The organism is Mycolicibacterium arcueilense (assembly GCF_058536225.1).
Genome location: NZ_JBZTYL010000002.1, coordinates 1 through 115,343, shown reverse-complemented (window position 1 = coordinate 115,343; position 115,343 = coordinate 1). Strand labels below are relative to the sequence as shown.

Genomic DNA, 115,343 nt, shown 5'->3' with positions numbered 1-115,343 from the left:
GTCGCCCGTCAAAGACGGCGTCATCGATTTCGATGCCCTGCCGAGCATCGACGCCGTCGAACGGTCCACCGACCAGCGGCGCGCGCCCCGCTTCGACGGGGATGTCAGCGAACTGCCCGACCGCGCCTGTTGGGCGCTTCAGCACCTGCTCTCGCGCCGTTACGTCAGCAAGGACAACCACTCGGAGCTGTGGGCGTGGGTGACCCGGTACCGTGCCGAACTCACCGTGCGACTGTCGGAACTCGATATGCGGCTGTGTATCTCGGACGATCACGACATCGCCTACGTCGAGCAGGCCGACTACGAATCGCAGTGGCGGCGCCGGCTGCTGCGCCGCGAGACCCTCAACACCTATGATTCGATCCTGGCCCTGCACCTGGCCAAGCTCATGCGCGCGGCGGCCCGCGACGAGAACGTACTGATCAGCCGCGACGAGATCCACGAACTGTTCGCCGGGGTGAACAACGACACCGACCGCGACACCGCCTCGTTCGACAAGCGGATCGACAACGCGATCGAGCGGCTCACCGACATCGAGATGCTCGTGCGCAACCGGGAGGACGAGGACAGTTTCACCATCAGCCCGGTCGTCAACGCCATCATGACGGCCTCGATGATCACCGAGTTGCAGCAGCAGTTCGAGCAGCTCAAGCGGGCCGCGAACGGCACCGTCGATGATTCCGGCGACACAGACGTATCCGAACGGCTCGAAGACGAAGTGGACGCCCATGGCTGACCCGACCAACCAGTTCTCCCTGTCGCGCCTGCAGGTCATCAACTGGGGCGTGTTCGACGGGTATCACTCGATCCCGTTCAGCCGACACGGCACCCTGATCACCGGATCCTCGGGCAGCGGTAAATCCTCACTGCTGGATGCGATTTCGCTGGCCTTCCTGCCGTCGCACCGCCGCAACTTCAACGCCTCCGGCGACACCACCGCCGCGGGTTCGGGCACCGGCAAGCGCACGGTCGACAAGTACGTCCGCGGCGCGTGGGGAGAGCGGCGCGAAGGCACCAGCCGACAGATCATGTACCTACGCGGGACGGGGCCGGCCTGGTCCGCGGTCGCGGTCACCTACAGCGACCGCACCGGGCGTTCGGTCACCGGGTTGGTCCTTAAATGGCTGGCCGCCGAGAAGACCTCGGATCCGGGCAGCCGCTACTACCTGATCGACGCCGACCGCGACATCTTCGGCCTGTGCAACCGCTGGGCGTCCAACGGCTATGACGCCGCGGTGTTTCGGGACGACGGCTGGACCGGTGGCCGCAGCGAGAGTCAGTACCTGGCGCAGTTGTACTCCAGTATCGGTATCCGGGCCTCCGAAGCGGCTCAACAGCTTCTGGGTAAGGCCAAATCGCTGAAAAGCGTTGGTGGCCTTGAACAGTTCGTCCGCGAGTTCATGCTCGACGAGCCGGCCAGTCTCAGTGGTGTGGAGGAGGCGCTCGAGCAGATCAACCCGCTGGTCGAGGCCCGTGGTCTGCTCGACGTGGCGCGGCGAAAGCGCAACACGCTCGGCAACATCGCTGCGGTACAAGCGCGTTATGCCGAGGAGGCCGCCAAGTTCGGGGTGATCGACACCGTCGACAACGCCATGATCCGCGATTACGTAGACCATGTGCGGCTGGCCCAGGCCGGCCCGGAGATCGCCAACCTCGACGATCAGATCACCCAGCTCGGCGCCCAGCGCGACGAGTTCGGTACCCAGCAGCGTCAGCTCAAGAACGAGCACAACTCGCTGATGGCCCAGATCAACACCGTCACTGTGGATCTGGTGCCGCTGCAGCAGCGCCTGACCGAGGCCGAGCGGGTCAGCGAGGAGGTGTCGCGCCGGCGCAGCGGCTACGAGGACAAGGTCACCGCACTGGGGTTGACCCCGCCGGACAACGGCGAGGAATTCTGGTCGCTGCGTGAGACTTTGATGGAGGAAGCCGACCGGCTGCATCGCGAGCTGTTCACCGGCAATCAGCCCTATGTCGAGGCTTCGGCGAAGGAAGTCCGGGCTCGTGAGGCACGCGAGAGCGTGGAGGCCGAGCTGGAGCGGGTGCAGCGGCTGGGTTCCCCGCTGCCCAGGACCGAGTATGAGATGCGGGCCCGGATTGCCCGGGCGCTCGACATCTCTGAACGCGATCTGGTGTACGTGGCAGAGCTGATGGAGCTCAAGCCGGATGAGTCGCGGTGGCGGCTGGCGGTCGAAAAGGTGTTGCGCGGGGCCGGATTGCGCTTGCTGGTCCCCGACGCCCACATGGAACGGGCACTGCGTTTCGTCAACGAGAACGACATGCGCGGCCGGATCCAGCTGCAGCACGTCCAGCACGGTTCGCAGTTGCGGACTCCGCCTCCGGGCACGCTGGCCACCAAGCTTCAACTGGCCGACCCGACGCACGACAGTGCCGTGGAGGCGCTCAACGTGATCGCCGCGGTGGGTGATTACGTGTGCGTCGACGGGCCCGGGGAGTTCACCGAGCAGTCCCGCGCGGTGACCGACCAGGGACTGCGCAAGGACAGTGGCCGGCTCTCCATCAAGGACGACCGGTCACGGCTGCGCCCATCGGATTACATCTTCCTCGGCGGAACAGCGGCCAAAGTCGAAGCGTTGCAGGATGATCTGACCGCCGCCCAGGATGTGTACCAGGTGGCGCGCACGGCCCGTGAGCGGCTGGACGAGCACCGCGGCCAGCTGCAGTCCCGGGAACGGGCCTGCCGGGCGCTGTGCGACCAGTACATGCAGTGGAGTGACATCGACACCGATTCGGTGGACGAGATGCTGGAGCGACTGCAGGGTGAGCACGATCTGCTGGTCTCCGACAATCCCGATGCCGAACGGCTGCAACAGCGGGCCGACGATTGCTGGGAGCGCGTCGAGAAGGTCATCCAACAGATCGGCTCACTCAACGAACGTGAGACCACCCTGGACCGCAGGCGGACCGCGCTGCTGGAGCTGAGCGAGGTCTTGACCGAGCGGCTCGGGGCCGGCGAATTCCCGTCACATGCCCGGGACACGATCGACGGCTATGCCGCCGACATCGCGCTGAGCCTGGAGTTGCTCGAACCCGAGCTCTACCGGAACGAACTGGTTCGCGTCATCAGCCGTGAACGCGACCGCTTGCGGGCGGACCGCAACCGGTCTCACGACGAGTTGGCCGGCATCATGGCCGCCTACGACAGCTCGTTCCCCGATGCGATTCCCAACGACAGCGATGTGTTCGACGAGCGGGTGCACGACTACGTGGCGTTGTGCCGTCGTATCGACGAGCGTGAGCTGCCCGACGCCTACGAGCGCATGCAGCGGCTGATCACCGAGCAGGCGCCGGGCGCGATCCTGAACCTGCACATGATCGCCGACAACGAGGCTCGGCGGATCACCGAGCAGATCGCCCGCGTCAACACCGGCCTGGGCGCGGTGGAGTTCAACCGTGGCACCCGGTTGACGCTGCATGCCGGTACCCGACATCTGGCCGCCGTCGACGAACTCAACGAGAAGGCCCAGCGCATCTCCTCGCGGGTGTCCCTGGTGAGCTTCGGCGACGAGACCGCGATGTTCGAGCAGTACACCGACATCCTGCAACTGCGAAAGTTGTTGGCGGGTAACACTCCCGAGGATCGTCAGTGGACCCGCGATGCACTCGACGTGCGTAACCGGTTCGTGCTGTACTGCGAGGAGCGCGACGCCGAGACCGGCGAGGTCATCCGGACCTACAGCAACTCCGGCGACAACTCCGGCGGTGAGCAGGAGAAGCTCATGGCGTTCTGTCTGGCCGGGGCCCTGAGCTTCAACCTGGCCAGCCCGGACAGCGACGACACCCGGCCGCTGTTCGCCCAGCTCATGCTGGACGAGGCGTTCTCCAAGTCGGACCCGCAGTTCGCGCAGCAGGCGCTGTCGGCGTTCCGCAAGTTCGGCTTCCAGTTGGTGATCGTGTCGACCGTGCAGAACAGCACGACCATTCAGCCCTACATCGACAACGTGGTGATGGTGTCCAAGTCGGACGCGTCGGCGCCCAATGCCCGGCCGGTCGCTTCGGTCACGTCGGCGTCGATCTCCGAGTTCGCCGATCTGCGGCGCACTTCGGGGGACGCGGTACCGAGCACATAGCTCGAGCGGCTGAGCGTGCGTTCAAGACGGCGCCATACCTTTGCCAGCGGAGTTCGATGGGACGAAGTTGTCGGAAGCATGACCGGTCTGAAATTGCTGCCTGAACCGTCGTAATGGTGCCCTTATCCTTGACGGATGACGCCTACTCTGCGAGTGAACGCGCCCATCTTGCGCGGCGTTGCCGCGGAGGAGAAGTCGGTAGCCACCGCCGCGTCGAACACCGGAGCCGCCGGGGCGCTGGGTGATGCGGCAGCCGGTATGGCGGAATTGCGCACCGCGGGCGGCTGCCAATCGGCCCAGACGGTGTTGGATGCGGCCAACCAGTCGGTGAGCACGGCGCTGAACGGTCATTCGGAGAAGCTCGAGGCGGCGGCCCAGCAGTATGAGGCCACTGACGCCACATTCGGTCGTCGATTGCAGCAGTTCAGTCGATGACGGTCACCGTCCCGCAGGTGGAGGCCTCGCAACCGGATGCGCTGACCCGTGCTGCCGCTCAGATGGAGGCGGCCGCGGCGGCCTACCAGACCCAGATCGAACGGCAGCAGGCCAATCTGGCCAAGCTGAAGTCGGGATGGCAGGGCACGGCTTCGGATGCGGCAATTGCCGACGCGCAGAAGACCCTTGAGCAGATGCAGCGCGTGCACGACGCCATGGTGCGGGTGCAAGCTCCTCTGCAGGCCGGCGGCACGCAGTTGACCCAGATCAGATCGTCGGTGTTGCAGACGGTGGCGCAGTTGGAGGGTCAGGGTTGGCAGGTTGCTCCGGACGGCACGGTCTCGGCGCGGCCGGGCAGTGCGCTGGATTTCTATGCGCGGTTCAGCCCGGTCAATGCCTTGGTGGTCCGCATGCTGGCGGTTCGCAACACTGCCGCGGTGAAGAAGTTGCTGGCCCAATTCGACGCGGCCGATCAACATACCGACGAGGCGGTGCGGCAGGCGGTGGCCGGCTTGACCGACACCCCGGGCAGTGGGCCCGGCGGCGGCACGCCCACCCCTGGTGACAAGGCCGAGCCCCAAATCCCCGACACCAAGGATCCCCACGCGATCCATGATTGGTGGCTTTCCCTGACCCCGGAGCAGAAGGCGCAGATGCTCCGCGATCACCCGGACAAGATCGGGAACCTCAACGGCATCCCGACCGGCGTGCAGAGCCAGGCCAATCTGACGATCCAGAAACAGGATCTGGCCCGGGTCAACTCTGCGGCTGAGGCGCACCATGTCAGCGTCGACGAGGTGCGCGCGCACCCGGAGAAATACGGTCTGACCGCCACCGACATCACGCGGTATCACAATGCGGTCGAGGTGCAGAAGGCGCTGGACCGTTATGGCCGCGACGCCAAGGACAGTAACGGCCGGACCCCGGAGATCTTTTTGAAGAAGTACGACCCGGAGGCGTTCGGCGGCAAGGGCGCGGCGGCGATCGCGATCGGTAACCCCGACACAGCCAACAACACCACCGTGAAGGTCTCCGGTCTCACCACCTCGGTGAGGGGAGGGTCGTTGGACAACCCGGATCCGGTCAACCTGTACAACGAGACCAGCATGGCCGACCCGGGCAAGTCGAACGCGGTGGTGATGTGGATGGGCTATGACGCGCCGGACGACCAGGCGGTCGCGGTGCCGAACATGGCCCGCCACGGTGCTGAACTGTTGGCTGCCGACGTCAATGCACTGGACGCCACCCACTTGGGTTCCAGCCACCTGACTGTGATCGGTCATTCCTACGGCTCGACCACGGTGGCCGATGCGGCTGCCGGGTACGGTATGCGCGCCGACGACATTGTGTTGATCGGCAGCCCCGGCACCGACCTGGCGAAATCGGCGGCCGATTTCCATTTGCCTCCTGACGGGCATCTGTACGTCGGGGCGGCCAGCACCGATCCGGTTACCTACCTCGGTCGTGAGCACCTCAGCGGGCCCGGCTTGGGCCTGGGCGCTGATCCGTCGATCGATGGGTTCGGATCGACCCGATTCGACGCCGAATCGTCGTTGCGTGACTACCGCACCGATCACAGCAGGTACTTTGAGCAGGGCTCGGAGTCGTTGTACAACATGGCCGACATTGCCTCGGGTCACGCTGATCGGCTGCAACAGAATGGGATGACCGCCGAACATCGCTCGGATCACTGGTATGCCAAAGTTCCGGTGGTGATACCAACCCCGTTGGGCCCCATCCCGGTGCCCGGCACATCGATCACCATTCCAGGTGTCGACCAGGCCTTCGACCCGGAGGCGGATCGACGCGCTCAGGACAATCACCGGCATTAGGAACCGAGGGAGGAGCATGAGGATTGGGTACACGCTGGAGACACGCGATCGGAGCATTGGTGTTGGCCGGGGTGACGGTCGGGTGTGGTGACGGGGTGACTGATCCGATGTCGCCGGAGCAGGCTCGCGCGCAAGTGATGGATGCCGCCAAGGAAATGGTTCGCGATCTCGGTCTGCGGGGCAACCTGGTGGAGACGGTCTTCAGCTACGAATCGTGTACCGATGACAACAAGGGCCCGTTCCGGGGCAAGCTGATGATGCAGTTCTGGATGCCGGGGGCCGATCGGTCCCATCCGGTGGACCCGGCCGGCGTCTACACCCTGTTACAGCAGCATGGATGGCAAAGCGACCCGGACTTTCATTCTCACTCAGTGGCTATGAAGAAGGACGAAGTGGTGGCTGACGTGATTTTGTACCCAGCTGATCCGCCGCCGGTTGCTCACGGTCGTGTGGAGTTGCGCGGTCAGTGCCGGGACACCTATGACCACTCAAAGGATCCGTTCGACCGCGGCGACGTCACGGCTGAGCTGGAATCGCAATAGCCTCTGGCTATTTCGCCGTCAGAGGGGCTGCACCGTCGCACTCAGGTGCGGGTAGCCCTTGGACAGGTTGCGCAGGGTCAACTCCCAGCCGTCGGCGTCGCGCTCGACGTAGAGCCCGGCCTTGGCCGGCAGCACCACGGGCTTGGCGAACCGCACCGAATACTTGACCGCATCGGGTAGCTGCCCCTCGATGTTCGCCAGTACCGCTGCCGCACTGAACATGCCGTGTGCGATGACGGTGGGGAAACCGAACAGCTTGGCGGCGATCGCGTTGGTGTGGATGGGGTTGTGGTCCCCGCCGATCGACGCGTAGTTCCGGATCTGGCCCGCGGTGATGTTCAGAACCGCGTTGGGCGGCGGCAGCTTCGGCTGCTTCTGCGGTTCCGGTTTGGGTTCCCCGGACAGGCTGGTCTTCTGCTGGTGCAGGAACGTCGTCACCTGGTGCCACGCCGTGTCGTTGCCGACCTTGAGCTCGGTGACGATGTCGACGAGCAGGCCCTTGCGGTGCTCACGCAGGTTCTCCGCGTGCACGGCCGCGCTGACGGTATCGGTCACCTTGATCGGCTTGTACTGCGTGATGTGGTTCTCGATGTGCACCGAACCCATTGCGGCGAACGGGAAATCGAATCCGGTGACCAGTGACATCACCGTCGGGAAGGTCAGTGCGAACGGGTAGGTCAGCGGCAGGGTGTCACCGAACCGCAGTCCCGTCACCTGGGCATAGGCGGCCACGTTGGCCGGGTCGATAGGCAGGTTCTCGACCGTGATGGTGTGGGCCGGCAGGCTCTCGGAGCGGGGGATGAACGGCAGGGCGCCGACGACGGCGCGCAGCATGTTGTTCACTTCTAGGCTCCCAGCATGGCCTGGCCACAGACCCGGATCGTGTTGCCGGTGACCGCATTCGACGCCGGGCTGGCGAAGTAGGCGATCAATTCGGCCACGTCCACGGGCTTGCCGCCCTGGAACAGGGAGTTCAGCCGGCGGCCCACCTCACGAGTGGCCAGCGGGATGGCATCGGTCATCTTGGTCTCGATGAACCCGGGGGCGACGGCGTTGATGGTGATGCCCTTTTCGGCCAGCACCGGTGCCAGCGCCTCGGTCAGCCCGATCATGCCGGCCTTGGTGGTGGCGTAGTTCGTCTGGCCGCGGTTGCCGGCGATGCCGGCCATGGAGGACAGGCCGATCACCCGGCCGCCCTCGCCGAGTGCACCGGCTTCCACCAGACCCTCGGTGAGCCGCTGCGGGGCAAGGAGATTCACCGCGATCACGGAATCCCAGCGGCTTTCGTCCATGTTGGCCAGGAGCTTGTCGCGGGTGATGCCGGCGTTGTTGACCAGGACGTCGACCGTGCCGCCGTGTTGCGCGGTGACGTGGGCGACGATGGCCTCGACTGCGTCTTCCGAGGTGACGTCCAGCGTCAGGGCGCTGCCGCCGACCTTCTCGGCGACCTTGCCCAGATCTTCGGCGGCCTGGGCAACGTCCACTGCGACGACGGTCGCGCCGTCACGCGCGAACACCTCGGCGATGGTTGCGCCGATGCCGCGGGCCGCGCCGGTCACCACGGCGACCTTGCCGGCCAGTGGCTTGTCCCAATCGGCGGGCGCGGTCGAGTCGGCGGCGCCGACCCGGTAGACCTGACCGTCGACGTAAGCCGACTTGGCCGACAGGATGAAGCGCAGGGTGGACTCCAGGCCGGTCGCGGCGGGCTTGGCGTCGGCGGCCAGATAGACGAGCGACGCGGTGGCGCCGCGCTGCAGCTCCTTGCCCAGCGAGCGGGTGAAGCCCTCCAGGGAGCGCTGGACGATCTGGGCGTGGACGCTGCCCGCCTCGTCCGGCGTGGTGCCGATGACGACCACGCGGGCGCACGACGCGAGGTTGCGCAGCACCGGGGTGAAGAACTGGTAGAGCTCCTTGAGCGCCGCGGCGTCGGCGATGCCGGTGGCGTCGAGCACTACGCCGCCGAACGAGTCGGCCCAGCGGCCGCCGATGTTGTTGGACACGACGTCGTAGTCGCCGGCCAGTGCGGCGCGCAGAGGTTCGACGACGCGGCCTTCCCCGCCGATCAGCAGGGACCCGTTCAAGGGAGGCTGGCCGGGGCGGTAGCGGCGCAGGGTCTCGGGCTGCGGCACGCCCAGCTGCTTGGCCAGGAACGATCCCGGTCCGGAGTTGACCACTTGGGAGAACAGGTCGGAAGCCACTTCAGCTGCCTTTCGCTTCGCAGTACTGCGTTGTCAATACCGAACTTACTCCAGAGTAAGAACAGTGGGTAATATGGCCCCGGACAACCCGACAGTGGAGGGCAAACAGATGGCCAACAACACGACCAGGCGACGCGTTGCCGTTTTGGGTGGCAACAGGATTCCGTTCGCGCGGTCCGACGGCGCCTATGCCAACGCCTCCAACCAGGACATGTTCATCGCCGCGCTGGACGGGCTGATCGAGCGGTTCGATCTGGCTGGTGAGCGGCTCGGTGCGGTGATCGGCGGCGCGGTGCTCAAGCACAGCCGTGACTTCAACCTGATGCGCGAATGCGTGCTGGGCAGCGCCCTGTCGCCCTACACGCCGGCCTTCGACCTGCAGCAGGCCTGCGGTACCGGCCTGCAGTCCGCGATCGTTGCCGCCAACGCCATTGCGCTTGGGCAATACGAGTCCGCGGCCACCGGTGGCGTGGACACCGCGTCGGACGCCCCGATCGCGTTTGGCAACGACCTGCGGCAGGTCCTGCTGGGCCTGCGCCGGGCGAAGTCCAACGTGGACCGGCTCAAGCTGGTCGGCAAGCTGCCGGCCGCACTGGGCGTCGAGATCCCGGTCAACAGCGAGCCCCGCACCGGCATGTCGATGGGCGAGCACGCCGCGGTCACCGCCAAGAAGATGGGCATCAAGCGCGTCGACCAGGATGAACTGGCCGCCGCCAGCCACCGCAACATGGCCGCCGCCTACGACCGTGGCTTCTTCGACGACCTGGTCACCCCGTTCCTCGGGCTGTACCGCGACAACAATCTGCGGGCCGATTCCTCTGTAGAAAAGTTGGCCAAGCTCAAGCCGGTGTTCGGCGTCAAGGCCGGTGACGCGACCATGACCGCGGGCAACTCGACCCCACTGACCGACGGGGCCTCGGTGGCGCTGCTGGCCAGCGAGGAATGGGCCCAGACCCACGGACACGAACCGCTGGCCTACTTCGTCGACGGCGAGACCGCAGCAGTCGATTACGTCAACGGACCCGACGGCCTGCTGATGGCACCGACCTACGCAGTGCCGCGGCTGCTCGCCCGCAACGGGCTGACCCTGCAGGACTTCGATTTCTACGAGATCCACGAGGCGTTCGCCTCGGTGGTGCTGGCCACGCTGGCGGCCTGGGATTCCGACGAGTACTGCAAGGAGCGCCTCGGTCTGGACAAGGCGCTGGGCAGCATCGACCGCACCAAGCTCAACGTCAACGGTTCCTCGTTGGCAGCGGGTCACCCGTTCGCGGCCACCGGTGGCCGCATCGTGGCCCAACTGGCCAAGCAACTGGCCGAGAAGAAGAAGCAGACGGGCAAGCCGGTGCGCGGCCTGATCTCCGTCTGCGCGGCCGGGGGACAGGGCGTCACCGCCATCCTGGAGGCGTGACCTCCGGAAACGCCCAGGCCGAAAACATCCGAAAAGTTTCTTTCGGGGATGTGTAACGGCCGCGGCATAGAGGTCGATACATGGGTAGCTCCGTGTTGCCGTCTGACCCCCCGACCCGACGGCAACACGGGGCGACCTAGCTTCAAATTCTCGGCAAATTCGGCCGTACTTTTCTCTGGTTTGAGGGGTATCCGAGGCGTACGATCGAGCCTACGACGGGTTCGGGAGTGACTGATCCAAAGAGTCGGTACAGGGGTGAAAGACCGGCTGCGTGAGACGAATTGAAACGCCCCCAGGTGTCCTCCCGAACCCGCCCTTTTTGTTTTGAGCCCCGCCTCTTCTGGTCCATACAGCCCGTCCTCCGCATAGCGTGGTGCCATGCAGACCAGCCTCATCGCCTCGCTCAGTGAAACCGGTGGCCGCTCCCCGATCGACGCCACAGTAGAGAATCTCGCGCAATTGCACGACGAGGGATTCCGGCGGGTCTGGATGACCCAGATGCCCTACGAACCGGACTTGCTGACCGTGCTCGCTGTGGCCTTCCGCGAGGTCGACGGGATCGAGGTGGGCACCGGCGTCATCCCGATCCAGAATCAGCACCCGATGCTGCTGGCGCAGCGTGCGCTCACTCTCAGCCTGATCAGCGGCGGCCGGTTCCTGCTCGGCCTCGGCATGACCCATGCCGCGGTGACGGAGGGGATGTGGGGCATTCCGTGGGACAAGCCGGTGCGTCGACTCCGTGAGTATCTGGACGGGCTACAGCCGCTGTTGGCCGGCGAACCCGCCGACGCACCGGGCGAGACGGTGACCACGCGCGGCGCGCTACAGATCCCGGGGGCGACGGCACCCGATGTGTACATCGCCGCGTTGGGGCCACAACTGCTCAAGCTCGCGGGCCGTCGCACCGCAGGCACCGTCACCTGGATGACCGGGCCGACCACACTGGCCGAACACGTGTCACCGACACTGCGCGAGGCGGCCGGGGACCGCCCGGTCCGCGTCGTCGCGGCACTGCCGGTCAGCGTCACCGACGACGTCGACGGCGCCCGCGCCCAGGCCGCCAAACAGTTCGCGATGTACGGGCACCTGCCGTCGTACCGCGCCATGCTCGACCGCGAGGGCTACGCCGGTCCCGAGGACGCTGCCATCATCGGCGACGAAAGCACTGTGGCGGAACGCATTCGGGCACTCGGAACGATCGGCGTCGACGAATATGTCGGGGTGGTGTTCGACGCATCCCCCGAAACCCGGGCCCGCACCAGGGCGCTGCTGCGCTCGCTCGACAGCTGACGGGGATGATTGTCGCCGATCTGGCGGTTGCAGTCCGTGCCGGTGACCGCACGTGTATGTGGTCGCCAGGCACAGCTTGACGCATCGCCAGAAACGGAGACCGCATTGCCTTCACCAGCGGCGGAGAATCTGAGCATTCTTGTCATCGGGGCAGGAGAACTCGGCGCCAGCGTGTTGTTCGCCCTCGCCCGTCACGGCGCACGCCATCCAGACGCAAACCTCGCGGTACTGCTGCGGCCGCCGGCGGCAGGTGCCGACGCGAACAGCGATGCGCGCCGCAGGGAGTTGACTCAGGCGGGTATCACCATCGAACATGCCGACGTCTCGACGGCGTCGGTGGCAGAGCTTGCGGCCGTGATGGGGCGCTACCACACGGTCATCAGCTGCGTCGGTTTCGCGGGCGGGCCGGGCACACAGCGCAAACTCGCTCGATCGGCGCTCGCGGCCGGCGTATACCGTTACTTTCCATGGCAATTCGGCGTCGATTACGACGAGATAGGCCGCGGTAGCGCGCAGCCGCTGTTCGACGAGCAGCTCGATGTGCGCGACCTGTTGCGCAACCAGGACGCCACGGAGTGGGCCATCGTTTCCACCGGCATGTTCACCAGCTTCCTGTTCGAGCCCGAGTTCGGCGTCGTGGATCTGCCTGCGAATACCGTGCATGCGCTGGGAAGTTGGGACAACCAAGTCACCCTCACCACCCCCGAAGACATCGGGGCACTCACCGCCGACATCGTCTTCGCCGAACCGCGACTTCGCGACACCGTTGTCTACCTCGCCGGGGACACCATCAGCTACCGCGAACTCGCCGATATCGTCGACCGGCTCCGTGGGACCGCGGTGACCCGCACGCTGTGGACCAACGACTTCCTGGCCGAGCAATTGCGGCAGCATCCCGAGGACACGATGAGCAGGTACCGGGCGGTGTTCGCCCGCACCGACGGTGTTGCCTGGCCGAAAGATCAGTCGTACAACGCCGTTCGCGGCATCGCTACCACGACGGCCGAGGAATGGGCGCAGGCGAACCTGGCCTGAGACCGGGCGGTTAAGTGGATGTGGTGGGCTCGGTTTCCGGCTCGAGCAGTTTGCGAACCGAGGTGCGGGATCCGTACGGGCGCAGCATGCGGCTGGCCGGCCGGGGCCGCACGATCTGGGGCCACCAGAACCACCGGCCGAGCAATGCCGCGATGGACGGCGTCATGAACGACCGCACGATCAAGGTGTCGAAGAGCAGACCGAGGCCGATGGTGGTACCGATCTGCCCGAGCACGATCAGGTCGCTGAAGATGAACGAGGACATGGTGGCGGCGAACACCAGGCCGGCCGCGGTCACCACCCGGCCGGTCCCGGCCATGGCGCGGATGACGCCGGTCTTGAGCCCGGCCCCGATCTCTTCCTGGAAGCGGGATATCAGTAGCAGGTTGTAGTCCGCTCCGACCGCCAGCAGCAGGATGATGGCCAGTGCCAACACGATCCAGTACAACTGGATGCCGAAGATATACTGCCACACCAGGACTGACAGACCGAACGATGCACCCAACGACAGCACGACCGTGCCGACGATGACCAGCGCGGCGACCAGGCTGCGGGTGATGAACATCATGATGAGCAGGATGAGGCTGATGGCCGCCAATGCGGCGATGAGCAGGTCGTACTTGGCGCCGTCCTGAATGTCCTTGTACGCAGAAGCGGTTCCGGCCACATAGATCTCGGCGTCTGACAGCGGCGTCGCCTTGATCGCGTCGAACGCCGAGTCCTTGAGTGCATCGATGTGCGAAATGCCCTCGGGTGTGGCGGGAGTGCCCTCATGGGTGATGATCATGCGGGCGGCCTTGCCATCGGGTGACATGAACAGTTTCAGGCCACGTTTGAAGTCGGGGTTGTCGAAGGCTTCCGGCGGCAGATAGAACGAGTCGTCATTCTTCGCGGAGTCGAAGGCCTGTCCCATCGCGGTCGAATTCTCGAGCGCTTCCTGGGACTGCGAGTTGGTCCCGGCCGTGGTGGCGTAGTTGGACAGGGTCAGATCACGGTTGCGCTCCTGGATGGCGATCTGCGGCGGTAGCAGCGCCACGAGTTTCGGCTGGAGGGCATCGAGCTTGTCCAGGCTCGCAGTGATCTGACCGAACTGGTCGCTGAGCTTGTCGATCCCATCGAGCGCATCGAAGACGGACCTCAACGCCGCGCACATGGGGATGTCGAAACAGTGTGGTTCCCAGTAGAAGTAGTTGCGCAGGGGACGGAACTGGTCGTCGAAATTGGCGATCTTGTCGCGCAGATCGTTCACGATCGCGACGGTGTCGTGGAACGCCTGGGTCTGCTCATGGGTCGCGGCGGCACTGGCCTGCTGCAACGTGACCTGTTGCTTGAGGATGTTGATCGTGTTGGACAGCTCGTTGGCCTGCTTGAGCAGATCGGCGGCGCGGTCTTGCTGGTAACCCAGATTCATGATCTGGCTGGCACTTTGCGCGCTGATCTGAAATGGGATGGAGCTGTGCTTGATCGGTGTGCCCAGGGGGCGGGTGATCGACTGGACCAGGGCGATGCCGCGGGTGTGCAGAACGGCCTTGGCAACGCGTTCGAGCACCAGCATGTCCGCGGGATTGCGCATGTCGTGATCGGTTTCGATCATCAGCAGTTCGGGGTTCAGCCGGGCTTCCGAGAAGTGGCGGGTGGCGGCGGTGTAGCCGATGTTGGCCGGTGCCGATTCCGGTAGGTAGGGACGGCCGTCGTAGCTCGTCTTGTAGCCCGGCAGGGCGAGTAGGCCGACGAGCGCGATCAGACACGACACCACCAGGATGGGACCGGGCCACCGCACGATCGCGGTGCCGATGCGGCGCCAGCGTGGCGCCCGTGGGTTGCGTTTCGGCTCAAGGAGTCCGAATCGGCTCCCGATGGTCAGTACGGCCGGCCCGAGCGTCAGCGCGGCCACCAGCGTCACCAGCACGCCGATGGCGGCGGGCACGCCCAGGGTCTGGAAGTAGGGCAGCCGGGTGAAGTGCAGGCAGGCCACGGCCCCGGCGATGGTCAGTCCGGAGCCGACGATGACGTGTACGGTGCCACGAAACATGTCGTAGTACGCGGCTTCTCGGTCCATGCCACGGCTACGCGCTTCGTGATAACGGCCGACGATGAAGATGCCGTAGTCCGTTCCCGCGGCGATCGCCAACAGCGTCAGCAGGTTCGTCGAATAGGTGGACAGACCGATGACCCCGGAATGCGCGAGCGCGGCTACGATACCGCGCGCAGCCGACAGTTCGATGAGGACGGTGACGAGCATGAGGAGCATCGTGACGAGCGATCGGTAGACCACGAGCAGCATCACCGCGATGACCAAGAAGGTTATGCCGGTGACCTTTTCGGTGCCCTCGCTACCCACCTCGAAGTTGTCGGTGATGAGCGGCGCGGCGCCGGTGACGTAGGCCTTGACCCCGGGCGGGGGTGGGACGCTCGCCACGATCTCGCGGATGGCGTCGACGGATTGGTTGGACAACGCCTCACCCTGGTTGCCGGCCAGGTACACCTGCACCAGAGCGGCCTTGCCGTCCTTGCTCTGCGAGCCACCTGCGGTGAGCGGGTCTCCCCAGAAGTCCTGGATGTGCTCGACGTGGGTGGTGTCCTCGGCGAGCTTTTTCACCAGGGTGTCGTAGAAGCGGTGGGCATCATCACCGAGCGGCTGATCGCCTTCGAGCACGATCATGGCTGCGCTGTCGGAGTTGAACTCGTCGAAGACCTGGCCGATGTGGCGCATCGCCATGGTCGACGGCGCGTCGGGGGCGTTGAGCCCCACCGAACGTGCCGCGCCGACGACCTCCAGTTGTGGCACAAGGATGTTCGTCAGTGCGGCGATGGCCACCCACACCAGCACGATCGGCACGGCGAGCATGCGGATGGTCCGCGACGTCCTGGAGCGGACGTCTGCGCCTTCGGCGTGCTGCCCGCTCACGCCGACTTGTCCAAGCATGCGATGTAGCCGTTCACGTTATCGGTGGACCTTTCGTCCTTGACGACACCGTTGACGGTGATGCGGCAGCCGATGTACGCGCCGTCGCCTTGCGCCCGCAGGTCGGCGAACATGGTCGGGTCATCGGTGACCAGCGTCTGCGACCAGGGCAGCGTCACATCCTCGGCCCGCTGGGGTTGTGCGTCGATGTCCAGGTAATTGATGGTGGCCACCGAGCCCGGTGATCCGAACACTTCGAAGAGAACCCGTTTCGGGTTGTATCCGGTGTTCTCCAGGGTGTCGGCACTGGGACGTGACACCTCGTTGTCGGAACCGAATATGCCGTGTAGTCGGCTGACGGTGAAGGCGACCACCGCCACCACGAGCACGGCAACGATCACCGTCCATCGTCGCCGGACCAGGCCTCCTACCGAGATCCCCTGCATCTCAGAGCCTTTCGAGAACAAGCGCACAACTCGCCGTGAGGCGAGATTCCTCGGCCGTTCCAAGCACCTGAACGGTACCGTACGGTACAGTCGGATGGAGGGCAAGGCCTACAGGCAAGTGGCCGCGGTTGCCCGCTATGGAAAGGTTTTCAGTGTCACCCGCTTCGACCGTCTCGTCGCATGACGTTTCACCGCCGGCCCCGGCAACGCAGTGGACCGAGCGCGAATCGGAATTGTTGGCGGTCACCCTGCGTCTGTTGCAGCAGCACGGATACGACCGGCTGACCGTGGAAGCCGTGGCGACCGAAGCGAAGTCGAGCAAGGCCACCATCTACCGCCGCTGGCCGTCGAAGACCGAGCTGGTCCTGGCAGCGTTCATCGAGGGCACCCGGATCCAGTTGGTGCCGCCCCGCACGGGCGCGCTGCGGACCGACCTGCTGAGCATCGGCTCGTCGGTGTGCGCACAGGCACGCGAGCACGGCAGCACGATGAGCGCGATCATGTCCGAGGTAGCGCACAGCCCGGAGTTGAGTGCGGCACTGCAGAATCAGTTCGTTCTGCAGCGCAAGATGCTGATGACCGAGGTGCTGACGGATGCGGTCAACCGAGGTGAGATCGACGCCGCGGCGGTGCACGACGAGTTGTGGGACGTGATGCCGGGATATCTGGTGTTCCGGTCCCTGATACCGGGACGCCCGCCGACTGAGGCGACGGTTCGCGCACTCGTCGACGATGTGTTGATGCCCAGTCTGACCCGCTTCTGAACTCTGTTACTCCGTTGACGCCGTCCGGGGCGGATTCGAAATGACCATCATCGATCCGTTCTGGGCGGCGACGCCTATGTTGTTGATCATGCCTGTGAAGATGATGCCGTGGAACGGCAGGAGCGAGTACCAATAGGCTCGTCCAGCAAGACCTTTCGGAAAAAAGATGGCCCGCTGGTGCAGCCGGGTGGCGTGCTTGCCGCGGGGTTCGAGTCGCCATTCGAGCCAGGCATTGCCGGGCGTGCGCATCTCTGCACGCAACCTCAACAAGTGCGGCCGCTCGATGCGTTCGACACGCCAGAAGTCCAGGGCATCACCGGTGTGCAGGGAGTGAGGGTTGCGGCGACCGCGAGACAGACCGACGCCGCCGGCAAGTCGATCCAGCCATCCGCGAATGGTCCAGGCCAGTGGAAATGAGTACCAACCGTTTTCGCCACCGACGCCCTCGACAACCTCCCACACATGCTCGATCGTTGCGTTGCAGTCGAGGCTGCGCTCATCTGTGTAGATCGCTTCGCCGGCCCAACTGGGATCAGACGGCAGTGGGTCGGCGGGTGCACTGGTGGGAGACGCGTTGGCCCACGTGGTCTCAACTTCACCGGTCTCGATGCGACGGAGTGCGAGTGCAACGGCGTCCCGATACCGGGTCGCCCCTGTCGGTGGTGGCGCGATGATCGAATCGATGTCGTGCTCATTGGCAACGGCGTCGGTGCTGAGCGATTCGATCAGGGCGCGCCCGATTTTCGGGGGCACAGGGGTGACCAGCCCGATCCACAGCCCGGCGAGTTTCGGTGTCAGAACGGGGAGTACGAGAATCCGTCGTCGGGCCAGGCCTGCGACATCGGCATAGATTTGCATCATTTCGCCGTACCGCAAGACGTCGGGGCCGCCGATGTCGTAGGCGCGGCTGTGCGGAAGTTCCGCGGTGGCGGCTTCCAACAGGTAGTACATGACATCGCGAACCGCAATGGGCTGTATGCGGTTGTTGACCCAGCGCGGCGTGGTCATCACAGGCAGCCTGTTGGTCAGATGCCGGATCATCTCGAAAGACGCCGACCCGGAACCGATGACCACGCCTGCTTGCAGGACCAGCGTCGGGATGCCCGAGTTCAGCAGTATCTCCCCAACCTGGCCGCGTGAGCGCAAATGCATCGAAAGTCGATCCGATTCCGGATGCAAGCCGCCGAGATAGACGATGCGTCGCACTCCGGCGCGGCGGGCGGCACTGACGAGGTTCTCGGCGCTGCGCCTCTCGGATTCGATGAACTCTCCACCGGCGTTCATCGAGTGCACGAGGTAGTAGACGACATCGATGTCGCGGCAGGCCTCGTCGAGCGTGTCCGGGTCAGTGAGATCGCCGCGAACGACGTCCACGTCCGATGCCCAGGGCACGTCGCTGATCTTGTCGGGGTTGCGGGCCATTGCCCGCACCCGGTGGCCGGCCTGTATCAACCGGGGAACCAGGCGGCCGCCGATGTATCCGGTCGCGCCGGTAACCAGAACATGCAAGGAGATGGCGGAGTGCGGCGGATTTGTCACGGGTTCTCCTCGCAAGGTGCCAGAGCCGGCCCGAAGCCGGCCGACGGAGGACGACCGATGGGTGGACTACTCGTCGCGACCGGGGTGCCCACATGACAAACGAGGTAAACCCGTTGGCTGTCAGGGCACCTCAGCGCGATCATGTCCGAGGTGGCGCACAGTCCCCGGAGTTGGGTGCGGCCCCGCAGAACCAGTTCGTGTTGCAGCGCAAGTAATTGATGGCCGATGCGGTCAGCGGCGGCGCCACCACACCAGCAGGCCGATTGCCGCAAGAACTGCGATCACAGCGGCGGCCGGCACCGCCGGCTTGGACCTTGCGGCCTCGGTTGCGGCGTGAGCCCGGTCGACGACGGCATCCTTCGTCTCGGCGGCCTTGTCCTGCGCGCGGCCCTTGACGTCTAGTTTGTCGGACAGCGCGGCCACTGTCTCGCCCAACTCACTGCGCGTCTTGTCGATGTCGGACTGCAGTTCATCGATTCCCGCGTCCGGCCCCGGTTCGGGCGGAAGGCGATCAGCGTCGGCCATGTCGTGCCTCCTTGAGCTCATCGAGATCCTGCTTGACGCTGTCTACTGACTCGGCGGCCGGCGGCGGAACTTGCTTCGCCTGGCTACGGCTGACGACTGCGGCCACTGCGGCACCGATGAACAGCACCGCGGCGACGATGGCCGCGGCGGCCCAGACCGGCAGGGCCAGCGCGATCGCCGCAACCGCGGCGGCAATGACCGTCATGAGGCCGAGCACCGTCAGCAGACCGGCGGCACTGATCAACCCCGCGCCGATTCCGGCGTGACGCGCGGATTCCTGAAACTCTCGCTGCGCCAACCGCAACTCGTCGCGAACCAGTCGTGTCGTCTGCTCCTGCAATTGGCCGAGGAGCTGAGCCGTCGACGCTTCGCTGATTGATTTTGATTCGGTAGTCATCGTTGGGCCTTCCCCATGCGTACTACTTCTTCCACAGCTGTGCCCGACGTGCGGCCGGGCGAAACCTCGAAAGGGCATCTGTGCCGTTAGAACTGTGCGGTTCGGGGTACCCGCACGTCAGCCCGAAAGCCGTCCTTTCGGGCTGGTGCCGACGCGAGGAGGAGCCGTGAGCCGACTCTCGAAGATACTCTACATGCCGCTGTCCATGGCGACGAGTGTGGGCGGGGGCCTATTGGCCGGAGCGTTGTTCACCCAGATCTGGAAGCGCATCGATCAGCCGAATCTCGAACCGCCCGACCCCAAGGACCTCGAACGGTCCGGCGCCAAAGCCTTGACGGCGGCAGCGATTCAGGGATTGGTATTCGGCCTGGTCCGCGCCGCCGTCGACCGGGCAGGGGCCAAGAGCTATCGGGCGCTCGCCCAAGAGTCACCGGTCTGAGACGGACCGGCTACCCGGTCGGGTGGCTGACGATCTTCCGTAGTCGGGTTCCGGTCGGATAAGTGAGCACCATCGGCTCACCGGTGTCGCCCACCGGCTCAGACGTCAGGATCACCCTCGGTTGTTCACCCGTGGTGAGTTCGTTCCGCAGCTCGGCGTTCGCAACGCGGAAGACGTGAGTCCGCGGGTCGTCGTCACCGGACATCGCCAGGGTGTCTCCGACGCGGATATGTTCCACCGCGACGTCTTCCACGCTGTACCCGGCCGAGTCATTCTGCCCCGTCATTCGGACCAGGCTCGTCGGCTGGTTGCGCGGACGCGGCTGACGGCGACGTGGTGCGACCCGTCACAGTGCGCGGCGGGGATGAGCGGGTCGATTCGACGGGCGTCGGCACGGTTGATATGTCGGCCGAGCGCACGCTGTTGCGACTTGGTCAGCGAGCGATCGCGGCGGGCCAGCAGCTCCAGTTGCTGCCAGCTCAGCCCGTCGAGTTCACCGTCGGTGTCGTGAGTGGCGACGACGACGCATCCGCGCAGCAGAGGAACCGTCTTGGGGGTGAAAGCTGTTGTGGCCAGGAGGAGTTCGGTTGCCTTACGGTTCACGTGACGCTGGCACGAGTGTGTCGACGGGCTGAACCAGAAGTCGAACTGCCGATCGGCGGAGGTCAGGCAGTGCAGCCCGTGGTCATGGACGAGTTGGTTGATATCGGCGGTGGTGTAGGCCCGGGTTTCATAGACGGCGCCATAGACGCTGAAATATAGGACGGTGTTCATGGTGGTGATCCATTCGCCTCTTTCTGTTTCAGTGCGGTCGCGGACCCGCGCCGCTGATACAGAAGTTACCCATGTGGCAAATGGGATAAACCGCGATAACGATCAGGACACTATCTGCGCACATTCAGTCCGTTGAGTGCCCAGATCGTCAGATAGGCCAACCCGAAGAACGCTGCAACAGCTATGGCCACGCCGGTCGACTGCACATAGGACAGCGGTGCGCGCATCCAGTCGAACGTCGCCGCGACCACCGCATCGGGCCGGGTCACCAGGTCCCAGGAGTTCCAGCGCTGGAACCGGCCGATCACCACGCCGACCGCGCACCCGGCAACGGACAGCACGACGGCCAGCCAACCCCAGAACGAGCCGAATTCGTCGTCCAGGCGCTGATGCACCAGCAACAGCGACACCACGCCCAGCAGCATCCCGGTCCACGCGGCGAATCCGTACTGCAGCACGTGACGCCACAGCTCGTAACCCTCGCCGAGGTGGACCAGATCGGTCACCAGATAGGGAGCGTTAGGCAGGAACGCCAACCAGCCCAGCCCCAGGGGCAGCAGCCACAGCCGGCGCTCGACCAGATCGAACGCGATCGCGAAAACCATCGGGATCCACGCCAGCACCAGGTTCCACACCAGGAACTTGGTGGGGTAGGACATCGGCGCGGCCGGATCGGTGATCCCGAGGGCCAGGGTGAGCGCGGTCGTCGCCATCAACGACATGACGAGCAGGATGCCGCGGGCTTCGGTCATGGGACCAGTTTGCCTGGTGCCGGTTGCCCGCCGAATGTTGGCTTGTGTTCCAGATTTTGGCGGAAGCTCGCACACGAGCCGACGTTGGACCGAGAAACAAAATCGCCCCCGGGGTGACCCGGGGGCGATTTCGTACGAGCTTCTTAGAACGCAGCCTCGTCGAGCTCCATCACCTCGTTGTCGAGGGTCTCGATGACCTGACGGGTGCTGGTCAGCAGCGGCAGCATGTTCTTGGCGAAGAACGATGCGGCGGCGATCTTGCCGTCCAGGTAGGTGCGCTCCTCGCCGGTGGCGCCGGCGTCGAGCTTCTCGATGGCCACTGCGGCCTGGCGGGCCAGCAGCCAGCCGAGCAGCAGGTCGCCGACCGACATCAGGAAGCGGACCGAACCCAGACCCACCTTGTAGATGCTTGCGGCATCTTCCTGGGCGGCCATCAGGTACCCGGTGAGGGTGGCGGCCATGCCCTGCACGTCCTCCAGCGCGGTGGCCAGGAGGGCACGCTCGGTCTTGAGGCGTCCGTTGCCGGTCTCGTTCTTGATGAACTGCTCGATCTCACCGGCCACGAATGCCAGCGCCTGACCCTTGTCGCGGACGATCTTGCGGAAGAAGAAGTCCTGCGCCTGGATGGCGGTGGTGCCCTCGTAGAGGGAGTCGATCTTGGCGTCGCGGATGTACTGCTCGACCGGGTAGTCCTGCAGGAAGCCGGAACCACCGAAGGTCTGCAGGCTCTCGGTCAGCTTCTCGTAGGCGCGCTCGGAGCCCACACCCTTGACGATCGGGAGCAGCAGGTCGTTGACCTTGTGCGCCAACTCGCCCTCGATGCCGTGCACGGCCTTGGCAACCTCGACGTCCTGGAACGTCGCGGTGTAGATGTACAGCGCGCGCAGTGCCTCGGCGTAGGCCTTCTGGGTCATCAGGCTGCGACGCACGTCGGGGTGATGGGTGATGGTGACGCGCGGGGCGGTCTTGTCCATCATCTGGGTCAGGTCGGCACCCTGCACGCGCTCCTTGGCGTACTCGAGAGCGTTGAGATAGCCGGTCGACAGGGTCGCGATGGCCTTGGTGCCCACCATCATTCGGGCCTGCTCGATCACGTCGAACATCTGCGCGATGCCGTTGTGCACCTCGCCGACGAGCCAGCCCTTGGCGGGAACGCCGTGCTGACCGAAGGTCAGCTCACAGGTGGTGGAGACCTTCAGGCCCATCTTGTGCTCGACGTTGGTGACGAAGGCGCCGTTGCGCTCACCCAGCTCACCGGTCTCGAAGTCGAAGAGGAACTTGGGTACGAAGAACAGCGACAGACCCTTGGTGCCCGGGCCGGCGCCCTCGGGGCGGGCCAGCACCAGGTGCATGATGTTCTCGAACAGATCGTCGGAGTCGGCGGAGGTGATGAACCGCTTCACACCGTCGATGTGCCAGGAGCCGTCTTCCTGCTGGACGGCCTTGGTGCGGCCGGCGCCCACGTCGGAACCGGCGTCGGGCTCGGTGAGCACCATGGTGGCGCCCCAGCCGCGCTCGGCGCCCAGGACCGCCCACTTCTTCTGCTCGTCAGTGGCGTTGTTGTAGAAGATCTCGCACATGCCCGCGCCCATCGCGTACATGTAGGCCGCGGGGTTGGCGCCGAGGATGTGCTCGATCAGCGCCCACTGAAGGGCGCGAGGAACCGGCATGCCGCCGAGTTCTTCGGAAAGGCCGACCTTGTCCCAGCCGCCGTCGAGCAGTGCGCGCATCGACTTCTTGAAGGGCTCGGGCAGCGTGACGCTGTGAGTCTTGGGATCGAACACCGGGGGATTGCGGTCACCATCGGCGAACGACTCGGCGATGGGGCCTTCGGCCAGTCGGGCGATCTCCGCGAGCATCTCCCGAGCCGAATCCTGGTCGAGATCCGCATACGCGCCGGTGCCGAGCACCTTGTCGATGCCGAAGACGTCGAACAGGTTAAAGACCTGGTCACGGACATTGCTCTTGTAGTGGCTCACTTTTCCTCCTTGTGGAATGCCACCTGAGGTTGGGTACTTTGGATAAGTTACCCACCAGTAACTGCGGCTAACTATACCGTTCAGTAACTTCAACGCAAAGAGACTCTGAGCAATTTCTGAAAGCTAACCAACCCAGTGGTTGATCGAGGCTTGTACCTCTTTCCGTAAACAGGCTTGACCTGCTGTTTTCGGATAATGTGAGGATAGTCACGAACGGTCTACTAAGGTGGCCCGATGCGTCGAATTGCGGTGTGGGGTACGGGCAACATGGGTGCGACGGCGATCAGGTCGGCCACGGGATTTCCGGGCCTCGAACTGGCAGCGGTGATCACATCCTCACCCGACAAGGCCGGTCGCGACGCGGCGACGTTCGCCAAGCTCGACGCGCCTACCGGCGTCGCGGCCACCACCGATGTGGACGCGGCACTCGCCCAGTGCGATGCGGTGGCCTATATGTCTTCCGGCGACATCCGTCCGGAGGAGGCCCTTGCCGAGATCGAGCGGTGCCTCCGTGCAGGCAAGCAAGTGGTGACGCCGTCGCTGTACTCGCTCTACGACCCGGCCTCGGCTCCCGCCGAATGGGTCGAGCGGCTCACCGACGCCGCGGTGGCCGGCAACTCCGCGCTTCTGGTCAGTGGCGTGGACCCGGGCTGGGGTAACGACGCCCTGGCCGTGATCGCGGCGGGGTTGTGCACCCGGATCCGCACCATCCGGTGCCAGGAGATCTTCGACTACTCCACCTACAACCAGCCGCACTCGGTCCGGGTGCTGTGCGGTTTCGGCGGGTCGATGGACGAGACGCCGATGATGTTGCTGCCGTCCATCCCCACCATGGTGTGGGGCGGCAATGTCCGCTTGATCGGTCGCGGGCTCGGCCTGGAGATCGACGACATCACCGAGACGGTCGAACGGCTGCCGCTGACCGAGGCCGTCGACAACGTCATGGGCCGGTTCGAGGCCGGCACCCAGGGCGCGTTCCGCCTCCAGGTCATCGGATGGGCCAACGGGGTCGAGCGGGTCATCATCGAACACATCACCCGCATCGACCCGGCCTGTGCTCCGGACTGGCCGCAGCCCGACGAAGGGGTCGGCGATCACCGGGTGATCGTCGACGGCGATCCGCAGTTGAGCATCGTGGTGCGCGCCGATGTGCCGGGTGGCACCCGCGCCGACGGCGGCAACACCACCGCGGCCAACCGTCTGCTCGGCGCGATCGATTGGCTGGCTACCCAGAAGCCCGGTATCTACGACGGACTCGACGTGCCGTTGCACCCACCGCTGCCTGCCGAGATCGAAGCGACCCGCTGGGTCTGACTTTTTCGCCCAAAAAGGCCGAGTGGCCAGCTAGTGCACGCGAAACACGAAAAGGCGTGTCACAACTGGCCACTCGACGGGTTAGTCCTTGGGTTCTGCCTCCACAGGTGCCTCCGGCTCCTGTGGCGACGACTCGGCCGACTCCGAAGACTCCGACGATTCCGACGATTCCGACGATTCCGACGACTCGGCCGACTCCGCGGACTCCGCATCGGGCAGCTGGGCCACCAGATACTCGGCCAGCCCACCGATGGTCGGGTAGTCGAAGACCGCCGTCGCGTTGAGCGTGAATTTGCCGCCGAACTGAGTGTGCAGCCGGTTGCGGAGTTCGATCGCCATCAGCGAGTCGGTGCCGAGATCCAGGAAGCGGCTGGTCGCGGCCGGCGGTGAGGCGAGGCGCAGGAAGTTCTGCACCTCCTTCTGCAGGAACTCGGTCACGAACCCGGCCCGCTGCGGTACCGGGATCTCGAGCAGCTGCTTGAGAACCTCACTGTCACCGACGACCTCACCGACGGCACTCGGCAACACCAGGTCGAGGATCGGAGGCCGCTGGCTGCCCAGCACCTTCGCGGCCCGCTGCCAGTTGGCCTTGATGACGGCCGCCTGGCCGGTCCCGTTGGCGACGACCTCGGCGAGCGCGGCGAGCGCCGCCGAGGGATCCAGCGGAATCAGGCCCTGCGCACTGATATTGGCCGTCGCCGCCTCCGAGGAGGCCATGCCACCCTGACCCCACGGGCCGAAGTTGATGCCGGTGGCCGGCAGGCCCTGCGCCCTGCGCTGCGCGATCAGACCGTCGAGCAGCGCATTGGCCGTCGCGTAGTTGGACTGCCCCGGTGAACCGAACAGGCTGGACACCGAGGAGGACACGATGAAGAAGTCCAGCTCGTCGTCCTTGGTCAACCTGTCCAGATACTCGGCGCCGAAGGCCTTGGGTGCCAATACCTTATGGAACCGTTCCGTGCTCTGCTGACCCAGCAGCGCATCGTCGAGCACGCCCGCCAGGTGGGCGACGCCCGCAAGTGGCGGGAGCTCCGCACGGATCCGCTCCAGGAGGTTCGCCACCTCGGACTCCTCGCCCACATCGGCGGTGAACACATGGATGCGGGTCTTGTAGCGCTCGGTGATGTCCTCGATCAGCTTCTGCGCGGCCGCATCCGGTGCGCGGCGGCTGGTCAGCACGATGTCGCCGGCGCCCAACTGGGCCAGGTACGACGCGGTGTGCAGACCGATCGCACCGAGCCCACCTGTGATCAGGTAAGTCCGGTCCGGCCGAGGGGCAAGCGGATTCGGCAGCTGGCACACGATCTTGCCGATGTGCCGGGCCTGCTGCATCCGCCGGAACGCCGTCCTGGCCTCGGTCAGCGGGTAGATCTCCGCGGGCAGCGGAGTCCATTCACCCTTGGCGAGACCCTCCGAAACCTCGGTGAGCAGGTCGCGAATGCGATCGGGCTCGGTGAACATCACCGTGTCCAACGCCACGATCTCGTACGCGATGTCGGGACGGGCCTCGGCCATCTGCTCGGTTGACCAGATGTCGCGCTTGGCGATCTCGGCGAAACGGCCATTCTTGGCGGTGGCCTTCAGTGTCGCCTCGATGAACCCTTCGCTCGTCAGGGAGTTGAGCACCACGTCGACGCCCGCACCGTCGGTGTCCGCCAGGATCTGATCGGCGAAGTCCGTTGTCCGCGAGTCGTAGACGTGCTTGACACCCAGCTTGCGCAGCGTGGCCCGCTTGAAGGTGCTCGCCGTGGCGTAGACCTCTGCACCGAACTGCTGCGCCATCTGGATGGCTGCCAGGCCCACACCACCGCTGGCGGCGTGGATCAGCACCTTGTCGCCGGGCTTGAGCTTTGCCCAGTCGAACGACAGCCGGACCGTCAGTGCAGCGGCCGGAATCGTTGCGGCCTCGACCGCGCTGACCCCGTCCGGGATCGGCGCCAGGAACTGGGCAGGCACGTTGAACCGGCTGGAGAACGCCCCCTGCATGGAGCCGTACACCCGCTGGCCCACCTCGACTCCGGTGACACCCTCACTCAATTGCGTGACGATGCCGGCGAAGTCGCCGCCGATCGGTCCCGGATCGCCCGGGTACAGGCCCAGCACGTTGAGCACGTCCCGGAAGTTGAGACCCGCGGCCTCGACCCGGACCTGCACGTAACCTTCGTCCGGCGCCGGCACCTCCTTCTCGGTGATGCGGAGGTTGTCGATCGCGCCGCGTTCGGTGGGTGCCAGGACGTAGTCGCTGCCGCGCGGCACCGTGAGGTGCCCGCTGCGCGACCATGGCAGCAACCGCGATGCGAGCAGCTTGCCTTGCCGCACAGCGATTTCCGGCTCTTCGACCGGGGTGACGATCAGATCTGCCAGTGCCTGCACGGCTTCCGGTGACCCGTCGCAATCGATGAGCTTGGCGTGCAACGCCGGTTCCTCGTTGATCGTGGTGCGCCCGAAGCCCCACAGCGCGGCCTGCACCGGATCGACCGGCTCGCCGGACTCGGTGGCGACGGCCCGCTCGGTGACGATCCACAGACCATGTGGAAGTTTCACGCCGCCGTTTTGTGAACCGCCCTGCACGGTGTGCACCGCGCCGAGCAGGTTGGTGATCTCGGCTTCGAGTCGCGTCTGACTGTCAGCAGCGGTTTCTTCAGTGCCCGCCGTAGCGGCGCGCCAGATGACACCGGAGAACGGCAGACCGCGCTCCTTGGCTTCCGCCAGCACCTCTCCCAGCTGCTGACCGGTCTGGCGATCGAGCGGGATGCAGCCCGGCACCTTCGCAGCGAGGTCGTCGAATCCGGCGACCAGCCAAGTGCCGCTCGGGCTTTCGGCCGCACCGTCGGACGGCGGCACCGGCACCTCGTGCCAGCCCAGCGTGTACAGCAGCCGGGTGGCGTCGCCGCCGAGGCCACGAAGCAATGCTTCGCGGGGTGCGCGCTTTACCGTGAACTCGCGAACGCCGCCGAGGTAATGGCCGTCCCGATCGATGTACTCGAGGTCGAACACCTGGGTTTCGTTGTTGAGCTCGGCCTCGTGCCACTTCGCGCGGCAGTAGAACCGCCGGGGCATCTTCTCCTTCAACGTCACCTGCCCGTACCGCAGCGGCAGGAACAGGTCGTTGACGCCCTGCTCGGCGGCGAGAAGAGCCGGGAACGCGGGGAAGGCGACGCCCGTGCACAGGTCCATCAGGACCGGGTGCATCGGCTCGGTGCCCAGTTGTTCGGCGAGTTCCTCGCCGACCAGGATGTCGCCGATCGCCTCGCCCTCACCGAGCCACAAGGACTTCAGGGAACCGGACCAGTTTGGGCCCCAGGCCAATTCCAGGTCGGCGAAGGTCTCGAACAGCTCTTGCGGACGCATGCGTTCCAGCCGTTCGATGGCTTCGTCTACCGGGTCGGTTTCGGCGTTCGGTTCCTCGGACGAGTCGCCGGGGCCGCTTACCACTGTGCCTTCGGCGTTCAGCGACCAGTCGACGTCGCGTTCTCCGTAGGGACGGCTGTGAACCTGGAACTTCCACTCTCCGCCCGTCTCCAACGGGTGCAATGTCAGCTGCACCTCGCGAGAGCTCTTCTCGGGCAGGATGATCGGCTCGAAGAAGAAGACGTCCTTGGCGTGGGCCGGGGTGCCGACCGCGGCCAGCGCCATCGCGGCGTACGTCGCGCCGGGGACGACGACGGTGCCGTAGATGACGTGGTCGGACAACCACGGCTGCGTCTTGACCGAGATCCGGCTCGTGTAGATGGAGTCGCCGGAAGCCAGGTCCTTGGCCGCGCCGAGGATTCCAGTACCTGCGCTGCCGTCGAAGCCGGAGCTCGTGATCGCCGATGTCTTGGGCCAGAAGCGGCGGTGCTGGAACGGATATGTCGGCAACTCGACCTTGCGACCGGGCTGCCGCTGTACCGCGGCGAAGTCGGGTCGGTGCCCGCCGACGTAGGCCGCAGCCAGCGCGTCGGCGATCTGACGCCGATCGTTGATGCCCTTGCGCAGCGAGACGATTGCCCGCGGTGCGGCCAGGTGTTCCGGCCATACCTGAACCGCTGCGCTGGTGAGCACCGGTTGCGGACCGATCTCCATCAGGACCGAGCAGCCCAGCGCCGCGACGGTCCGCACGCTTTCGGAGAACTGCACCGGCTGGCGTGAATGGCGGCGCCAGTACTGGGCATCGAGCGGGGTCTGGGCCGTCAGGATGGCTCCGGTGCGGTTGCAGACCAGGGGGAGTGTCGGCGCTGCGAACTGCACCTGCGCGGCGTACGCCTCGAATTCGTCGAGCACCGGGTCCAGCAGTTCCGAGTGGAACGCGTGGCTGGTCTGGAGCCAGGTGCAGCGGGTCCCTTCGTTCCCGAACTGGTTGACGATCTCCTCGAGATCGTCGCCCGGGCCGGAGAGCACGGTGTTGGGCCCGTTGTAGGCGCCGACCGACACCCGCGGGAATTTGCTTGCGATCTCCTCGACGTGCTTGGGGTCGGCGAACACCGCCACCATGCGCCCACCTTCGGGTAGGCTGCCGAACAACCGGCCGCGCTCGGCCATCAGCCGAGCACCGTCCTCCAGGCTGAAGACGCCGGCGACGCATGCCGCGGCGTACTGGCCGACGCTGTGGCCCAGTACGACGTCGGGTGCGATGCCCCATGACTGCCACAGCCGCGCCAGGCCCATCTCGACGGCGAAGAGCGCCGGCTGCGCATAGGACGTGTGCCGCAGCGTCTGTCCTGCCTCGGCATCCTGGGCGAACATCACATCCAGGAGCGGGAGCGGCAGCATGCCCTTGACCGCCTCGGCGCACCGCGTCACGGTCTCGGCGAAAACCGGCTCCGTGTCGAACAACTCACGCGCCATGCCCGGGTACTGGCTGCCCTGCCCGGTGAACAGCCATGCGGTGGTCGGGTGGTTGGTGTGCTCACCGCGCACCACACCGGGGCGGGTCCGGTTCTCGGCCAGGTCGGCAAGAGCCAGGCGTGCCTCCTCGATCGAGTCCACGACCAGCGCGGCCCGATGCTCGAAGTGCGACCGCCCGGTTCCGGCGGTCAGGCACACACCGGCCAGATCGGCGTCCGGGTGGGCGCTGAGCCACGTCTCGTACCGCTGTGCCAGTGCCAGGAGCGCTTCAGGTGACCGCGCGGACAACGCCAGCACGCTCACCTGCTCGTCGGGAGCCTGCGTCTCCGGCGACACCTCGTCAGCGGGCTGGTCCTCGGGAGCGACGGCGGGTCGGGCCGGCGCCTCCTCGATCAGCACGTGCGCGTTGGTACCGGTGAACCCGAACGAGCTGACCCCGGCACGGCGCGGCCGGCCGTTGGTCTGCCAGGGGGTCGCCTTGTCGACGACCTGCACCGGCAGTGAATCCCACGGGATGTGTGGCGACGGGTTGTCGAAGTGCAGGCTCTGCGGCAGGACCTCGTGCTGCAACGACAACACGACCTTGATCAGACCCGCTGCGCCCGAAGCGGATTCGGTGTGACCGATGTTGGTCTTGACCGATCCCATCAGCAACGGCCGATCGGCGTCACGCGCGCCGCCGTAGGCCGCGGCAGCCGCCTGGACCTCGATCGGATCGCCGAGCGGCGTACCCGTTCCGTGCGCTTCGAGGTAGTCGACGTCGCCGCCGGTCCACCCGGCGCGGGCCAGCGCCGTTCCGATGAGGCGTTGCTGCGCACCGCCATTGGGCACGGTCAAACCGCTGGACGCACCGTCCTGGTTGACCGCGCTGCTGGGGATGACCGCGCAGATCCGGTCGCCGTCGCGCTCTGCGTCGCTCAGCCGCTTCAGCACGAGAATACCGCAGCCCTCACTGCGCACGTAGCCGTCCGCGGAGGCGTCGAAGGTCTTGCACCGCCCGACGGGGGAGAGCATGCGTGCCCGGGATGCGGCGACCACCGTCACCGGAGAGAGCAGGACGTTCACGCCACCGGCCAACGCCAGGTCGCAATCGCCGGAGTGCAGTGCCTGGCAGGCCTGATGGATCGCCACCAGGGCCGAGCTGCACGCGGTATCGACAGCCATTGCCGGGCCCTCGAATCCGAGCGCGAAGGCAACCCGGCCGGAGATGGCGTTGAGGGCATTTCCGGTGATGAAGTACGGCTCGATCTTGTCGATCGACTCCGACGACAGCAGATGCGCGTACTCGTTGGCGGCCACGCCGGCGAAGATGCCGGTCCGACTGCCACGCAACGTGGCCGGTGCGTACCCGGCCCGCTCGAGGCCCTCCCAGACCGTTTCGAGCATCAGCCGCTGCTGCGGCTCGATCCAGACGGCCTCACGCGGGGAGATACCGAAGAACTCCGGGTCGAATCCGTCGATCCCGTCGAGGAATCCGCCGAAACGCGTGTAGGTCTTGCCCGCTGTCTCGGGATCCGGATCGTAGAACTCGTCGATGTCGAATCGGTCTTCGGGAACTTCCCGGATGGCGTCGACGCCGCCGGACAGCAATTCCCAGAACGCTTCCGGGTCGGGCGCGCCGGGGAAGCGGCACGACACGGCGACGATCGCGATGGGTTCATCGGTCCGCGCGGTCACCGCTGCCGGTTGCGACGCCGGTTTGGCCTGCTCGTTGAGCCCGAGGACATCGCCGAGCAGATATTCGGCAACGTCGGAGATCCGGGGGTGATCCATCACCAGCGTGATGGGGATCTCCGCGCCCACTCCCTGCTCGATGCGGCGGCGCAATTCGACGGCCATCAGCGAATCCATGCCGAGGTCGAAGAACCCTGCGTCCTCGCGGATCTCCGAGGAGTCCACCCGGGTCACCTCTGCGACGGCGTCGCGCAGGTGATCGGTCAGCAGCTTCTTGCGCTGCTGCACCGGAGCATTGGTCAGGCGTTCGACCAGCTGTGTCTTGCCCGAGGCGGTGGTGGGTGCCGAAAGTTGCGCCGGCACTTCATGTTCCAGCTCTGCCAGGAAGGCCCGTCGGCCCGCCTGCTGGTACAGCGGCAGGAAGCGGGACCAGTCGATGCGGGCCACGACTCCTTGTGCCGAACCTCCAGCAGAGGCGATCGCGACGGCGTCGGCCAGTCCGGCCAGTGCATCGGCGGGTGGCAGCGTCCGGACACCACGCTGATCCAGCCGGGCGCGAGACTCCGCGTCGGCCATGCCTGCTGCCCAGGGACCGAAGTTGACGCTGGTGCCGGGGATGTTGTGCTCGCGAAGTCGCCAGGCCAGGCCGTCGAGGAAGGCGTTCGCCGCACCGTAGGCCGTCTGACCGTATCCGCCCCACACCGAGGCGATCGACGAGGTGCTGATGAAGAAGTCGAGCTTCGCGTCTGCCGCGGCTTCGCTCAGATGCCAGGCACCCCAGACCTTCCCGGCGAAGACGCGATCCACCTCAGCGTCGTCCAGGTCGCCCAGCGGAGTGGTTCCGAGTTCACCGGCAGCATGCACGATGCCCGCCAGCGGTGGCATCTCGGCGGCGATGGTCTTGAACAGGCGTGCGACGTCGTGCGCATCGGCGACGTCGGCGGTCACGGCACGGATGTCACAGCCGTGCTGGTCGCCGAGTTTGGTGATGCGTTGTGCGGCGGCTTCGCCGGGTGCGCGACGGCTGGTCAGCACCAGGTGCTTGGCGCCGTGGGCGGCCAGGTATCCGGCGATCTCCAGGCCGATCGAACCCAGGCCGCCGGTCACCAGATACGTTGCGTCGCTGCGCAGTTCCAGTGGTGTGCCGCTCGGCAGGTCCTCTCGGCGGACGAGCCGGGGGACGTGGACCGTTTGATCGCGTACCGCGATCTGGTCTTCCCGCCGGTTCGCGTCGGTCGATATCGCGATCCGGTTGAGCAGTGTGGTCCATTCGCCTGCGCTGCCTTCGGACAGGTCGGCCAGTCCGCCCCACAGCTGCGGGAGTTCCAGCGCCGCCGCGCGACCGAATCCCCACAGGGCAGTCTGTTCGGGCGCCACGGTGTCCGCTACGGCGACGTGCTGTGCGCCGCGGGTGACCAACCAGATCGGAGCCCTCAGATCGGCCTCGGCCGCGGCGCGGAAGAGACGCCGCGTTCCGGCCAGGACGTGGTGTTGCATCCGGAGCAGCGACCGCATCGACGGCACGGACTTGGCTTCCGGTTCCCCGTCCAGCGCTGCCACGTGAAGGAGGCGCAGTGTCGAACCGTCGGCGGCCGCAGCGCGCAACGCGTCGGCGAGTTGAGCGGTGTCGGCGTCGGACGTCGGCAGCCCGAGGAACCGGTACTGCTGCCCGCGCGAGGTCAGCGCGTCGACCAGCGGCTGGACCGCCGGGGACTGCTCGCCGATGAGCAGCCACGTCGACGTCTCTGCGGTGTCGGCACCCGACAGCGGAGTAACCGCTTTCTCCCAGCGGAACTCGTAGCGGTCGTCGGCGATGGACTGGGTGGACCGCTGGCGGTTGTGTTGTGCTGCAAGCTTGGTCAGCACGTCCAGGGTCTGACCGTCGCCGTCCGTGCCGCCGAGCAGGGTCGCGAGTTCCTCTAGACGGCCGTCTTCGAGAAGGCGAACGGCCTGGGTGCGCGGACCGGCAACGTGCTGCTGTTGGTTGGGTTGTTCGCGATTGTCCCGATACCAGTACTGACGATGCTCGAACGGGTAGGTGGGCAGATCGAGCTTCCGTGCCTGCGCCTGCCGGAACGCGCCGAACTCGGGCAGGTGGCCCAGGACGTACGCGTCGGCGACGGCTTCGGTGATCTGCCGCTGGTCGGCGGTGTTGCGGCGCAGCGACGCGATCACCCGCGGTGCGCCGGCCGGGTCGGGCCAGGCGCCCAGTGCCGTCGCGGTGAGCACCGGCCGAGGTCCGATCTCGACCAGCAGCTTGCAGTTCATGTCGGCCAGGGTCCGCACGCTCTTGGCGAACTCCACCGGTTGGCGGGCGTGCCGGCGCCAATACGCGCCATCGAGCTTCACGCTCCGGCCCAACGCGGCGCCGCTGCGGTTGTCGATCAGAATTCGTTGCGGTGCCTTGAAGGTGAAACGGTTTGCATACGATTCGAATTCGTCGAGGATCGGATCCAGCAGCGACGAGTGGAACGCATGGCTGGTTTCGAGCCAGTCGCACCGGACACCGTCGGCGGTGAGTCCGGCGACGGCCCGCTCCAGGTCTTCCGCGGGCCCCGACAGCACGGTGTTGGTGCCGTTGTAGGCGGCAACCGACAGGGCCGGGAACTCGTCGGTGAGGTTCTCCACCCGCTCTGCGGAGGCGAACACCGCGACCATGCGGCCACCGGCGGGCAGGCTGCCGAAGAGGCGTCCTCGTTCGGCCATCAACTGGGCGCCGTCCTCCAGACCGAACACGCCCGCGACGCAGGCCGCCGCGTACTGGCCGACGCTGTGGCCGAGCACCACGTCGGGTTCGAATCCCCATGATTGCCAGAGCCGGGCCAGACCCATCTCCACCGCGAACAGCGCGGGCTGCGCGTAGGAGGTCTGGCGCAGCGTCTCCTCGGCATCTGGACCGTCCAGATCGAAGATCACGTCCAGCAGAGGCTTGTCGAGCTGGTCGGCGACGGCCGCCGCGCAGCGATTCAGCGTCTCGGCGAACACCGGCTCGGAGTCGAACAGCTCACGTGCCATCCCGGCGTACTGGCTGCCTTGGCCGGTGAACAGCCACGCGGTCTTGGGCTTGTCGTGGGATTCACCCCGGATCAGTCCCGGTGCCGGACGGTCGTCGGCGAGGGCGCCGAGCAGTTCGATGGCGGATTCCCTCGAATCGACCACCAGCGCGGCGCGGTGCTCAAGGTGTGCCCGGCCGACCCCGGCGGTGAAGCAGACGTCGGCCAGGGTGGCCTCGGGGTGAGCGCTCATCCAATCGCGATACTGCTCGGCGACCTGAACCAATGCGGCGGGCGTGTGTGCCGAGAGCGGGAGGATGCCGAATCGCTCAGCCTGCCCGGCGACGTCCAACTGCGGCGCCGCCCGTTCGGGCGCTTCCTCCAGGATGACGTGCGCGTTGGTTCCGGCGAAGCCGAACGAACTGACACCGGCGATGCGCGGCGCGCCGTTGCGTTCCCACGGGGTGGCCTCCTTGACCACTTCCACGGCGAGCCGGTCCCACGGGATGTGCGGCGACGGGTTCTGAAAGTGCAGGTGCTGGGGCAGCAGCTCGTTCTCGAGTGACAGGACCACCTTGATGACGCCGGCGATGCCTGCGGCGGCTTCGAGGTGCCCGATGTTCGTCTTCGCCGAGCCCATCAACAACGGCCGGTCGGGTTCGCGTCCGGCACCGAGCACCGCACCTGCGGCCTGCGCCTCGATCGGGTCGCCGAGGGAGGTCCCGGTGCCGTGCGCTTCGAGGTAGCCGACGTCCTTGGGTTCGAGGCCGGCCCGCTGTAGGGCATCGGCGATGACGCGCTGCTGAGCGACGCCGTTGGGCACCGTCAGACCGCCCGACGCGCCGTCCTGGTTGATCGCGCTGCCGCGGATCACGGCCCGGATGTGGTCACCGTCGCGGATGGCGTCTTCGAGGCGCTTGATGACGATGACGCCGCAGCCCTCGCCGCGGACATAGCCGTCGGCGGCCGCGTCGAACGTCTTGCAGCGGCCGTCGGGTGCCAGCATATGCGCACTCGAGAAGGTGATCATGGTGGCGGGCGTGAGCAGGACGTTCGCCCCGCCGGCCAGCGCCAGATCGCACTCACCTAAGCGAAGTGCTTGGCACGCTTGATGGATCGCCACCAGCGACGAGCTGCACGCGGTATCGACCGCGACCGAGGGGCCCTGCAGACCTAATCGATAGCTGATCCGGCCGGCTGCCGCGGCATTCGAAGTACCGATGGCCATGTAGGCCTCGATCTCGGGGTAAGTCAGCTCGTCAGAGGCCATTCCGAGGTAGTCGTGGGTGGCCAGTCCGACGAACACGCCAGTGTTGGTGTCAGCCAATGCCGTTGGCGCGGTACCCGAGTGTTCCACGGCCCGCCAGGCTGTTTCCAACAGGATCCGATGCTGCGGATCCATCAGCCTGACCTCGCGCGTTGACATACCGAAGAACGGGGCGTCGAATCCGGTTACGTCATCGACGAAACCGGCGCGGCGGGTCACCACCTTGCCTGGTGTGCCTGGCTCCGGATCGAAGAATTCCTCGACGTCCCAGCGGTCTTCGGGTACCTCCGAGATGGCTTCGCGACCGGCTCTCAGCAGGTCCCAGAAGCCATCGGCGTCCTGAGCTCCTGGAAAGCGCGCAGCGTAGCCGACGATGGCAAAGCGTGCGGACTGTTCATCTGGACGTTCAACGGATTTCATCCCGTTGTCCTCCTCGCATCGGCGTGCAAAACTACACCTCCGCGCACCCCCCGAAAGCGCTTGAAGATCAACCCGAACCACTATTGCATGCGAACCTGTGGCGCGCGCTACTCCCCTTGCCCGGTCAAACTTCCCTCGTCAAGCTCCCTGAACCGTCTCGGCCGAACGACGGGTATGTTGATGCCCCGGGGGGTCCTGCCGGTCCGGAGAGCGGCCGAGCATTGAGCACTACTGGGAGGGCCTGAGCTTTGCGGATCGGTAAGATAACTGTTGGCGCACTTGATGAATGGTCGCTGAGTCCTGGCTCGGTGACCTCGTGGCACCCGACGCCTGCAGCTCAGGAAACCGCAAGAAACGCACCGGTGAGCTCGGTACCGGTTAGCTACATGCAGGGCCAACATCTGCGTAATTACACCCAGCGTAAATCCGCGGGTTTGAATTTTTCACGGCAGATCATCGCTAGCTGTGAGGTTGCTGGGCAATGTGATATCTCGGCGATGGACCACGCCGTGAATACCTACCTGCGCAGGCACGACACATTCCGGAGTTGGTTCAAAGAAGGCGACGACGGCCAATTCGTCAGGCATGCAATCGAAAACCCGGATGATATCGAATTCGTGCCGGTCGACCAGGGCAACTTGACGGTCGAAGAAATTCACGCCCACGTCGTGGGCATACCGAATCCCCTGGAATGGGGCTGCTTTACGTTCGGCATCATCCAGAACGACGGTCACTTCACTTTCTTCGCTGCCATGGATCACGTTCACGGCGACGCGACTTTGATCGGCACCACAATGATGGAAGCCAACGGAATGTATTCGGCGATGAGCGGCAGTGGTCAGGCCCTCACACTTCCTGACGCCGGCAGCTTCGATGACTTCTGCGTCCGCGAGCGTGAGTACACGTCCACGCTGACCTTGGAATCTCCTGGAGTGCGCGCCTGGATCGACTTCGCTGAGAACAACCAGGATGGATTTCCGGAATTCCCGCTGCCGCTGGGGAATCCGAACGAGTCGACCAGCAGCGCCTGGTCCTCGGAAGTGCTGTTGAGCCCGGCACAGACGGAACGCTTCGACGCGGCCTGCTCGGCGGCCGGCGCCCGTTTCGTCGGTGGCCTGTTCGCATGCCTGGGCCTGGTGGAACATGAGTTCACCGGTGCGCTTACGTATTACGGCCTCACGCCGAGGGATTCGCGTACAGCCGGCGACAATTTCATGACACAGGGCTGGTTCACCGGTCTGATTCCGATCACCGTCCCGGTTGCGGCCACCTCTTTCAGTGACGCTGCCTGGGCGGCGCAGCAGTCTTTCGATTCCGGCCTGGACATGGCGAGAGTTCCGTATTACCGCGTGTTGGAGTTGGCGCCGTGGTTGAACTGGCCACAACCGAACTTCCCGGTATCGAACTTTCTGCACGGCGGAGCGGCGCCGCTCAACGCGATCCTCGCGGCGGGCGACATGGGGTTGGCGAACAACATCGGAATGTATCCGGACAACCGGTTCTCCTACCAGTTGACGATCTACATCTTCCGGTACGGGGAGGGCACGGTCATGGCGATCATGCACCCCGACAACCCGGTCGCCGAGAAGTCGGTCACCCGCTACCTGGAGGCGATGAAGTCGGTGTCGTCACGCGTTGCTGACAGCGGGCACTGGGGCCGGGTCGCGTAACGGAGAGCAAACAAATGGTCATGGACTTTCCGCTTTGCGCCGCCTTCGAGGTGAAGGTGAGGGCAACATGCGACGGTTAGCCGATTTCGTGGTGCGGTGGCCCTGGGCAGTGATCGGGGCCTGGGCCGCATTGCTGATCGCGCTACCGCTAACATTCCCCTCCCTCGGCGCGATGGCCGAGAAGCACCCGCTGGCAATCCTGCCCAACGATGCGCCGTCGAGCGTCGCCGCCAAGAAGATGACCGAGGCGTTCCACGAATCGGGCAACAACGATCTCTTGTTGGTGGCCCTGATCAACGAGAACGGGCTGAATTCCTCGGACGAGGCGACCTACCGCAAGCTGGTGGACGCGCTGCACGACGACGTGACAGATGTCGAGAGCGTTCAGGATTTCATCGGTACCCCACAGCTGCGACAGTTCCTGACCAGCAAGGACAAGACCACCTGGGTGCTTCCGGTGGGCCTGGTGGGTGAGCTGGGCACACCGCGGGCGATGGACTCGTTCAACCGGGTTTCCGAAGTCGTCAGACTCAGCACGGCAGGCAGCCCGCTGGCCGTGCACCTCACCGGTCCGGCGGCCACGGCAGCCGATCTCACCGTGGCGGGGGAGAAGGATCGGCTCCCGATCGAGATCGCGATCGCCGTACTGGTCCTGGCCGTGTTGTTGTTGGTCTACCGCAGCGCTGTCACGATGCTGCTGCCGTTGATCACGATCGGGTCGTCCCTGCTCATCGCGCAGGCACTGGTGGCGGGCTTTTCCCAATTGACCGGCGCGGGTGTCTCGAATCAGTCCGTCGTATTTCTGAGTGCGATCATGGCCGGTGCCGGCACCGATTATGCGGTCTTCCTGATCAGCCGCTATCACGACTATCTGCGATCGGACAACGATTTCGACCAGGCCGTGCGGGCCGCGATGATGTCGATCGGGAAGGTGATCTCGGCATCTGCCGCGACGGTAGGGCTGACGTTCCTGCTGCTGAGCTTCACGAAAATGGGTGTGTTCAAAACGGTCGGGGTGTCGGCCGCGATCGGTATCGGTGTGGCGTATCTGGCGGGAATGACCCTGTTGCCGGCCATCCTGGCTCTGGTCGGGCCCCGCGGCTGGGTCAAACCCCGGCGCGAGCTGACCGCCCGGTTCTGGCGGCGTTCGGGCATCCGCATCGTTCGTCGGCCGGTTCCGCATCTCGTCGCCAGCCTTGTGGTGTTGGCGCTGCTGGCCGGCGCCGCGATCTTCGCCCGCTACAACTACGACGATCGCAAGGTGGTGGCGGCGTCGGCGCCGAGTTCGATCGGATACGCCGCGGTGGAACGCCATTTCCCCATCGCCCAGTCCATTCCCGAATACATCCTCATCCAGTCACCGCACGACCTGCGCTCACCGCGTGGTCTGGCGGACCTGGAGCAGCTGGCGTCACGTGTCGCCCAGCTGCCGGATGTCGGCCTGGTCAGCGGCATCACCCGGCCACTGGGGGAGGTACCCGCGGAATTCCGGGCGACCTTCCAGGCCGGCATCGTCGGCGACCGGCTGGCCGACGGTTCCACCCAGATCGATCAGCGTTCGAGTGACCTCAACCGGCTGACGGCCGGGGCCGACACGTTGGCCGACAGCCTCGCCCAGGTGCGCGCCCAGATCAATCAGATCGCGCCCAGTCTGCAGAGCGCGGTCGACGCGGTCTCCTCCGTGCGCACGGAATACGGTGGCGACAAGCTGGTGAAGGACGTCGACACCGCGGCCAAGCTGGTCGACAGCATCAACGCGTTGTCCAACTCCATGGGTTACAACTTCTCCGCCGTCAAGAACATGTTCGCCTGGATCGGACCGGTGCTGACGGCGTTGAACGGCAATGCAGTCTGCGATGCCAACCCCTCGTGCAGTGACAGCCGCCTTCAGATGCAACGGCTCATGGACGCCAACCATGACGGAAGCCTCGACAACATCAACGATCTCGCCCACCAGCTCAACGGCGTCGGCGGTGGACAGACCCTCAACGCCACGGTCAAGAAGCTGAACGCGGCGCTGGCCAGCGTCACCAAGGCGGCCAATGCCATGGGGATGAACAAGCCCGGCGGTCCGCAGTCGGGCCTGAAGGACTTGCAGAGCGGTGCCAACCGCCTGGCCGGTGGAAGTCGCGAAGTGGCCGGTGGCGTGGACGAACTCGTCAAGCAGGTCAAGGTGATCTCGGCCGGGTTGGACCAGGCTTCGGCATTTCTGCTGACGATGCGCAACGACGCCGCGGATCCGGCGCAGGCGGGGTTCAACATCCCGCCCGAGGTGCTGAACATGGACGAGTTCAAGAAGGCCTCCGCTGCGTACGTCTCGCCGGACGGCAAGTCGGTGCGGTATCTGGTGCAGACGAAGCTCAACCCGTTCAGTCCCGAGGCCATGGACCAGGTCAACGAGATCCAGAACATCGCCCGGGGCGCGCAGCCCAACACCACGTTGGCCGACGCCTCGATATCGATGGGTGGTTTCCCCGCCGGCCTGCGGGATACGCGTGACTACTACCAGCAGGACATCCGGTTCATCATCATCGGCACCCTCGTCGTCGTGATGCTGATCCTGATGTTGTTGCTGCGTTCGCTCGTCGCGCCGATCTACCTCGTGGCGTCGGTGGTGATCTCCTACCTCGCCGCACTGGGGATCAGTGTCGTGGTGTTCCAATCGCTACTCGGCCAGCAATTGCATTGGAGCGTGCCGCCATTGGCCTTCGTTGTGCTGGTCGCGGTCGGAGCCGACTACAACATGCTCCTGGTGTCGCGAATGCGGGACGAGTCTCCGCACAGCATTCGGTACGGCATCATCCGCACACTGAGTTCGACCGGAGGGGTGATCACCGCAGCGGGCCTGATCTTCGCCGCCTCGGTTGCCGGTCTGATGTTCTCCAGCATCGGCATGGTGGTGCAGGGCGGCTTCGTGATCGGAGTCGGCATCTTGCTGGACACCTTCGTGGTGCGCACCATCACGGTGCCTGCCATCGCTGCGCTCCTCGGCAAGGCCAACTGGTGGCCGTCACGAATGAGCGATCAGAAATCGCTACGCACACCGGCGACCAGCGCGTGACCACGGCGGGAAGCGCGCATACGTGATGTATGGAAAACTCGAAACGAAGCAAAGCGGGCAGGTGCAGAGATGAAGAAGCTACTCGCAGGACTGACGGTGCTGGTAACTGCCGGTGTCACAGGGTGTTTCGGCGTCGGATCGGCGGCTGCCGATGACACTGCCGCCCCCGGCGTATCGAACGGTGGTGCGCCGCCCCCGGCGCCGGCAGACCCCGGGACCGCGTACGCCCTGGGCGGGGCTCACGTTCTCGGTATCCCGTACGACGAGTACATCCGCATGACGGGTGAGCAGTGGTTCCCCGGGATGAAGCGGGTGAAGGTCGACTACCCGGCAGGGCAGGTTCAGGGCCACACCCTGGAGCGTCTCTTCCCCGGGATCGGCCCGATCGGCGAGCAGATCTACCCGGGCCTCGGTCTCGACGGTCCCAGCATCGGCGAGTCGGTCGACGAGGGTGAAGGCAACCTCGACGCCGCCATCCGCAAGGGCGGCAAGGGAAGAGCGATGGGGCTGTCCGAGGGCGCGCTGGTGCTCAACGCTGTGAAGGCGCGGCTGGCCAACGATCCGACCGCCCCGCCGCCGGACCAACTGAGCTTCGCGACATTCGGAGACCCGATCGCCAAGTCTCCCTTCGGCGAGAGCTTCCTGACTCAGAACTTTCCCGTCGGCAGCGTCGTACCGTTCATGGACTACCGCATCCCGGAGCCTGTGGAGAGCCAGTACCACACCGACCAGTTCATCTCGGCCTACGACAGCATCGCCGACTGGCCGGACCGGCCCGACAACTGGATGAGCGTCATCAACGCAGTCGCCGGTCTGGCCACCGGTCACACCGCGATCGCCTTCACCAATCCGAGCAATGTTCCGCCGCAGAACATCAGGACGACGGTCAACTCCAAGGGCGCGACGACGACGACATATATGGTGCCCGAAGAGCACCTGCCCCTGGTGTTGCCCTTCAAGTACCTCGGATATGACCAGGGCACGCTGAATCAGCTGGACGCGATATTGAAGCCGCGGGTCGACGCGGGTTATTCGCGCAATGATGATCCGGCTACCGCGCCGGTCACCGTGGACCCGGTGAACGGCTTCGACCCCGCGGAGGTCACCGCACCGGCCAACGACGCGACGTTCGGCGGCGGCACCGATCCCATGTCGGAGATCGCCAACGGTGCCTTGTCCCTGTTGTCCGGCGGACATTGACAGCGGCGCCCGAGCCGACGAATTCGACGAGTGAGTACGGACGTGAAATGACGCTGACGACGCCTTCGCCCCAATCAACCATTCTCTCGATGCTGCACGGACGTGCCAGCCTGCGTCCGGACGACGTGGCTTTCACGTTCACCGATTACACCGACGACCCGGCCGGGGTGGCCGAGACCGTGACGTGGTCGCAGTTGTCCCGCCGGACGATGAATGTCGCACGACAGATCCGCCTGAACGGATCGGTTGGCGACCGGGCGGTGATCCTCGCTCCGCAGGGCCTGGAGTACATCCTGGCTTTCCTCGGTTCCATGCAGGCCGGGTTGATCGCGGTTCCGCTTCCGTTGCCCCATCGCGGCTCGAATCACGACCGGGTGAGTGCGGTCTTCGTCGATACGGCGCCTTCGGTGGTTCTCACGACCTCCGCGGTCGCGCAGGATGTCGGCGATTACGTGGATCAGTCACGTCTGGACACCGCTCCGAAGATCCTTCAGATCGAGTCCCTGGACGTCGATGTTCAGGACGGATCGGACGCGCCGAGCTTCGACACTTCGGATTACCCGGAGACGGCGTATCTGCAGTACAGCTCGGGTTCCACCCGACTGCCGACCGGGGTGATGATCTCGCACCGCAACCTGCAGGCGAATTTCGAGCAGTTGATGCGGTGCTTCTTCACGGATGGCGACCGTAAATCGATGGCGAACGCCACGATCGTGTCGTGGTTGCCCTTCTATCACGACATGGGACTGGTACTGGGTGTTTGCGCACCCATCCTGAGCGGCTATCGCGCCGCGTTGACCAGCCCGGTTGCGTTCCTGGAGAAGCCGTCCCGCTGGATCCGTGCGCTGGCCGAGAATCCTTCTGCCTTCTCGGCCGCACCCAATTTCGCCTTCGACCTCGCTGCGCGCAAGACCAAGGACGCTGACCTCGCCGGGCTCGATCTCGGCGGGGTGGTGGGCATCATCAATGGCGCCGAGCGCGTGGAGCCGGCCACTTTGGAGCGCTTCGCCGACCGGTTCGCTCACTTCAACTTCGCCGACCACATGCTGCGGCCGTCGTACGGGATGGCGGAGGCCACCGTCTTCGTGGCCACCGGCTCATGGTCCGAGTCGGCGGACGACGTGTATTTCGATGTCGACGAATTGGCAGCCGGCCGCGCCAAGCGCTGCGCGGCCAGAGCCGGCACCGCGCTGGTGCAGTACAAACTTCCGCAGTCTCCGATGGTGCGGGTCGTCGACGTCGACACCAACCAGGAATGCCCGCCGGACGCAGTCGGCGAGATCTGGGTGCACGGCGACAACGTCGCGGCCGGCTACTGGAGCAGGCCACCGGAGGAGCAGCAGTGTTTCGGCGCCACGCTGGTCGACCCGTCTCCGGGCACGGTCCACGCACCATGGCTGAAAACCGGTGACCTGGGCTTCGTCTCCGGCGGAGAGCTTTTCATCGTCGGTCGCATCAAGGATCTGCTGATCATTCGCGGGCGCAACCACTACCCCGAGGACATCGAGGCGACGGTCCAGCAGATCACCGGCGGCCGGGTGGCGGCCATCTCGGTTCCGGTGAACAGCACCGAGAAGCTGGTCACCGTCATCGAGCTGAAGAAGCGCGGCGAGTCCCCGGTGGAGGCCGGGCATTGGCTCACCGAGATCAAGAGCGATGTCACCTCCGCGATATCCAACGCGCATGGCCTGAACGTCGGGGATCTCGTTCTGGTCCCCCCGGGGTCGATACCCACCACGACGAGCGGCAAGATCCGCCGCGCCGCCTGTGTGGAACAGTATCGACAGGACGAATTCGCCCGGTTGGACGCCTGAGCGCGCACCCGCTGCGCGAGATTGCAGTAGTCCGGTACTTGATCCGTCGCGCCGCAGGCGAGTGATGATCTCTGGAGATTTCCAGGGAACATCACAGCTTGGGGGACCGTATGACCGATCGGGTCGTCGCTGGGGCGCCCCCGCCGCAGGTCCGCTCACCGAGCCTCGTGCAGAAGGTGGGTTTCGTTGCGTTTCGCCGCACGGCGATGCGGCACTGGATCAAGCGGCACGGACATATCTTCGAGATCAGCGCACCCGTCTTCGGGCGATTCGTGGTGGTGTCCGACCCCGCCCTGGTGCGCTCGGTGTGCACGGCGAGTGCCGAACAGTTGGTCAACGTGCGGCCGAACCTCGGCAGCCTGTTCGGGCCCGGCTCGATCTTTGCGCTCGACGGCGATGAGCATCGCGATCGGCGTCGCTTGATCGCGTCGGCGTTTCACCGGCACTGCCTCAAGGACCACGAGAAGCTGATTGAGGACGAGACGTTGCAGGAATGCGCGAATTGGCCTGAGGGCAAGGAATTCCGGACGCTCGAGCCGATGGAGCGAATCACGTTGAACATGATCCTGCGTGCCATCTTCGGTCCGGACGGGGCGGATGGATCCGAGGCGGAAAGGCTGCGCGAGGTCATCCCGCTCTTCACGGCATCTCGGACCGGACGTTGGATCCGGTGGGGCCGGTTGAACAACTACCGGCGAGACTACGACCGGATCGTCACCACGCTGATCGATCGGGCTGAAGCCGATCCGGGACTCGGCGATCGGGATGACGTCCTGGCCGTTTTACTGCGCAGCCGGCACGACGATGGGACCAGGATGTCGCGGCGGGACATCTGCGATGAACTGCTGGCGTTCATCGGTGCCGGCCAGGAAACCACCGCAGCGGCGCTGGCCTGGGCGTTCGAGCGGTTGCGGCGCCACCCGAGCGTGTTGGCCGAGCTGGTCCGGGAGATCGACGCGGGCGGCAGCGAGGTCCGGCGGGCCACGATCGTCGAACTGCTGCGTACCCGCACCGTCGTCGATGTGGTCGGTCGCCGGGTGCGGGCACCGTACTTCAGCCTGGGTGAGTGGCGGATACCGCAGGACCGCAATGTGCTTGTGCGCGTCGCCGATCTACACGAGGATCCCGAAAACTTCCCGCACCCAGAACGATTCGAGCCACGTCGATTCCTCGGCATCAGGCCGACGGCGCCGGAATGGCTGGCGTTCGGTGGCGGCGTACGCCGTTGCCCCGCAGCGGATTTCGCGATGGTCGAAATCGATGTCGTGCTACGGACCGTGCTGCGTGATTTCCGGATCCAGACCGATACCGCCGCTGATGAGAAGCCGCGCTTCCGCGGGATCGCCCATGTCCCCGGACGCGGCGGCCGCATCGTCCTCCATCGCCGGACCCCGGTCGGGGAAGTGGGTCATAGTGCCGACCACGATGGACTGCCCGGCTGAGGGGTGACAGGCGGGTTCCGATCAGTGCGATCGCGGACCTGGCCACCGGTGCCCGTCGCGACGATGATGGCTACGGACGGGCGGATCAGGGTCGAAGGGCGCTGTGTGAAGATGGAGGTGTTATGAGTGCAACAGAACTGAGCCCGACGTCTCTGCGTGAGGCGTTCGGCCACTTTCCGTCCGGTGTCATCGCGATCGCTGCCGAGGTAGAGGGCACTCTGGTCGGCTTGGCGGCCAGCACGTTCGTGCCGGTGTCGCTCGATCCGCCGCTGGTGTCGTTCTGCGTGCAGAACTCTTCGACCACCTGGCCCAAGCTCAAGGATCTCCCGTCGCTGGGGATCAGCGTGCTGGGCGAAGCCCACGACGAAGCGGCCCGCACCCTGGCCGCCAAGACCGGGGACCGGTTCGCCGGGCTGGAGACCGAGTCACGCGAATCCGGCGCCGTGTTCATCCACGGAACCAGCGTGTGGCTGGAGAGCGCCATCGAGCAGTTGGTCGAGGCCGGCGATCACACCATCGTGGTGCTGCGGGTCAGCGACATCACCGTCAACGCCGATGTCGCGCCGATCGTGTTCCACCGCAGCACGTTCCGCAAGCTCGGCGCCTGACGTAAGGGGCTTTAGCCCCGTCTCAGGGACGTGCGGCCAGTTCGTCGCGGTATTTGGCGATGCGCTGTTCGATCTCGCCGGCATCGTCCGGACGGCCCTCTTTCCGGGCCAGGTCGGCCCTGACCGACAGTTCGCGGATCGCGGTCCGGATCTCGTTGACGCTGTGAGTCTGTCCCATGCTCATGGAGCTGCCTTTCGACGGTGATTGGCTGCTTTGTCACGAGCCTACGCCGCCGACCAAACGCCGAGTGTGCGCTCAGATCGCGTACCCGCTTCGGATCGCGATCTGAACGCACACTCGGCGGAAGAAGCTAGCGCCTAAACAGCTTGTTGCCCAACCACACAATCGGGTCGTACTTGCGGTCGGCGACCCGTTCCTTCATCGGGATCAGCGCGTTGTCGGTGATCTTGATGTTCTCCGGGCATACCTCGGTGCAGCACTTGGTGATGTTGCAGTAGCCGAGGCCGAAGTCGTCCTGAGCCATGTCCTTGCGGTCCATGACGTCGAGCGGGTGCATGTCCAACTCCGCGATCCGCATGTGGAACCGCGGGCCGGCGAACGCCTCTTTGTTCTCCTCGTGATCACGCACGACGTGGCACACGTTTTGGCACAGGAAGCACTCGATGCACTTGCGGAATTCCTGGCTGCGCTCGACGTCCTCTTGCTGCATCCGGTACTCGCCGGGCTGCAGGTCCTTCGGCGGGGTGAACGAGGGGATCTGGCGGGCCTTCTCGTAGTTGAAGGAAACGTCGGTCACCAGGTCGCGCATCACCGGGAACGTCCGCATCGGCGTCACAGTGACGGTTTCGTCGGGGTCGAAGGTCGACATCCGCGTCATGCACATCAGCCGCGGGCGGCCGTTGATCTCCGCCGAGCACGATCCGCACTTGCCTGCCTTGCAGTTCCACCGCACCGCCAGGTCACCGGCCTGGGTGGCCTGCAGCCGGTGGATGATATCCAACACCACCTCACCGTCGTTCACCTCGACGGTGTAGTCGTGTAGCTCGCCTCCGGTCTCGTCGCCGCGCCACACCCGCAGGTTCGCGTCATACGCACTCATGCTCAGCCCTTCCTATCGGGGTGCTCGGCCAGTTCTTGCTCGGTGTAATACTTTTCGAGTTCGGACAGTTCGAACGTCGCCAGCAGGTCTTCCCGCATGGGCAGCTGCGCCTCGGGCGTCACGGTCACGTCCGGCACCACCTGATCCTCGCCGGACGCACGGCACACCAGCAGGGTGTTGCGCCAGTTGGCGTCCATCTCCGGATGGTCGTCGCGGGTGTGTCCGCCGCGGCTTTCGGTGCGGGTCAGCGCGGCCTTGGCGACGCACTCGCTGACCAGCAGCATGTTGCGCATGTCGATGGCCAGGTGCCAGCCCGGGTTGAAGACGCGACCGCCCTCGACGCTGACGTTGTGCACGCGGGTGCGCAGCTCGGCCAGCTTGGTCAGCGCCTCCTCGATCTCTTCGGCCTTGCGGATGATGCCGACCAGGTCGTTCATGCACTGCTGCAGTTCGGCGTGCAGCGTGTACGGATTCTCCGGGTTCGTGTGAGTTTCGAACGGCGACAACGCGAGTTCGGTGGCCTCGATGAGTGCGGCCTCCGACACCTTGGGCCGCTCCGGCAACGCCTGCACATAGTCGGCTGCACCGAGGCCGGCGCGTCGACCGAACACCAGCAGATCTGAAAGTGAATTGCCGCCAAGGCGATTCGAGCCGTGCATACCGCCCGAGCACTCGCCCGCTGCGAACAGCCCGAGGGTGGCGGCGCCTCCGGTGTCCGGATCCACCTCGATACCGCCCATCACGTAGTGACAGGTCGGGCCGACTTCCATCTCGTCCTTGGTGATGTCGACTTCGGCCAGTTCCATGAACTGGTGGTACATCGAGGGCAGCCGCCGCTTGATCTCCTCGGTGGGCATGCGCGACGCGATGTCGAGATAGACACCACCGTGCGGCGAACCGCGGCCCGCCTTGACCTCGGAGTTGATGGCGCGGGCCACCTCGTCGCGAGGGAGCAGATCAGGGGTGCGCCGCGCGGAGTCGTTGTCCTTGAGCCACTGGTCGGCTTCTTCCTCCGTCTCGGCGTACTGGCCCTTGAACACCGAGGGGATGTAGTCGAACATGAACCGCTTGCCCTCGGAGTTCTTCAGCACCCCGCCGTCACCGCGGACACCTTCGGTGACCAGGATGCCCTTGACCGACAGCGGCCAGACCATCCCGGTCGGGTGGAACTGGATGAACTCCATGTTGATCAGACCGGACCCGGCGCGCAGCGCCAGGGCGTGGCCGTCACCGGTGTACTCCCAGGAGTTCGACGACACCTTGAACGACTTGCCGATACCGCCGGTGGCCAGCACGATCGCGGGCGCCTCGAACAGGACGAAGTTGCCGGTCTCGCGGTAGTACCCGAAGGCTCCCGCGATTCTCTTTGCGCCGCCTGAATCTTCCAAGATCAGCTCGGTGATCGAGCACTCGTGGAAGACCTTGATCCGGGCTTCGTAGTCGCCGAGCTCGGCCTTGTCCTCCTGCTGCAGCGAGACGATCTTCTGCTGCAGGGTGCGGATGATCTCGAGGCCGGTGCGGTCGCCGACGTGGGCCAGCCGAGGGTAGGTGTGCCCGCCGAAGTTGCGCTGACTGATCCGGCCGTCCTTGGTCCGGTCGAACAGCGCGCCATAGGTTTCCAGCTCCCACACCCGGTCCGGGGCTTCCTGCGCGTGCAGCTCGGCCATCCGCCAGTTGTTCAGGAACTTGCCGCCGCGCATGGTGTCACCGAAGTGGACCTGCCAGGAGTCCTTGGTGTTGACGTTGCGCATCGCCGCGGCGCACCCGCCCTCGGCCATCACGGTGTGGGCCTTGCCGAACAGCGACTTGGTCACCACCGCCACGCGCAGGCCGCGTTCGCGTGCCTCGATCACGGCGCGCAGTCCAGCCCCACCGGCACCGATCACGACTACGTCGTAGGAGTGCCGTTCCAATTCCGATGTCATGCAGTCTTTATCCCTAATTTGTGTAAACGGTTGCTAACCAATGAATCTCAGGTCAGAGATGGTGCCACTGGCTACCAGCATGATGTAGAAGTCCGTCAGCATCAGAGTGCCCAGCGTGATCCACGCGTACTGCTTGTGGCGGACGTTGAGCCTGCTGATCTGCGTCCACATCCAGTACCGCACAGGGTGTTTGGAGAAGTGCTTGAGGCGTCCGCCCGCGACGTGGCGGCACGAATGGCAGGACAGTGTGTAGACCCACAGCATGATGACGTTGCCCAGCAGGACGAGGTTGCCGAGTCCGAAGCCGAAGCCGCTGGCGGTCTTGTCCGAGTGGAACGCGACGATCGCGTCATAGGAGTTGATCAGCGAGATGATGCCGGCGATGTAGAAGAAGTACCGGTGGGTGTTCTGGATGATCAGCGGCAGCCGGCTCTCGCCCGTGTACTTCGCGTGCGGCTCGGCGACCGCGCATGCGGTGGGGGACTGCCAGACCGAGCGGTAGTACGCGCCGCGGTAGTAGTAGCAGGTCAGGCGGAACAGCAGCAGGAACGGCAGTGAGAAGGCCGCGTAGGGCAGCCACCACACGTCGGGGAGGACCTGCGGCCAGAAGTGGCTGGCCTCGGGGGTGCAGCCCTGGCTGACGCACGGTGAGTAGAACGGCGTCAGATAGTTGTACTGCGGTACGTAGTAATTGCTCTGTAGGAAAGCGCGCACAGTCGCATAGACGACGAAGGCGGCGAAGCCGAGATCGACGACCAGGGGCGACTGCCACCACCGATCGGTTCGGAGAGTGCGCTCGGGGATCTGCGCTCGTGTTGACGAGAAGACCCCGGTCGCGCGACGGTCAGCAGTGGGTGCGCTCACGGTTCCCTTTCTTCAGTTCAGTTGTGCGACGGGCGCAGGCGCCCGCGTGCTCAGCGGTATCCGCCGAGACCCTCGTCGGCGACGTCCTGCCAGAACTCGCTTCCGTATTGGGTGTCGGGGATGCCGATCTTTTCGCGGCCTTGTTTTTGGCGAGTCACGCCGTGACGCATCTCCAACTCTTCGGCGTCGATGTCCAACCGCTCGATGTCGTTGAGGATCCGCTCGGCGTCGTTCACGACGCGGCGCATGGCGGGGGAATCCCCGTACTTCGCCGCCAACGTGGTGACGCAACGACGCATGTCGCCGATCAGGTTGTGCAGTTCGGAGAACTCAGTGGTGGTGGACAAGTGACCTCCTCGGGCTGAAGGTGTCGGGGCTCACAGTACGACAACCAATGCTAGCCACATCACGATCGGGACGTGATGCGCATCACGTCGACTCGCTCGACGGTCGGCGCACCGGATGAGCTCTGGGAACCCAGGTCGTAGTGTTGGTTTCGCCGGCTTCGCGGCCGGTTGGAGGACATCTGAGCAGCACATCTGAGTATCTGGAGGACGTATGAGTGAGACCACGTTGCAGGACCGGGCTGCGGCGCTGCTGGCGCTGCACCGGCCCGGCAACCCCGTTGTGCTGCCCACGGTCTGGGACGCCTGGTCGGCCCGGTTGGCGGTCGGCGAGGGGTTTTCCGCACTCACGGTGGGCAGCCACCCACTGGCCGAGTCCATCGGCAAGGTCGATGGCGAGGGAATGTCATTCGACGACGTGCTGACCCGGGTACGGCAGATCACCGAGGCGGTGGATGTGCCGGTGTCGGTGGACATCGAATCCGGCTACGGCGAGCGGCCGGAGCGGCTGATCGAAGGCCTGCTCGACGTCGGCGCGGTCGGCTTCAACCTTGAGGACACCGTGCACAAGGAGGACAAGCGGCTACGCAGTCCGGCCGAGCATGCCGAGTTGGTCGGGCAGTTGCGCGCCGCCGCCGACGCCGCGGGTGTGCACGTCGTGATCAATGCGCGCACGGACCTGTTCCTGCGCAAGGACGGGGACGCCGCCGATCGGGTCGATCGGGGGATCGCACGCCTGTCCGAGGCGGCGGCTGCCGGCGCCGATTCGCTGTTCCCGGCCGGCCTGGCCGACCCGGAAGGGCTGGGGCGCTTCGTTTCTGCCGTGCCACTGCCCGTCAGCGTGACGGTTCCGGCGGACTCGGCCGACCTCGCGGCGTTGGCGGAGATCGGAGTGGGGCGGATTACCTTCGGGCCGTTCCTGCAGGCCGTGCTGAGTGCGCGGGCCAAGGACGTGCTGGGCCGCTGGCGCTAGCCCGTTCGCGGCCGACCGGGCTTTTTGCGCGAACTGCCGCTTCTCGATGTGCGATCTGTGCCAATAATGACGCACTGATACGTCGAGCAGGCGGGATGCGGCGATGGGTTGGCGCATGAGAAGTGTGATGACACTGGCTGCGGCCGGTGGGCTGGTGCTCAGTGGGATCGGTGCGGCACCAGCCGGGGCAGCGACGACGGTGCCGTTGTCGAACTCCATCCGGGGGTGCGATTTCACGAAGGCGTTGTTTCTCGGCGGGATGGGCTCGGGCACCGGCTCCGGCCGGGCCAGCATCGGCGCCGACGGCTCGCACGTGGGTGCCGAGGTGTCGCTGCAGTCGGCCACGCCCGACACCGACTACCGGGTCAGGCTCATCCAACTGCCGCGGCCGTCGGTGGCGACGTGCAACGTCGGGGATCCCGGTGTGGCGGGCGCAACGCTGCACACCGATGCGAGTGGGACAGCGACCGTGACGGTCGCCGGCCAGTTGGCTGCGGATGCCACGCAGGCCTGGGTGGTTGTCGAGGGGCCGCCGCCACCGGGACGCATTCGCGGTGACGTCTACAGCTCGGACTTCCCGGTAAACATCTGACTCATGCGAAAGCCGGTGGAATCCAAGAGATTCCACCGGCTTTCGGCGTCAGTCGGACGAATCACCGCAGGCGGACGCGGACGGCCAGCGCCGCACATCCGATGACCACCGCGCCGCCGAGCACCGTCGACCAGGTCAGCCGTTCGTGCAGTAGCAGGGCGGCCCAGCCGAGGGTGAGAACCGGTTGGATCAGCTGCACCTGGCTCACCTGTGTCATGGGTCCGATGGCCAGGCCGCGGTACCAGGCGAAGAAGCCCAGGTACATGCTGACGGCGGCGAGGTAGCCGAACGCCGCCCACTGCACCGTCGTCGCATGCGGCGGTTCCTGCACCACCGCCAGCGTCGTCAAGGCCAGCATCACCGGCGCGGCAACCACGAGGGCCCACGACACGGTCTGCCACGCGCCCAGTTCCCTGGCCAGCAAACCACCCTCGGCGTAGCCGATCGCCGCGGCGATCACCGCGCCGAACAGCAGCAGGTCCGGCCAGCTCAGATGGCCGAGGCCCGCGCCGTGCACCATGGCGAACACCACCGCCGCCAGCGCCCCGGCGGCGGCCAACACCCAGAAGGTGACCGGCGGACGCTCGTGTCCGCGCAGCACCGCGCACACTGCGGTGGCGGCCGGAAGCAGCGCCACCACGATGGCGCCGTGGCTGGCAGGGACGATCGTGAGCGCATAGGACGTCAGTAGCGGAAACCCGGCCACGACCCCGGCGGCCACCACGGCCAGCCGCGCCCACTGCCGGCCCCCGGGCAGTGCCTGTCGGGTCAGGGTGAGGGCGGCGACCGCGATGGCGGCGGCGACGACGGCTCGCCCGGCGCCGATGAACAGGGGAGACAGTCCGTCGATGGCGACCTTGGTGAACACGATGGTGAACGAGAAAGCCGTCACGCCCAACAATCCCCACCACAACCCAGGGCGGGATAGCGCTGACGAACTCTTCTGAGTAGCGCTACTCTGTTTCAACATGGATAACGATAGCACTGACCGCATCGTGTCCGGTCTGCGAAAGTGGGTCGCCACCGCGCCGCCGGGCGCGCAGCTACCGTCCAACCGCACTCTGGTGGCGAAGTACGCGGCCAGCCCGGTGACGGTGGCCAAGGCCATGCGCACGCTGCGCAGCCAGGGCCTGGTGGAGAGCCGACCGGGCGTCGGGACGTTCGTGCGCGCGGTGCGCAGCGCGCGCCTTCCCGACTACGGATGGCAGACGGCCGCCCTGGGATCCCCGCAAGCGCGGATCCCGGCGCTGTCGACTCCGCTGCGGAGCGTCGCCCCCGACCTGATCGCGTTGCACTCCGGCTATCCCGTTCACGAACTGCTTCCGCAGCGGTTGGTTCGCACCGCATTCGCCCGGGCGGCCCGCGGGGACGCTGCGCTGAGCCCGGCGCCTGCCCCCGGCCGCTCCGATCTGCAGGCCTGGTTCGCCCAGGAATTGGCCGAGTCGTTCGGGGCCGGCGTGACCGCGCCGACCGCACGTGAGGTGATCGTGTTGCCCGGCAGTCAGAGTGGCCTGAGCTCCATCTTTCGCGCCCTGGTCGGATTCGGGCAGCCGATGTTGATCGAGTCGCCCAGTTACTGGGGCGCCATTCTGGCAGCGGCCCAGAGCGGTGTGCGGTTGGTGCCGGTGCCGAGCGGGCCGAGAGGCCCTGACCCCGAGGAACTTTCGCGCGCGTTCGCCGAGAGCGGCGCCCGGGTGTTCTACGCTCAGCCCAACTTCGCCAATCCGACCGGTGCGCAATGGGATCCGGACCTGGCCGGCGAGGTACTCGAGGTGGTGCGCAGTCACGGCGCTTTCCTGGTCGAGGACGACTGGGCCCACGATTTCGGTATCGACAGCACGTCCCGGCCGGTGGCGGCCTCCGACGACGCGGGCCACGTCATCTATCTGAGGTCGCTGACCAAGAGTGTGTCGCCGTCGGTCCGGGTGGCCGCGATGGTGGCCAGAGGTCCTGCGCGCGACCGGATTCTCGCCGATCGCGGAGCGGAGTCGATGTATGTCAGTGGGCTGTTGCAGGCCGCCGCGCTGGATGTGGTGACCCAGCCGGCCTGGGGAACCCACTTGCGCGACGTGCGTCGGCAACTGCGGGCCCGACGTGACCAGTTGATTGCCGCGCTGACCGAGCACGCACCCGGCGCGCAGTTGGAGCAGGTGCCCCGCGGTGGGCTGCACCTGTGGCTGCGCCTGCCCGATGCGATCAACCTGCAGCGCCTGGTGCGTGAGTGTGAGACCGAGTCGGTGCTGGTCGCGGCGGGCAATGAGTGGTTTCCCGCCGAGCCGTCCGGGCCTTACCTGCGACTCAACTATTCCGGGCCGGATCCGCAGCGTTTTGACGAGGCGGCCCGGGTCATCGGCCGGGCGCTGGAGCGCCAAGCGGGCTGACGGGCACACCACCCGGCAATCTCACATCTGCGGCGCGCGGGCCGTGAGCACACCGTGACGGGCGATTCACACAGCGCGACATTTCGGCAACGTCGGGTTCCTAACCTCGCCGTATGTCGTCAACACAGAACGTCGTTGTCATCGGACACGGCATGGTGGGACACCGCTTCGTCGAGGCGTTGCGGTCCCGTGACGCCGCGGGCACCTGGCGGGTCACCGTCTTGTCCGAGGAAACTGACGCCGCCTATGACCGGGTCGGCCTGACCGGTTACACCGAGCACTGGGACCGGTCCCGGCTGGCGCTGCCGGGTAATGCCTACTCCGGTGACGACCGGGTCGACCTGCGGCTGGGCTGCGCGGTCGCCGAGATCGACCGGGACGCCAAGACTGTGCGCACCGCAGACGGCGAGAGCATCAGCTACGACGCGCTGGTGCTGGCCACCGGTTCGTATGCCTTCGTGCCGCCGGTGCCCGGCCATGACCTGCCGCACTGCCACGTCTACCGCACGCTGGACGACCTCGACGCCATCCGGGCCGGCGCACTGGCCGCGCGTGATTCGAAGACGCCGGTCGGTGTGGTGATCGGTGGCGGCCTGCTCGGCCTGGAGGCCGCGAATGCGTTGCGCGCGTTCGGGTTGGCGACCCACGTCCTGGAGATGTCGCCGCATCTGATGGCGGCCCAGCTCGATCCGGCCGGCGGTGCCCTGTTGAACCGGATGATCAGGGGTCTCGGCATCGAGGTGCACACCGGCGTCAGCACCGAGAGCATCCAGCCGGTGCAGCGGCACAAGCCGCTGAAGAAATCCCGGACCGACGATTCGGTGCGGGTGTCGCTCAATGACGGCAGCAGTGTCGATGCCAGTGTGATCGTGTTCGCGGCCGGCGTACGTCCGCGTGACGAGCTGGCCCGTCAAGCCGGGCTCGACATCGCACAGCGCGGTGGTGTGATGACTGATTTGTCTTGTGTGACCAGTGATCCCAGCATCTTCGCGATCGGTGAGGTGGCAGCGATCGAGGGGCGTTGCTACGGATTGGTGGGCCCCGGCTACACCAGCGCCGAGGTGGTCGCCGACCGGCTGCTCGGCGGCGCGGCCGAGTTCCCCGAGGCCGATATGTCCACCAAGCTCAAGCTGCTCGGCGTGGACGTGGCCAGCTTCGGCGATGCCCAGGGCCGGACACCCAACTGCCTGGATGTCGTCGTCAATGATCCGGTGAAGCAGACCTACGCCAAGCTGGTCCTCTCCGATGACGCCAAGACGCTGCTCGGCGGCATCCTGGTCGGTGACGCCTCGGCTTACGGGGTGCTGCGGCCGATGGTGGCCAGCGAGCTGCCCGGCGACCCGCTGTCGTTGATCGCACCGGCTGCTGAAGGCGCGTCCGGGGCCTCGGCTCTCGGTGTCGGTGCGCTGCCCGACATCGCCCAGATCTGCTCGTGCAACAACGTGACCAAGGGTGATCTCAAGGAAGCCATCTGCGGCGGCTGCGACGATGTGCCCGGCCTGAAGAAGTGCACGCTGGCCGGCACGTCCTGTGGGTCCTGCGTCCCGCTGCTCAAGCAGCTGCTGGAGGCGGAGGGCGTCGAGCAGTCCAAGGCGCTGTGCGAGCACTTCAGCCAGTCGCGCGCCGAACTCTTCGAGATCATCGGTGCGACCGAGATCCGTACCTTCTCCGGTCTGATCGAGAAGTTCGGTACCGGAAAGGGTTGCGACATCTGCAAACCCACGGTCGCGTCGATCCTGGCCTCCACCAGTTCCGACCACGTGCTCTCCGGTGAGCAGGCCTCACTGCAGGATTCGAACGACCACTTCCTGGCCAACATCCAGAAGAACGGCAGTTACTCGGTGGTGCCGCGGTCGCCCGGCGGGGAGATCACCCCGGAGCAGCTGATCCTGATCGGCGAGATCGCAAGGGATTTCGATCTCTACACCAAGATCACCGGTGGTCAGCGGATCGACATGTTCGGTGCCCGCGTCGAGCAGTTGCCGCAGATCTGGGCGCGTCTGGTCGAGGGTGGCATGGAGTCCGGGCACGCCTACGGCAAGTCGCTGCGCACCGTGAAGAGCTGCGTGGGCAGCACCTGGTGCCGGTACGGGCAGCAGGATTCGGTGAACATGGCCGTCGAGATCGAGAAGCGCTACCGGGGCCTGCGCGCGCCGCACAAGATCAAGATGGCCGTCTCCGGATGTGCGCGTGAGTGCGCGGAGGCGCAGAGCAAGGACGTCGGCATCATCGCCACCGAACAGGGCTGGAACCTCTACGTGTGTGGCAACGGCGGCATGTCACCGCGGCACGCCCAGCTTCTGGCCGGGGATCTCGATGACGAGACGCTGATCCGCTACATCGACCGTTTCCTGATGTTCTACATCCGCACCGCGGATCGGCTGCAACGGACGGCGCCCTGGTTGGAAGCTCTTGATGGCGGGCTGGACCACCTGCGCGAGGTCGTGTGCGATGACTCCCTCGGTCTGGCAGCCGAATTCGAGGCGGCCATGGAACGCCACGTCGATGGCTATGCCTGCGAATGGAAGGGCGTGCTCGAGGATCCGGAGAAGCTCTCGCGCTTCGTGTCGTTCGTCAATGCACCCGATGTGGACGATCCGACCATCACCTTCACCGAGCGTGGCGGCCGGAAGGTGCCGGGCGCTATGGATTTCGCGCCCGCGAGGAGCGCAACAGAGCTGGGTATGCCGGCGATCATCCAGGAGGCGAAATGACTCTGCTCGACGATGGCAACGACGTGTACACCCCTTCGGTTTCGGGGTGGACGACGGCCTGCCGCTATGACTACCTGATGCCCTGCCGTGGCGTCGCGGTACTGCTTCCCGACGGCTCGCAGGCGGCACTGTTCCGTCTCGACGACGGCTCGCTGCGCGCGGTGGGAAACATCGACCCGTTCTCCGGCGCGGCGGTGCTCTCCCGCGGGATCGTGGGTGATCGCGGCGGATGCGCGACGGTGCAGTCGCCGATCAAGAAACAGGCGTTCGCGCTCGACGACGGTCGTTGTCTCGACGACACCGCCGTGGCGATCCCGGTCTACCGGACCCGGGTCACCCCGGGCGGGTTCGTTCAGCTCGCGGCCTGATTCTCGGTCGTCCGGCTCCAGTGCGCGTCACGGCCCTGGAGTTTGCGACGTTCCACGGCGCCGCGTCGTTCGAGCACCGTCAGATTGCGGTACACCGACTCGATCACGACGGGTGCGCGGAAATGCTCGTGCATGTCGTCGCGTAGCTGTGCGGTCGTCATCGGCCGGGACGTGCGTTCCAGGGTGTTCAACAGGTGTTCACGCAGACGTTCGGCCGGGACCCGGTTACCGGGTCGCACGGCCGAGTACGCCGCCGTGGCGGGCAGCGCCCACCGGTGTTGTCACCTGCACCTTTACCTGCACTCCCGTCGCATCGTCCGATGATCGCGATAACGATAGCTGAGTATTCGGGTCCGATCTGACACGGTGAGCCGTCGGCAAACGATCGGGAAATTTGTTACTGCGTCAACTACCTGTACAGCGGTGGTTTCTTCGGGAAATTTGCCAGAATTGCACCATCGGTGAATGTCATCAATGGCGTGGCGTACCTCTCGCTGGCTAACTAGAATAGTTCGCTGGGTGTGTTTAGACTCCCTCTCAAGGAAGCGGCGTCAGAGGGGCTGACAAGGGATGTTTGCGCGTTCGGTATTGAATCTGGTGGGGGCGGCAGCGATGCTGGGCGCACTCGGGGCAGCGTTGATGCCTCTGGGTTTGAATGCCGTGGATCGTGCCGGCGAACCCATTCCGTGCGGTAACGGAGCACATCCGAACTACCAAGTTGCCGCCCAGCAGGACCGCCTGAACCTGGATCAACACACGCTCGCCGGGCCGGGATACATGGCCAGTGACTACGTCGAGCAATGTTCGGAGATGGTCGGTGCGCGACGATCTGCGACCTTCTCGGTCGCGGGTGCCGGTGGGGCGCTGATGATCGTGGGATGGGCCGGCCCGCTCCTTGCGCACTCGATCCGGCTACGCCGCGGCAGGCAGGCTCAGTACTCCGGCGCGCCGGAAGCGGTTCGCAATCAGCCGAACCATGCCGGGGTGGGTGCCCAGTGGTTCACTGACGAGGTCGGCGCCGGATTCACGCAGCCGGTCCTGGAAAAGCCCGTCGGCGAGCAGGTAGGACGCCACAGCTATGCGGCGATGGCCGCGGCGGCGTTGCGCGGAGACGGCTTCGGCAACACTCGGCGCGCCGGTGGCGGCGAAGGCCAGTTCTACGCGGTCGCCGGTCATCGCTGACAGCAGCGCGGCGGTGCGGCGAAGGTCGGATTGGGCATTTCTGTCCGAGGTGCCTGCCGCGGCCAGGATCACCGAATCACCTGGCCGCCATCCCGATTCGATGAGCCGGTCGGCGAGTACCCGGACCGTGCCGGGGCAGGGGCCCAGCGGTTTGGTGACGGTGACGGCGGGATGCTCACTGGCGGTCACGTGCGCGGGTACGTCGACCTGGACGTGATAGCCGCCGGCCAGGAAGGCGGGCACCACCACCGCCGGGCAGTCTGTGGGCAGCGACGTCAGGACCTCGGCGGGAGTCGGCCCGACGACGTCGACGAAGGAGACGTGCACCGGCCGGCCCAGCAGGTCGGATACTCGTGCGGCGAGATCGCCGATCATCACCACCCCGCCCGGCTTGCGGGTTCCGTGGGCCACCAGGACCAGGCTCATCGGGTCCGGGCCATCTCGGCGTCGTCGACGGCCAGCCGGTAACCCCGCTTGACGACCGTCGACACGATGTTCTTGTCTCCCAATGCAGTACGAAGCCGCAGCACCGCGGTCTCCACGGCGTGGGTGTCGGTGCCGGTGCCCGGCAGCGCGCTGAGCAGATCGAACCGCGACACCACCGCCCCCGGCCGTTGCGACAGAGCCCGGATGGTGGCCATCGAAGCCGGAGACAGCGACTTGACCGTGCCGTCGACCAGCACGCAGGTGCCCCGGATCTCGAGCGAGTGGCCGGCGACGTGGACGGTCCGCGCCTGGAGCAGCGGCAGTTCGTCGGTGATGTGACGGGCCAAGGCACCCAACCGCATCCGCTCCGGTGCCGAGGTCGGCACACCGAGCCGGACCAGTGGCCGCGCGGTGACCGGGCCGACGCACATGGCGTGGACGTCGGTACGCAGAGCGGCCAGCACGCGGTCGGCGAGGTCCATCTCGGTGGCCCGCATCAGGACCGAGGCAACGGCCATGGCCGAGGTGAAACTGACTGCGTCGAAACGTCGTTCGGCGATTCCGACGACCATCTGGTCGAATTCGCCGTCCCGTGGTGCGGGATGCCAGCGATACACCCGGATCGGCACCACCTCGGCCCCCGCGGCCCGCATCTCGTCGAGAAACTCGGGGAACGGGTCCCATTCGTCGGTGGCCCCGTGCAGTTGTACGGCGATCCGTTGCCCCGCCACACCCTGCTCGATGAGGTAGCGCAACACTTCCCGGGAGGATTCCGATTCCGGCGACCATTCCTCGGGCAGGCCCGCGGCCCGCAAGGCCCCGGTGGCTTTCGGGCCACGGGAGACGATGCGGGCCTTGCCCAGCGCGTCGGTCAGTTCGCCGGCCAGGCCCCACCCGTCGGCCGCGGCGAACCAGCCGCGGAAGCCGATACCCGTGGTGGCCACCACGATGTCCGGGGGCACGGCGATGAGCGACTCGGTGTGCGCGCGTAGTTCCTCATCGTCGGGCAACGGGACCATCGTGATGGCGGCCGCACTGGTGACCGTCGCGCCGCGCCTGGTCAGCAGCGCGCTCAGCTCATCGGAACGTCGGGCGGAGGTCACCGCCACGCGAAAGCCGGTGAGCGGTGCCCAGTCGGGCTCGGTCATGGGTCCAGTGAAGGTATCTCGTGTTTCCAAGTGATTACCCGGCCATTGCCGAGGCGTGTCGGTCTTCGGCGGTCGTTGTGACGCCCGTCGCAGCAGGCCGGCGGACATAGCGGAACCACGTGCACGCCGAGGCCACCACGTAAAAGACCAGGAAGATCCAGAACGCGGCGGTGGCTGATCCACTCGAGAGGTACGACTGACGCAGGGCCAGGTTGATGCCGACGCCGCCCAGGGCGCCGATCGCGCCGGCGAATCCGATCAGTGCGCCCGACATCGACAGGGACCACCGCTGCCGCTCCTCCTCGCTGACCTGGAGGGAGTGGCTGCGGGCCTCGAAGATGGACGGGATCATCTTGTAGACCGAGCCGTTGCCCAGGCCGCTGAGCAGGAACAGGGCGACGAAGCCGATCACGTAGCCGATCATCATCAGGCCGTTGGCCGCGCCCGTGGTGTGATCGTCGATCATGCTGATGGCGACCAGCAGTCCAGCCGACAGGATCATGCCGCCGAAGACCGCCAGGGTCACCCGTCCACCACCGATCCGGTCGGCCAGCTTGCCGCCGTAGACCCGGGACAGCGAGCCGAGCAGCGGGCCGATGAAGGCGATCTGCGCGGCATGCAGGGATGCCTGTCCCGCGGTCTGGCCGCCTGCGGCGAAGTTGATCTGCAGCACCTGGCCGAAGGCGAAGGCGAAGCCGATGAAGGATCCGAAGGTGCCGATGTAGAGCAGCGAGATCACCCAGGTATCACGTTCTGTCAGAATGGCTCTCATCGCACCCAGGTCGATCTTGTGCTGTTCGAGGTTGTCCATGTAGAGCGCTGCGCCGATACCGGCGACGGCCAGTGCGACGAGGTAGACCGCGCAGACCCAGTACGGGGCCCGGTTGCCCGCCGTGGCGATGACCAGCAGGCCGACCAGCTGGATCATCGGCACGCCGATGTTGCCGCCGCCGGCGTTGAGTCCCAATGCCCAGCCCTTGAGCCGTTGCGGGAAGAACGCATTGATGTTGGTCATCGACGAGGCGAAGTTCCCGCCGCCGAAGCCGGCCAGGGCCGCGCACAGCAGGTAGGGCCACAGCGGCAGGCCCGGATGGGCCAGCAGCACCATGGTTCCCACCGTGGGGATCAGCAGCACGAAGGCCGAGAACACCGTCCAGTTGCGGCCGCCGAAGGTGGCAGTGGCCAGTGTGTAGGGGATGCGCAGGCAGCCGCCCACCAGCGTGGCAGTGGCGCCCAGTAGGAACTTGTCCCCGGCGGTGAATCCGTACACGGCCTCGGGCATGAACAGAACCATGACCGACCAGATGGACCAGACGGAGAAGCCGACGTGTTCGGCGAATACCGACCAGATCAGATTCCGCCGCGCGATGTATTTGTTTCCTGATTCCCAGGCCAGTGTGTCCTCGGGATCCCAGTTGGTGACGCGATTCGACTTCGACAGAGTGGGCATGGCGGAAACGCTAGGAAGCGTTTATTGCCCGAATGCGCCCTGCGGTGACCCGGCCGTGAAATTCCGCTCACCTGCTCACACACACGGGTGTGAGACTGTGCGTCTGGTGGTTACCAGACGTCCCCGTCGCGCCAGTCGCAGGTGATCTCGGCAGTGGTATCGAGTTCGAGGCCTGCCGGCAGATCGATCGGCAGGACGAACAACCCCCGGTCGTCCTCGGGTGTGCGCGTCACACCGGCGGGCCGCAGCACCGAGGTCGTGCCCTGCCAGGGCACCCACCCACGGGAGACGTACATGTCTCGCGCGGATTCCGACGAGCTGAGTGCGCCGAGTTGGTAGGCGCCGCGCAGGACCTGTTCGACGGCGTCCATCACGGCGGTGGCCAGGCCTTGGCCGCGCCAATCCTCGCGTACCGCCACAGCTTCCACGTAGCCGCAGCGCAGCGCGGTGTCGCGGTAGATCAGGCGGCGCTGGACCACGGCGGCGTGGGCGATGAGGGCGCCGTGATGGCAGATGAACGCGTGCATCCCGCCGAGTGAATGCTCCCAGTCGGCGTCGGTGAAATCGCCGTCGAAAGCCTCGATGACCATGCGCCGCGCGCCCTCACGGGTCTCGTGGTCGAGATCGGAGGTGTGGACGAGTCGTGCGGTGTGCAGGATCCCGCCTCGGACTGACGGCGAGCTGACGTCCTGTGTGGGCACACCCATGTTCTACCAGCGCCGCGCGCCGGTGTCTCTACCTTGCGGGCCGTCCAGCGCATAGGCCGAGGTCCCCGAACTCCCCGGCCGCCGTGCTCCCCGGGCGCCGTTTTCCACACCTGGGTCGTTGATCGCCGCGGGATCGCAACCCCGACGTGGAAAACGACGACGGGAATGGTCCAGACGTCTAGCCCTCGAACGGCCGTCGGGGGTGCGCCCAGTGCAACCGGACGGTCTGCCCGGGCCGGGCCTGGCTGAGTTTGTCGATGTCCTCGTCGGTCACCACACCGATCACCGGGTAGCCGCCGGTGACGGGGTGGTCAGGTCCGAGAATCACCGGAAAACCGTTGGGCGGTATCTGAATTGCTCCGCGGGTCGCTCCCTCGCTGGGCAGCTGGCGGTCGGGCCAGCGGTAGTCCAGCGGCATGCCGACCAGGCGCATCCCGACCCGGTCGCTGCGGGTGGTCACCAGCCAGTTGGTCCGGATCAGGACGTCGGGGTCGACGAACCAGTCGTCGCGCGGACCCGGTACCATGTTCAGTTCCAGAACGTCTCCGCTGATGGAGGCGACGGGAGCCTGATCGGTCTCGGGCAGGTCGGCGGTGTGCTCACCGACCGGCAGAATGTCGCCGGGTCGTAGCGGTGCGGGCCCGATCGCCGACATCACGTCGTAGCTCCGTGACCCGAGGACGGGTTCGACGGCGATGCCGCCGCGGACCGCCAGGTAGCTGCGCAGCCCCGAGTGTGGGGCGCCCAGCGAGATCACCTCGCCGTCATGCACATGGTGAATACTGTTGGTGCCGAACGGAACACCGTTGACCGCCGGATCCGTGTCGGCGCCGGTGACCGCGATGGAGACGTCCCCGCCGCGCACCCGGGCGGAGAACCCGCCGAACATCACCTCGATGGTGGCGTGTTCACCGGGGTTGGCGACGAGCCGGTTGGCCAGCGCGTGGGACCGCCGGTCGGCCGCCCCCGAGCGGGTGACGCCGAGGTGGGCCATGCCGGCCCGGCCGAGGTCCTCGACGAGGGCCAGCGGTCCGGTACGTAGCACTTCGAGTGTTGTTGTCATGATGTCCTCCCGCCGACTAGCCGATGGCCCGGAACTGCACCCACGTACCCGGGGTGAGCAGTGCGGGTTGGTCCCGATGTACGTCGAACAACACCGCGTCGGTGCGCCCGATCAACTGCCAGCCGCCGGGCGACTGCCGTGGGTAGATGCCGCTGAACTCACCGGCGAGTGCCACCGCTCCGGGCGGGACGTTGGTGCGGGGCTCGGCTCGGCGCGGTACCTGTAGTCGTTCGTCACCGCCGACGAGGTAGGCGAATCCGGGCGCGAAGCCCATGAATCCGACCTGCCACTGGCTGCCGGTGTGCGCCGCGATCACCTGATCCGGGGTCAGCCCGGTCAGGGTGGCCACGTCGCGCAGGTCGGCGCCGTCGTAGACCACGTCGATCGTCACGTCGGCCTGGCCCACCGGACGGACCGGGGCTGCACCGGGTTGTAGCTGCAACGTGCCCAGCCGTTGTCGGGTGGGCGCCTGGTAGCGCGGATCGGCCAGCTTGATCAAGATCGTGCGGGAGGCCGGCACGATATCGACCACACCGAGCAGTTGGGCCGCCGTGAGAGTGGCGGTCCACGCCAAAACATCGGCCGTGCTGTCGAACTCGAGCAGCAGAGCCTGATCGCCATAGTCGCGAGCGGTACCCGGGTTCAGGGTCGGTCCCGTCGCGTCCATCACCTCTGATGTCACACTCATGACCTGAAGCTACCCGCGAGTAGCTAAGAAAGCTGCGGCTCTATGAACCTTGCCAGAGGTGCCTTATCGAAGCCTCACACGGCGGCCTGATAAGTGGGCTCGCGGCGCTTGATGGTGGCGATCACGCGGTAGGTGATCGGCAGCATGATCACCTCGACTGCAGTCTTGTAGATCCAGCCCAGCGCGGTGTAGGTGACGAAGTCGCCGAAGGTGCTGATGCCGATCGCGCTGGCCGCGATACCGCAGAAGACCAATGTGTCACCGAGCTGGCCGGCGAAGGTGGATCCGACCAGGCGGGCCCACAGGTGCTTTTCCTTGGTGCGTTCCTTGATGGCCACCACAACCCAGGCGTTGATGGTCTGTCCGACGATGAACCCGGCCAGGCCCGCCACGATCAACTGGGTGTAGGCGTGGACGATGTTCTCGAAGTGCTCCTGGTTGGTGTAGAAGTCCGCAGCGGGCAGATAGATCGTGGCCCAGAATGCGAGCGCGGCAAGGGCATTCATCGAGAAACCCAGGAAGATCGCTCGGCGCGCGGCCTTGAATCCGTATACCTCGGAGAGCACGTCGCCGATCACGTAGGTCAGCGGGAAGACGATGAACCCGCCGTCTGTGATGATCGACCAGTTGGCGATGATCGGTCCGAAGGCGACGCCTTTGGTGGCGGTGACGTTGGAGATGATCACCAGGGCCGTGAAAACCGCGACGAGCACCGGATAATAGGCCGAGCCGATGCTGGCGGTGCCGCGGTGTTCGGAGTGTTCCTGGGTGCTTGTCACCCGGTCATCTTGTCAGGTCAGTGCCTGGTTGAGCAGCGGTGGCAACTGGTCGGCCACCAGCGGGTAGGACAGCGGCGAGGCGAACGCGATGGCGCCGGACAGCTCTTTGGGAGTGAACACGTGCCGCTTGCGGGTGGTGGCTTTGAGTTCGGCGATGCCCGGGTCGGCCAGCAGGGCGTCGCGCTCTGCGTCGTTCTCGGTGGTCCAGATCAACACATCGGCGGCGTCGAGCACCGAGGCGAAATCTGAGCGCGGGATCTCCTCGGGTGTCGGGGGTACGGCGAAGCCCATCTGGGTGAGGAATTCGGTCCGCCACCCGGTCTGGGTCTGGACACTGTCGCGGAACAGGGTGCCGGCGAGCAGCATCGCCTTCTTGCCGGCGAAACGCGGATTGTTGGTGGCCACCGCCTTGAACTTGTCGTCCACGCCGGTGACCAGCCCCGTCATCGCGTCGTTCTGGAACAGGGCCTGGCCGATCAGGGTGGCCTGGTCGCGCCACGGCTCGAAGAACGCGTCCGGTCCGGACTGTGCGATGGTCGGGGCGATCTCGGAGAGTTTTGCGAAGGTGTCGGCGTCGAGTCCGGCATTGGTGGCCACGATCAGGTCCGGTTTGAGCGCCGCGATCGCGTCGACCTGGATCCCGTCGGTCAGGCCGAGCACGGTGGGCTGGGCGGCGCCGAGTTTCGGTTGCGCCCAGGGCCATACCGCGAACGGCTCGCCGCCGAACCACTCGGTCGTCGCGACCGGCACGACGCCGAGGGCCAGGAGGTTGTCCTGCTCGGTGAATCCCGCGCTGACCACACGGTGCGGTGGACCCGGGATGTTGGTGTCTCCGAAGATGTGGCGGACGGTCACCGAACCGTCTTTCGCAACTTCGCCGGGTTTTTGCGTGCTGCATGCGGCGACCAGGGCCATCCCAGCGGTGACCGTGAAAAACCCTCGCCGCGACCAGGTTGTCGGCACTTAGCCAGGGTAACCGTTTAGCTACCCCGTGGTGAAGGTGCCGAACAATCCGCCGAACAGGACCGAGGCCAGACCCAGTGCCACCACGATGTTCACCACGGTCGCCGCGGCGAACAGCACGATCGGCCGCCAGCCGGCTTCCTTCAGGCCGCGGAGCGAGAACTCCAGCCCGATGGCCACGAACGCGAAGATCAGGAACCACGTTCGCAGGTCGTTGACCGTTGTGATGGCCGCTTTGCCGTCGGCGGCGAACTGCAGATACAGCGTGCCGATCACCGAGGCGGCGATGAAGCCGAGCACGAATTTCGGGAAACGGTCCCAGAATTCGCGCAGAGACGGGCGTGCCACGGCTGGGTCAGGTGTGTCAGTTCGGCGTTCGACCTTGCACGCGAAGTACGCGGTGAGGGCGATGGCGACGATGCCGATCAGCGCGTTCTGCGTGGTCTTGACGATGGTGGCGATCTGCAGTGCCTGCTCACCGGCGATCGTGCCTGCGGCGGCCACGGCCGCGGTGGTGTCGATGTTGCCGCCGATCCAGGCGCCGGCGACGGCGTCGGACAGCCCGAACACGTCGGCGAGCCAGGGCAGCAGGAAGATCGACGGTAGTGCGAACACGATGACGAGCGACGCGGCGTAGGCCAGCTGCTCTTTTCGGGCCTGAACGGCGCCGGCGGCGGCAATGGCCGCGCTCACCCCGCAGATGGAGACCGCCGAGGCCAGTAGCGCCCGGAGTTTGTCGTCGAGGCCGAGCCGTCCACCCAGCCACCAGGTGAATCCGAAGACGATCGAAATCAGGAGGAGTGCCTGGATGATCGCCGGTCCTGCGGCAGTGGCGAGCACCTTGAGGTTGATCGACGCTCCGAGAAGGACCAGGCCGGTCTTGATGAAGAACTCGGTGCGAAATCCTTGGGACAGGACGTCGCGGAGCGCGAACCTGGCCAGGATGGCGTTGCCGATGAGCCCGAGAGCGATTGCGTAGACCGGGAATTCGACTGACTTGGCGACTTTGGCCAGCGGTGTCCCGGCGGCCCAGTGGGGCACCTCGGTTTCCAGGAATCGGGTCGCCGCGCCCAGTGCGATGACCACGAGCACACCGGCGACGGCGTAGCCGATCTTCGGCGATCGCTGTTCGGAGCGTTCCTCGGTGCTGGTCACGGGAACACGCTGCCGGGGATGGCGCCGACGAGCACGAGGGTCAAGAGGATGAGGCCGACGATCACGGCCAGCCAATCTTCGTTCACGCGCGTCAGGCTAGGGATGGCCGAATCTCGTGGCGAGCCTTGCAATCTGTGCGAATGCAACCGATTACGAACGAGATGCGGCCTGGCAGTGAACCGGTTATTGTCGATCCCGCATATTGGGTGTCCTCGGGATTTATTCTCGGCTCACGGGGACCTACCGAGGAGTGGTCATGCGGAGCATGTGGCGTCCAGTGTTGTTGGGACTGGCCGGTTTGACCGTACCGATCGCGATCGGAGTCGCTCCGCCCGCCACGGCTGACTGTGTCGACGCCGGCGGTTCGACGGTATGCGCGCAGGGAAACGTCCGCGGCGGCGGACCGACACCCCCGAAGGCCGGCCCCTACTACCCGTATTACTGCGCCAACGACTGGTACTGCGCCGGCGGGGGCCTAGAAATCAACATCGACCCCCGCCCGCCCGACAACGGCGGCGGTGGTGGCGGCGGCTGGCGGCCGGGGCGTCCGTGAGCCTTAGCCCAGTTATCCGAGTCGATTTAGGAGCCACGATGTTCACCCGTGTGATCGCCGCCGGCGCAATCAGCCTGTCGCTCTTGGCTGTTGGCGCGCCTATCGCTGCTGCGGACGAGCCGAACTGCACGGCTGCCGACCTGGCCGGGGTGATGGCCGGGGTCCGCGCGGCCACCTCGGCCTATCTGTTCACCCATCCCGACGTCAATGACTTCTTCACCAGCCTCAAGGGTCAGTCGACCGACCAGATGGAAGATTCGGTGCACGCCTACCTCGAGGACAAGCCGCAGATCCGTGCCGAACTGCAGGGCCTCCGGCAACCGGCGACGGATTTCCGCAACCGCTGCGGCGGGTAGCCGGCTCACGGCTGTACGAGCCCCCGCAGCAGCACCGCCAAACCGAACTCGAACGCATCGTCGGCGCGTGCGGGCCGGGGTGCGCCGGTGTCGAGCGCAGCGGTCAGTTCCGGGCCGACTTCGGCGCTCGACTCCCAGGGCCGGTCGGGTGCAGTGAGGTCCAGCGCGGACCCCAGCACGTAGTTGTCGACCAACGTGATGATCCGCAGCGTGTCGGTGGGGTCGAAGCCCCCGCGGGCCAGGGTGACGGCGATGGCGTTGTACATGGTCAGCGCCTGGCTGCTGTTGACCGCGTGCGCCGTGAGCAGGGGAATCAACTGCGGGTAGCGGGCGAAGCTGCTGCGGTACGAGCGCATGATGTCGGCCAGAATGTCGATCCATGGCCGCTCGGCGTGCAGGTCGGGCAGGTGCACCTCTGACATCGCCCGTTCCCGGAGCAGTTCGACGATCTGCTCGCGCCCGGACACGTGGTTGTACAGCGACGACGGGCTGACCTTGAGCTTGCGGGCCAGCTCGGGGATGGTGAATCCACCCGTTGTGCAGACGAGATCCATTGCTGCACTGGTGATTCGGTCTATCGACAGGATCGGTGTCGGCGGCCGCCCCATGGATTGTCCCCCTTGTTCTATCTGACCTCTTTACAAATGGTGGTCTGCATCACACAATAAACGAATCGCATTCGTTTTAGGAGTCCCATGATCACGCTCACTGCGAGCGCCCCCGACCCGCTGTCGCGCAGTACCGCGTCACAGCGACCGCCCCTGCGGGTGGGGTTGGTGCAGCACCGCTGGCGTCCTGACGCCGACAAACTCGCCAAAGTGCTGCGCGATGGCATCGACCGTGCCGCCGGTGCGGGCGCCACCGCGGTGTTCCTGCCCGAGATCACACTGCTGCGCTATCCGGCCGACACCCCGGCCGGGCCCAACCCGGGGGAGGGTGCCGAGGACCTGACCGACGGCCCGACCTTTGCACTCGCGGCCGAGGCGGCGCAGGCCAACGGCATCTTCGTGCACGCCTCGCTGTACGAGAAGGCGCCCGCCGCCGATGGCCTGGGCTATAACACCGCGATCCTGGTGTCGCCGTCGGGCGAGCTGGTCGGACGTACCCGCAAGATGCACATCCCGATCTCGGCCGGGTACTACGAGGACACCTACTTTCGACCGGGCCCGGCTTCCGCGGACGACGACCCGTACCCGGTGTATGACCCCGAGGGGCTGGGCGCGCGGATCGGCCTGCCCACCTGCTGGGACGAATGGTTCCCCGAAGTGGCCCGCAACTATTCGCTCGGTGGCGCCGAGATCGTGGTCTATCCGACCGCGATCGGCTCGGAGCCGGTGTTCCCCGCGTTCGACACCCAGCCCTTGTGGCAGCAGGTGATCGTGGCCAACGGCATCAGCAGCGGCTTGTTCATGGTGGTGCCCAACCGAACCGGGGGCGAGGGCACTGTCTCGTTCTACGGCTCGTCGTTCATCTCGGACCCCTACGGTCGCGTGCTGGTGCAGGCGCCGCGCGACGAGGAGGCCGTGCTGGTCGCCGATCTCGACTTGGACCAGCGACGTGACTGGCTGGAGCTGTTCCCGTTCCTGGTCACCCGCCGCCCTGACAGCTATGGCCGGCTGACCGCTCCGGTCGACCCTGCCCACCCGTACGGCGACGGCCATGAGGCCACGCCGGTCGTGAAATAGGAAACGGTTGGTGACCTCGTATCTGATGCCCGCCGAGGGCGCACCGCAGGATCGGGTGTGGATGGCCTTTCCCTCGGAGGGCTATTCGCTCGGCGACACCGAGCAGGCGCGCCATGAGGCCCGGTCCACCTGGGCCGCCGTGGCTCATGCCGTCGGGCAGTTCGAACCGGTCACGATGCTCGTCGACCCCGCCGAACTCGCGGTCGCGAAACGCTATGTGTCTCAAGACATCGAGCTCATCGAGGCGCCGTTGAACGATGCCTGGATGCGGGATATCGGGCCCACGTTCGTGCACGCCGACGACGGGTCGGTGGCCGCCGTCGACTGGACATTCAACGGTTGGGGCGCCCAGGACTGGGCACATTGGGACCGTGACGCCAAGATCGGGGCGATGGTGGGCGAACTCGCAGGCGTCACCGTCGTGCCGTCCGCGCTCGTCAACGAGGGCGGCGGCATCCAGACCGACGGGCACGGCACGGTGCTGGTCACCGAGACCGTGCAACTCGACCCGCACCGTAATCCCGGCGCCACCAAGGCTCGGGTGGAGACCGAACTGGCGCGCACGATCGGCGCCACCGACGTGGTGTGGCTGCCGTACGGACTGACCCGCGACAGCCAGCGCTACGGCACGCGCGGTCACGTCGACATCGTCGCGGCCCTCACCGCTCCGGGTCGTCTGCTCCTGCATACCCAGCGCGACGAATCACATCCGGACACCCAGGTGTGCAAAGGAATCCGGTCGGCCGTCGAAGGCAGGTTCGACATCGTCGAGATGCCCGCGCCGGCCACTCTCACCGATGCCGACGGCTACGTCGACTACAGCTACATCAACCACCTGGTCGTCAACGGCGGCGTGATTGCCTGCGCATTCGATGATCCGCATGACGCGGAGGCGCGGGCGATCCTGGCCGAGCAGTATCCCGGCCGCGAGGTGGTGGCCGTCGACGCCCGCCCACTCTTCGAGCGTGGCGGCGGAATCCATTGCATCACCCAACAACAACCATCTCCGCTCCGGAGGGAGGCCGTCGCATGACCGCCCGCAATGTGCCGCCCGCACTCGATGCAACGGCAACCCTGTTCCACGGCGGCGTGATCTGGACACCCGGCCTCACCACCGATGCCCTGCTTGTTGCCGACGGGGTGGTGCGAGCAGTCGGCGCCGACGCACTGGCGGCCACGGCGGACCGGACGGTGGACCTCGAGGGTGGATTCCTGATGCCGTCGTTCGGTGACGGTCACGCCCACCCGCTGTTCGGTGGCCTGGAATCGGCAGGCCCAGCGGTGCGGCCATGTGAGTCGATCGACCAGATCGTAGCGGCGGTCAAGGAATTCGCAGATTCGAACCCCGATCAGGAGTGGATCGTCGGGGCATCGTATGACGGCAGTCTCGCTCCCGGTGGACTGTTCGACGCGCGCTGGCTCGACGTCGCGGTCCCGGACCGGCCAGTGGTATTGCGTGCCTGGGACTATCACACCCTGTGGGTCAACTCTGTCGCCCTGCAGCGGGCCGGCATCACCGCGGACACCCCGGAGCCGGCCCTCGGAGAGATCCCGCGCCGCGAGGACGGCACCCCGCTGGGAACGCTGCGGGAATGGGGCGCCACGGACCTGATCACCGCGGTCATGCCGCCCCGTGACGAGGCGGTGCGGATCGCCGCACTGGGCACGGCTGCCGACTATTACCTGGCCCGTGGTGTGACGTGGGTTCAGGATGCCTGGGTCGAACCGGCCGAGCTCGACGCCTACCTCGCGGCGGCCCGTGACGGCGCCCTGCGGATCCGGTTCAACCTGGCGTTCTATGCCGATCCGCGTCACTTCGACACGCAGGTAACGAAATACGCCGCAGCCAGAGACCGGGTGGTGGCAATGGGTTCGCCGCTGCTGACCGCGCAGACCGTGAAGTTCTTCGCCGACGGGGTGGTGGAAAACGAGACCGGCGCCCTGCTCGAACCGTACTGTTCGGGCCTGCACTCGCACGGCATGCAGTTGTGGGAAGGCGATGCTCTGGCGGAGGCGGCAAGGAAAGTCGACGAGCTGGGTCTGCAGATCCATATCCATGCCATCGGCGACGCCGCGGTCCGCCAGGCGCTGGACGCCATCGAATACGTTGCACGGCACAATGGTCCGCGCGACCGACGCCCGGTGATCGCGCACGCTCAGCTCGTGGACGACGCCGACCTCGGGCGATTCGCCGAACTCGGGGTGATCCCGAACATGCAGCCGTTGTGGGCGCAGATGGACGCACTGATGACGGTGCTCACGATCCCGCGACTGGGAGCCCAGCGTGCGGATCGGCAGTACCGGATGCGCACCCTGGAGAATTCCGGTGCGGCACTGGCGTTCGGATCGGATTGGCCCGTCTCCTCGGGCGCGCCGTTGGACGGTATCGCGGTGGCGGTGTCGCGGTGCACCTCCGACGGTGAGCCGGCCGGCGGGTGGACACCCGAAGAGGTGCTCCCGATCGAGCCTGCCCTGGCGTCCTATACCGGCGCCGTGGCCTATCAGGCCTTTGCCGAAGACGATTGGGGCCACATCGCACCCGGGGCGAGTGCCGATCTCGTCTGGCTGGACCGTGATCCCAGGTATATCCCCCCGTCGGAACTGTCACAGGTGCAAGTGCGCGCCACCTATCTCCAAGGCACACAGGTCTATTCGGCCGCAAAATGAGAGGAACTGTCATGGCCGATTTGGCTGAGGCCACCGAGGGGCGGTTGCGCCGCGCGCTCGGGCTGCCGTCGTTGGTGCTGTTCGGTCTGGTCTACATGGTGCCGCTCACGGTGTTCACCACCTACGGCATCGTCACCCAGACCACCGGCGGCAGGTTGTCCGTCGCATACCTGGTCACCCTGGCCGCCATGGTGTTCACCGCGCGGTCCTACGCCAGGATGGCGGTCGCCTATCCGGTTGCGGGGTCGGCCTATACGTACACACAGAAGTCGTTCGGCGCGCCGATCGGATTCCTCGCCGGCTGGTCACTGCTGCTGGATTACCTGTTCCTGCCGATGATCAACTACCTGGTGATCGGCATCTACCTCAACGCCGCGGTACCGGCGATCCCCGGTTGGGTGTTCGTCGTGCTGTCCATCGCGGGGGTGACGGTGCTCAACATCGTCGGCATCGTGTCGGTGGCGCGGGCGAATCTCGTCATCATCGCGATACAGGCGATCTTCATCGTGACGTTCTTGGTGTTGGCCTGTTCCAAGGTGTTCAGCCTGGGCGCGGTGGACTTGATGGCCCCCTTCCACGGTGACGGCGGCGCAACCGGATTCAGTCCGGTGCTGGCCGGCGCGGCCATCCTGTGCCTGTCGTTCCTGGGGTTCGACGCGGTGTCCACGCTGTCGGAGGAAGCCAAGGATCCCAAGCGGTCCGTTCCGCAGGCGATCATGATCGCCACCGTAGTGGCGGGGGTGATCTTCGTCGTGCTGTCCTATCTCGGGCAGCTGGTGTTCCCCTCCAACCAGTTCGCCGATGTCGAGTCCGGATCGCTCGACCTGATGCTGACTGCGGGCGGCCAGTTCCTTCAGACGTTCTTCACCGCGGCGTATGTCGCCGGTGCGCTCGGATCCGCGATCGCGTCGCAGGCCTCGGTGGCCCGGATCCTGTATGCCATGGGGCGCGACGGGATCCTGCCGCGCTCGTTCTTCGGCCACGTCTCGCCGCGGTTCGCCACTCCGGTGTACGCGATCCTGGCGGTGTCAGCCGTGTCGCTGTTGGCCACCGTGATCAGCCTGACCACCCTGGCTTCGGTGATCAGTTTCGGTGCACTGGTGGCGTTTTCGGTGGTCAACCTGTCGGTGATCAAGCACTATTTCGTGGACCGGCAGGAGCGCGACGGTGCCAAGGTGATCAGCAATCTCGTGCTGCCGCTGATCGGCTTCCTGCTGACCGTGTGGCTGTGGACCAGCTTGTCGGGCCTGACGTTGGTGATCGGGTTGTCTTGGCTGACAGTGGGATTCGTGTGGTTGGCCGGGGTTACCCGTGGCTTCCAGCGGCCGACGCCGGTACTGGACTTGAAGGAGTAACCCCGGCCTGCCATCGGTCAGGCGACGCTGATGGTCACGTCGATGTTGCCGCGGGTGGCCTTCGAGTACGGGCAGACCTGGTGTGCGTCATCGGCGATGGCCTGGGCGGTCTCCCGATCGACACCCGGGATGGTGACGTTCAGCCGTGCCCGCAGTGAGAATGCCCCGTCCGTGTTGAGCAGGTCGACCTCGGCGTCCACGGCGGTCTCGGCGGGCAGCTTCACGTTGTGCTTGCCCGCGGTCAGGCCCATGGCGCTCAGGAAGCAGGCCGACCAGCCGGCCGCGAACAACTGCTCGGGGTTGGTGCCGGAGCCGTTGCCTCCGGGCGGGGTGAGCTGGATGTCGAGGTTGCCGTCGGAGCTGTAGGCCTCGCCCTGACGCCCGCCGGTGGTGTGGGTCTGGGCGGTGTACAGCACGTTGTCGGTCTGGCTGGCGGTCACGGCGTTCTCCTTCGGGTGGATGGTCGGCTCCAATTGGAGGCGTTAGAGATGAACGCGGGGTGGCCATGTATTTCATCCCGTCCGACTAAATCGGATCCGATATAATTTGGAACATGGCGCCCGAGGCTCCGCAACTCTCCGATTTCCTCTGCTTTGCCGTCTACTCGGCCAACCTCGCGTACGGCAAGGCCTACAAGCCGATCCTGGATCGACACGGCATCACGTACACGCAGTACATCGCGCTCGTCGCGCTCTCGGAACAGGATCACCAGACGGTCGGCGGCCTCGGGGAGAAGTTGTTCCTGGAGTCGAACACGCTGACTCCGATCCTCAAGCGGCTCGAAGCGCTGGGATACGTGACGCGGCAACGCGATCCCGACGACGAGCGTCAGGTGCGCGTCAGCCTCACCGACGCCGGCCGCGCGCTCCGCGCGCAGACCCTGGAGATGGACCTGCTGGCCGCGACGGGGCTGTCACTGGACGAACTCACGACCATGCAACGCGGCGTGTCCACGCTGCGGGACAACCTGCGCAACTACTCGCGATCCGCCGTTGATCCTGCGGCCACGGCGTGAACGTTCGAGTGGGCCGCGCCCTCTGCGCGGGATGAACGTCGACAGTCCTCTGGGATGACCAGGACCGGAGTGGTGGAGTGCGCGACGACGGCGCCGGCCACGCTGCCTTCCAGGTGGCCCAGCAGCCCGCTGCGCCGGTGCGGGCCGACCACGATCAGGCTGGCGTTGTGTTCCTGAGCCGTCTCGACGATGCCTTTCCAGATGGGCGCCGCTTCGACGGTCGCGCTGCGGGCGGAGAAACCCACCCTGGTGGCCAGCGATGCGCCGTGAGCAGCGGTCTGCTCGGCGGCCCGTCGTACCTCGGTCGCCTGGTCGGCGTCGAAATGCGTCGCCTCGACCGGCGTGAATCCGACATCCACCGGTTGCCAAACACAGACCACCAGGGCTTCGCGACCGACGGGCAGTTCGGCTGCGGCGCGTTCGATGGCGCCGGCGGCGCGTAGTGATCCGTCGTAAGCGAATAGCACCGGTCCGGTGGCGGTGACTGACATCGCGCCCGCCTCGGATGCCGTCACCCGCCGGTCACGGGTTGGTTCGGGGATCGGTGCGGGCAGGCCGGGACGGAGCCGCGCCAGCAGGGGCGGCGAGTACCAGGCCGGCGATTCACCGTCGAGGAACTGGTCGAGGTCGGGCTTCTGGGGCCGGGCACCACTGAGTACATAGACAGCCACTCCGAAGACGGCGCCACCGACGGCCAGTCCGAATCCGATCCACAGGGCGTCGCCGGCGCCCGCGGTGAGACCGCCGGCCGCTCTGGCCGCGAAATGGGCGAAGATCGGCGCCACCATGAAGGCGGCCACGGCCCGCAACAACTCGATGATCGCGAACACGCGTTGAAGGCTGTTGGACTGCAGCGAGAATCCGGCGACGAACAGTGCCGGGGCCACCGTGGCGCCCAGCGCCAGCCCGGTCAGCGCCGAGGCGAGCAGGGCCAGCGGCTGGTTGGCCGGAATAGCGAGCCGAAACAGCACGATTCCGGCGGCGAGCAGGCCCATGCCGACGAGCGGAAGGTAGTGCATCGACCGCTTGGAGATGACCGAGCCGAACACGAACGCCATCACAATCGCGCCGCCGAGTTCCGGCAGGTACAGCAGCCCCACCTGTACCGGGCTGTAGGTCTCCATGAAGACCTGGGCTGTCAGCGCGGTCGCCGCCACCGACGCGGCCGCCGCGAACAGCGCGACACCGACGCCGGCGACGGGAATCGCACTGGTCAGCATGGTGCGCACGGTCAGCAATGGCCGGCGGGACCGGAACTGATACACGATGAGCGCCACGATCAGGACCAGGCCGCCGAGCATCGGCACGATCGCCACCGGGTCGGTGAATTCATGGCTGGTCAGTTGTGCGGCACCGATGAAAGCGGCGGCGCAGCCGACCGACGCCAATCCGATGGCCCGCAGGTCACGTGGTGCGTCGAGGTCGGCTGGTGGGGCGTCCTCGAAGGTCAGGGCCGCCATGATGAGGGCTCCGACGGCGATCGCGGCGATGATCCAGAACAGGGGCCGCCATGCGAGGGCCTCGGCCTGCGCACCGCCGATGAACGGGCCGAGCGCGACGGCCCCGAACACGCACATGTTCATGATCACGGCGGTGTGCCGCAGCTTGTCCCGGGGGAAGCCGATGGTCAGCGGCGGCGCCGCGGCGATCAGCAGCATGCTGGTGGCCAGGCCTTGCAGGATGTGACCGCCGATGAACATCGCTCCGTTGACCGCCGACGCGGCGATCACCGACCCCAGGACCAGGACGACTGCGTAGACCAACAGCATCCTGCGCTGGGGCAGGTGCTGGGCGAACTGCACCGCCAGGACCGTGCCCACCGCATAGGCGGCATTACCCAGGCCGAAGCCGAGACTCATGGTCTGCGCCGACAGGTTCAACTGCTCGGAGATGATCGGTACCAGCGGATCGACCGCGGCAGACAATGCCAGGTAGGGGATCAACGCCAGGGTGACCATGGCGGCCACCGCGGGGTACCGGCCGGCGAGTGGACCCTGGCGCATCAGCGCCGCCCGGTGCGGGCTGTGGGCAGTGCCTGGCGCTGCGGCGCCGTGTTCGGACAGTCAACTAACGAGTTCGATTGGCGCACGTGTCCGTGGAACTGTCCGCCCCGCGCGCTTTATTCCGTCCTCGACGATCTGTCCCGCAATGTGGACAGGGCTCACGAAGATTTGCCCGTCGCGCCCGACCCGGCTACGGCTTGAGCTGCACCTTCAAGTCCTCGCCCGAGCGGGAGAACGCCTTCGCGTAACCGTCGGCGGCGTCGTCCAGTGACATCGTGGTGGTGAAGATCCCGTCGACGTCGAGCCGGCCGGCCTGCAGCAGTGGGATCAGCTCCGGCCAGGTCTGCTGTACCGGCGCGGTGGTGAAGCGGATCGTCAGGCTGCGCAGCAGGCAGCCCAGGGCGGGCATCGGGTAGGGCTGCAGGTCGTGCACGCCGACGACGGACACCGTGCCGCCGGCCCGGGCGGCATCGATGGCGTCGTTGATCGAGGCGTCCATCCCCACCGCGTCGATGACGGAGTCCACGCCGAGGCCGCCGGTGGCTTCGCGGATCGCCTGCGCAGACGGCGGGGCGAAGGTGATGGCTCCCGAGGCTTCCGCGCGTTCGCGCCGGGCCTCCACCGGGTCGACGGCGAAAACCTTTGCCGCACCGAGGGTGATGGCGCTGCGCAGGGCGCACATGCCGACCGCGCCCAGGCCGATCACCGCGACGGAGCCGCCGACCGGGATGTCGGCGCGTTTGGCCGCTGCCCAGCCGGTGGCCAGGTTGTCGGTGAGCAGCAGAGCCTGCTCGGTGCTGATGCCCTCCGGCATCTTGAGCAGTTGAAAGTTCGCGGCCGGTACCGCGAGCAGTTCGGCCTGAGCACCCCCGAGGAATCCGGTGCCGAAGATCTGGGGACCCTGCACACACCGGATCGGGTCGTGGGTCGCGCAGCCACTGCAATGCCCGCAGCCCGCGACCGAGGACACCAGCACCCGGTCGCCGACGGCGAATCCGGTGACCTCCGGACCGATTTCGACGATCGTGCCGACGGCCTCATGCCCGACCGACACCGGATCGACGATTGGGTAGTGGCCCTCCAGAAAGTGCAGGTCGGATCCGCAGATCGAGGCGGCCTCGACCTTGACGACGGCCCCGTCGGGTCCGGGCAGGACCGGGTCCGGGCGGGTGTCGACGCTGACCTTTCCGGAACTGTCGACGACGACTGCGCGCATACTCACGCCTCCTGCACTGTGAAGTCTGACCAGACGGGTTCGTTGATGGCGGAACGGTATTCGCTCAGTCGCCACGGGCTGACGGTGTGGATCTCACCGTCGGCGTTCTTGAAATAGGAGTGTTTGACCGAGGGCTGTGCCCACACGGTTTGGCGGATCGCTTCCTGCGAGCGTCGGTGCCATTCCTTGGTCGGTTCGGGCAGCGGCTCCATCGTCTGCAGGCCCTCGGTGATCAGATGTTCCAGGCACTGGTTGATGTAGCGCATCTGAAGTTCGGAGTTGAGAATCAGGCTGCCGCCGTGGGCCAGGTGCGTCCCGGGGCCGTAGGTCATGAAGAAGTTGGGGAAGCCCGGCACCGTGATGCCGCGGTAGGCGTAGGGACGCTGCCCCCAGGCGTCGTGCAGGTCGATGCCGTCGCGACCGGTGATGGTCATCGGGAACAGCACGTCGGTGGCACGAAAACCGGTGGCGTACACGATGATGTCGGCGTCGTACGTCTCGCCGTCGGCCGTGACGATCCCGGTCGGGGTGATGCGTTCGATCGGGGTGCGGATCAGGTCCACGTTGTCGCGTTTGAGCGCGCCCAGCCAGCTGCCGTTGTCCTGCAGTGTGCGCTTACCGGTGGCCGGATAGTCGGGCAGCACCTTGGCCAACAGGTCGGCGTCGTCGCCGACCTGGGTGGTGATCCAGTCGGTGAACATGATGCGGGCGATCGCGTTGATCTCGCTGACCGCGTTGCCCTGATCGTCGTAGTCGGGGTCCACCCGGGCCGCGTCCAGGCCCTTGTCGGCTCCGGGCCACAACAGCAGGAAGCGGTACCAGCGGCCGTAGTACGGCAGGTGTTCCATGGCCCAGCGGACGCCGTCGGCGACGGGCTCGTGGTACATCGGGTTGGGGAACATCCACTGCGCGGTGCGTTGAAAGACCGTGAGGTGGGCGACCTTGTCGGCGATGGCCGGGGCGATCTGGAAGCCGCTGGCACCAGCTCCGATCAGTGCGACCCGCTTGCCGGTGACGTCGACGTCGTGGTCCCACGCCGCTGAGTGAAAGGCCGGTCCCGCAAAGGTTTCCGCGCCGGGGAAGTCGGGGATCTGCGGCCGGTTGAGCTGGCCGACGGCGGTGACGACGGCATTGGCCCGCACGGTTTCGGTGCCGGCGGCCGACCGCACCGTGACGTTCCACATCCCGTCGTCCCACGCGGCGGACACCACCTCGGTGTTCCATCGGATGTTCGGCTCGAGGTCGTGGCGGTCCACCACGTCGCGGAAGTACTGGCGCAGCTCGTGCTGTTCGGCGAAGAAGTGATCCCAGTGGTTGCTGGGTTCGAAGCTGTAGCAGTAGAAGTGGTTGGCCACGTCCACCCGGGCACCGGGATAGCTGTTCTCCCACCAGGTTCCGCCCGGGCCGGCGTTCTTCTCCACCATGGTGAAATCGATGCCGGCCTGCTTGAGGCGCACCCCGGCCAGCACCCCGGACTCGCCGCAGCCGATCACGACGACGCTGAAGTCTTGTGTGTCCTGCAGTGGTGTGGGTCGCCGTGGGTCGACCCCTTCGAGGTCGAGCTCCTCGAGCATCAGCGGCAGGTTGTCCTCGTCGACCGGTTCACACGCCGCCCAGTCCAGCATCTCCCGCACCAGTTCGGCGGGCAGTGGGTCGGGCACGGGACAGTCACGGTCGCGGTAGTCGGCGATCACCGGCAGCGCCACCTCACGGGCCCGGGCCTTGTCTTCCTCGCTCATGAAGCCCTGGACCTCGTTGAGGAACAGGCCGGCCTGTTTGAACTCGCGGATGTACCGCGGGTCGCCGGTGATGTGCACGAGCGAGAGCAGCAGCGTCGGCACGCTGACCTGCTCTAACGCCGCCGCGATGTCGGCATCGGGGGTGGTGAACGGCTGGCCGACATGGAAACTCCGGGTCACGCGGCGTTACGCTACTGCCCGTAGCGTTATGTGACAAGGGGTGGTTGGGGCGCGCACCCGTCGGACGACCGGCGGGTGCAGGCACCGACGGCTGCGCGTAGCTACTCGGTCAGCCGGCTGGGCGCGGCTTGTCGCCATGAGTCGAGCAAAATGTCGCGGAGTTCCTGCGAATCCTCGAGTGCAGCCAACCGGACCCGTACCCAGGCTGACGCGGCCTCGTGTTGGGGCACCCAGAACTTCTGCGGTTCGGCCGCGATCAATTCCTCGCGGTCAAATCGGGGGCAGCGCACGGCAAATGAGGTTTCGTCGTCGGGCACCGTAATGAACATCTTGCCCGCGACGTCGAAGGTCGGATGGCCCCAGCGCTCCTTCTCGGCGGTCTCCGGGAAGGAGAGCGCGATGCTGCGCACATCGTCAGCGTCGAGCACGGGTATCGGCCTCCGATCGAGCAGGGGGTTTGCGCTCAGGCAGCCTACCGAGATGCCCCATCGCGCAACCGCGCTCCGTGGCTGGTCGGCGTTTTGAAACCCACAGTGCTGCTACGCCTGGCCGCCGATCCACTCCTCATAGAACGCCGGCATCTGGGAGGCCCGTCCGGTGAACTCCGGGGTGCGCTTGTCGAGGAAGGCCCGCACGCCGTCGTGACCGTCGCCGATGCTCGTGTAGAACATGGCCAGTGAGTCGACCCGGTGCGCGTCGACGGGGTGCGGCTCGGCGGCGTTGCGGTACAGCATCTGCCGCATGAGCGCGACCGAGACCGGTGAGCGGTCGCGGGTCCACGCGTCCGCCATCGCCCGTGCCTCGGCGATCAACGCGTCCGGCTCGTGGACGTCCTGGGCCAGCCCGATCTCGCGGGCAGCCTCTGCGGTGAGGATGTCAGAGCGGTAGACCAGGTCCAAAGCCGCTGGCATGCCGACGATTCGGGGTAGGAACCAGGTGGAACACGCTTCCGGTGTGATCCCGAGTTTTCCGAAGACCAGCCCGAAGCGGGCCTTCGTCGACATGAGCCGGGCATCCATGGCCAGCGTCATCGTTGCGCCGATCCCCACCGCGGCCCCGTTGATCGCAGCGATGACAGGCTTGCGGCAGGCGTAGATCGCCAGGGTGACCCGACCGCCGGTGTCCCGGACCCGGCGCAGTTCGGGATCGTCGAGGTCGGCCATATCGGCCAGGCTTGGTGACTTCGACTCGTCGAGGCCGAACACATTGCCCTGGCTCGACAGGTCCATGCCGGCGCAGAATGCCCGGCCCTCGCCCGTCACGATGACGGCACGCACGGCGTCATTGTCGTTGACGGTCACAAAGGTGCGCTCCAACTCGTCGGCCATCTCGACGGTGAAGGCATTGAGGTTGTCCGGGCGATCGAGGACGACGGTCAGGATTCCGTCGTCGAGCTCGTGCCGGATCGTTTTGTACTCCACAGGTGCTCCTTCTCGGGTGAGTTGGTACTCAGCTTGCCCAAGGCGGGATTCTCGCGGCAACGGAGGCAACGGCCGTCACCCGTGGACGCGCGCTCCCGCTGCGTCGGCGTGCGCTGGTGCGTGCCGTGGCGGTCGCAGGTCGAGCGTGCGTCGGCACGCTGTGACCAGTTGGTCGTAGAGCTCGCTGTCGTCGAGGCCGGCGAATTCCACCCCGACCGCCGCCGAGATGCCTGCCATCACGATCGCGGCGCGGACCTGGCCGCCCACGCCAGGTTCCGCACCGGCGAGCAGATCGGCCTGTCGCTTCACGATCGCACGCCAGTGCGGTTGCCCTCGGAGCAGTTCGGTGACGCCGGGATCGCCGGTGAGGATGGGAAACAGGTCGCGGTGCGATACGGCGAGGGAAATGTAGCCGGTGAGCATCGATTCGGCTTGGGCGCGACTCCCACGCTGCGATTCGGCGGTCGCCACGAGGGCGGCAAGCTCGCTGACGACGGGCTCCATGATGGCGGTGAGCAGCTCATCGCGAGTGCGGAAATGGTGGTAGATCGCCGATTTCGTCAGACCGAGCTCATCGGAGATCATCTGCAGCGAGGTTCCGGCGACGCTGTGCCGCCGGAACAGCTCGATAGCGGCCTCGATCAACTTCTGCCGGGTCGTACCGGCGGCGCCCGCCGCGGAACCGCTCACCGGGCCGGCCTAAATGTAGCTTTCCTAACAAAATCGCCCTGACTGACCATTCGTACAGTATATGCCTGTACGATTGGTCAGGAACCAGCTGTACGTTTGGTCAGTATTTCTGCGCCAAGTTGGTCAGCTTGCCTCAGCCCAGTCGAGGAGAACACCATGCCGTTGAACACCGCACCGCAGCAGACTTCGTCCACCGATACGTCCCCGCTCCAGGGCGTCGATTTCTTCCACGATGCCGCGTTGGTCGCGGATCCCTACCCGATCCTTGAGCGCATGCGGACTGCCAGTCCCGTGCTTCGCGAGCCGTCGCAGAACGTGGTGATCGTGACCGGGTACGACGAAGCATTGGCGGTGGTCAGCGACCACGACTCGTTCTCGTCATGCAACACCGTCACCGGCCCGACCCCCGGGTTCCCGGTACCGCTGGAGGGGCTCGACGAGGCGGAAGTCCGTGCGCTGATCGAGGCCCACCGTGCCGAATTGCCGTTCAGTGACCAACTTCCGTCGTTCGACCCGCCGACGCACACGGCGCACCGCTCGCTGCTGAGCCGCCTGATCACCCCCAAACGCCTGAAGGAGAACGAGGCGTTCATGTGGCGCCTGGCCGATCAGGTGCTGCAGCCGTATGTCGCCGGTGGTGGGGGTGAGTTCCTCGGTGCCGTCGCGAATCCCTTCGCGCTGTTGGTCATTGCAGATCTCCTCGGTGTCCCCGAGGCGGACCGTCCCGAACTCACCGAACGGCTGACCGGGGACAACTCGCTGGGCAGTACGGATGACACGGTCATGACGCACGCGCCGCTGGAATTCCTCTACCACCGTTTCGCCGACTACATCTCGGAGCGGCGCCGCGAACCTCGCGGTGACGTCATGACCGAGATGGCGCACGCGACGTTCCCGGATGGGTCGACCCCGGACGTCATGGATGTGGTGCGGGTGGCAGCCAATCTCTTCTCGGCCGGTCAGGAGACCACGGTCCGACTGCTGTCCTCGGCATTGAAGATCCTGGCCGAGAATCCCGAACTCCAAGAGCAGCTGCGCCGTACCCCCGACCAGGTCCCGAACTTCGTCGAAGAGGCGCTGCGCTTCGAGAGCCCGATCCGCGGGGATTTCCGGTTGGCCCGCGCCACCACGACCGTCGGCGGTGTCGAGATCCCCCCGGGGACTGTGGTGATGGTGCATTACGGTGCGGCCAACCGGGATCCGCGCCAGTTCGACAACCCTGACGTCTTCGACCTCGACCGGCACAACGCCCGCCGGCACATTGCGTTCGGCCGCGGTGTCCACAGCTGCGTCGGCGCACCCCTGGCCCGGGCCGAGGCGAAAGTGGTGATCCAGCGGCTGCTGGCGAGCACCGGTGCGATCGAGATCGACGAGGCGCGGCACGGGGCCGCCGACGCGCGACGTTACGACTATGTGCCGACCTACATCCTGCGTGGTCTCACCGACCTGCACCTCAACCTGACCCCGGCCGCGGACACGACAAAGGTGTCCCGATGAAAGTCGTCGTCGATGACGATCTGTGCCGTGGACACGGTGTGTGCGCGGCCCTGTGTCCGCAGGTGTTCACGGTGACCGACGGCGGCTACGCCGAGGCCATCGCCACCGACATCCCTCCCGAGCTCGAAGGCGCCGTCGCCGAAGCGGTCGACGGCTGCCCGGAGCGGGCCATCCGTATCTAGCTCATTAGTCAAGGAAAGAGTAATCATGTCAACAGATTTCGAGCGTCCCGACCGCACCGTTTTCGACCTGACCGGCAAGGTGGTGGTCGTCGTGGGCGGCGGGCAGATGCCCGGACCCAAGATCGGCAACGGCCGCGCCACCGCCATCGTGGCGGCGCGCCACGGCGCCGAGGTGGTGGTCGTCGACCGCAATCTCGCTGCCGCACAGGAGACGGTGGACATGATCACCGTGGAGAAGGGCAACGCGTACGCGGTCCAGGCGGACGTCGCCGAAAAGGATGACTGTCAGCGCATCTTCGACACCGCGATGCAGAACAGCGGCCGCGTGGACGGAATGGTGTACAGCGTGGCTATCAACCCGCCCTTCGATCGGGTGAACAACTCGATGAGCGCCGACGACTTCAACCATGGCATCAACGTGAACATGCTGGGCTGCTACTACTGCAATCTCTTTGCCGCACAATGCATGGAGAAGAACGAGGGCGGTTCCACCGGCAGCATCATCAACATCTCGTCCATCGCCAGCATCAAGAACGAAGTCGGACTCAACATCGGGATCATGCCCTACGCCCTGGGCAAGTGCGGGTTGAACTACATCACGGAACTGACCGCCGCACAGTTCGCCGCCGCGGGCATCCGCGCCAACACGCTGATGCTCGGCCCGATCGACTCGACGCTGGGCAACACCGATTCCCAGTCGCTGTTCGGGTTCGAGCCCGATGAGGTTGACGAGGCCTACGCCGAAGTGGTGAAGCTGAAGATGGGCCGGGCCAGTGCCTGGGAGACCGGCTATGCGGCGCTGTATCTACTGGCCGATGAATCGCGGTTCATGACCGGGCAGCAGATCCGACTCGACGGCGGCGCCACCCTGGTGCGCTGAGTCTCGACGCCGCCGGTTTCAGGGCTGCGGGTGCGCGGTCGGGCTCTGAGTCGACTCCCACTTGGACTCCAGCGACCGCGTGACCGGTGTGCCGGCGGCCACCTCCCGCTGGAACATCTCGCCGTCGTCCACCTCGAAGGTGACCAGGAAGCCCGATTCGGTCGGTTCCTTGTGGACCACCTTGCCGGCCGGTTCACCGCCACCGAGCGTGATGATGTCACCGGGGGCGACGTCGTCGATGCGGTTGCCGGTGTTGGGTTCAGACATGCTTTGTCGGTAGCCATTTTGAGCTGCGGCCAAACGGTCCGTCTCAGGTGTCGGGAACGTCATCGGCGATCGTTGCCATACTGGCGAGGTGGATGCGTTGGCGACCATCGCGTTGAAACCCGGCGTGGTCATAACCTTGCGACGGGCCCGCCGTGCCGACGTCGCCGAACTGGTCGCGCTGATCACCGCCGACCCGGTCGCGCACACTCGTGGCGATCTCCCGGACCAGGACATCGGTCCGTATCTGGGTGCGTTCGACGCCATCGATGCCGACCCGAGCGAACTGCTCGTGACTGCCGATCGCAACGGAGCGGTCGTGGGCACGTTCCAGCTGAGTTTTCTTCCGGGCCTCGCCCGGCGCGGGGCGACACGCGCGCAGATCGAGGCGGTCAGGGTCCGCGAGGATCATCGAGGGATGGGCCTCGGGGCTGCGATGCTGGGCTGGGCGATCGCCGAAGCGCAGCGGCGTGGTTGTGCACTCATCCAGTTGACCAGCGACGAGCGTCGTGTTGACGCCCATCGCTTCTATGAACGTCTGGGCTTTGTCGCGACGCACGTCGGGTACAAGCTCAACCTCGGCCCTTTGTAGGGCATTTCGGGGTGACCCGACCGCCGGTGTCGCGGACCCGACGCAGCTCGGGATCCGGCGGTAGTTCACTGCGCAACGCCGGCGCGGTCTAGGTTCATGGGGTGGACTTTGACGACTACCGGGCGCACGACGCCACGTCTTTGGCGAAATTGGTTGCTGACAAGCAGGTTTCGGCAGCTGAGCTGCTCGAGGTAGCCCAGCAGCGTGCGGCGGCGGTCAACCCGAAGATCAACGCGATCGTGCGCGACGTTCCAGCGGCGCCGACGGATGATCTGACCGGGCCTTTCGCCGGGGTGCCCTTTCTGATCAAGGATCTTGCGCAGGACTATGCGGGCCTGCCCACCTCGGCCGGCTCGCGTGCGCTCATGTCGCTGAATGCCGCCGAGCACGCCACGGTCGTGCAGCGCTGGATCGACGCGGGCCTGGTCATCTTCGGGAAGACCAACACCCCTGAGTTCGGCGCCAAGGGAATCACCGAGCCGGAGGCATGGGGGCCGGCCCGCAATCCCTGGAATCTGGACAGGTCGCCGGGTGGCAGTTCGGGAGGGTCTGCGGCGGCCGTCGCCGCGGGCATCGTGCCCTGCGCCGGCGCCAACGATGGCGGCGGATCGATCCGCATCCCGGCGGCCAGCTGTGGTCTCGTCGGGCTGAAACCGGGCCGCGGGCTCACCCCGTCGGGTCCGCTGGTCGGAGAATCCATGCACGGCGCGGCCGTTCAGGGCGTCGTCTCACGGACGGTGCGTGACACTGCGGCGATGCTCGATGTCCTCAGCGGCGGCGAGCCCTGGGGGCCGTACGTGCCGGGTCTGCCGGCCGAGTCGTTCGCGTCCTGCGTGGGGGTGGACCCCGGGAAGCTGCGTATCGGGCTGCGAGTGCCGACGGCGATCAACCCGGCGCCACACCGCGAGGCGTTCGCGGCCGTCGAGGCAACTGCCGCCGCGCTCACCGAACTCGGACACCATGTCGAGGAACTTCCCCAAGCACCGTTCGACGACGCCGTGCTGGCCCGCGACTTCCTGTTGACCTGGTTCGTCTACAGCGCATGGGAACTCGCCGAGGCGAAGCGGCTGACCGGCGCGGGTGACGAGTCTTTCGAACGGGACACGCTCATCATGGCGGCGATCGGCCGCGCCACGAGCAGCGTCGACTATCTGGATGCGGTGCAGCGGCGCCAAGAACACACGCGGCGGTTGACCACGTTCTTCGAGTCGTACGACCTGCTGTTGACGCCCGCCTTGGCAACCCTGCCGCCGCGGATTGGCGAGTTCGATCTGCCGGTCGTGCTGCAGCATGCGGCCGACGCACTGATCAAGACGCGTACCGCAAGCCTGTTGCGCTACACCAAGATCGTCGACGACATGGTGGACAAGAACCTCGGTTGGGTGCCCTACACGCAACTGGCGAACATCACGGGCCGGCCGGCGATCTCGCTGCCGCTGCACTGGACCGCGGACGGTATGCCACTCGGTGTCCAGTTCGTCGCACCGCTCGCCGGGGAAGCGCTGCTGCTCAAGCTGGCGGCTCAGCTGGAGCAGGCAATGCCGTGGGCCGGTCGCCTCGCGCCGATCTGAGTTGTGGCCCTATGGATGGAGGTTCCACTGGCCGACATCTTGGGCCAGGGCGTCGTTGACGTCGACTTCGAGCCCGCCGACTACCGGTCCCGGATTCGACGCGGTACTCACCACGCGTTGGTAGAGAACCGCGGCAGGGTGGACCCGCCCGCCGGACCAGGACCGGGTCTGCCACGCCCACGCGCGGCCCGGGGTGCTCGACCTGCCGACGACACCATCACCAATTGCCCACTGGCACGGTCTGATTCCCCCGTAGATGCCGGTGCGCTGCACGCCGAGCACCGAGTTGATTCCGCGGAACCACTGCAGTGCGACGTTGTTCCAGGTGTTGCGGTCGATATCGTCGTCGACGCTGAAGAAGACCGGTGCACTCTGGCCGCCACCTGCCGCGGTGTGCAGTTGCCAGGCGGTGCGGGCATCGGCGACGCCGCCGGCGTACCCGCGCGTGAAGTCCGACGGTGCGGTCCCGCCCGGCTTGCCGTACTGGTAGTTGCTGACGATCACCAGTCCGGCGGCGGTCAGCTGCTTGGCGTAGGGCAGGGTGATCGGTTTCGCGCCCATCGATGAGCCCGGACGCGACGTCGAGACGTAGTTGATCACCCCGGAGTGGCCGGCAGCTTTGATGTGCTGCGCCGGGATCTGACGCATGGCGAAGTCGATCAGCGTCGGGGCGGCGGCCGATGCGACGGGCATCCCTGCCGACGCCACGCCGAGACCGGCCAGCGCTGAGGCCGCAGCGGCGTAGCGCAAGGCGTCGCGCCTGGAAACCTGCACGGCGTGATGTTAACAAAGTGACTGTTGTGACCCTTGTGGGCTCGCGGGTCGTTTTCAGTTTGATGCCGCACCGTTATCCCACCGGTGCGGCCATCACGACAACAACAAGACCACCGCCGCGAGCAGCACTGCGGCAGCGACGAATGCCACCGCGGCGGCTGCCCAGCGGTTGTTCTTGATCCAGATCCGTACCGACGGCACGGTGATGTAGATGTGTGGTTCCGCGCTGACCATGGAGCCCCCTCATGCTGTTGTCGCCAGGCTACGGCGCCGGTGTCACGTCCGTCCCGGCACCCTTGACCGAGGCCTTCGCGCGGTTCTCGGCCCGCACGGCCCGTCGTCCGCGCACGAATCCGGTCGGGGAGATCGCCGCCGACAGCAGGGCGTCTTCGCCCTTGACGAACGGGTGGAAACCGACGCCGGCGCCGCCGCGGCCCTTGACCGGAATGTCGGCGACTTCGGTGACCTTCCAGCTCTTTTCGGATGTCGAGAGGATGGCCTCGCCGTTCTCGCAGCTGATCGGCAGCGCGGCGATCACCTCGTCGCCGGAGTCATCGGCGACGAGCTTCACTCCGGCCACGCCGTTGCCGGCCACGCCCTGCGGGTTCACCGCGGCGGGGTCGATGCGCAGGATCTTGCCGCGCCGCGTCACCAGCGCCAGGTGATAGCCGGCCGGCATCACCCCGGAACGCAGCAGCCCGGTGATGTCCGGCGCCACCGGGATATCGCGGATCTTGAACGGCAGGCCGTTCCCGTTGGTGAACTTGACCCGGCCGTCGGTCCACACCGCCCATCCCAGACCAGAGGTGAGCAGGTCACCGTGGCTGTCGGAGAACACGCCGCGGTCGTCGAGGCGCCAGGAGGTGTTGACCTTCCGCTCCCGGGGGCCGTCCTCGTCGGCGCCCGACGCGGTCGGGGTGGCTTCGAAGTCCAGTACGGTGCGGCGGTCGAATTCGGGTCCCTTGAACAGTTTTGCGGTCTCCACCAGCTCCTTGTCGATCACCTTGCGGCGGGCATCGGGGTTGGAGACCAGTTCGGTCAGTTCGGCGAACTCGGCGTCGAGCTTGTCGGCTTCGGCCTGCAACTCGATCACATCGAGCTTGGTCAACCGTCGAAGCTGCAGGGCCAGAACGTAATTGGCCTGCTCTTCGTCGATCTCGAAGCGTTGTTGCAGTCCCTGTCGGGCGTCGTCGACGGTGTCAGAACCACGGATCACGGCCACCGCGGCGTCGATGTCGAGGTGGATCTTCATCAGGCCCGCCACCAGGTGGCGGCGCGCGGTGACCTTCTCCAGCCGGTACTCGCTGCGGTGCAGCACCACCGAGTCACGCAGATGCAGGAATGCGGAGATCAGTTCCCGCACTGACCACCAGCGTGGCACCCGGTCCTCATCGAGGGCGACCAGGCTGGCGGCGAACGTCGACTCCAGGGGCGTCAGCGCCAGCAGTTGCTCGCGGATGGTCTCGGCGCTGTGGCCACGCTTGGCGGTGACGACGATGCGCAGCCCGTTGCGACGGTCGGTCAGGTCCGACATATCGGCCACGCCGGACAACTCGCCGGACTCGACCAGGGCCCGGATCCTGTCCTGCACAGTGTTACTGGCGACGCCGGGAGGTAGCTCGGTGACGATGACGTTCTTGCCGTCGACGGTCAGGGTGCCGCGGACGGTGAACATGCCGCGGCCGGTGGTGATGTACTCGCGCAGGCCGTTGGAGCCGACCACGGTGGACCCGCAGCCCCAGTCGGGACCGGGGATGAGTTTCATCAACGTGTCATCGGTCGTGTTCGGCCGGGCTAGCAGAGCCCGGCAGGCGGCCATCACCTCACGCGGATTGTGCGCGGGTACCTTGGTGGCCCACCCTTCGGCGATGCCGACCGCGCCGTTGCAGAGCAGCACCGGCCACTGGGCCGGCAGCATCGTGGGCTCGGTCCACTCGCCGTCGAACGTCTGCACCATCGGTACGGCGTGATCGTCGAGCTCCGCGGTCAGCGCGGCGCCGGGAGCCGACAGCCGCATCTCGGTGTAGCGGTCCGCGGCGGGAATGTCGCCCTGGATGCGGGGGAACGCGCCTTGTCCGTCAATGACTTTCACGCGCTGGAACTCAGCGGCCATCAGTGCCGCGGCTCCGTACATCGAGGCGCCGCCGTGTGGGTGCAGGTTACCGGTGACCGCGGAGCAGATCTTCGAGGACTTCTGCGGTTTGTTGCCGGGCAGCAGTTTCGAGTCGTGCATCTGGTAGAGCAGGCGGCGTTGGCCCGGCTTGAGCCCGTCGAACGCAGAAGGGATGGCGCGGTCGCTGACGCTGTAGAGCGCGAACGTCAGCTGGTAGTGATTCCAGTAGTCATCGGCGCTCTGATCGAGCACCAGGTCAGGATTCTGCTCAGGAACATCCAGGGTGGCGGTCACAAGTACTTCTTCCTAGGTCAAGTCGAGCGCTGCGGTGTCGACACGGGCGGCGATCTCGGCCATCCACGTGCGCCGGCCTTCCGGCGGCCCGCCGAACAGGGTGTGGTGCAGCTTGGCTTCGCCGTCGTCGAGATTCACTCGAATCACGGTGCGCCGCTGCGGATCCAGCACGGTGTTCCAGAAATCGTCGGCATCCATCTCGCCGAGACCCTTGTTGCGCTGCACTTCCACCTTGCGCTTGGAGGTGGCCTTCAATTGCGCCACGGCCGCGTCGCGTTCGGACTCGTCCTGGCAGTAGATCCGGTCCTGGCTGTCCTTGACCACGAACAGCGGCGGCAGTGTCACGTAGACCATCCCGGCCTCGACGAGGGGCCGGTAGAAGTCGAGGAACATCGAGATCAGGCTGGAGTTGATGTTGCCGCCGTCGGGGTCGGCGTCGGAGGCGAACAGGATCCGGTCGTAGCGGCACAGCTCCGGATCGCAGTGATCGCGCACGCCGCAGCCCAGGATGCGTTCGATCGAGTCGAATTCGTCCTTGGCCCGCGCCTTGCTCAGTGCAAACCCATAGACGTTGGGCGGCTTGCCTTTCAGGGGGAAGGCCGCCTGGAAGGTGGCGTCGCGCGCCGCCTTGATGGTGCCCAGCGCGGAATCGCCCTCGCACAGGAACAATTCGGCGCCCGAACCGCGGCCGGTCTCCCGGCTGGGCAGCAGCTTCGGCGGCAACGACAGGTTCGTCCCCAGCCCTTTGGCTTTCGACGCCGCGCGGGAGCGGGCCTTCGCACCTTCGGCGCTGCGCCGCGCGCGGGCGGACTCCAGCGCCAGCTTGGTCCACAGCGACACCGCGTCGTTGTTGGCGGGGTTGGCCGCCCAGATGGTGACGCTGCGTGCGACATCCGGGGCCATCGCCACGTTCAGTGACCGCGACGACACCGCCGTCTTGGCCTGCGAGTCCCAGGCCACATCCGGTGCGCGGGTGTCCACGGCCAGGGCGGTGACGGCGACGAAGTCCTGTGGTTCCGGGCCGTCCTCGCCCTTGGCCAGACCCAGGTCGCGGATGCGGGACGCCCGGTCGGCCAGAGCCTCGGAGAGTCCCTTCATCGCGGCGGTGAGGTGGGATCCGCCGTTGGGGGTGCGCACGGTGTTGCAGAACGCGGCGACGGTGGCCGGCTCGGCCGGGCCCGCGGTCAACGACCAGCGGAACGGGGTGGGGCCGCGGCCGGTGGTGTACTCGCCGCGGCCTTCCACGGCGGCACGCACGCCGGGCAGGGGATTGCCTGAGGTGGTGCACATCAGGTCCAGCAGGGTGTCGGTGCCCCACGGGCCGCTGAACTGTTCGAGCAGGGCGGGCGGGACTTCCTCACCGGGCCAGCCCTCGTCGATGACGACCAGGTGCACCCCGGGTGACATTCGCGCCGCGGCATGCGCCCGCAGCAGGACCTCGCCGATGTCCACGGTCGAGTCCGGCACCACCGTCGCGTCGAACAGGATGCGCACCGTGGTGCCGTGCGCGTCGGGCTTGCGGTTGCCGGTGCCACGCAGTTTCTGGGTGTCCGAGCGGGTGAACTCGGCGTCGGGGTCGAAGTCCTTGCCGTCGAAGGTGCCGGGGTAGCCGCCGCCGAAACTCTGCAGGTAGGTCTTGCCGGCCCGGCGCACGGTCACATCGGTACGGGCTGAGATGAACACCGCTGCCGCGGCGCCGATTCCGTTCAGGCCGGCACCGGTGCTGGTGGCGTCGGTGTGCGCGGAGAACTTGCCGCCGGCCCGCGCGGTGCCCAGGGTCTTGACGATGCCGTTCTTCCCGGTGGTGGGGTCGGAGTCGACCGGAAGGCCGCGACCGTCGTCGGCGACGCTGACCGAGCCGTCGGCGTGCAGGGTGATGGTGACCGTGGACCCGCCGTGGCTGGGATCGGCGACCTCTTCGATCGCGTTGTCCACCAGCTCGCGCAGCGCCGTGTTGAGCACGTCGAGCCCAAGGTTGACCGCCGGCCGCAGGCGGGTGTGCTGGACATCGTCGAGCTCGGTGATGTCTGCGGCGTTGTAACTCACTGCTGGTCCTTTCCCACCAGGGCCGATGCCGGAGCGATCGGTTCCAGCCGCCCACTTTCGGCGGGCGGCGTAAGCATTCTCTCTTGGAAGGCAGACAGCCTCCGACAGCCACGGCCGAAAGAATGGGTATCGAATCAAGATCAGATGCCTCGGGGATTGTGCCGGGCCGATCCGCGCGCTGACAAGGTCATCTCCAACTGAGATGGCTCCCATCAAAAACCATCGTTGGACTAGATCAGCTTCCTCGGGTCAGATGGATCGGGTGGCGTTCGCCTCGGCTGCCGGCCCCGCGCGGCTACCAGGTGAATGTCGGTATGTCCCAGTTCAATCCCGAAGGAGCAAAGCAATGCCCGTCGTTCGGTTCCAGATGTCCTCAACGCTCGACCACGTCGCCCTCATGGACGTGCTGACCGACTTCGGGCCGTCCCGGCCAGATCGGTGGCCGACGATCGACGAGGAGCATTTTCACGTGCATGCGTTGGGGGACACCTGGGCAGAAGTGACCGAAGGCACAGCGTCGGCGTGGGAGCGCGCCCGCTACGACTGGGACGCCAAACGCCGGCGCGTCACCGTGACTACCCATGACTCGAAGGTCTTCGGCCCGGGCGGCGGCTGGATATTCCAACTCACGCCGCAGGAGACCGGCACGCGCGTCGACATCGAACTCGTCCGCACTCCCACTGGGCTCAAGCGCAAACTGCTGGCCGCCCTGTTGCCGGCCGTCGCCCCGAGCGCGCTGAAGAAGTCGTTCGCCGGGCCGCTGGCCGCTAGGTGATGGACCAGAACTCCAGCAGCGTCCGGATCGTCGCCACCAGCGGTAGGGGCTGGTCCAGCATCGGGTGGTGGCCGGCCTCGGCGAGTTCGACGAACGGGCCGCGCAGTTGCAGCATCGACCGGATCTGGGCCGCCATCGGCGGTGGGACCACACCGTTCTCGCATCGCAAATACCCGACCCGGCAAGGGATTCGGGCAAAGGTGTGCTCCAGGAGTTCCTGATCGGTGGCTGTCTCGTCCATGAGATGGCCACCGAAGATGTCCGGGTCGAACTTCCACACCCACCCGTTGTCGGTCTTGCGCACGGACTGCACGGCGATGTGGTGACCGATATAGGGCAGCGTCACGTCCTGCTTCGGCACCGCCCGGAATCGGGCCAGGATCTCGTCCTCGGTCGCGTATCCGGCGGTGTCGCGACGCCGGTTGCGCAACCGGACCTCCTCCGGGGCGCGATCACGCAGCGGGGAGTCGATGACCAGGATGCTGTCGATCTGTGCGCCGTAGCGGGTGGCGGCCGAGGCGCCCACCCAGCCGCCCATGCTGTGCCCCACGATGGTGGGCCGGGCTGTGGACCCGGAGGCGTCCGAGGCGGCGAGCACTTCTCGGGCCCAGATCGACAGGGCATATTCCTTGCGGGTGTCGCTCTCGCCGTGCCCACTCAGGTCGGGCGCGACGACACGATGGGTGCGGGCGAAGAACGGGGCGACGTGATCCCACCAGCCGGAGTGGGCGCCGCCGCCATGGACGAACACCAGCGGCGGATTGTCCGGATCACCCCAGCTCCGCACATGGATGGCGCAGCCGTCGACATCGATGGTCGAGTGTTCGGGGGTCTGTTCCAGGGCTGAGGTGAACCACGCCGGGGCATTCGCAAAGGGATGCGGGGCCTCCGCGGGCACGCCACGCCGGAACATGCGGTTCACCTGCTGATTCTGTCTCATCGCCGGAAATCGATCGAGACCCGCCCCGGCGTATGTCGGGCAGAGCCTCCTCCGAGGCTCAGGACAGCGCGAGGCTCGCGCCGAGCGCGATCATCATCACCGCGATCAGCCCGTCGAGGATGCGCCAGGTCATCGGGGTGGCGAACAACCCGGCCAGCCGGCGGGCACCCAGGCCCAGCCCGGTGAACCACACCGCACTCGCGGCCACCGCCCCGGCGCCGAACAGCCACCGCTGCTCGTGGTGTTCGTTGGCCAGCGAGCCGAGCAGTACCACGGTGTCCAGGTAGACGTGGGGATTAAGCCAGGTCAACGCCAGACAGGTGACCAACACCTCGGCCAGGCGCGCCGGCGTGCGCTCGGACGGGTTGAGGGTCGAGGGCCGGAAGGCTCGCCGCGCGGCCAGGACGCCGTAGCCGATCAGGAAGGCCGCCCCGCCGAACTTCGCCACCGCCATGGCGTCGGGGTGCGCGGTGATCAGCGCGCCGACGCCGGCGATGCCGGCGGCGATCAGGATCAGGTCGGAGACCGTGCACAACGCGATGACGGCGACGATGTGCTCCCCACGGATGCCCTGACGCAACACAAAGGCGTTCTGCGCGCCGATCGCGGCGATCAACGCCATGGTGGTGAGGAATCCGATGAGCACAGGTGACGCCATGTGTTCGAGGCTATGGACGTGCGGCGATCAAGTACAGCTAATGATTCTTCAGATGAATTAGCCGTGCTTATGTCGAGGCTAGTGATCGGGCGGGTCGAGTGCCCCCCGCCGCCCCGCTCTGTCGTTTCCAACTCTCCGCTGGCAATTCCATCTTGGGTTCTGTGGGCGAATGCAACAGCGTCTAGCTGAGGAGTTGTTGATGCTGGTGGAGTGAGACCCAACCCGATCTCCGGGTGGACTACGCGTAGCCGACCCACCCCCGGAAGTTGAACGCTAGGAAGAAGTCTGCGATGTTGGTGAAGCCGGCCTCCTCGAGGATGGTGCGGTCTTCCTCTGGTGACACGACGGGGACGCCGGATTCGATTGCAACACGAGCCTTCTGAGCATCCGCGGGAGCGATGCCCGTTGCGACGAGGTATGCCACATGCCGGTCTATCCAGGTCTGTCGTTCAGCCTCATCGCGGTGCGCAATGCTGAGATGCATCACGACGAACGGTGCCCCGGGCGTCAGTCGACGCCGTACCTCGGTCGCTGTACGCAGGCGTTCGTCGGGTGCAAGGAAGTGCAGTGTCAGCAGACTGGTTGCGGCGTCGAAGGGGCCAAGCGGTGCATCGTCGATGTATCCGTTGTGCATCGTCACCCGCGACGCGTTTGATCCGAGGGTCTGTATCGCGAGATCCAGCATCGCGGCCGACGGATCGACCGCATCGAAGGTCCACCCTGGGTGAGTTTCCGCGAGTGCCTTCGTCTCCAGTCCTCCGCCGGCCCCCAGCACCAGCAGCCTCGCGTCAGACGGAGCGCGTTCCTCGATGAGGACGCCGACCAGGCGATGAATGTCGGCCAGGGCGGGCACCATCTGCCCGGCGCGCTTGGCGTACATGGCGACGTGGGCGGGATCGTCAAATGGGTTCGGTGGTGTGGTCACGCCACGAGGCTGGCCGCCTGGGGTCTGAGGTGGCAAGTAAACTTGCCATCTGGGCAATATGTACTTTCGTCACGGTTGTGAGCAGCGGGCACGACGTCGTCGCCGAACCTACTGCGCCGCGGCACCACACCTCAGTGCGTTAGTCCACGCCTTGGTTCAATCATGCAACGACAACCTCGCCCGAACGTCTGGACCAAACCACCGTTCCAATCCTGGGCGGCATCGGAATCTACTGCACCAGAATCAACGACTCACGACTGGCCAGGAATCGCCCCAGCACCGCATCAGGGACACGCGGCGGGCTCCGGAGAGTCGCTCGCATCGGTCCCTGTGCTGTGCCGGTCGATGTCTGAGTCGATCTGCCGGTTCGCACGGCGGACCGCCCAGTACACCACCACGGATACCGCGCCGAGCAGTGGATAGCCCATGGCGATCCGAGCAGAAGCCAGCCAGCCGGTGAAGCCGCCATCGTAAAGCCATTGCTGCACAACGAATCGCGCAAAAAACAGCGCCACGAATGCCAGCGTGGCGACGTCGAACGCGTGCAGCGCCACGGTGTCGGCGCGCCATGATCGATCGGGCCCGGCGCTACGCAGCAGGTTCCATATCACTCCGACCAACGGGCGCCGTAGCAAGAGGGATACGGAAAACACGGTCGCCATCGCCAGACTGAGCCAGATTCCCGGCAGGAAATAGTCTTCGGCGGAGCCGGTGTAGTAGGCGATCAGCGCGGCGACGACGACCCCGAACAGTGCCGATACCGCCGGCTGAATAGGCTGCTTGCGCAACAGCCGGAACACGATCAGACCGACGCTGACGCCGACGGATATCACGACCGCGGCGTCCAGACCGGCGATCGCGTTCGCGATGACGTAGGCAAACGTGGGCAGGCTGGCATACACCAGCCCGGACACCCCGCCCACCCGTTCGAGCAACGTTGGTGAATGTCCCTGCCCCGGTCCGTTGGTCACGACTTCCGTCCCTCACCGAGGTGCTCGGCGAGAAAGCGATCGACGGTCTTGTACATGTCGATCACGTTGTCCGGGTTGACGAATCCGTGCCCCTCGTCGTGTTTGATCATGTACTCCACCTCGACTCCGCGGTCGCGCAACGCCTTGACCAGGTTGTCGGATTCGGCCTGGACCACGCGAACATCGTTGGCGCCCTGAATGACCAGCAGTGGCGTGCGGATCTGGTCGACCTTCGTGATCGGTGAACGCGACAGCATGTCAGCCAACTGGTCCGGGTCGTCGGGGTTGCCGACGAACAGGTGCCAGTTGTTGGCCAGATGCGGGCGCGCGATCTCGGGTAGCGTCCGCATGAAGTTGCTCAGATCGGAGATGCCGACGTAATCGACTGCGGCGGCGAACACATCGGGTGTGAAGGTGACGCCCACCAGCGTCGCGTATCCACCGTAAGAGCCGCCGAAGATGGCGATCCGCTTCGGATCCGCATACCCCTGCTCGACGGCCCAGTCCACACTGTCGATCAGATCGTCGTGCATCTTGCCGGCGAACTCACCGACCGCGGCCTTGGTGAAGGCCTTGCCGAAGCCCGCCGATCCGCGGAAGTTGACCTGCAGCACCGCATATCCGCGGTTGGCCAGCAGCTGCACCGGCGGGGTGAACATCCAGCCGTCCCGCGTCCAGGGCCCGCCGTGCACCAGTAGCACCATCGGCAGATCCTTCGGCGGCACCCCGACCGGCAGGGTCAGATACCCGTGCAGATCAAGCCCGTCGCGCGAGCGGATGGTGACCGGCTCCATCGCCGCCAGGGCCTCGGGATCCAGCTGCGGATGAGACCCGAACAGCAGCCGGCTGTCCCCGGTGTCGTGGTCGTAGAGGTAGGTCATCCCGGCTTCGCGGTCATGGGTGAAGCTGACCACCCAGCGTCGGCCGGTCAGGTCGGAGCTCAGGGCGTTCACGTCGCCATCGGACAGTTTCTCCAGGTTCGCCAGCACGGCCGCGAAGTGCGGATCCAGCGGCTGAATCACCTGTCGCTCCAATAGATACCGCACCCCGAGCAGATCGCCGGTGCGCCGGTCCAGGATCAGCGGCTCGGCCAGCGTGGTGAACACGCTGGCCCGGGTGTCCACGTCGTAGACCGGATGGCTGTCGACGTGGGTCTGCTCGCCGGTGATGACGTCGACGCGCACGATGCGGGTCCGGTCGGTGCCGTCGTTGGAGCCGACCCAGATGCCGGTGCCGTCGGGGGTGACGGTGATCGGGTACAGCCCCAGCGTGTAGTCACGGCCGTCGACGGTGACGATGGAGCGCAGTGTCTCGGTCTGCGGTTCCCACTGCAACAGCTCCACGTCACCGTCGGCGGTCAGTGCGGTGGAAAACAAGTCGCCGTTGCTGCTGGCCCGCCAGCCTGCTCCCTTGCCGGGGTTCTTCGCCACCATGGTGAGTTCACCGGTGGCGATGTCCAGCTCGTAGGCGTCCATCAGAGTAGGTGTGCGCTTGTTGGAGTACACCATCGCCTTGGCCGGATCGCCGAGCAGTTCATGGCCGGCCATCGCTCCCGGGAACGGGGTCAGATCGACCGCACCGGACTCGGGGTCCTGCGGGTCGGCCCGGAAGACATGCCAGTTCTCGTCGCCGCCGGTGTCCTGCAGGTAGAGCAACCAGCGGGAGTCCCTGGTCCACTCGTAATGAATGATGCTGCGGGTGCTGTCGGCGGTAATGCGCTGCGGGTCGCCGTCGAGGTTGTCCACGTCCTGGATCCAGATGTTGAGGCGGTCCCGCCATGGCGCGAGGTAGGCGATACGGGTGCCGTCGGGTGAGATCGATGCCTGCGCGCGGGCGGGCGGCGCGAACAGATCGTCGACGGGGAGCAACTCAGGTGTTGGCATCCCTCCATCGCACACTCGGACGTAACGGCACAGTCAAGTCCCGGGCATGGGCCTGGGCATGATGGACAGGTGGCGTGGAGTACTCGGGAGATCGCCGAACTGGCCGGCACCAGCTTGCGCGCCGTCCGCCATTACCACCAGGTCGGTCTGCTCCCGGAGCCCGAACGCCGGTCAAACGGGTACAAGCGGTACGGCGTGGCGCACCTGGTCCGGTTGGTCCGCATCAAACGGCTCGTCGACTTGGGGTTCTCGCTCCCGCAGATAGGGGCGATGGGTGACACCGACGAGCATCCCGAACAGGCGTTGCGGGAACTGGACGCCGAGCTGGCGGCGACCATCGACCGGTTGCAGCGGGCCCGTGAGGAGCTCGGCGAGCTGCTGGAGACTTCCGCGCCTACGGATCTGCCGCCCGAGTTCGCGCCCGTGGGCGCCGTCGCCAAGATGACCGACGCGGATCGCAAACTGGTGGTGGTCCTGAGCCGGGTGCTGGGCCCGCGCGGCCGACAGGTCTATGCCGACCTGATCAGGGACACCCGCGAGGATCCGGCCGCATCGGAGCTGGACACGCTGTCCGCCGACGCCGACGAGGCGACCCGCCAGGATCTCGCCGAGCGGCTGGCGCCCTACATCTGGTCGGTCCGGCAGGGTCATCCCGGACTTGCCGAGGCCCGCGCCGACGCGCCGCGCGGTGCGAACTTCGCCGAGAAGACCATCGATGACGCGATGGCCGATCTCTACAATCCGGCGCAGATGGACGTGTTGCGCCGGGCCGGTCAGATCGTGCGGCGGCTGGCTACCTAGGTTTTGGGAAGGAAATAGGCAACCTACCGCCGGCGGGGGTGGCCCGCTTCTCGCCGCTCTGGGCTCGCAGAACCGACTGACATCGCCATGCTTCACTGGGGCGATGGATGCAGAGCGCTCTGAGACGGCCAGCGGGCGAACGCGCGGCCGGCGTGCTCGGCAGGGGCCGACCCAGCGGACGGTGAAGCGGGCAGAACGGCACGACCGGGTCTACGAAGCCGCCATCGCGCTGTTCGTCGAACGCGGATTCGAGGCGTCCTCGATGGACGAGATCGCCGATCGGTCGGGACTGTCGCGGAGCACAGTCTTCACGCATTTTCCCCGCAAGACGCTCTTCCTTGAGGAATGGATGCGGCGACGACGGAACGAGGCCTGGCAGTCCGCGCGAACTGACGGGATGGCGGGTCGGCCGCTTCGTGAAGTGCTCGGCGTCTACCTGGACGCCCTGGCCACCTCGAATTCCATTGCCCGTGCGGAGATGTGCGCGCTGGTCCCGCCCACCCTCCTGCACACGACGATGCTGGTCGACCATCCGGTCGGGGTGGACCTCGCCGCCCTGATCGTGGAGACCGAGGCGGTCCTTCGACCGTCGGTGCGACCGGAACGGGTCGGACAGCTGCTCGCGTCGGGCTACGTTTCTGCGATGTCGCAGTGGGTCCAGGAGGAGCCTCCGGTGTCCGATCTCGGCGCCGAACTGAGCGCGTTGCTGGACCTCGTGCTGTCGGGCGCTCAGTCGGACGAAGCCGAGTAGCCGCTCTACCTGGTGCTATGCCGGGAAGCCGGACTCAAGTCTTGTTTCGTTGTCGATTCGCTCGTAGGGTTTCAGCGATGACCACACTCATCACCGGCGCGACGGGTGGAATCGGAGCGAGCCTCGTTGGACGATTGGCATCGGCCGACCGGGCCGTGAGGGCAGGCAGTCGCGATCCCCGCAGAGCGGCGGGACTGGGCGTCGACATCGTCGAACTGGATCTCACCGCGCCGGAAACCTTCGACGAGGCATTGGTGGAAGTCGACCGCATTTTCCTCTACGCGGAACCCGCCGCCATCGAGGACTTCGTCGACTGTGCAGAGCGCGCAGGTGTCCGGCGGGTCGTCCTGCTCTCCTCGGACTCGGCTGAGATGGGCAACGCGGAACACAACTCGCTGGCGCGACATCACACTGACGTTGAAACCGCCCTTGCTGCAGCGCCGTTCAGCACTACGGTGCTGCGACCGGGGACATTCGCCACCATGACGCTCGACTGGGCATCGTTCATCCGCGCCGGAGTCCCGGTCGAGCAGCCCTTCTGGGAGGCCTGTCTCGACGTTATCCATCCCGAGGACATTGCCGACGTGGCCGAGTGCGCGCTCATCGACGACGATCTGGATGGGCTCGCCCTGCCTCTTGGCGGCCCCGAGGTGCTCAGCTTCCATCAGCAACGCGACATTCTGGCAAGCCTGCTCGCGCGAGAGCTGGAGTGGCGCGAACCCAGCAGAGAACAAGCTGTGCAACATCTTTCGAGGCACGCTCCGCTACCTCTGGTCGACGCCATTCTCGACTACTGGTCGCAGCTGCCGCGACACCAGGACGAGGCGCGCCGATCTGTCGAGCGCATCACCGGACGGCCCGGACGCACCTTCCGCCAGTGGGCCGGCGAGCGGCTCGATTCGTTCCGCTGATCGCCGGGGCCGGCGAACTGTGGGATCAGATGAGGCCGAGTGGTCCGGCGAGTTCGGTAAGTGAGGGAATCAGTTTGTCGGGTCCGGTCAGGACTTGCACGGGCACGTGGGTCGCGCCGGCAACGAGATGCTCTTTCAGTCTGGTTGCGACGGCGTCAGTGCTGCCATGCGCGACGAGGGCGTCGACCAGGGCGTCGCTGCCGGGGGCGGTGACGTCGGAGTCGTTGAACCCCAGCCGCTTCCAGTTGTTCACATAGTTGGTCCCGTTGAGATAGGTGGCGAGAGCTTCGCGTCCGATGGCCCGTGCCTGGGCCGCGTCCGTGTTCAGCACCACCTTGTGGGCCGGGGCGATGAAAGCATCCGGCCCGACCAAGGCGCGCGCCTGAGCGGTGTGTTGCGGGGTGGTCAGGTAGGGATGGGCTCCCGCGCTGCGGCGCGCGGCCAGTGTCAGGACCTGGGGGCCGAGCGCAGCGACGACGCGCTGGTCCTTTGGCACGCCGTATTCATCGAGTTTGGTGAGGTACTCGGTGAGCGCGTCGTAGGGTTTCTTGTACTCGGCGATCAGCTCGGGATGTCCCGCCCCGATCCCGAGCAGGAATCGTCCTGGGTGGGCTGTCTCGATGCGGTGAAACGACTCGGCGACCCGACCGGCGGCCGCCGACCAGATGTTGACGATGCCCGTTGCCACCTTCAGCGACTTGGTCGGCTCAAGGATTGACTCGACCCAGTCGAGTTCGGCTGGCGGCGAGCCGCCTGCCCAGATCGCGCCGTAGCCGAGCGCCTCGATATCCCTCAGCTGTGCGGCGGCCATTTGTTCCCACTGCTGGAAAAGACCGAACACACCGAAGGTGCCCAGATTTAAACTAGTCATCAGTCAATCAACCAGTCGTCAACCCACGAATATTCCGATATGTACTGCAGGACTTCAACTTTGATTACGACTGGCATCGTGTTCACTCCAACAGCTGACTGCAAGTGGGTGTGGTGGGTACGCCGTTGAAGCGGTCGGCGATCCAGGCCATGCTCCGCTCGCCGTCGACGAAGGCGGTCAGGAGTGAGTTGGTATCCGTCTTGTTGAGGAAAGGTGGTTGCTCGTTGGTCCACAACGTGACGTCGGCGCCCAGCGCACACCAATCTTTCGCGGTTGCCACCACCGATTCATATGGCGCGAAAGAATCCCATCGGTTATGCGAAAGGTACACCGGACCAGCGGGTTTCACGTTGCCGATTCGCTGCATGGCCAGGATGGAGCTCAGTGGCTCCTCGCGCACCGATTGATAGAGGTCCTTTTTGAACCATGGCTGCAGATGGCGGAACGCGTAGTTGATGCCGGTTTGGATCATGCACTGTCGGCTGGTGTTGGCCAACATCTCCACACCGCGCGGGGTGAGGGAATCCGCGATCGGTTGGGTCATGTCGGGATACGCTTCTTGAATCCCCCGTAGTACCCAGCCAAGGGATCCGGCGAGCTGGTTCCCGTCGAGAGGCGGCAACATGCTGGGCAGATCGGTCGTGGCGCCGTTGGCATAGGTTCCAACAACGTTGAGCTCGGGTGCGTACGCGCCGGCCAGCTCGGCCGCCGCCAATGCGGCATGTCCGCCGCCTGCCAGCCAGCCCCAGAAAGCAACGGGTCCATGCGGATCCAACGTGGTATCAGGCAGTTTCATCGCTGCCCGCGCCGCATCGTTCAGTGCTGTCCCGCCCGCGACCCGGTTCAGGAACTGCGGCGCCATCTGACTGTGCACTCCCAATCCGACACCATCGGTGACCGCTATCGCGAAGCCGCGCGCCAGCAGAGTCGCGATGAACCCTTCCTCGAGGTTGAACATCAGGTCGAATCCCGTATCCAACGAGGCATGGATGCCTTGGTTGAATAGGCGGGACGGAGCACACTGCTCTCCCATTCCGTAAGGGGCTGTGGCGTAGGCAAGCAACGGGCGGGGACCGCTGCCGGTCCAGGCGACATCAGGCTCGATATAGGTACCCGTGACCGCCACGGGATGTCCCTGAGCATCGGTGCTGCGATACATGATTCGCGTTCCGGTCCCCACGAAGGAGCCCAGTTGTCCGGAAGGTTCCAGAACCAGCCTGGACGGCTCCGTTCGGATGAGATCACCCGGTGCGCCCGCGGGCAGGGGATCCGGCGGCGTGTAGAACGCCCAGTACTGTGATTCGTCAGCCCGGGCAACCGGGGCACTCACCGAAAACAACGCTGATACAACGGCATACAGGATGATGATCACCGACCTGATCCAGCTTCTCGCGTGACATTTCGGGACGTGGGCAGATTCGTCACCCGAAAAGGGAATCATCGTTGGTTTCCTTTGGTTGGACTGTTGGACGGCGGATGTGTCGCCGCCCGGAGATGGCGCAAAGCAGCCCAGCCCAACGCCGTAATGGCATGTGCTGGTGCTTGTTTGGATCAGAGGTTGTCAACGCCCGATGGGTGGGGTGGCGAGCTAGCTGAGCAAGGCCGCGAGCGCCCTCGCGAACACGGTGATGGCGTGATCGCCGTCGTCGAGTACGCCTGCCAATAAGGGGAAGCTGTGCGGCATGCCCTTGTACTCATGGGTTTGCACTTTGACTCCCGCCGCGGCGAGCCTGGCACCGTAGCGGTGTGCGTCGTCGGCAACGGGATCGATCTGAGCACTGACGATCACTGCAGGTGGGGCGTCCACGAGGTGCTGCGTCAGCAACGGCGAGGCGAGGCTCGAACGACGGTCGTCCAGTTCCGGTACGTACATGTCGTATGCCCATTCAAGCGCGGCCCGGGTGAGGAAGGGGCCGTCTTTGTACCGTTCGACCGAGTCACCACTCATGGTGGCATCGAGTGCAGGGCACAGCAGACCTTGGGCCTTGACCGGAGGACCTTGTTCTCGCGAGGCAAGTGCAATGCTGGCCGCCAGTGCACCCCCGGAGGAATCGCCGGCGACCGCGAGAGCTTCGGGGTCGATGCCTAGTTCTTCGGCATGCTCACTCACCCAGGCATAGGCATCGGCGGCGTCATCATGAGCACGGGGAAACTGGTCTTCAGGTGCCAGGCGGTAGGCCACGGATATCACGGTGAGTTCGCCCCGCACGCAGAGTTTCCGGCATAGCCGATCGTGGGTGTCGAGGCTTCCGCGTACGAATGCACCGCCATGAAGATAGACAACAGCCGGCAGTGCCGGTGCGGCTACGGGCGGGCGGTAACACCGCGCCGTGACCACACCCTCGCGAACCGGAACCGTGAAATCATCGACTGTGCAACGATTGTCAACGTCACCGGCCAACGTGACCAACTTCTCTCCGGCCTGCCGGTAGGCCGCGATCGGCATCTCCCACGGCTGCGGGGCGGGACGTCCGGACAGGGACTGCAACAGCTGCTGGACCTGCGCGTGCAGTGCACTCATGCCACGACTCGGAAGACTTGGAATTCGACGATTGGTCCGGGTTGGATGCGTCCTTGTCCGACGAAGATGCTTTGGTTGACCCAGGCGTATTTGGGGTCGCCGGATTCCAGGCGTGGGGTGGTGACGAAGTAGTGGTCGCCGAAGTCGGTGCCGCTGCTGCCGCCGCCGAGGGCGCCTGCGGCGGCTTCGTTGACCTCGACCAGGCCTTGGTAGCTCATGTAGATGACCGCACCGTCGTCGGTGTAGAACTGGGCACGCACATCGAGTCGGCCGTAGCCGTCTTCGCCGGCTAGTAGCCAGTCTCCGCCGCCGGGGGCGGCGGTGCCGTTGAATCGGTTTCCGGTGACTTTGCCTCCGGTGACGGCGAGGACTTGGCGCAGCCCGTACGGGCCCGGGCCGACGATCTGGGGTTCGGCGAGCTCTGCGGTGTAGCTGAACTCCGGCTCCAATTTCACTGTTAGACCTCCATTTTCGAGCGGGCTGACTTCAGCGCCGCGGTGGATCCGAGAGTGCACCATATGTGGGTGATAGTCAACACATTGTCGAGTTTTACTTGACTTCGCCGACTGGAGCTCATTTTTAGAAGTAGACACTGTGTTGACTGTTATCGACTGTGAGTCTACTCTCAAATTCGCCAAGGCCGTGACACCGCACACCGGCGTACGGCGCTACAACGACACAAGAGGATTGACATGGCCACGAGATCGGACGTCGACCAGATCCAACCGTCAACTTCACGCGACGGCGAGAGCTACGTCTCCCACCGTGAAGACATCCACTTCAACATGACCGGTGACTTCATGACCGGGGTGGATTTCTGGATTCACGCGACTGGTGAGACCACCAACGGTCAGCTGATCGTCATCGAGACCAACTGGGTGCGTGGTACCGAACCGGTCTGGCACATCCACCACCGCGAAGAAGAAGGCTTCTTCGTGATGGACGGTGAAATCAAGATCCACACCGAGGCCGGTTCCTACAACGCCAAGAAAGGCCAGTTCGTCTGGGGGCGCAAGGATCAGCGGCACACCTACGAGGTGGTCGGTGACGAAGCCCGGATCCTCGTGGTGTTCGTGCCCGGCCCCGACAGCGAGGGTTTCGAGCCCAACGGCGGTATCGACAAGTACTTCTACGAAGCGCGCGATCGCGAGCTCCGCACACCCGAGCAGCTGCAGGCCGAGGTCGAGAACCTGAAGGTCAACTACGGCCTGGAGATGTTCCCCGAAATTCCGCATCCCCGCCAGAACGCGTGAGCGTGGTTGTCGGTTCGGATATTTGGCATTACTGACCCATTGGAGTTGCTGTGACCATCGATGTATCTCTTGACACCGTGCCGCATTGGATCGGCGGCGCGGCAGTCTCCTCGACCGAGGGGCCGCGAGCCGAGATCCATGATCCCGCTACAGGGAGCGTGATCGGGACCGTCGTACTGGGCGGCGCCGATGCCGTCGACGAAGCTGTCGCCAATGCCCGCACTGCGGCGGTCGCCTGGGCCGACACCCCCGGCCCAGCCCGGGCGGCGATACTGCATCGTTTCCGGGCTTTGCTGCACGAGCAGGTGGACGACCTGGCGTCGATCATCACGGCCGAACAGGGCAAGACGCTCGCAGACGCCCGGGGAGAACTGGCGCGCTCGATCGAAGCCGTCGACGTGTCGCTTTCGGTGGTGCAGCAACTCAAGGGGGAGTACGCCGAGCAGGTTGCCAATGGGGTCGACACGTACTCCTTCCGGCAACCGCTCGGTGTATGCGCCGGCATCACACCGTTCAACTTTCCGGTCATGGTGCCGGTATCGATGTTCGCAGCCGCGATTGCGTGCGGGAACGCGTTCGTGCTCAAGCCAAGTGAACAGGTGCCGTCGGCATCGGTGCGGTTGGCGCAGATCGCGAGCGAAGCAGGATTGCCCGACGGCGTGCTGAACGTTGTGCACGGCGGTGTGGAGGCAGCCGAGGCACTCATCGACCACCCCGATGTCGCGGCGGTCTCGTTCGTCGGGTCCACTCCTGTCGCACGTGCGATCTACCGGCGCTCGGCAGAAGCAGGCAAGAAAGTGCAGGCACTTGGGGGCGCCAAGAACCACCTGGTGGTGATGCCCGACGCCGATCTCGATGCCGCGGCCGATGCGCTGGTTTCGGCGGCCTACGGCGCTGCGGGTCAGCGATGCATGGCAGTGACGGTCGCGGTAGCGGTCGGCTCGGCGGCAGATGCACTGGTGGGCAAGATTGCCGAGCGCGCCATCGCGTTCAAGGTGGGCCCGGGCGAGGTGCCGGGTTCTGACATGGGGCCGTTGATCTCGGAGCGGGCACTCGATCGGGTCCGAGGGGCGCTGGAACGCTCCGTCAAGCAGGGTGGCCGACTGGTCGTCGATGGCCGTGAGCGGGAAGCCCCCGGAGCCGGTTACTTCATCGGTCCCAGTCTCGTCGACCACGTCGGCGTCGAGAGCGACCTCTACCGCGACGAAGTGTTCGGACCGGTCCTGAGCGTGCTGCGCGTCGAAGATCTCGAGCAGGCCCTGCAGATCGTCAACGACAATCCCTACGGGAACGGCGCCATCATCTTCACCGGCAGCGGCACCGCTGCGCGCCGGTTCAGCCGCGGCGTATCGGCGGGCAGCGTTGGGATCAACGTGCCTATCCCCGTGCCGATCTCCTGGTTCGGCTTCGGCGGATGGGGGGACTCACGCTTCGGAGACGACGGGCTCAACTACGACGGCTATCGCTTCTACACGAGGTCCAAGGTCGTCACGCAGCGTTGGACCGAGCCTAGGCCCGGTCTTGCTCCGCACTTCGTCGCGGCGGGTAGTCAATGACCTCGCCAGCCGCTGCCGGCCTCCCTCGGCTCGACCACGTCGGCATCCTGGTACGCGACCTCGACTCGGCACTCGCGCACTGGTCCAACCGGTTTGGGGTGGAGGTTGCTCGTTCGGTCGAGGTTCCGGCCATGAGCCTCCGCGCGGCGTTCCTCAACGTTTCCGGCGCCGAGGTCGAGCTGTACACCCTGCACGACCTGGACGCGCTCGAGACAGCCCTCGACGGAGCACCGGCAAAACTCGACCACCTGGCACTACGGCTGCACCACGCCGACGGCCCTGAACTCGTGGGCTGCGCTATCCGAGGGCCTGGCCGCCCGGAGCCGATCGAGGCACCGATTCTGATGGGGGAGGCCACACATGTCTGGACCGAACCTCCCGGAATCGATGTTCTTCTCCAACTGATCAGACCGAGCGAGTGATGTCTCGGCTTATATCCGTTGCACCACAGGCGGTCTCGCCGATCGGCCGACCGCAAACCAATCACCACGAGGAGTAAACATGGGACGCATGGAAGGAAAGGTCGCCCTGGTCACCGGAGCGGCCCGAGGCCAGGGGCGAGCACACGCCATCCGCCTCGCACAGGAAGGCGCGGACATCCTCGCCTTCGACTGCCCGGCTAATGGAGGGGTTCCCTATCCCGTCGGCACGGCAGCGGACCTCGAGATCACGGTCAAGGAAGTCGAGGCGCTGGGCCGGCGAATCATCGCGCACCAAGGCGACGTTCGCGAGCAGGCCCCGCTGGACACGTTGGTCGCCGAAGGCGTACAGGCCTTCGGCGGACTCGATGTCGCAGTGGCCAACGCCGGCATCTGGACTGTGCACCCGTTCGCAGACATTCCCGAGGACGAGTTCCTGGATGTGCTCAACGTCAACATCATGGGGCCCTGGCGCACGCTGAAGGCCGTAACCCCCGCCATGAAGACGCGCGGAGGGGGGTCGGTGATCATCACCTCGTCCGGCAACGGCGTCGAGGGATCTCCCCACTACGTCCACTACGTGGCTTCGAAGCATGGCGTACTCGGCCTGGCGAAGAGTGCAGCACTCGAGTTCGGTCAGTACGGCATCCGAGTCAACTCACTTCTTCCCGGGCCTACCGATACGCCCGCCCTGGACTGGCAAGGGGGCTACGACCTCTGCGCAGGCAAGGGGCCTGGCCAGGGGGTCAAAGAGGACCTGCAGGGCGCGAGGTACTGGGCAGTTCTGCGGGATGTAGGCCTGCTGCCGCCGCAGGCCATGAGCGAGGCCGTGCTGTGGCTGGCCTCCGACGAATCACGATGGACGACCGGTCTCGAGATGTTGGTCGAGGGTGGTCACATGCTGATGCCGGGGCTGAATATGACGAAAATGGCCTTGGACAACCAGTAACGTCCGGCAACCCCAAAGGTCAAGCAGGGCCCTCCCGGAAGACGTCGATCACGTCTTCGGGGAGGACTTGCGGCGTCTACTGGGCTTCTCGCGCGGCTTCCACTCAAGGCCGTAGACCGTTCGCAGCCATATGGTGGTCACCGTTTCGGCCATGTCCTTCAACGGGATTGCGTTGTCGCTGCGCAGACTCATCAACGAGAGGTTGCGTTCACCCATCCACATCAACGCGGCAGCCAATGACCTGGCAGGTGGCCCGTCGATGGCCACGCCGGCAGCCCTGTCTCGCTCGATGCTGGCCGCCGAAGCGTCGATGAACCGACCGAGGATCGTGTCCCACTGCTTCTGCAGGTCCGGCTCGGCCGCAGCGGCGTCGCCGACTTCACGCAGAACGTGACCGTGCTGTTCCCATACCTGGATAACCTCGTTGACCGCGTGCTCGATGGCCGCTTCCGGCGGCATACCGGCCGGACGCTCAAAAATCAGTTGCGATGCTTGGAACACGTCGGCGGTGACCCGCGAGAGCAGGGCCGACAACAGCTGCCACTTGGATTCGAAGTAGAAGTAGAACGATGACCGCGACAGCCCCGCGCGCTTGGTGAGATCGTCGATGGAAATGTTGCGCAGCGGCACTGTGCGCAACATGTCGTAAGCACCTTCGAGGATGGCTTGTTCGCGTCTGTCACCTTTGATGTTTCGTCGGCCCACCCGTGTTTCTGTGGTGCTCAGGTTGAAAGATGAAGTGGACGCCATACGGAAGATGATAGGTCAGGCCAACCGCGAAACACGTGTTCCAGAGGCGGAAGTACCGGTTGTTTTCGACATTGTGTTGATTATCACCCACATGTAGTGCATACTATGAGCGTTGCATCGGCCTCGCCTTTAACGTTCGTGCCGGCGCCGGCCGTCGCCGCGGATTCGGCCGCTGCTCTCCCCGCACTCAAATGCGATTCGCACGCCTGGCCGCGGAATGAAAATGCGAACTCTCTTTCGAAGTAGGAGTCAACCGTGTCCAACCTCGCCGGCAATCTGGTCGCGACTGCGCACGAATACGGAGCCCGGCCGGCCGTGAAGCTCGACGAATACGTGCTGTCCTACCGGCAGCTCTACGACCACGCTTCGGCTGTGGCCGGCGATCTGCGAGCCCAAGGTGTGCTTCCCGGCGACCGGGTGGGTCTGGTGCTTCCCAACGTGCCGGCATACCCAGTGCTGTTTTACGGCGTACTCCTGGCGGGCGCGGTCGCAGTTCCCATGAATCCGCTGCTCAGTGCACGTGAGGTCGAGTACTACCTCACCGACTCGGGTATGACGGTCGTGTACGGGTTGGAAGGCAGCGATTCCGTCGTGCCGGCCGCAGCGGAGAAAGTCGGAATTCGCTCGGTATTGGTGCCCCCTACGGGTCCAATCAGCCTGTCCGGCACCCCAATCCATCAAGCGGTCGAGCGAACCGACAACGATACTGCGGTGATCCTTTACACCTCGGGGACCACCGGGAAACCCAAGGGGGCAGAACTCACCCACCGGAACATGTCCTCCAACGCCGCGACGACAGTGGACACATTGATCAACGTGGGCCCCGAAGACGTGATCCTCGGTTGCTTGCCACTGTTCCATGTCTTCGGCCTCACCTGCGGACTCAATGCCGCGGTCAAAGCCGGTGCTCTCCTCACGCTCGTTCCCCGCTTCGAGGCCGCTAAGGCATTGGAGGTCCTGGCCCGCGATCGAGTGACGGTTCTCGAAGGCGTGCCCACCATGTACGCCGCGATGCTGCACTCTCCCGACGCGGATAGCACTGTCATGTCCTCGCTCCGCACATGCATTACCGGCGGTGCACCGATGCCCGTCGAGATTCTCAAAGCGTTTGAGCGCAAGTTCGACTGCGAGGTCTACGAAGGGTATGGGCTCTCGGAGACGGCGCCCATTGCCTGCTTCAACCAGCCGGGGCACCAGCGCAGACCGGGCACCATCGGGATACCTGTACGGGGCTGCGCGCTGCGCATCGTCGACAACGGCGGCGAGGACGTTCCCGACGGCACACCTGGCGAGATCGCCATCCAGGGCGAGAATTTGATGAAGGGATACTGGAACCGACCTGACGCAACGGCCGAAGCCATCCCCGATGGCTGGTTTCGTACCGGGGACATCGCCGTTCGCGATAGCCACGGGTACTACACCATCGTCGACCGGAAGAAAGATCTGATCATCCGGGGTGGGTACAACGTGTATCCCCGCGAAGTTGAGGAAGTGCTCTACGAACATCCTGCTGTCGCTGAAGCTGCGGTGATCGGCATCAAACACGCAGACCTCGGTGAGGAGATCGGCGCGGCCGTTGCCCTCAAGCGTGGGGCGCACGCAGAAGTTGGCGAATTGAAGGCGTTCGTACGAGATCGCCTCGCGGCGTACAAATACCCCCGCGAAATCTGGTTCGTCGACTCGGTGCCCAAGGGCCCGACCGGCAAGATCCTCCGACGCGAAGTGCAACCGCCCAACCTCACCGGGATCAGGTGAGCACTACGCCATTGCGAGTTCATCCGATACTGCGGCGGTTGGGCGGCCGGATCAGCGCGTGCTAGCGGTCGTCGTCGTCGCGCCGCCCAACCGGCGTCTTACCACTGGTTGGGCGGCGCACTGTTCTGTTCCCTGATGGGCTAGGGGAGCGGTGCGACCTGGACGATCGTCTTGCCGCGCGCGCCGCCGGAAAGTGCCTGATTGAGGGTTTCCCGAGCACTTTCCAGACCTTCGACGACGGTTTCGTCGTACATGACCGCACCCTCGCCCAGCGCCGCGGCGAGTTTGCCGATGATCTCGCCGTACCGCTCGATGTGATCGGTGACGATGAACCCCCGCAGGGTGGCTCGCTGCATGAGCAACTGATTTGCGTTGCGCAGGCCCGGTTGGCCTCCGTCGTCGTTGTAGGTGTCGTACTCCGAGATCAGTCCACACAGCGCTACTCGTGCACCGACGTTCAACCGGCCCAGGACGTAATCCATGATCGGGCCGCCCACGTTCTCGAAGTCGACGTCAATGCCGTCGGGGGTCGCCTCGTCGAGTTGCTCGCGCCAGTCGTCCGAGCGCCGGTCTACGCATGCGTCGAAGCCCAGTTCCTCCACCAGGTGCCGGCACTTCTCGGCGCCGCCGGCGATGCCGACCACGCGGGCGCCTCGCTGCTTGGCCAGCTGTCCAGCGATCGAACCGACGGCACCGGCCGCGGCGGAAACGACAACCGTCTCGCCCGGCTGCGGATCGCCCAGCTCGATACCGATGAACGCTGAAATGCCGGTGTGGCCAAGTACTCCCAGGAACGCCGAAAGCGGCGCCGGCAGTGGGTCGGGCAGCACTGTGAACGGAAACTCCAGAACGGAATCGTCAGCGACACAGTATTCTTGCCAGCCGGTGAAGCCGAGGACGAATGCGCCTACTGGCAGATCGTCTCGCCGGCTTTCGATCACCTGTCCCACTCCGAGACCTCGCATCACGGCGCCCAACTCGACCGGCGGGATGTAGGAACGCAACTGGCTCATCCAGACACGGTTCGTGGGGTCGAGCGACAGGTACAGCGTGCGGATCAACGCCTGCCCCTCTGCTATATCGGGGATGGTCTCCTCGACCCACTTGAGATCTTGTTCGGTGACCTGGCCTTGCGGCCGCTTCTGCAGGCGAAACAGCCGGTTGGTGGGTGTTTTCATGGTGAATCCTCGTTGTCGGCGGTGGCGGGAATCGTGGTCATCGGGGCGCGTAAACACCTCATCCGCTGAGTTCGCGGCGAGACCCACAGTGATTTTAAACTTGACGTCGTCGGTAATCAACGCTCTGTCGACTTTATGGCAGATTTTCCGGTTGACGGCCACGAGTCATGTTCCGCAACAACGAAACGATAATATCGACAGAATGTTGACTATTAACGACGTATGGTGCACTCTCGGTTTTGGCATCCGACTGTGACGGCAGTCGACCGAGAGATGGAGGCGGGCGCATGAGCGTACAAACGGACAACCGCGCGACGGTTGAGCGATTCTGGGGGGCCCTCGATGACGGTCCTCCTCGTGGCGAGGCCCTGGAGACGTGGAAGGACAACTTTGCCCAGGACGCCGTCTGGGAGATGCCCTTCGCTCCTGAGCCGCTCGCCGATACCGTGCCCGGCCGGCACCTGATCGGTCATTTCATCGACTGGTTCTTCGCCTCGGTGCCCGACCTTCGGATCGATTCGCTGACCGTGCACGACACGACCGACCCGGAGCTCTTCATCCTGGAGCTGCACGGAAAGGCGACGGTCACGCAGACCGGCAAGATCTACGCCAATACCTATTGCACCCATATGCGGATCCGGGACAGCAAGGTTGTGCTGATCCGCGAGTACTTCAATCCCAATGTTGTGCTCGAGGCCTTTGGCCGCGACGTGATCGCCCAGGGCATGTCAGCTGTGATGGCAGCCGCCGGAGTGGGGGCTGCCCAGTGAAGTTGGAGCCGGAGTTCAGCTACACCGCAGAGCTCGCCGAACCTCAGATCGTCGGCCCGGGCCCTTACGGGCTGCGCCAAGTCCTCGCCGTCACGGGAGGCAAAGTCACCGGAAACCGATTCAACGGCACCGCCGCCCCCGGCGGCGGAGACTGGCTACTGGCCGGCGAAGACGGCTACGGCCGACTCGATGTGCGTGCCCAGTTCTACACCGACGACGGCGCCGTCATCTACATGAGCTACCAAGGCCTGGTCGAGGTCAACGAAGCCGCCGCAGGCGCCCTCGGCGGCGCCGGCACCGGCACCGACTTCGGCGACCACTACTTCGTCACCACCCCACGCCTGGAATCCGGCGACCCCAAATACGCCTGGGTCAACCAAAGCATCTTCGTCGGACAAGGACGCATCCAACCCGGACCAATCGTCGAATTCCAAGTCTTCCGAGTCGTTATCTGACCGGCAGACTGGCGGCCAATAGATAAGGTCAACGCCGACATCGGGCGGGGCGTTCCATTCGATCCTGGCCGCGATTGTCGGCGTTGAGCCGGCGCCCTGTGGTGTGGGTGTCGCGGCGCCGTTCCTCGGCGGTTGGCTCAGCACATGAGCGTTCTGAAACTGCGGGAGAGCGATGCCTAGGCCCTCGGGAACATCGGCCGCGATTCGTCGCGGGAAGTGCACCGGAGTGGCCAGCATTCAGTGCGCCACAATGATCGCGTTACCCCGCTTCGGTAGTTGCTCAGTTGCGTTCCGTGGCAGCGGTTTTGTGTCCGGAGAAGCGAGGGGGTGCTTCGCGCTTACCGGGCACGGCAGGCCCTGAGGTAACTGAGGAACGATGCCTGCAGGCCGGTCACGTGCGTTTCGTGCAGGATCTCGCTGGTGACCGCTTCGTTGCGTGACCTGAGGCGGTGAAGGACAGTGGCCGTGTTCTTCGCGAGGCTCTGGTACACGGCCAGGTCTCCGAGAAGCTCGCGGTCGTTGAAGGTTACGTGGAGCTTGGCAGCACGCCGGCTGTCGCCCAACTCGTCGAGCTGGGCGAAGATCCGACTGTCTTCATCGATGACGCCGGGACTGCCCGCTCCGATGCTCTCGAAGAGGGTGCTGCCGGTGAGCCAGGTATACAGGCTGAAAAGTCCGCCGTAGGAGTAGCCGAAAAGTCCGTGACCGCTTGCGGCAGTGCCATAGTCGTGTTCGATCCGCGGATGTAGTTCCGCGGTGAGGAAGCTCAGGAAAACATCGGCGTGGGTGTCGCGCAATTCGGTGAGGTAGGCGTCAGCTTCTTCGCGTGTCCTCGCGGCCATTTCCACCCCCAGCTCCAGGGCGTCGATGAGTTCCTTGGCGATGGGCTCGCCGGGCGGCACAAAGTCTCTGTTGCGCAGCCGGTCCCAGTCCTGAGCTTCCTCACCCGCGTACCCGACGCTGACTTGGATGTAGGGCTGGATCCGTTGCATGGGGTCCATCTGGGTGACGATGAGCGGAGCCGTCAGGCCCACGGCAAAGTTGCCGTCGAGCACGTACACGATGGGCGCTTGTGTTGCGGCGCGGTCGTAGTCGGGTGGCGTGGTAACCCAGACTCCGTAGTCATGCCCACCGCTGGAACGCATCTCGAAGTAGTCGGTGCCCGCGAGACAGCCTTGCCACATGGCGCTCATCAAAGTCCTTCACAACTTGGCCGGCGGTGCAGCACGGCGCGCTCAGCGGTTTTTATCCATTGGAAAAGTCTTATCCAATGGATAAAGTGTGGAAGTGATCTTGTCAAGCGCGGCAGGCAAAGGCGACGCACGCGACCGTCTCCTGGCTCGGCTTCTCGATGCCTTCGGGGAATCCCTTCCCTCGCCGGAGATGTCGCTGCGGGAGGTCGCCGCCCGGGCCGAGACCAGTCACGCCCTGCTGCGGTACCACTTCGGGTCACTCTCGGGCGTCTTGGCAGCGATGCTCAAGGTGCAGCGATCTCGTGACAACGAGGTGTTCTTCGAGACCGCCCAGCACGGCACCTTCGGCGATCTCGTCGCGGCGATCTGGCGGGCCTATACCCACCCGGAGCGGCTGTCCCGTATCCGCGGGTTCTTTCACGTCGTAGGACTTGCCGCTTACAGTCCGGGGGACTTTCGTGAGTTCATCGACTCGCTCGACGACCTAACCATGATGCTGGCATCGCTCGCGGAACGCGAAGGCCGCGACGCCGAGGAGGCGCTGAACATGGCCACCGTGGCCGTCGCTGCGCTGCGTGGGCTGCTCTTGCGGGAAGTCCTGACTCCAGCCGGCCAGGCGGAGGACGCGGTTGCCCTGATCCTGCGCTTGACCGAGGTCCGTTGAGTAGCTTTCCGTGGGAGTTCCTGTCCGACAACCCGGCGTCAGAGTGTCAATGATCTCGGCGAGTTCGTTACATAACGTAGCCCTGGCCCCGCCGGCGCGCGGCCTAAAGTCTGCGTTGTGCGCGACGAGAGCGCACCGCAAGAGCGTCAGTTCGTCCGTAAAGGTTGCTTCATGAGTGGTGTTCTAGAGCGGCTGCAAACTGCCATGTATATAACGCTCACGGCAGCGTTCTTGGGGTTGACACTCTCGGCTCTCGTCGCGGTCCTCGTCGCTGCCGCGCCTCTCAAGCTCTTGGCATTGGTCAACAGACAAGCTTGATCGGCAACTCGTCAAGCTCTGGGCGAGAGATAGCCCAACCCGCAGGGGGCTGGGCTATCTCTTCGAACACCCGAATTACGGTCGCTGGTAAGCCTCTTGCCGCTTCTCGGCCGCCTTGGCTCCGGCCCGTGCCGACTCCGCCTCGGCCTCCTTCTTCGCGACGTCCTTTTGAGCGTCGGCCTTGTCTTGCTGAGCTTTACCCTCGCGAACCAGATCGTCGCGACCGGTCACGGTGCCTACAGCTTCCTTGGCCTTGCCCTTGACATCCTCGACGACGGCCTTGATGCCTTCTTCAGGACCTGAGTTCTTCTCGGTCATGTTTGCCTTCCGTTCCTGGTGTTTGGCGGGTTCCACGAGGCCTCGGCCTCTCCAAGCGGCAGCAGGATTGCCCAAATGGGGCCGTGGTAAACGGCGTCCCATTCCGCTGCGACGGGGTTCACACTGCTGTCGGCGATTTCCTCGATGTTCCGCCGACTGCCGGGCAACCTGGCATGTTCCCCGTGATTGAGACCAGCCTGTTTTAGAGTCCTGTGGCCCGAGGTCGGGCCGAGAAGGG

General features: G+C 65.8%; 102 protein-coding genes (1 of these 102 running past the window's edge). 47 read left to right on the top strand and 55 right to left on the bottom strand.

Annotation, left to right across the window (positions count from 1 at the left end):
- The 5 genes from AC4LGL_RS00550 to AC4LGL_RS00530 form a co-directional block, all read left to right on the top strand.
- On the top strand, window positions 1-736 hold the 3' portion of the coding sequence (locus AC4LGL_RS00550) for a DUF4194 domain-containing protein (protein ID WP_491837134.1). 20 nt of this gene lie to the left of the window's left edge; 736 of the gene's 756 nt are visible here — the last part of the coding sequence; the start codon falls outside the window, past its left edge; the stop codon is at window positions 734-736.
- Window positions 729-4,091 carry an ATP-binding protein gene (locus tag AC4LGL_RS00545; protein WP_491837133.1) on the top strand — a complete coding sequence of 1,121 codons (3,363 nt, stop codon included), beginning with the start codon at window positions 729-731 and terminating at the stop codon, window positions 4,089-4,091. Before AC4LGL_RS00550 ends, AC4LGL_RS00545 begins: the two co-directional genes overlap by 8 nt.
- Window positions 4,092-4,226: 135 nt before the next feature.
- Window positions 4,227-4,526: a type VII secretion target gene (locus tag AC4LGL_RS00540; RefSeq protein WP_491837132.1), complete on the top strand. Its 300-nt coding sequence runs from the start codon at window positions 4,227-4,229 to the stop codon at window positions 4,524-4,526.
- A complete protein-coding gene (locus tag AC4LGL_RS00535) occupies window positions 4,523-6,358 on the top strand; it encodes an alpha/beta hydrolase (protein ID WP_491837131.1) in 1,836 nt (611 codons plus the stop codon). Before AC4LGL_RS00540 ends, AC4LGL_RS00535 begins: the two co-directional genes overlap by 4 nt.
- Before the next feature lie 95 nt (window positions 6,359-6,453).
- Window positions 6,454-6,900, top strand: a complete 447-nt coding sequence (locus AC4LGL_RS00530; protein WP_491837130.1) for a lipoprotein LppJ family protein — start codon at window positions 6,454-6,456, stop codon at window positions 6,898-6,900.
- An 18-nt stretch (window positions 6,901-6,918) separates the two neighbouring features.
- Here AC4LGL_RS00530 and AC4LGL_RS00525 read toward each other — a convergent pair whose 3' ends face one another.
- Both AC4LGL_RS00525 and AC4LGL_RS00520 read right to left on the bottom strand, forming a co-directional pair.
- Window positions 6,919-7,734, bottom strand: a complete 816-nt coding sequence (locus tag AC4LGL_RS00525) for a MaoC/PaaZ C-terminal domain-containing protein (RefSeq protein WP_491837149.1) — start codon at window positions 7,732-7,734, stop codon at window positions 6,919-6,921.
- Window positions 7,735-7,745: 11 nt separating this feature from the next.
- A complete protein-coding gene (locus AC4LGL_RS00520) occupies window positions 7,746-9,098 on the bottom strand; it encodes a 3-oxoacyl-ACP reductase (protein WP_491837129.1) in 1,353 nt (450 codons plus the stop codon).
- A 73-nt stretch (window positions 9,099-9,171) separates the two neighbouring features.
- On the opposite strand from AC4LGL_RS00520, the gene AC4LGL_RS00515 reads away from it, so the two are divergent.
- The 3 genes from AC4LGL_RS00515 (at window position 9,172) to AC4LGL_RS00505 (ending at window position 12,834) form a co-directional block, all read left to right on the top strand.
- The gene (locus AC4LGL_RS00515; protein WP_491837148.1) at window positions 9,172-10,509 is read left to right on the top strand and encodes an acetyl-CoA C-acetyltransferase; all 1,338 of its coding nucleotides are present in this window, start codon (window positions 9,172-9,174) and stop codon (window positions 10,507-10,509) included.
- Between the two features lie 378 nt (window positions 10,510-10,887).
- On the top strand, window positions 10,888-11,799 hold the full coding sequence (locus AC4LGL_RS00510) for a TIGR03564 family F420-dependent LLM class oxidoreductase (protein ID WP_491837128.1): 912 nt from the start codon (window positions 10,888-10,890) through the stop codon (window positions 11,797-11,799).
- A 105-nt stretch (window positions 11,800-11,904) separates the two neighbouring features.
- The gene (locus AC4LGL_RS00505) at window positions 11,905-12,834 is read left to right on the top strand and encodes an aromatic alcohol reductase (RefSeq protein WP_491837127.1); all 930 of its coding nucleotides are present in this window, start codon (window positions 11,905-11,907) and stop codon (window positions 12,832-12,834) included.
- Window positions 12,835-12,844: 10 nt separating this feature from the next.
- Here the strand turns inward: AC4LGL_RS00505 and AC4LGL_RS00500 are convergent, their stop codons facing one another.
- Entirely contained in the window at window positions 12,845-15,682 is a 2,838-nt protein-coding gene (locus tag AC4LGL_RS00500; protein WP_491837147.1) for an MMPL/RND family transporter, read from the bottom strand.
- 56 nt (window positions 15,683-15,738) lie between these two features.
- Window positions 15,739-16,185 carry an MmpS family transport accessory protein gene (locus AC4LGL_RS00495; protein ID WP_491837126.1) on the bottom strand — a complete coding sequence of 149 codons (447 nt, stop codon included), beginning with the start codon at window positions 16,183-16,185 and terminating at the stop codon, window positions 15,739-15,741.
- A gap of 137 nt (window positions 16,186-16,322) precedes the next feature.
- Here AC4LGL_RS00495 and AC4LGL_RS00490 point away from each other — a divergent pair, with 137 nt between their 5' ends.
- Window positions 16,323-16,949 (top strand): TetR/AcrR family transcriptional regulator, encoded by a 627-nt coding sequence (locus AC4LGL_RS00490; RefSeq protein WP_491837125.1) that lies wholly within the window; start codon window positions 16,323-16,325, stop codon window positions 16,947-16,949.
- 6 nt (window positions 16,950-16,955) lie between these two features.
- Here the strand turns inward: AC4LGL_RS00490 and AC4LGL_RS00485 are convergent, their stop codons facing one another.
- Window positions 16,956-18,488: an SDR family oxidoreductase gene (locus tag AC4LGL_RS00485; RefSeq protein ID WP_491837124.1), complete on the bottom strand. Its 1,533-nt coding sequence runs from the start codon at window positions 18,486-18,488 to the stop codon at window positions 16,956-16,958.
- 92 nt (window positions 18,489-18,580) lie between these two features.
- Here AC4LGL_RS00485 and AC4LGL_RS00480 point away from each other — a divergent pair, with 92 nt between their 5' ends.
- The gene (locus AC4LGL_RS00480; protein ID WP_491837123.1) at window positions 18,581-18,703 is read left to right on the top strand and encodes a hypothetical protein; all 123 of its coding nucleotides are present in this window, start codon (window positions 18,581-18,583) and stop codon (window positions 18,701-18,703) included.
- A gap of 16 nt (window positions 18,704-18,719) precedes the next feature.
- On the opposite strand, the gene AC4LGL_RS00475 is transcribed toward AC4LGL_RS00480, so the two are convergent.
- Complete coding sequence (locus AC4LGL_RS00475; RefSeq protein WP_491837122.1) at window positions 18,720-19,013, bottom strand: DUF3618 domain-containing protein; 294 nt, start codon at window positions 19,011-19,013, stop codon at window positions 18,720-18,722.
- The gene (locus AC4LGL_RS00470) at window positions 19,000-19,410 is read right to left on the bottom strand and encodes a phage holin family protein (RefSeq protein ID WP_491837121.1); all 411 of its coding nucleotides are present in this window, start codon (window positions 19,408-19,410) and stop codon (window positions 19,000-19,002) included. Before AC4LGL_RS00470 ends, AC4LGL_RS00475 begins: the two co-directional genes overlap by 14 nt.
- A gap of 166 nt (window positions 19,411-19,576) precedes the next feature.
- Here AC4LGL_RS00470 and AC4LGL_RS00465 point away from each other — a divergent pair, with 166 nt between their 5' ends.
- Window positions 19,577-19,849 carry a DUF4235 domain-containing protein gene (locus tag AC4LGL_RS00465; RefSeq protein ID WP_491837120.1) on the top strand — a complete coding sequence of 91 codons (273 nt, stop codon included), beginning with the start codon at window positions 19,577-19,579 and terminating at the stop codon, window positions 19,847-19,849.
- 10 nt (window positions 19,850-19,859) lie between these two features.
- On the opposite strand, the gene AC4LGL_RS00460 is transcribed toward AC4LGL_RS00465, so the two are convergent.
- The 4 genes from AC4LGL_RS00460 to AC4LGL_RS00445 form a co-directional block, all read right to left on the bottom strand.
- Entirely contained in the window at window positions 19,860-20,135 is a 276-nt protein-coding gene (locus AC4LGL_RS00460; protein ID WP_491837119.1) for a hypothetical protein, read from the bottom strand.
- Window positions 20,132-20,623 carry a hypothetical protein gene (locus AC4LGL_RS00455; protein ID WP_491837118.1) on the bottom strand — a complete coding sequence of 164 codons (492 nt, stop codon included), beginning with the start codon at window positions 20,621-20,623 and terminating at the stop codon, window positions 20,132-20,134. The genes AC4LGL_RS00460 and AC4LGL_RS00455 overlap by 4 nt, the downstream gene beginning before the upstream one ends.
- 110 nt (window positions 20,624-20,733) lie before the next feature.
- Window positions 20,734-21,375: a DUF1361 domain-containing protein gene (locus AC4LGL_RS00450; RefSeq protein ID WP_055119693.1), complete on the bottom strand. Its 642-nt coding sequence runs from the start codon at window positions 21,373-21,375 to the stop codon at window positions 20,734-20,736.
- Between the two features lie 143 nt (window positions 21,376-21,518).
- Window positions 21,519-23,354 carry an acyl-CoA dehydrogenase gene (locus AC4LGL_RS00445; RefSeq protein ID WP_491837117.1) on the bottom strand — a complete coding sequence of 612 codons (1,836 nt, stop codon included), beginning with the start codon at window positions 23,352-23,354 and terminating at the stop codon, window positions 21,519-21,521.
- A gap of 234 nt (window positions 23,355-23,588) precedes the next feature.
- Between AC4LGL_RS00445 and AC4LGL_RS00440 the strand changes: the two genes are divergently transcribed.
- Complete coding sequence (locus tag AC4LGL_RS00440; protein WP_491837116.1) at window positions 23,589-24,668, top strand: NAD(P)H-dependent amine dehydrogenase family protein; 1,080 nt, start codon at window positions 23,589-23,591, stop codon at window positions 24,666-24,668.
- Window positions 24,669-24,749: 81 nt separating this feature from the next.
- Here AC4LGL_RS00440 and AC4LGL_RS00435 read toward each other — a convergent pair whose 3' ends face one another.
- The gene (locus tag AC4LGL_RS00435) at window positions 24,750-35,849 is read right to left on the bottom strand and encodes a type I polyketide synthase (RefSeq protein WP_491837115.1); all 11,100 of its coding nucleotides are present in this window, start codon (window positions 35,847-35,849) and stop codon (window positions 24,750-24,752) included.
- A 248-nt stretch (window positions 35,850-36,097) separates the two neighbouring features.
- Between AC4LGL_RS00435 and AC4LGL_RS00430 the strand changes: the two genes are divergently transcribed.
- The 6 genes from AC4LGL_RS00430 (at window position 36,098) to AC4LGL_RS00405 (ending at window position 45,644) form a co-directional block, all read left to right on the top strand.
- Window positions 36,098-37,519 carry a condensation domain-containing protein gene (locus tag AC4LGL_RS00430; protein WP_491837114.1) on the top strand — a complete coding sequence of 474 codons (1,422 nt, stop codon included), beginning with the start codon at window positions 36,098-36,100 and terminating at the stop codon, window positions 37,517-37,519.
- A 67-nt stretch (window positions 37,520-37,586) separates the two neighbouring features.
- Window positions 37,587-40,580 carry an MMPL/RND family transporter gene (locus AC4LGL_RS00425; protein ID WP_491837113.1) on the top strand — a complete coding sequence of 998 codons (2,994 nt, stop codon included), beginning with the start codon at window positions 37,587-37,589 and terminating at the stop codon, window positions 40,578-40,580.
- Window positions 40,581-40,649: 69 nt separating this feature from the next.
- Window positions 40,650-41,780, top strand: coding sequence for an acyltransferase PE (gene pe / locus AC4LGL_RS00420; RefSeq protein ID WP_491837112.1), 1,131 nt, complete (start codon window positions 40,650-40,652; stop codon window positions 41,778-41,780).
- A 47-nt stretch (window positions 41,781-41,827) separates the two neighbouring features.
- Window positions 41,828-43,594: an AMP-binding protein gene (locus AC4LGL_RS00415; RefSeq protein ID WP_491837111.1), complete on the top strand. Its 1,767-nt coding sequence runs from the start codon at window positions 41,828-41,830 to the stop codon at window positions 43,592-43,594.
- Window positions 43,595-43,704: 110 nt separating this feature from the next.
- Window positions 43,705-45,036, top strand: a complete 1,332-nt coding sequence (locus AC4LGL_RS00410; RefSeq protein ID WP_491837110.1) for a cytochrome P450 — start codon at window positions 43,705-43,707, stop codon at window positions 45,034-45,036.
- Between the two features lie 122 nt (window positions 45,037-45,158).
- On the top strand, window positions 45,159-45,644 hold the full coding sequence (locus AC4LGL_RS00405) for a flavin reductase family protein (protein ID WP_276126276.1): 486 nt from the start codon (window positions 45,159-45,161) through the stop codon (window positions 45,642-45,644).
- A gap of 22 nt (window positions 45,645-45,666) precedes the next feature.
- On the opposite strand, the gene AC4LGL_RS00400 is transcribed toward AC4LGL_RS00405, so the two are convergent.
- From AC4LGL_RS00400 to AC4LGL_RS00380, 5 genes are all read right to left on the bottom strand, one after another.
- Complete coding sequence (locus AC4LGL_RS00400; protein ID WP_110762097.1) at window positions 45,667-45,828, bottom strand: hypothetical protein; 162 nt, start codon at window positions 45,826-45,828, stop codon at window positions 45,667-45,669.
- A gap of 127 nt (window positions 45,829-45,955) precedes the next feature.
- A complete protein-coding gene (locus AC4LGL_RS00395) occupies window positions 45,956-46,705 on the bottom strand; it encodes a succinate dehydrogenase/fumarate reductase iron-sulfur subunit (protein ID WP_055119709.1) in 750 nt (249 codons plus the stop codon).
- Window positions 46,706-46,707: 2 nt separating this feature from the next.
- The gene (locus AC4LGL_RS00390; protein WP_491837109.1) at window positions 46,708-48,630 is read right to left on the bottom strand and encodes a fumarate reductase/succinate dehydrogenase flavoprotein subunit; all 1,923 of its coding nucleotides are present in this window, start codon (window positions 48,628-48,630) and stop codon (window positions 46,708-46,710) included.
- A 33-nt stretch (window positions 48,631-48,663) separates the two neighbouring features.
- Window positions 48,664-49,494: a succinate dehydrogenase subunit SdhC gene (gene sdhC, locus AC4LGL_RS00385; RefSeq protein ID WP_491837108.1), complete on the bottom strand. Its 831-nt coding sequence runs from the start codon at window positions 49,492-49,494 to the stop codon at window positions 48,664-48,666.
- 50 nt (window positions 49,495-49,544) lie between these two features.
- Window positions 49,545-49,841: an Rv0250c family protein gene (locus tag AC4LGL_RS00380; RefSeq protein WP_055119715.1), complete on the bottom strand. Its 297-nt coding sequence runs from the start codon at window positions 49,839-49,841 to the stop codon at window positions 49,545-49,547.
- 211 nt (window positions 49,842-50,052) lie between these two features.
- Here AC4LGL_RS00380 and AC4LGL_RS00375 point away from each other — a divergent pair, with 211 nt between their 5' ends.
- Both AC4LGL_RS00375 and AC4LGL_RS00370 read left to right on the top strand, forming a co-directional pair.
- Window positions 50,053-50,811, top strand: coding sequence for an isocitrate lyase/PEP mutase family protein (locus AC4LGL_RS00375; protein ID WP_491837107.1), 759 nt, complete (start codon window positions 50,053-50,055; stop codon window positions 50,809-50,811).
- Between the two features lie 115 nt (window positions 50,812-50,926).
- Window positions 50,927-51,403, top strand: a complete 477-nt coding sequence (locus AC4LGL_RS00370; RefSeq protein ID WP_491837106.1) for a hypothetical protein — start codon at window positions 50,927-50,929, stop codon at window positions 51,401-51,403.
- Between the two features lie 61 nt (window positions 51,404-51,464).
- Here AC4LGL_RS00370 and AC4LGL_RS00365 read toward each other — a convergent pair whose 3' ends face one another.
- On the bottom strand, window positions 51,465-52,373 hold the full coding sequence (locus AC4LGL_RS00365) for a DMT family transporter (RefSeq protein WP_491837105.1): 909 nt from the start codon (window positions 52,371-52,373) through the stop codon (window positions 51,465-51,467).
- Here AC4LGL_RS00365 and AC4LGL_RS00360 point away from each other — a divergent pair.
- The 3 genes from AC4LGL_RS00360 (at window position 52,372) to nirD (ending at window position 56,866) form a co-directional block, all read left to right on the top strand.
- A complete protein-coding gene (locus AC4LGL_RS00360) occupies window positions 52,372-53,784 on the top strand; it encodes an aminotransferase-like domain-containing protein (protein ID WP_491837104.1) in 1,413 nt (470 codons plus the stop codon). The genes AC4LGL_RS00365 and AC4LGL_RS00360 overlap by 2 nt on opposite strands.
- A 113-nt stretch (window positions 53,785-53,897) precedes the next feature.
- Window positions 53,898-56,498, top strand: a complete 2,601-nt coding sequence (gene nirB / locus AC4LGL_RS00355) for a nitrite reductase large subunit NirB (protein WP_491837103.1) — start codon at window positions 53,898-53,900, stop codon at window positions 56,496-56,498.
- Window positions 56,495-56,866 carry a nitrite reductase small subunit NirD gene (nirD, locus tag AC4LGL_RS00350; RefSeq protein WP_491837102.1) on the top strand — a complete coding sequence of 124 codons (372 nt, stop codon included), beginning with the start codon at window positions 56,495-56,497 and terminating at the stop codon, window positions 56,864-56,866. Before nirB ends, nirD begins: the two co-directional genes overlap by 4 nt.
- Here nirD and AC4LGL_RS00345 read toward each other — a convergent pair.
- The 10 genes from AC4LGL_RS00345 to AC4LGL_RS00300 form a co-directional block, all read right to left on the bottom strand.
- A complete protein-coding gene (locus AC4LGL_RS00345; RefSeq protein WP_491837101.1) occupies window positions 56,851-57,105 on the bottom strand; it encodes a transcriptional repressor in 255 nt (84 codons plus the stop codon). The two genes, nirD and AC4LGL_RS00345, sit on opposite strands and share 16 nt — an antisense overlap.
- Window positions 57,106-57,778: 673 nt before the next feature.
- Window positions 57,779-58,474: a sirohydrochlorin chelatase gene (locus AC4LGL_RS00340; protein ID WP_491837100.1), complete on the bottom strand. Its 696-nt coding sequence runs from the start codon at window positions 58,472-58,474 to the stop codon at window positions 57,779-57,781.
- Window positions 58,471-59,622 (bottom strand): uroporphyrinogen-III synthase, encoded by a 1,152-nt coding sequence (locus AC4LGL_RS00335; RefSeq protein ID WP_491837099.1) that lies wholly within the window; start codon window positions 59,620-59,622, stop codon window positions 58,471-58,473. The genes AC4LGL_RS00340 and AC4LGL_RS00335 overlap by 4 nt, the downstream gene beginning before the upstream one ends.
- A 34-nt stretch (window positions 59,623-59,656) precedes the next feature.
- Window positions 59,657-61,072, bottom strand: a complete 1,416-nt coding sequence (locus AC4LGL_RS00330; RefSeq protein ID WP_491837098.1) for a nitrate/nitrite transporter — start codon at window positions 61,070-61,072, stop codon at window positions 59,657-59,659.
- A gap of 110 nt (window positions 61,073-61,182) precedes the next feature.
- Complete coding sequence (aac(2')-Ib, locus tag AC4LGL_RS00325; RefSeq protein ID WP_491837097.1) at window positions 61,183-61,773, bottom strand: aminoglycoside N-acetyltransferase AAC(2')-Ib; 591 nt, start codon at window positions 61,771-61,773, stop codon at window positions 61,183-61,185.
- Between the two features lie 184 nt (window positions 61,774-61,957).
- A complete protein-coding gene (locus AC4LGL_RS00320; protein ID WP_491837096.1) occupies window positions 61,958-62,842 on the bottom strand; it encodes a 5-oxoprolinase/urea amidolyase family protein in 885 nt (294 codons plus the stop codon).
- 16 nt (window positions 62,843-62,858) lie between these two features.
- Window positions 62,859-63,530, bottom strand: a complete 672-nt coding sequence (locus AC4LGL_RS00315; protein WP_491837095.1) for a 5-oxoprolinase subunit B family protein — start codon at window positions 63,528-63,530, stop codon at window positions 62,859-62,861.
- Between the two features lie 74 nt (window positions 63,531-63,604).
- On the bottom strand, window positions 63,605-64,309 hold the full coding sequence (locus AC4LGL_RS00310; protein WP_491837094.1) for a queuosine precursor transporter: 705 nt from the start codon (window positions 64,307-64,309) through the stop codon (window positions 63,605-63,607).
- 12 nt (window positions 64,310-64,321) lie between these two features.
- On the bottom strand, window positions 64,322-65,272 hold the full coding sequence (locus AC4LGL_RS00305) for an ABC transporter substrate-binding protein (protein WP_491837093.1): 951 nt from the start codon (window positions 65,270-65,272) through the stop codon (window positions 64,322-64,324).
- Window positions 65,273-65,293: 21 nt separating this feature from the next.
- On the bottom strand, window positions 65,294-66,427 hold the full coding sequence (locus AC4LGL_RS00300; RefSeq protein ID WP_491837092.1) for a YeiH family protein: 1,134 nt from the start codon (window positions 66,425-66,427) through the stop codon (window positions 65,294-65,296).
- A gap of 265 nt (window positions 66,428-66,692) precedes the next feature.
- Between AC4LGL_RS00300 and AC4LGL_RS00295 the strand changes: the two genes are divergently transcribed.
- Both AC4LGL_RS00295 and AC4LGL_RS00290 read left to right on the top strand, forming a co-directional pair.
- Complete coding sequence (locus tag AC4LGL_RS00295; RefSeq protein WP_491837146.1) at window positions 66,693-66,980, top strand: hypothetical protein; 288 nt, start codon at window positions 66,693-66,695, stop codon at window positions 66,978-66,980.
- Window positions 66,981-67,018: 38 nt separating this feature from the next.
- Window positions 67,019-67,336, top strand: coding sequence for a heme-binding protein (locus tag AC4LGL_RS00290; protein WP_491837091.1), 318 nt, complete (start codon window positions 67,019-67,021; stop codon window positions 67,334-67,336).
- A 5-nt stretch (window positions 67,337-67,341) separates the two neighbouring features.
- On the opposite strand, the gene AC4LGL_RS00285 is transcribed toward AC4LGL_RS00290, so the two are convergent.
- Window positions 67,342-67,944 (bottom strand): TetR/AcrR family transcriptional regulator, encoded by a 603-nt coding sequence (locus AC4LGL_RS00285; RefSeq protein WP_491837090.1) that lies wholly within the window; start codon window positions 67,942-67,944, stop codon window positions 67,342-67,344.
- An 87-nt stretch (window positions 67,945-68,031) separates the two neighbouring features.
- On the opposite strand from AC4LGL_RS00285, the gene AC4LGL_RS00280 reads away from it, so the two are divergent.
- From AC4LGL_RS00280 to AC4LGL_RS00265, 4 genes are read left to right on the top strand one after another with little or no spacing between them, the layout of a single operon-like run.
- Window positions 68,032-69,021 carry a nitrilase-related carbon-nitrogen hydrolase gene (locus tag AC4LGL_RS00280; protein ID WP_491837089.1) on the top strand — a complete coding sequence of 330 codons (990 nt, stop codon included), beginning with the start codon at window positions 68,032-68,034 and terminating at the stop codon, window positions 69,019-69,021.
- A gap of 25 nt (window positions 69,022-69,046) precedes the next feature.
- Window positions 69,047-70,054, top strand: a complete 1,008-nt coding sequence (locus AC4LGL_RS00275; protein ID WP_491837145.1) for an agmatine deiminase family protein — start codon at window positions 69,047-69,049, stop codon at window positions 70,052-70,054.
- On the top strand, window positions 70,051-71,688 hold the full coding sequence (locus AC4LGL_RS00270) for an amidohydrolase (protein ID WP_491837088.1): 1,638 nt from the start codon (window positions 70,051-70,053) through the stop codon (window positions 71,686-71,688). Before AC4LGL_RS00275 ends, AC4LGL_RS00270 begins: the two co-directional genes overlap by 4 nt.
- An 11-nt stretch (window positions 71,689-71,699) precedes the next feature.
- The gene (locus AC4LGL_RS00265) at window positions 71,700-73,043 is read left to right on the top strand and encodes an APC family permease (RefSeq protein ID WP_491837087.1); all 1,344 of its coding nucleotides are present in this window, start codon (window positions 71,700-71,702) and stop codon (window positions 73,041-73,043) included.
- A 17-nt stretch (window positions 73,044-73,060) separates the two neighbouring features.
- On the opposite strand, the gene AC4LGL_RS00260 is transcribed toward AC4LGL_RS00265, so the two are convergent.
- The gene (locus tag AC4LGL_RS00260; RefSeq protein WP_491837086.1) at window positions 73,061-73,483 is read right to left on the bottom strand and encodes an organic hydroperoxide resistance protein; all 423 of its coding nucleotides are present in this window, start codon (window positions 73,481-73,483) and stop codon (window positions 73,061-73,063) included.
- Window positions 73,484-73,596: 113 nt separating this feature from the next.
- Between AC4LGL_RS00260 and AC4LGL_RS00255 the strand changes: the two genes are divergently transcribed.
- Window positions 73,597-74,058 (top strand): MarR family winged helix-turn-helix transcriptional regulator, encoded by a 462-nt coding sequence (locus tag AC4LGL_RS00255; RefSeq protein ID WP_491837085.1) that lies wholly within the window; start codon window positions 73,597-73,599, stop codon window positions 74,056-74,058.
- Here AC4LGL_RS00255 and AC4LGL_RS00250 read toward each other — a convergent pair.
- The 6 genes from AC4LGL_RS00250 to AC4LGL_RS00225 all read right to left on the bottom strand — a co-directional run bounded on the left by AC4LGL_RS00250 (window position 74,019) and on the right by AC4LGL_RS00225 (window position 81,307).
- On the bottom strand, window positions 74,019-76,061 hold the full coding sequence (locus AC4LGL_RS00250; protein ID WP_491837084.1) for an MFS transporter: 2,043 nt from the start codon (window positions 76,059-76,061) through the stop codon (window positions 74,019-74,021). The genes AC4LGL_RS00255 and AC4LGL_RS00250 overlap by 40 nt on opposite strands.
- 190 nt (window positions 76,062-76,251) lie before the next feature.
- Window positions 76,252-77,277, bottom strand: coding sequence for an alcohol dehydrogenase catalytic domain-containing protein (locus AC4LGL_RS00245; protein ID WP_491837144.1), 1,026 nt, complete (start codon window positions 77,275-77,277; stop codon window positions 76,252-76,254).
- A gap of 2 nt (window positions 77,278-77,279) precedes the next feature.
- Entirely contained in the window at window positions 77,280-79,196 is a 1,917-nt protein-coding gene (locus AC4LGL_RS00240; RefSeq protein ID WP_491837083.1) for a flavin-containing monooxygenase, read from the bottom strand.
- 101 nt (window positions 79,197-79,297) lie between these two features.
- Entirely contained in the window at window positions 79,298-79,624 is a 327-nt protein-coding gene (locus AC4LGL_RS00235; RefSeq protein ID WP_491837082.1) for an MmcQ/YjbR family DNA-binding protein, read from the bottom strand.
- 111 nt (window positions 79,625-79,735) lie between these two features.
- Window positions 79,736-80,617, bottom strand: coding sequence for a crotonase/enoyl-CoA hydratase family protein (locus tag AC4LGL_RS00230; RefSeq protein WP_491837081.1), 882 nt, complete (start codon window positions 80,615-80,617; stop codon window positions 79,736-79,738).
- A gap of 75 nt (window positions 80,618-80,692) precedes the next feature.
- Window positions 80,693-81,307: a TetR/AcrR family transcriptional regulator gene (locus AC4LGL_RS00225; RefSeq protein WP_491837080.1), complete on the bottom strand. Its 615-nt coding sequence runs from the start codon at window positions 81,305-81,307 to the stop codon at window positions 80,693-80,695.
- A 156-nt stretch (window positions 81,308-81,463) separates the two neighbouring features.
- On the opposite strand from AC4LGL_RS00225, the gene AC4LGL_RS00220 reads away from it, so the two are divergent.
- Genes AC4LGL_RS00220 through AC4LGL_RS00210 form a run of 3 tightly spaced genes read left to right on the top strand, consistent with a single transcriptional unit; the run spans window position 81,464 to window position 83,866 of the window.
- Window positions 81,464-82,804: a cytochrome P450 gene (locus AC4LGL_RS00220; RefSeq protein ID WP_491837079.1), complete on the top strand. Its 1,341-nt coding sequence runs from the start codon at window positions 81,464-81,466 to the stop codon at window positions 82,802-82,804.
- Window positions 82,801-82,986, top strand: coding sequence for a ferredoxin (locus AC4LGL_RS00215; RefSeq protein ID WP_491837078.1), 186 nt, complete (start codon window positions 82,801-82,803; stop codon window positions 82,984-82,986). Before AC4LGL_RS00220 ends, AC4LGL_RS00215 begins: the two co-directional genes overlap by 4 nt.
- A gap of 25 nt (window positions 82,987-83,011) precedes the next feature.
- Window positions 83,012-83,866, top strand: coding sequence for an SDR family NAD(P)-dependent oxidoreductase (locus AC4LGL_RS00210; RefSeq protein WP_491837077.1), 855 nt, complete (start codon window positions 83,012-83,014; stop codon window positions 83,864-83,866).
- Between the two features lie 18 nt (window positions 83,867-83,884).
- On the opposite strand, the gene AC4LGL_RS00205 is transcribed toward AC4LGL_RS00210, so the two are convergent.
- Window positions 83,885-84,133 (bottom strand): hypothetical protein, encoded by a 249-nt coding sequence (locus AC4LGL_RS00205; RefSeq protein ID WP_491837076.1) that lies wholly within the window; start codon window positions 84,131-84,133, stop codon window positions 83,885-83,887.
- Between the two features lie 97 nt (window positions 84,134-84,230).
- On the opposite strand from AC4LGL_RS00205, the gene AC4LGL_RS00200 reads away from it, so the two are divergent.
- Window positions 84,231-84,722, top strand: a complete 492-nt coding sequence (locus AC4LGL_RS00200) for a GNAT family N-acetyltransferase (RefSeq protein ID WP_491837075.1) — start codon at window positions 84,231-84,233, stop codon at window positions 84,720-84,722.
- Window positions 84,723-84,823: 101 nt separating this feature from the next.
- Window positions 84,824-86,293 (top strand): amidase, encoded by a 1,470-nt coding sequence (locus tag AC4LGL_RS00195; protein WP_491837074.1) that lies wholly within the window; start codon window positions 84,824-84,826, stop codon window positions 86,291-86,293.
- A 9-nt stretch (window positions 86,294-86,302) separates the two neighbouring features.
- On the opposite strand, the gene AC4LGL_RS00190 is transcribed toward AC4LGL_RS00195, so the two are convergent.
- The 4 genes from AC4LGL_RS00190 to AC4LGL_RS00175 form a co-directional block, all read right to left on the bottom strand.
- Window positions 86,303-87,067 carry a DUF1906 domain-containing protein gene (locus AC4LGL_RS00190; RefSeq protein WP_491837073.1) on the bottom strand — a complete coding sequence of 255 codons (765 nt, stop codon included), beginning with the start codon at window positions 87,065-87,067 and terminating at the stop codon, window positions 86,303-86,305.
- A gap of 93 nt (window positions 87,068-87,160) precedes the next feature.
- A complete protein-coding gene (locus AC4LGL_RS00185; protein WP_491837072.1) occupies window positions 87,161-87,301 on the bottom strand; it encodes a hypothetical protein in 141 nt (46 codons plus the stop codon).
- A gap of 28 nt (window positions 87,302-87,329) precedes the next feature.
- Window positions 87,330-89,474 (bottom strand): DNA gyrase subunit A, encoded by a 2,145-nt coding sequence (locus AC4LGL_RS00180; RefSeq protein WP_491837071.1) that lies wholly within the window; start codon window positions 89,472-89,474, stop codon window positions 87,330-87,332.
- A 12-nt stretch (window positions 89,475-89,486) separates the two neighbouring features.
- Window positions 89,487-91,520: a toprim domain-containing protein gene (locus tag AC4LGL_RS00175; protein ID WP_491837070.1), complete on the bottom strand. Its 2,034-nt coding sequence runs from the start codon at window positions 91,518-91,520 to the stop codon at window positions 89,487-89,489.
- A 346-nt stretch (window positions 91,521-91,866) separates the two neighbouring features.
- On the opposite strand from AC4LGL_RS00175, the gene AC4LGL_RS00170 reads away from it, so the two are divergent.
- On the top strand, window positions 91,867-92,295 hold the full coding sequence (locus AC4LGL_RS00170) for a hypothetical protein (RefSeq protein ID WP_491837069.1): 429 nt from the start codon (window positions 91,867-91,869) through the stop codon (window positions 92,293-92,295).
- On the opposite strand, the gene AC4LGL_RS00165 is transcribed toward AC4LGL_RS00170, so the two are convergent.
- From AC4LGL_RS00165 to AC4LGL_RS00145, 5 genes are all read right to left on the bottom strand, one after another.
- Window positions 92,288-93,208 (bottom strand): alpha/beta fold hydrolase, encoded by a 921-nt coding sequence (locus tag AC4LGL_RS00165; protein ID WP_491837143.1) that lies wholly within the window; start codon window positions 93,206-93,208, stop codon window positions 92,288-92,290. The genes AC4LGL_RS00170 and AC4LGL_RS00165 overlap by 8 nt on opposite strands.
- Before the next feature lie 85 nt (window positions 93,209-93,293).
- Window positions 93,294-93,893, bottom strand: a complete 600-nt coding sequence (gene lysE / locus AC4LGL_RS00160) for an L-lysine exporter (RefSeq protein ID WP_491837068.1) — start codon at window positions 93,891-93,893, stop codon at window positions 93,294-93,296.
- A 238-nt stretch (window positions 93,894-94,131) separates the two neighbouring features.
- Complete coding sequence (locus AC4LGL_RS00155; RefSeq protein WP_491837067.1) at window positions 94,132-94,818, bottom strand: class I SAM-dependent methyltransferase; 687 nt, start codon at window positions 94,816-94,818, stop codon at window positions 94,132-94,134.
- A gap of 284 nt (window positions 94,819-95,102) precedes the next feature.
- Complete coding sequence (locus tag AC4LGL_RS00150) at window positions 95,103-95,789, bottom strand: DUF3159 domain-containing protein (protein WP_491837066.1); 687 nt, start codon at window positions 95,787-95,789, stop codon at window positions 95,103-95,105.
- Entirely contained in the window at window positions 95,786-97,672 is a 1,887-nt protein-coding gene (locus tag AC4LGL_RS00145; RefSeq protein WP_491837065.1) for a S9 family peptidase, read from the bottom strand. The genes AC4LGL_RS00150 and AC4LGL_RS00145 overlap by 4 nt, the downstream gene beginning before the upstream one ends.
- A gap of 69 nt (window positions 97,673-97,741) precedes the next feature.
- Between AC4LGL_RS00145 and AC4LGL_RS00140 the strand changes: the two genes are divergently transcribed.
- The 3 genes from AC4LGL_RS00140 to AC4LGL_RS00130 all read left to right on the top strand — a co-directional run bounded on the left by AC4LGL_RS00140 (window position 97,742) and on the right by AC4LGL_RS00130 (window position 100,135).
- Window positions 97,742-98,473: a helix-turn-helix domain-containing protein gene (locus AC4LGL_RS00140; protein WP_491837064.1), complete on the top strand. Its 732-nt coding sequence runs from the start codon at window positions 97,742-97,744 to the stop codon at window positions 98,471-98,473.
- A 181-nt stretch (window positions 98,474-98,654) separates the two neighbouring features.
- Window positions 98,655-99,224, top strand: a complete 570-nt coding sequence (locus AC4LGL_RS00135) for a TetR/AcrR family transcriptional regulator (RefSeq protein WP_491837063.1) — start codon at window positions 98,655-98,657, stop codon at window positions 99,222-99,224.
- Window positions 99,225-99,301: 77 nt separating this feature from the next.
- On the top strand, window positions 99,302-100,135 hold the full coding sequence (locus AC4LGL_RS00130) for an NAD(P)H-binding protein (RefSeq protein ID WP_491837062.1): 834 nt from the start codon (window positions 99,302-99,304) through the stop codon (window positions 100,133-100,135).
- Between the two features lie 25 nt (window positions 100,136-100,160).
- Here the strand turns inward: AC4LGL_RS00130 and AC4LGL_RS00125 are convergent, their stop codons facing one another.
- From AC4LGL_RS00125 to AC4LGL_RS00110, 4 genes are all read right to left on the bottom strand, one after another.
- Window positions 100,161-101,006 (bottom strand): LLM class F420-dependent oxidoreductase, encoded by an 846-nt coding sequence (locus AC4LGL_RS00125; protein WP_491837061.1) that lies wholly within the window; start codon window positions 101,004-101,006, stop codon window positions 100,161-100,163.
- 82 nt (window positions 101,007-101,088) lie between these two features.
- A complete protein-coding gene (locus AC4LGL_RS00120; protein ID WP_491837060.1) occupies window positions 101,089-102,447 on the bottom strand; it encodes a lipase family protein in 1,359 nt (452 codons plus the stop codon).
- Window positions 102,448-102,594: 147 nt separating this feature from the next.
- The gene (locus AC4LGL_RS00115) at window positions 102,595-103,527 is read right to left on the bottom strand and encodes an alpha/beta hydrolase (protein WP_491837059.1); all 933 of its coding nucleotides are present in this window, start codon (window positions 103,525-103,527) and stop codon (window positions 102,595-102,597) included.
- Window positions 103,524-103,982: a DUF3237 domain-containing protein gene (locus tag AC4LGL_RS00110; RefSeq protein ID WP_491837058.1), complete on the bottom strand. Its 459-nt coding sequence runs from the start codon at window positions 103,980-103,982 to the stop codon at window positions 103,524-103,526. The genes AC4LGL_RS00115 and AC4LGL_RS00110 overlap by 4 nt, the downstream gene beginning before the upstream one ends.
- Window positions 103,983-104,219: 237 nt before the next feature.
- Here AC4LGL_RS00110 and AC4LGL_RS00105 point away from each other — a divergent pair, with 237 nt between their 5' ends.
- The 4 genes from AC4LGL_RS00105 (at window position 104,220) to AC4LGL_RS00090 (ending at window position 107,704) form a co-directional block, all read left to right on the top strand.
- Entirely contained in the window at window positions 104,220-104,780 is a 561-nt protein-coding gene (locus AC4LGL_RS00105) for a cupin domain-containing protein (protein WP_055110977.1), read from the top strand.
- 50 nt (window positions 104,781-104,830) lie between these two features.
- Window positions 104,831-106,336, top strand: coding sequence for a CoA-acylating methylmalonate-semialdehyde dehydrogenase (locus AC4LGL_RS00100; RefSeq protein WP_491837057.1), 1,506 nt, complete (start codon window positions 104,831-104,833; stop codon window positions 106,334-106,336).
- Window positions 106,333-106,758 carry a VOC family protein gene (locus AC4LGL_RS00095; protein ID WP_491837056.1) on the top strand — a complete coding sequence of 142 codons (426 nt, stop codon included), beginning with the start codon at window positions 106,333-106,335 and terminating at the stop codon, window positions 106,756-106,758. Before AC4LGL_RS00100 ends, AC4LGL_RS00095 begins: the two co-directional genes overlap by 4 nt.
- A 79-nt stretch (window positions 106,759-106,837) precedes the next feature.
- Window positions 106,838-107,704 (top strand): mycofactocin-coupled SDR family oxidoreductase, encoded by an 867-nt coding sequence (locus AC4LGL_RS00090; protein ID WP_491837055.1) that lies wholly within the window; start codon window positions 106,838-106,840, stop codon window positions 107,702-107,704.
- Between the two features lie 48 nt (window positions 107,705-107,752).
- Here AC4LGL_RS00090 and AC4LGL_RS00085 read toward each other — a convergent pair whose 3' ends face one another.
- Window positions 107,753-108,409: a TetR/AcrR family transcriptional regulator gene (locus tag AC4LGL_RS00085; RefSeq protein ID WP_491837142.1), complete on the bottom strand. Its 657-nt coding sequence runs from the start codon at window positions 108,407-108,409 to the stop codon at window positions 107,753-107,755.
- A 300-nt stretch (window positions 108,410-108,709) separates the two neighbouring features.
- On the opposite strand from AC4LGL_RS00085, the gene AC4LGL_RS00080 reads away from it, so the two are divergent.
- Entirely contained in the window at window positions 108,710-110,209 is a 1,500-nt protein-coding gene (locus AC4LGL_RS00080) for a long-chain-fatty-acid--CoA ligase (protein WP_491837054.1), read from the top strand.
- 140 nt (window positions 110,210-110,349) lie between these two features.
- On the opposite strand, the gene AC4LGL_RS00075 is transcribed toward AC4LGL_RS00080, so the two are convergent.
- On the bottom strand, window positions 110,350-111,387 hold the full coding sequence (locus tag AC4LGL_RS00075) for an NADP-dependent oxidoreductase (RefSeq protein WP_491837141.1): 1,038 nt from the start codon (window positions 111,385-111,387) through the stop codon (window positions 110,350-110,352).
- 287 nt (window positions 111,388-111,674) lie between these two features.
- Between AC4LGL_RS00075 and AC4LGL_RS00070 the strand changes: the two genes are divergently transcribed.
- Both AC4LGL_RS00070 and AC4LGL_RS00065 read left to right on the top strand, forming a co-directional pair.
- Window positions 111,675-112,157: a nuclear transport factor 2 family protein gene (locus tag AC4LGL_RS00070; protein ID WP_491837053.1), complete on the top strand. Its 483-nt coding sequence runs from the start codon at window positions 111,675-111,677 to the stop codon at window positions 112,155-112,157.
- Window positions 112,154-112,612, top strand: coding sequence for a DUF3237 domain-containing protein (locus AC4LGL_RS00065; protein ID WP_491837052.1), 459 nt, complete (start codon window positions 112,154-112,156; stop codon window positions 112,610-112,612). The genes AC4LGL_RS00070 and AC4LGL_RS00065 overlap by 4 nt, the downstream gene beginning before the upstream one ends.
- A gap of 338 nt (window positions 112,613-112,950) precedes the next feature.
- Here the strand turns inward: AC4LGL_RS00065 and AC4LGL_RS00060 are convergent, their stop codons facing one another.
- Window positions 112,951-113,805 carry an alpha/beta hydrolase gene (locus AC4LGL_RS00060; protein WP_491837051.1) on the bottom strand — a complete coding sequence of 285 codons (855 nt, stop codon included), beginning with the start codon at window positions 113,803-113,805 and terminating at the stop codon, window positions 112,951-112,953.
- A 94-nt stretch (window positions 113,806-113,899) separates the two neighbouring features.
- On the opposite strand from AC4LGL_RS00060, the gene AC4LGL_RS00055 reads away from it, so the two are divergent.
- Window positions 113,900-114,469 carry a TetR/AcrR family transcriptional regulator gene (locus tag AC4LGL_RS00055; protein WP_491837050.1) on the top strand — a complete coding sequence of 190 codons (570 nt, stop codon included), beginning with the start codon at window positions 113,900-113,902 and terminating at the stop codon, window positions 114,467-114,469.
- Between the two features lie 393 nt (window positions 114,470-114,862).
- Here AC4LGL_RS00055 and mbp1 read toward each other — a convergent pair whose 3' ends face one another.
- Both mbp1 and AC4LGL_RS00045 read right to left on the bottom strand, forming a co-directional pair.
- Window positions 114,863-115,105, bottom strand: a complete 243-nt coding sequence (gene mbp1 / locus AC4LGL_RS00050; RefSeq protein WP_064937164.1) for a microaggregate-binding protein 1 — start codon at window positions 115,103-115,105, stop codon at window positions 114,863-114,865.
- Window positions 115,102-115,343: hypothetical protein (locus tag AC4LGL_RS00045; RefSeq protein ID WP_491837049.1), on the bottom strand; the 242-nt coding region annotated here is incomplete at its 5' end. The genes AC4LGL_RS00045 and mbp1, both read right to left, overlap by 4 nt.

Excerpts from the sequence above, each read along its gene's own strand:
- AC4LGL_RS00545 (WP_491837133.1), top strand. The coding sequence starts at position 729 with ATGGCTGACCCGACCAACCAGTTCTCCCTGTCGCGCCTGCAGGTCATC.
- AC4LGL_RS00540 (WP_491837132.1), top strand. The coding sequence starts at position 4,227 with ATGACGCCTACTCTGCGAGTGAACGCGCCCATCTTGCGCGGCGTTGCC.
- AC4LGL_RS00535 (WP_491837131.1), top strand. The coding sequence starts at position 4,523 with ATGACGGTCACCGTCCCGCAGGTGGAGGCCTCGCAACCGGATGCGCTG.
- AC4LGL_RS00525 (WP_491837149.1), bottom strand. The coding sequence starts at position 7,734 with ATGCTGCGCGCCGTCGTCGGCGCCCTGCCGTTCATCCCCCGCTCCGAG.
- AC4LGL_RS00515 (WP_491837148.1), top strand. The coding sequence starts at position 9,172 with ATGGCCCCGGACAACCCGACAGTGGAGGGCAAACAGATGGCCAACAAC.
- AC4LGL_RS00510 (WP_491837128.1), top strand. The coding sequence starts at position 10,888 with ATGCAGACCAGCCTCATCGCCTCGCTCAGTGAAACCGGTGGCCGCTCC.
- AC4LGL_RS00500 (WP_491837147.1), bottom strand. The coding sequence starts at position 15,682 with ATGCTCGCCGTGCCGATCGTGCTGGTGTGGGTGGCCATCGCCGCACTG.
- AC4LGL_RS00495 (WP_491837126.1), bottom strand. The coding sequence starts at position 16,185 with ATGCAGGGGATCTCGGTAGGAGGCCTGGTCCGGCGACGATGGACGGTG.
- AC4LGL_RS00490 (WP_491837125.1), top strand. The coding sequence starts at position 16,323 with ATGGAAAGGTTTTCAGTGTCACCCGCTTCGACCGTCTCGTCGCATGAC.
- AC4LGL_RS00480 (WP_491837123.1), top strand. The coding sequence starts at position 18,581 with ATGACAAACGAGGTAAACCCGTTGGCTGTCAGGGCACCTCAGCGCGAT.
- AC4LGL_RS00475 (WP_491837122.1), bottom strand. The coding sequence starts at position 19,013 with ATGGCCGACGCTGATCGCCTTCCGCCCGAACCGGGGCCGGACGCGGGA.
- AC4LGL_RS00470 (WP_491837121.1), bottom strand. The coding sequence starts at position 19,410 with ATGACTACCGAATCAAAATCAATCAGCGAAGCGTCGACGGCTCAGCTC.
- AC4LGL_RS00460 (WP_491837119.1), bottom strand. The coding sequence starts at position 20,135 with ATGACGGGGCAGAATGACTCGGCCGGGTACAGCGTGGAAGACGTCGCG.
- AC4LGL_RS00455 (WP_491837118.1), bottom strand. The coding sequence starts at position 20,623 with ATGAACACCGTCCTATATTTCAGCGTCTATGGCGCCGTCTATGAAACC.
- AC4LGL_RS00450 (WP_055119693.1), bottom strand. The coding sequence starts at position 21,375 with ATGACCGAAGCCCGCGGCATCCTGCTCGTCATGTCGTTGATGGCGACG.
- AC4LGL_RS00440 (WP_491837116.1), top strand. The coding sequence starts at position 23,589 with ATGCGTCGAATTGCGGTGTGGGGTACGGGCAACATGGGTGCGACGGCG.
- AC4LGL_RS00435 (WP_491837115.1), bottom strand. The coding sequence starts at position 35,849 with ATGAAATCCGTTGAACGTCCAGATGAACAGTCCGCACGCTTTGCCATC.
- AC4LGL_RS00425 (WP_491837113.1), top strand. The coding sequence starts at position 37,587 with ATGCGACGGTTAGCCGATTTCGTGGTGCGGTGGCCCTGGGCAGTGATC.
- pe (WP_491837112.1), top strand. The coding sequence starts at position 40,650 with ATGAAGAAGCTACTCGCAGGACTGACGGTGCTGGTAACTGCCGGTGTC.
- AC4LGL_RS00415 (WP_491837111.1), top strand. The coding sequence starts at position 41,828 with ATGACGCTGACGACGCCTTCGCCCCAATCAACCATTCTCTCGATGCTG.
- AC4LGL_RS00410 (WP_491837110.1), top strand. The coding sequence starts at position 43,705 with ATGACCGATCGGGTCGTCGCTGGGGCGCCCCCGCCGCAGGTCCGCTCA.
- AC4LGL_RS00405 (WP_276126276.1), top strand. The coding sequence starts at position 45,159 with ATGAGTGCAACAGAACTGAGCCCGACGTCTCTGCGTGAGGCGTTCGGC.
- AC4LGL_RS00400 (WP_110762097.1), bottom strand. The coding sequence starts at position 45,828 with ATGAGCATGGGACAGACTCACAGCGTCAACGAGATCCGGACCGCGATC.
- AC4LGL_RS00395 (WP_055119709.1), bottom strand. The coding sequence starts at position 46,705 with ATGAGTGCGTATGACGCGAACCTGCGGGTGTGGCGCGGCGACGAGACC.
- AC4LGL_RS00390 (WP_491837109.1), bottom strand. The coding sequence starts at position 48,630 with ATGACATCGGAATTGGAACGGCACTCCTACGACGTAGTCGTGATCGGT.
- AC4LGL_RS00375 (WP_491837107.1), top strand. The coding sequence starts at position 50,053 with ATGAGTGAGACCACGTTGCAGGACCGGGCTGCGGCGCTGCTGGCGCTG.
- AC4LGL_RS00370 (WP_491837106.1), top strand. The coding sequence starts at position 50,927 with ATGAGAAGTGTGATGACACTGGCTGCGGCCGGTGGGCTGGTGCTCAGT.
- AC4LGL_RS00360 (WP_491837104.1), top strand. The coding sequence starts at position 52,372 with ATGGATAACGATAGCACTGACCGCATCGTGTCCGGTCTGCGAAAGTGG.
- AC4LGL_RS00365 (WP_491837105.1), bottom strand. The coding sequence starts at position 52,373 with ATGTTGAAACAGAGTAGCGCTACTCAGAAGAGTTCGTCAGCGCTATCC.
- nirB (WP_491837103.1), top strand. The coding sequence starts at position 53,898 with ATGTCGTCAACACAGAACGTCGTTGTCATCGGACACGGCATGGTGGGA.
- nirD (WP_491837102.1), top strand. The coding sequence starts at position 56,495 with ATGACTCTGCTCGACGATGGCAACGACGTGTACACCCCTTCGGTTTCG.
- AC4LGL_RS00340 (WP_491837100.1), bottom strand. The coding sequence starts at position 58,474 with ATGAGCCTGGTCCTGGTGGCCCACGGAACCCGCAAGCCGGGCGGGGTG.
- AC4LGL_RS00335 (WP_491837099.1), bottom strand. The coding sequence starts at position 59,622 with ATGACCGAGCCCGACTGGGCACCGCTCACCGGCTTTCGCGTGGCGGTG.
- AC4LGL_RS00330 (WP_491837098.1), bottom strand. The coding sequence starts at position 61,072 with ATGCCCACTCTGTCGAAGTCGAATCGCGTCACCAACTGGGATCCCGAG.
- AC4LGL_RS00320 (WP_491837096.1), bottom strand. The coding sequence starts at position 62,842 with ATGACAACAACACTCGAAGTGCTACGTACCGGACCGCTGGCCCTCGTC.
- AC4LGL_RS00315 (WP_491837095.1), bottom strand. The coding sequence starts at position 63,530 with ATGAGTGTGACATCAGAGGTGATGGACGCGACGGGACCGACCCTGAAC.
- AC4LGL_RS00295 (WP_491837146.1), top strand. The coding sequence starts at position 66,693 with ATGTGGCGTCCAGTGTTGTTGGGACTGGCCGGTTTGACCGTACCGATC.
- AC4LGL_RS00290 (WP_491837091.1), top strand. The coding sequence starts at position 67,019 with ATGTTCACCCGTGTGATCGCCGCCGGCGCAATCAGCCTGTCGCTCTTG.
- AC4LGL_RS00285 (WP_491837090.1), bottom strand. The coding sequence starts at position 67,944 with ATGGGGCGGCCGCCGACACCGATCCTGTCGATAGACCGAATCACCAGT.
- AC4LGL_RS00280 (WP_491837089.1), top strand. The coding sequence starts at position 68,032 with ATGATCACGCTCACTGCGAGCGCCCCCGACCCGCTGTCGCGCAGTACC.
- AC4LGL_RS00275 (WP_491837145.1), top strand. The coding sequence starts at position 69,047 with ATGCCCGCCGAGGGCGCACCGCAGGATCGGGTGTGGATGGCCTTTCCC.
- AC4LGL_RS00270 (WP_491837088.1), top strand. The coding sequence starts at position 70,051 with ATGACCGCCCGCAATGTGCCGCCCGCACTCGATGCAACGGCAACCCTG.
- AC4LGL_RS00265 (WP_491837087.1), top strand. The coding sequence starts at position 71,700 with ATGGCCGATTTGGCTGAGGCCACCGAGGGGCGGTTGCGCCGCGCGCTC.
- AC4LGL_RS00255 (WP_491837085.1), top strand. The coding sequence starts at position 73,597 with ATGGCGCCCGAGGCTCCGCAACTCTCCGATTTCCTCTGCTTTGCCGTC.
- AC4LGL_RS00250 (WP_491837084.1), bottom strand. The coding sequence starts at position 76,061 with ATGCGCCAGGGTCCACTCGCCGGCCGGTACCCCGCGGTGGCCGCCATG.
- AC4LGL_RS00245 (WP_491837144.1), bottom strand. The coding sequence starts at position 77,277 with ATGCGCGCAGTCGTCGTCGACAGTTCCGGAAAGGTCAGCGTCGACACC.
- AC4LGL_RS00220 (WP_491837079.1), top strand. The coding sequence starts at position 81,464 with ATGCCGTTGAACACCGCACCGCAGCAGACTTCGTCCACCGATACGTCC.
- AC4LGL_RS00215 (WP_491837078.1), top strand. The coding sequence starts at position 82,801 with ATGAAAGTCGTCGTCGATGACGATCTGTGCCGTGGACACGGTGTGTGC.
- AC4LGL_RS00210 (WP_491837077.1), top strand. The coding sequence starts at position 83,012 with ATGTCAACAGATTTCGAGCGTCCCGACCGCACCGTTTTCGACCTGACC.
- AC4LGL_RS00205 (WP_491837076.1), bottom strand. The coding sequence starts at position 84,133 with ATGTCTGAACCCAACACCGGCAACCGCATCGACGACGTCGCCCCCGGT.
- AC4LGL_RS00185 (WP_491837072.1), bottom strand. The coding sequence starts at position 87,301 with ATGGTCAGCGCGGAACCACACATCTACATCACCGTGCCGTCGGTACGG.
- AC4LGL_RS00170 (WP_491837069.1), top strand. The coding sequence starts at position 91,867 with ATGCCCGTCGTTCGGTTCCAGATGTCCTCAACGCTCGACCACGTCGCC.
- AC4LGL_RS00165 (WP_491837143.1), bottom strand. The coding sequence starts at position 93,208 with ATGTTCCGGCGTGGCGTGCCCGCGGAGGCCCCGCATCCCTTTGCGAAT.
- lysE (WP_491837068.1), bottom strand. The coding sequence starts at position 93,893 with ATGGCGTCACCTGTGCTCATCGGATTCCTCACCACCATGGCGTTGATC.
- AC4LGL_RS00145 (WP_491837065.1), bottom strand. The coding sequence starts at position 97,672 with ATGCCAACACCTGAGTTGCTCCCCGTCGACGATCTGTTCGCGCCGCCC.
- AC4LGL_RS00130 (WP_491837062.1), top strand. The coding sequence starts at position 99,302 with ATGACCACACTCATCACCGGCGCGACGGGTGGAATCGGAGCGAGCCTC.
- AC4LGL_RS00125 (WP_491837061.1), bottom strand. The coding sequence starts at position 101,006 with ATGACTAGTTTAAATCTGGGCACCTTCGGTGTGTTCGGTCTTTTCCAG.
- AC4LGL_RS00120 (WP_491837060.1), bottom strand. The coding sequence starts at position 102,447 with ATGATTCCCTTTTCGGGTGACGAATCTGCCCACGTCCCGAAATGTCAC.
- AC4LGL_RS00115 (WP_491837059.1), bottom strand. The coding sequence starts at position 103,527 with ATGAGTGCACTGCACGCGCAGGTCCAGCAGCTGTTGCAGTCCCTGTCC.
- AC4LGL_RS00105 (WP_055110977.1), top strand. The coding sequence starts at position 104,220 with ATGGCCACGAGATCGGACGTCGACCAGATCCAACCGTCAACTTCACGC.
- AC4LGL_RS00095 (WP_491837056.1), top strand. The coding sequence starts at position 106,333 with ATGACCTCGCCAGCCGCTGCCGGCCTCCCTCGGCTCGACCACGTCGGC.
- AC4LGL_RS00090 (WP_491837055.1), top strand. The coding sequence starts at position 106,838 with ATGGGACGCATGGAAGGAAAGGTCGCCCTGGTCACCGGAGCGGCCCGA.
- AC4LGL_RS00075 (WP_491837141.1), bottom strand. The coding sequence starts at position 111,387 with ATGAAAACACCCACCAACCGGCTGTTTCGCCTGCAGAAGCGGCCGCAA.
- AC4LGL_RS00070 (WP_491837053.1), top strand. The coding sequence starts at position 111,675 with ATGAGCGTACAAACGGACAACCGCGCGACGGTTGAGCGATTCTGGGGG.
- AC4LGL_RS00060 (WP_491837051.1), bottom strand. The coding sequence starts at position 113,805 with ATGAGCGCCATGTGGCAAGGCTGTCTCGCGGGCACCGACTACTTCGAG.
- mbp1 (WP_064937164.1), bottom strand. The coding sequence starts at position 115,105 with ATGACCGAGAAGAACTCAGGTCCTGAAGAAGGCATCAAGGCCGTCGTC.